This is a genomic window from Glycomyces sambucus, from assembly GCF_900102815.1.
GTDB lineage: Bacteria > Actinomycetota > Actinomycetes > Mycobacteriales > Micromonosporaceae > Glycomyces > Glycomyces sambucus.
Map to the genome: position 1 here is coordinate 1 of NZ_FNGF01000010.1, position 99608 is coordinate 99608.

83 protein-coding genes, 2 tRNA genes and 1 pseudogene are annotated in these 99608 nt (G+C 69.7%); 49 read left to right on the forward strand and 37 right to left on the reverse strand.

Annotated features, from left to right (window positions below; genetic code table 11):
* Positions 1 to 408: 408 nt before the first annotated feature.
* Positions 409 to 1041, forward strand: a complete 633-nt coding sequence (locus BLS99_RS24300) for a TetR/AcrR family transcriptional regulator (protein ID WP_091054331.1) — start codon at positions 409 to 411, stop codon at positions 1039 to 1041.
* Positions 1042 to 1086: 45 nt separating this feature from the next.
* Positions 1087 to 3585, forward strand: a complete 2499-nt coding sequence (locus BLS99_RS24305; protein WP_091054332.1) for an MMPL family transporter — start codon at positions 1087 to 1089, stop codon at positions 3583 to 3585.
* Between the two features lie 98 nt (positions 3586 to 3683).
* Here BLS99_RS24305 and BLS99_RS24310 read toward each other — a convergent pair whose 3' ends face one another.
* Positions 3684 to 4277: a TIGR03086 family metal-binding protein gene (locus BLS99_RS24310; RefSeq protein ID WP_176953522.1), complete on the reverse strand. Its 594-nt coding sequence runs from the start codon at positions 4275 to 4277 to the stop codon at positions 3684 to 3686.
* A 116-nt stretch (positions 4278 to 4393) separates the two neighbouring features.
* On the opposite strand from BLS99_RS24310, the gene BLS99_RS24315 reads away from it, so the two are divergent.
* Positions 4394 to 4837, forward strand: a complete 444-nt coding sequence (locus BLS99_RS24315; protein WP_091054334.1) for a hemerythrin domain-containing protein — start codon at positions 4394 to 4396, stop codon at positions 4835 to 4837.
* A 42-nt stretch (positions 4838 to 4879) separates the two neighbouring features.
* Here the strand turns inward: BLS99_RS24315 and BLS99_RS24320 are convergent, their stop codons facing one another.
* From BLS99_RS24320 to BLS99_RS24340, 5 genes are all read right to left on the reverse strand, one after another.
* A complete protein-coding gene (locus tag BLS99_RS24320) occupies positions 4880 to 6481 on the reverse strand; it encodes an SNIPE associated domain-containing protein (RefSeq protein ID WP_091054335.1) in 1602 nt (533 codons plus the stop codon).
* Positions 6482 to 6638: 157 nt separating this feature from the next.
* Positions 6639 to 7841 (reverse strand): CHAT domain-containing protein, encoded by a 1203-nt coding sequence (locus BLS99_RS24325; protein ID WP_091054336.1) that lies wholly within the window; start codon positions 7839 to 7841, stop codon positions 6639 to 6641.
* Positions 7842 to 7848: 7 nt separating this feature from the next.
* Positions 7849 to 9459, reverse strand: coding sequence for a tetratricopeptide repeat protein (locus BLS99_RS24330; RefSeq protein ID WP_091054337.1), 1611 nt, complete (start codon positions 9457 to 9459; stop codon positions 7849 to 7851).
* Positions 9456 to 10496 (reverse strand): hypothetical protein, encoded by a 1041-nt coding sequence (locus BLS99_RS24335; RefSeq protein WP_091054338.1) that lies wholly within the window; start codon positions 10494 to 10496, stop codon positions 9456 to 9458. The genes BLS99_RS24330 and BLS99_RS24335 overlap by 4 nt, the downstream gene beginning before the upstream one ends.
* Positions 10493 to 11890, reverse strand: coding sequence for a hypothetical protein (locus tag BLS99_RS24340; protein ID WP_091054339.1), 1398 nt, complete (start codon positions 11888 to 11890; stop codon positions 10493 to 10495). Before BLS99_RS24340 ends, BLS99_RS24335 begins: the two co-directional genes overlap by 4 nt.
* A gap of 105 nt (positions 11891 to 11995) precedes the next feature.
* On the opposite strand from BLS99_RS24340, the gene BLS99_RS24345 reads away from it, so the two are divergent.
* The 5 genes from BLS99_RS24345 to BLS99_RS24365 all read left to right on the forward strand — a co-directional run bounded on the left by BLS99_RS24345 (position 11996) and on the right by BLS99_RS24365 (position 18816).
* A complete protein-coding gene (locus BLS99_RS24345; RefSeq protein ID WP_091054340.1) occupies positions 11996 to 13243 on the forward strand; it encodes a PA2928 family protein in 1248 nt (415 codons plus the stop codon).
* Between the two features lie 126 nt (positions 13244 to 13369).
* Positions 13370 to 14161 (forward strand): hypothetical protein, encoded by a 792-nt coding sequence (locus BLS99_RS24350; protein ID WP_091054341.1) that lies wholly within the window; start codon positions 13370 to 13372, stop codon positions 14159 to 14161.
* 191 nt (positions 14162 to 14352) lie between these two features.
* Positions 14353 to 17166, forward strand: coding sequence for an Hsp70 family protein (locus tag BLS99_RS24355; protein ID WP_091054342.1), 2814 nt, complete (start codon positions 14353 to 14355; stop codon positions 17164 to 17166).
* Positions 17167 to 17303: 137 nt separating this feature from the next.
* The gene (locus BLS99_RS24360; RefSeq protein WP_091054343.1) at positions 17304 to 17888 is read left to right on the forward strand and encodes a cysteine hydrolase family protein; all 585 of its coding nucleotides are present in this window, start codon (positions 17304 to 17306) and stop codon (positions 17886 to 17888) included.
* Positions 17889 to 17907: 19 nt separating this feature from the next.
* Positions 17908 to 18816: a GlxA family transcriptional regulator gene (locus BLS99_RS24365; RefSeq protein WP_091054344.1), complete on the forward strand. Its 909-nt coding sequence runs from the start codon at positions 17908 to 17910 to the stop codon at positions 18814 to 18816.
* 97 nt (positions 18817 to 18913) lie between these two features.
* Here the strand turns inward: BLS99_RS24365 and BLS99_RS24370 are convergent, their stop codons facing one another.
* Both BLS99_RS24370 and BLS99_RS24375 read right to left on the reverse strand, forming a co-directional pair.
* Complete coding sequence (locus tag BLS99_RS24370) at positions 18914 to 19846, reverse strand: aldo/keto reductase (protein ID WP_091054345.1); 933 nt, start codon at positions 19844 to 19846, stop codon at positions 18914 to 18916.
* Between the two features lie 29 nt (positions 19847 to 19875).
* Positions 19876 to 20736, reverse strand: a complete 861-nt coding sequence (locus BLS99_RS24375) for an aldo/keto reductase (RefSeq protein WP_091054346.1) — start codon at positions 20734 to 20736, stop codon at positions 19876 to 19878.
* A gap of 139 nt (positions 20737 to 20875) precedes the next feature.
* Between BLS99_RS24375 and BLS99_RS24380 the strand changes: the two genes are divergently transcribed.
* The 8 genes from BLS99_RS24380 (at position 20876) to BLS99_RS24415 (ending at position 28250) form a co-directional block, all read left to right on the forward strand.
* Positions 20876 to 21808: a LysR family transcriptional regulator gene (locus tag BLS99_RS24380; protein ID WP_218126845.1), complete on the forward strand. Its 933-nt coding sequence runs from the start codon at positions 20876 to 20878 to the stop codon at positions 21806 to 21808.
* Between the two features lie 137 nt (positions 21809 to 21945).
* Complete coding sequence (locus BLS99_RS24385; protein WP_091054348.1) at positions 21946 to 22338, forward strand: YciI family protein; 393 nt, start codon at positions 21946 to 21948, stop codon at positions 22336 to 22338.
* 119 nt (positions 22339 to 22457) lie between these two features.
* On the forward strand, positions 22458 to 23642 hold the full coding sequence (locus BLS99_RS24390; RefSeq protein WP_245712400.1) for an RNA polymerase sigma factor: 1185 nt from the start codon (positions 22458 to 22460) through the stop codon (positions 23640 to 23642).
* A 201-nt stretch (positions 23643 to 23843) separates the two neighbouring features.
* A complete protein-coding gene (locus BLS99_RS24395; protein WP_091054350.1) occupies positions 23844 to 24938 on the forward strand; it encodes a polysaccharide deacetylase family protein in 1095 nt (364 codons plus the stop codon).
* Between the two features lie 218 nt (positions 24939 to 25156).
* A complete protein-coding gene (locus tag BLS99_RS24400; RefSeq protein WP_176953523.1) occupies positions 25157 to 25879 on the forward strand; it encodes a tryptophan-rich sensory protein in 723 nt (240 codons plus the stop codon).
* A gap of 128 nt (positions 25880 to 26007) precedes the next feature.
* The gene (locus BLS99_RS24405) at positions 26008 to 26445 is read left to right on the forward strand and encodes a DUF6234 family protein (protein WP_091054351.1); all 438 of its coding nucleotides are present in this window, start codon (positions 26008 to 26010) and stop codon (positions 26443 to 26445) included.
* Positions 26446 to 26571: 126 nt separating this feature from the next.
* Positions 26572 to 27834, forward strand: coding sequence for a DUF418 domain-containing protein (locus BLS99_RS24410; protein ID WP_091054352.1), 1263 nt, complete (start codon positions 26572 to 26574; stop codon positions 27832 to 27834).
* Positions 27831 to 28250, forward strand: coding sequence for a PRC-barrel domain-containing protein (locus tag BLS99_RS24415; RefSeq protein WP_091054353.1), 420 nt, complete (start codon positions 27831 to 27833; stop codon positions 28248 to 28250). The genes BLS99_RS24410 and BLS99_RS24415 overlap by 4 nt, the downstream gene beginning before the upstream one ends.
* Positions 28251 to 28381: 131 nt before the next feature.
* Here the strand turns inward: BLS99_RS24415 and BLS99_RS24420 are convergent, their stop codons facing one another.
* Positions 28382 to 28819 (reverse strand): MarR family winged helix-turn-helix transcriptional regulator, encoded by a 438-nt coding sequence (locus BLS99_RS24420; RefSeq protein ID WP_091054354.1) that lies wholly within the window; start codon positions 28817 to 28819, stop codon positions 28382 to 28384.
* Between the two features lie 71 nt (positions 28820 to 28890).
* On the opposite strand from BLS99_RS24420, the gene BLS99_RS24425 reads away from it, so the two are divergent.
* From BLS99_RS24425 to BLS99_RS24435, 3 genes are all read left to right on the forward strand, one after another.
* Positions 28891 to 29478, forward strand: a complete 588-nt coding sequence (locus BLS99_RS24425; protein ID WP_091054355.1) for a class I SAM-dependent methyltransferase — start codon at positions 28891 to 28893, stop codon at positions 29476 to 29478.
* 76 nt (positions 29479 to 29554) lie between these two features.
* On the forward strand, positions 29555 to 30391 hold the full coding sequence (locus BLS99_RS24430) for a DUF6585 family protein (protein WP_091054356.1): 837 nt from the start codon (positions 29555 to 29557) through the stop codon (positions 30389 to 30391).
* Positions 30392 to 30458: 67 nt separating this feature from the next.
* On the forward strand, positions 30459 to 30812 hold the full coding sequence (locus tag BLS99_RS24435; RefSeq protein ID WP_091054357.1) for a hypothetical protein: 354 nt from the start codon (positions 30459 to 30461) through the stop codon (positions 30810 to 30812).
* A gap of 45 nt (positions 30813 to 30857) precedes the next feature.
* Here BLS99_RS24435 and BLS99_RS24440 read toward each other — a convergent pair whose 3' ends face one another.
* The 5 genes from BLS99_RS24440 to BLS99_RS24460 all read right to left on the reverse strand — a co-directional run bounded on the left by BLS99_RS24440 (position 30858) and on the right by BLS99_RS24460 (position 36650).
* Entirely contained in the window at positions 30858 to 31652 is a 795-nt protein-coding gene (locus BLS99_RS24440; RefSeq protein WP_091054358.1) for a MerR family transcriptional regulator, read from the reverse strand.
* A gap of 27 nt (positions 31653 to 31679) precedes the next feature.
* The gene (locus BLS99_RS24445; RefSeq protein ID WP_091054407.1) at positions 31680 to 32531 is read right to left on the reverse strand and encodes an alpha/beta fold hydrolase; all 852 of its coding nucleotides are present in this window, start codon (positions 32529 to 32531) and stop codon (positions 31680 to 31682) included.
* A gap of 71 nt (positions 32532 to 32602) precedes the next feature.
* On the reverse strand, positions 32603 to 34144 hold the full coding sequence (gene amaB / locus BLS99_RS24450) for an L-piperidine-6-carboxylate dehydrogenase (RefSeq protein WP_218126846.1): 1542 nt from the start codon (positions 34142 to 34144) through the stop codon (positions 32603 to 32605).
* Positions 34141 to 35529 (reverse strand): 2-oxoadipate dioxygenase/decarboxylase, encoded by a 1389-nt coding sequence (gene hglS / locus BLS99_RS24455; protein WP_091054360.1) that lies wholly within the window; start codon positions 35527 to 35529, stop codon positions 34141 to 34143. The genes amaB and hglS overlap by 4 nt, the downstream gene beginning before the upstream one ends.
* An 11-nt stretch (positions 35530 to 35540) precedes the next feature.
* Positions 35541 to 36650: an NAD(P)/FAD-dependent oxidoreductase gene (locus BLS99_RS24460; RefSeq protein ID WP_218126847.1), complete on the reverse strand. Its 1110-nt coding sequence runs from the start codon at positions 36648 to 36650 to the stop codon at positions 35541 to 35543.
* Between the two features lie 115 nt (positions 36651 to 36765).
* Here BLS99_RS24460 and BLS99_RS24465 point away from each other — a divergent pair, with 115 nt between their 5' ends.
* Positions 36766 to 37191: a hypothetical protein gene (locus tag BLS99_RS24465; RefSeq protein ID WP_091054362.1), complete on the forward strand. Its 426-nt coding sequence runs from the start codon at positions 36766 to 36768 to the stop codon at positions 37189 to 37191.
* A gap of 110 nt (positions 37192 to 37301) precedes the next feature.
* Complete coding sequence (locus tag BLS99_RS24470; RefSeq protein WP_091054363.1) at positions 37302 to 37601, forward strand: hypothetical protein; 300 nt, start codon at positions 37302 to 37304, stop codon at positions 37599 to 37601.
* 90 nt (positions 37602 to 37691) lie between these two features.
* On the opposite strand, the gene BLS99_RS24475 is transcribed toward BLS99_RS24470, so the two are convergent.
* Together BLS99_RS24475 and BLS99_RS24480 are read right to left on the reverse strand one after the other, a co-directional pair.
* Positions 37692 to 38933, reverse strand: coding sequence for a hypothetical protein (locus BLS99_RS24475; RefSeq protein ID WP_218126848.1), 1242 nt, complete (start codon positions 38931 to 38933; stop codon positions 37692 to 37694).
* A gap of 196 nt (positions 38934 to 39129) precedes the next feature.
* Positions 39130 to 39759 (reverse strand): TetR/AcrR family transcriptional regulator, encoded by a 630-nt coding sequence (locus tag BLS99_RS24480; RefSeq protein ID WP_091054365.1) that lies wholly within the window; start codon positions 39757 to 39759, stop codon positions 39130 to 39132.
* A 226-nt stretch (positions 39760 to 39985) separates the two neighbouring features.
* On the opposite strand from BLS99_RS24480, the gene BLS99_RS24485 reads away from it, so the two are divergent.
* Positions 39986 to 41380, forward strand: a complete 1395-nt coding sequence (locus BLS99_RS24485) for an MFS transporter (protein ID WP_091054366.1) — start codon at positions 39986 to 39988, stop codon at positions 41378 to 41380.
* Positions 41377 to 42576 carry an FAD-dependent monooxygenase gene (locus BLS99_RS24490; RefSeq protein WP_091054367.1) on the forward strand — a complete coding sequence of 400 codons (1200 nt, stop codon included), beginning with the start codon at positions 41377 to 41379 and terminating at the stop codon, positions 42574 to 42576. Before BLS99_RS24485 ends, BLS99_RS24490 begins: the two co-directional genes overlap by 4 nt.
* Before the next feature lie 191 nt (positions 42577 to 42767).
* Here BLS99_RS24490 and BLS99_RS24495 read toward each other — a convergent pair whose 3' ends face one another.
* A complete protein-coding gene (locus BLS99_RS24495; protein ID WP_176953524.1) occupies positions 42768 to 43406 on the reverse strand; it encodes a DUF4143 domain-containing protein in 639 nt (212 codons plus the stop codon).
* Between the two features lie 571 nt (positions 43407 to 43977).
* Here BLS99_RS24495 and mads2 point away from each other — a divergent pair.
* From mads2 to mads8, 7 genes are read left to right on the forward strand one after another with little or no spacing between them, the layout of a single operon-like run.
* Positions 43978 to 46071 (forward strand): methylation-associated defense system DNA methyltransferase MAD2, encoded by a 2094-nt coding sequence (gene mads2 / locus BLS99_RS24500; protein WP_091054369.1) that lies wholly within the window; start codon positions 43978 to 43980, stop codon positions 46069 to 46071.
* Positions 46068 to 47393, forward strand: coding sequence for a methylation-associated defense system AAA family ATPase MAD3 (gene mads3 / locus BLS99_RS24505; protein WP_091054370.1), 1326 nt, complete (start codon positions 46068 to 46070; stop codon positions 47391 to 47393). Before mads2 ends, mads3 begins: the two co-directional genes overlap by 4 nt.
* 27 nt (positions 47394 to 47420) lie before the next feature.
* Positions 47421 to 48041, forward strand: coding sequence for a methylation-associated defense system protein MAD4 (gene mads4, locus BLS99_RS24510; protein ID WP_091054371.1), 621 nt, complete (start codon positions 47421 to 47423; stop codon positions 48039 to 48041).
* Complete coding sequence (gene mads5 / locus BLS99_RS24515) at positions 48038 to 49465, forward strand: methylation-associated defense system restriction endonuclease subunit S MAD5 (RefSeq protein ID WP_091054372.1); 1428 nt, start codon at positions 48038 to 48040, stop codon at positions 49463 to 49465. Before mads4 ends, mads5 begins: the two co-directional genes overlap by 4 nt.
* A gap of 2 nt (positions 49466 to 49467) precedes the next feature.
* Entirely contained in the window at positions 49468 to 53532 is a 4065-nt protein-coding gene (mads6, locus tag BLS99_RS24520; RefSeq protein WP_091054373.1) for a methylation-associated defense system protein kinase MAD6, read from the forward strand.
* Positions 53529 to 55118, forward strand: a complete 1590-nt coding sequence (gene mads7 / locus BLS99_RS24525; protein ID WP_091054374.1) for a methylation-associated defense system protein MAD7 — start codon at positions 53529 to 53531, stop codon at positions 55116 to 55118. Before mads6 ends, mads7 begins: the two co-directional genes overlap by 4 nt.
* On the forward strand, positions 55115 to 60481 hold the full coding sequence (gene mads8 / locus BLS99_RS24530; RefSeq protein WP_091054375.1) for a methylation-associated defense system ATP-binding protein MAD8: 5367 nt from the start codon (positions 55115 to 55117) through the stop codon (positions 60479 to 60481). Before mads7 ends, mads8 begins: the two co-directional genes overlap by 4 nt.
* Positions 60482 to 60508: 27 nt before the next feature.
* Here the strand turns inward: mads8 and BLS99_RS25890 are convergent, their stop codons facing one another.
* Positions 60509 to 61213, reverse strand: a complete 705-nt coding sequence (locus tag BLS99_RS25890) for a DUF8175 domain-containg protein (protein WP_143034944.1) — start codon at positions 61211 to 61213, stop codon at positions 60509 to 60511.
* Positions 61214 to 61416: 203 nt separating this feature from the next.
* The gene (locus tag BLS99_RS24535; protein WP_143034945.1) at positions 61417 to 62001 is read right to left on the reverse strand and encodes a hypothetical protein; all 585 of its coding nucleotides are present in this window, start codon (positions 61999 to 62001) and stop codon (positions 61417 to 61419) included.
* An 805-nt stretch (positions 62002 to 62806) separates the two neighbouring features.
* Here BLS99_RS24535 and BLS99_RS24540 point away from each other — a divergent pair.
* From BLS99_RS24540 to BLS99_RS27835, 3 genes and pseudogenes are all read left to right on the forward strand, one after another.
* On the forward strand, positions 62807 to 63223 hold the full coding sequence (locus BLS99_RS24540; RefSeq protein WP_143034946.1) for a hypothetical protein: 417 nt from the start codon (positions 62807 to 62809) through the stop codon (positions 63221 to 63223).
* A 16-nt stretch (positions 63224 to 63239) separates the two neighbouring features.
* Entirely contained in the window at positions 63240 to 63815 is a 576-nt protein-coding gene (locus BLS99_RS24545) for an HD domain-containing protein (protein WP_091054378.1), read from the forward strand.
* Positions 63816 to 64987: 1172 nt separating this feature from the next.
* Positions 64988 to 66043 (forward strand): annotated as a pseudogene (locus BLS99_RS27835) (recombinase family protein); the annotation flags it as partial.
* Between the two features lie 99 nt (positions 66044 to 66142).
* Here BLS99_RS27835 and BLS99_RS24560 read toward each other — a convergent pair.
* The 5 genes from BLS99_RS24560 to BLS99_RS24580 form a co-directional block, all read right to left on the reverse strand.
* Complete coding sequence (locus BLS99_RS24560; protein WP_143034947.1) at positions 66143 to 66538, reverse strand: hypothetical protein; 396 nt, start codon at positions 66536 to 66538, stop codon at positions 66143 to 66145.
* Positions 66539 to 66605: 67 nt separating this feature from the next.
* A tRNA-Trp gene (locus BLS99_RS24565) sits at positions 66606 to 66678 on the reverse strand.
* Between the two features lie 88 nt (positions 66679 to 66766).
* Complete coding sequence (locus BLS99_RS24570) at positions 66767 to 67603, reverse strand: MetQ/NlpA family ABC transporter substrate-binding protein (RefSeq protein WP_091054380.1); 837 nt, start codon at positions 67601 to 67603, stop codon at positions 66767 to 66769.
* A 35-nt stretch (positions 67604 to 67638) separates the two neighbouring features.
* The gene (locus tag BLS99_RS24575; RefSeq protein WP_091054381.1) at positions 67639 to 68298 is read right to left on the reverse strand and encodes a methionine ABC transporter permease; all 660 of its coding nucleotides are present in this window, start codon (positions 68296 to 68298) and stop codon (positions 67639 to 67641) included.
* Complete coding sequence (locus BLS99_RS24580) at positions 68295 to 69062, reverse strand: methionine ABC transporter ATP-binding protein (protein WP_091054382.1); 768 nt, start codon at positions 69060 to 69062, stop codon at positions 68295 to 68297. The genes BLS99_RS24575 and BLS99_RS24580 overlap by 4 nt, the downstream gene beginning before the upstream one ends.
* 237 nt (positions 69063 to 69299) lie before the next feature.
* Between BLS99_RS24580 and BLS99_RS24585 the strand changes: the two genes are divergently transcribed.
* Genes BLS99_RS24585 through nudC form a run of 3 tightly spaced genes read left to right on the forward strand, consistent with a single transcriptional unit; the run spans position 69300 to position 72813 of the window.
* Positions 69300 to 70601, forward strand: a complete 1302-nt coding sequence (locus BLS99_RS24585) for a M16 family metallopeptidase (RefSeq protein ID WP_091054383.1) — start codon at positions 69300 to 69302, stop codon at positions 70599 to 70601.
* Positions 70598 to 71908: a M16 family metallopeptidase gene (locus tag BLS99_RS24590; RefSeq protein ID WP_091054384.1), complete on the forward strand. Its 1311-nt coding sequence runs from the start codon at positions 70598 to 70600 to the stop codon at positions 71906 to 71908. The genes BLS99_RS24585 and BLS99_RS24590 overlap by 4 nt, the downstream gene beginning before the upstream one ends.
* Positions 71905 to 72813: an NAD(+) diphosphatase gene (gene nudC / locus BLS99_RS24595; protein WP_143034948.1), complete on the forward strand. Its 909-nt coding sequence runs from the start codon at positions 71905 to 71907 to the stop codon at positions 72811 to 72813. Before BLS99_RS24590 ends, nudC begins: the two co-directional genes overlap by 4 nt.
* Here the strand turns inward: nudC and BLS99_RS24600 are convergent.
* A complete protein-coding gene (locus BLS99_RS24600; RefSeq protein WP_176953525.1) occupies positions 72810 to 73769 on the reverse strand; it encodes an EamA family transporter in 960 nt (319 codons plus the stop codon). The genes nudC and BLS99_RS24600 overlap by 4 nt on opposite strands.
* 421 nt (positions 73770 to 74190) lie before the next feature.
* Positions 74191 to 74424 carry a mycoredoxin gene (locus BLS99_RS24605; RefSeq protein WP_091054387.1) on the reverse strand — a complete coding sequence of 78 codons (234 nt, stop codon included), beginning with the start codon at positions 74422 to 74424 and terminating at the stop codon, positions 74191 to 74193.
* 135 nt (positions 74425 to 74559) lie between these two features.
* Between BLS99_RS24605 and BLS99_RS24610 the strand changes: the two genes are divergently transcribed.
* The 4 genes from BLS99_RS24610 (at position 74560) to BLS99_RS24625 (ending at position 77962) form a co-directional block, all read left to right on the forward strand.
* Positions 74560 to 76707, forward strand: a complete 2148-nt coding sequence (locus BLS99_RS24610) for an ATP-dependent DNA helicase UvrD2 (RefSeq protein ID WP_091054388.1) — start codon at positions 74560 to 74562, stop codon at positions 76705 to 76707.
* A 172-nt stretch (positions 76708 to 76879) separates the two neighbouring features.
* Complete coding sequence (locus BLS99_RS24615; protein WP_091054389.1) at positions 76880 to 77194, forward strand: hypothetical protein; 315 nt, start codon at positions 76880 to 76882, stop codon at positions 77192 to 77194.
* A 202-nt stretch (positions 77195 to 77396) separates the two neighbouring features.
* Positions 77397 to 77756, forward strand: a complete 360-nt coding sequence (locus BLS99_RS27545; RefSeq protein WP_091054408.1) for a WhiB family transcriptional regulator — start codon at positions 77397 to 77399, stop codon at positions 77754 to 77756.
* Entirely contained in the window at positions 77753 to 77962 is a 210-nt protein-coding gene (locus BLS99_RS24625; protein ID WP_091054390.1) for a hypothetical protein, read from the forward strand. Before BLS99_RS27545 ends, BLS99_RS24625 begins: the two co-directional genes overlap by 4 nt.
* 213 nt (positions 77963 to 78175) lie before the next feature.
* Here the strand turns inward: BLS99_RS24625 and BLS99_RS24630 are convergent, their stop codons facing one another.
* The gene (locus BLS99_RS24630; RefSeq protein WP_091054391.1) at positions 78176 to 79480 is read right to left on the reverse strand and encodes an ABC1 kinase family protein; all 1305 of its coding nucleotides are present in this window, start codon (positions 79478 to 79480) and stop codon (positions 78176 to 78178) included.
* A gap of 270 nt (positions 79481 to 79750) precedes the next feature.
* Here BLS99_RS24630 and BLS99_RS27215 point away from each other — a divergent pair, with 270 nt between their 5' ends.
* Both BLS99_RS27215 and BLS99_RS24635 read left to right on the forward strand, forming a co-directional pair.
* On the forward strand, positions 79751 to 79915 hold the full coding sequence (locus BLS99_RS27215; RefSeq protein WP_181245930.1) for a DUF5679 domain-containing protein: 165 nt from the start codon (positions 79751 to 79753) through the stop codon (positions 79913 to 79915).
* A 142-nt stretch (positions 79916 to 80057) separates the two neighbouring features.
* Positions 80058 to 80588 carry a YgjP-like metallopeptidase domain-containing protein gene (locus tag BLS99_RS24635; RefSeq protein WP_091054392.1) on the forward strand — a complete coding sequence of 177 codons (531 nt, stop codon included), beginning with the start codon at positions 80058 to 80060 and terminating at the stop codon, positions 80586 to 80588.
* 177 nt (positions 80589 to 80765) lie between these two features.
* Here the strand turns inward: BLS99_RS24635 and BLS99_RS24640 are convergent, their stop codons facing one another.
* Positions 80766 to 82031 carry a zinc-dependent metalloprotease gene (locus tag BLS99_RS24640; RefSeq protein WP_176953526.1) on the reverse strand — a complete coding sequence of 422 codons (1266 nt, stop codon included), beginning with the start codon at positions 82029 to 82031 and terminating at the stop codon, positions 80766 to 80768.
* A gap of 113 nt (positions 82032 to 82144) precedes the next feature.
* Here BLS99_RS24640 and BLS99_RS24645 point away from each other — a divergent pair, with 113 nt between their 5' ends.
* Positions 82145 to 83116, forward strand: coding sequence for a YlbL family protein (locus BLS99_RS24645; protein WP_091054393.1), 972 nt, complete (start codon positions 82145 to 82147; stop codon positions 83114 to 83116).
* Positions 83117 to 83183: 67 nt separating this feature from the next.
* A complete protein-coding gene (locus BLS99_RS24650; RefSeq protein ID WP_091054394.1) occupies positions 83184 to 86150 on the forward strand; it encodes a UPF0182 family membrane protein in 2967 nt (988 codons plus the stop codon).
* Between the two features lie 59 nt (positions 86151 to 86209).
* Here the strand turns inward: BLS99_RS24650 and BLS99_RS24655 are convergent, their stop codons facing one another.
* Both BLS99_RS24655 and BLS99_RS26445 read right to left on the reverse strand, forming a co-directional pair.
* Complete coding sequence (locus BLS99_RS24655; RefSeq protein WP_091054395.1) at positions 86210 to 87916, reverse strand: protein kinase domain-containing protein; 1707 nt, start codon at positions 87914 to 87916, stop codon at positions 86210 to 86212.
* Positions 87917 to 88128: 212 nt separating this feature from the next.
* Complete coding sequence (locus tag BLS99_RS26445) at positions 88129 to 88458, reverse strand: hypothetical protein (protein ID WP_176953527.1); 330 nt, start codon at positions 88456 to 88458, stop codon at positions 88129 to 88131.
* 326 nt (positions 88459 to 88784) lie between these two features.
* Here BLS99_RS26445 and BLS99_RS24665 point away from each other — a divergent pair, with 326 nt between their 5' ends.
* Entirely contained in the window at positions 88785 to 89723 is a 939-nt protein-coding gene (locus BLS99_RS24665) for a helix-turn-helix domain-containing protein (RefSeq protein WP_091054397.1), read from the forward strand.
* Positions 89724 to 89787: 64 nt separating this feature from the next.
* Here BLS99_RS24665 and BLS99_RS27710 read toward each other — a convergent pair whose 3' ends face one another.
* A complete protein-coding gene (locus tag BLS99_RS27710) occupies positions 89788 to 90117 on the reverse strand; it encodes a DUF397 domain-containing protein (protein WP_342761296.1) in 330 nt (109 codons plus the stop codon).
* A gap of 518 nt (positions 90118 to 90635) precedes the next feature.
* On the opposite strand from BLS99_RS27710, the gene BLS99_RS24675 reads away from it, so the two are divergent.
* A complete protein-coding gene (locus BLS99_RS24675; protein ID WP_091054399.1) occupies positions 90636 to 91103 on the forward strand; it encodes a hypothetical protein in 468 nt (155 codons plus the stop codon).
* Positions 91104 to 91157: 54 nt separating this feature from the next.
* On the opposite strand, the gene BLS99_RS24680 is transcribed toward BLS99_RS24675, so the two are convergent.
* Positions 91158 to 91544 carry a phage holin family protein gene (locus BLS99_RS24680; RefSeq protein WP_091054400.1) on the reverse strand — a complete coding sequence of 129 codons (387 nt, stop codon included), beginning with the start codon at positions 91542 to 91544 and terminating at the stop codon, positions 91158 to 91160.
* Between the two features lie 180 nt (positions 91545 to 91724).
* Between BLS99_RS24680 and pstB the strand changes: the two genes are divergently transcribed.
* Positions 91725 to 92612, forward strand: a complete 888-nt coding sequence (gene pstB / locus BLS99_RS24685; protein WP_091054401.1) for a phosphate ABC transporter ATP-binding protein PstB — start codon at positions 91725 to 91727, stop codon at positions 92610 to 92612.
* An 80-nt stretch (positions 92613 to 92692) separates the two neighbouring features.
* Here the strand turns inward: pstB and pstA are convergent, their stop codons facing one another.
* From pstA to phoU, 4 genes are all read right to left on the reverse strand, one after another.
* Positions 92693 to 93589, reverse strand: coding sequence for a phosphate ABC transporter permease PstA (gene pstA / locus BLS99_RS24690; RefSeq protein WP_091054402.1), 897 nt, complete (start codon positions 93587 to 93589; stop codon positions 92693 to 92695).
* Positions 93586 to 94569, reverse strand: coding sequence for a phosphate ABC transporter permease subunit PstC (gene pstC, locus BLS99_RS24695; RefSeq protein ID WP_245712402.1), 984 nt, complete (start codon positions 94567 to 94569; stop codon positions 93586 to 93588). The genes pstA and pstC overlap by 4 nt, the downstream gene beginning before the upstream one ends.
* 81 nt (positions 94570 to 94650) lie before the next feature.
* The gene (pstS, locus tag BLS99_RS24700) at positions 94651 to 95706 is read right to left on the reverse strand and encodes a phosphate ABC transporter substrate-binding protein PstS (protein ID WP_091054410.1); all 1056 of its coding nucleotides are present in this window, start codon (positions 95704 to 95706) and stop codon (positions 94651 to 94653) included.
* A gap of 216 nt (positions 95707 to 95922) precedes the next feature.
* Positions 95923 to 96570 (reverse strand): phosphate signaling complex protein PhoU, encoded by a 648-nt coding sequence (gene phoU / locus BLS99_RS24705; protein WP_091054404.1) that lies wholly within the window; start codon positions 96568 to 96570, stop codon positions 95923 to 95925.
* A gap of 174 nt (positions 96571 to 96744) precedes the next feature.
* On the opposite strand from phoU, the gene BLS99_RS24710 reads away from it, so the two are divergent.
* Positions 96745 to 97476: a hypothetical protein gene (locus tag BLS99_RS24710; RefSeq protein WP_091054405.1), complete on the forward strand. Its 732-nt coding sequence runs from the start codon at positions 96745 to 96747 to the stop codon at positions 97474 to 97476.
* A 105-nt stretch (positions 97477 to 97581) separates the two neighbouring features.
* On the opposite strand, the gene BLS99_RS24715 is transcribed toward BLS99_RS24710, so the two are convergent.
* Positions 97582 to 97657, reverse strand: a tRNA-Lys gene (locus tag BLS99_RS24715).
* A gap of 114 nt (positions 97658 to 97771) precedes the next feature.
* Here BLS99_RS24715 and obgE point away from each other — a divergent pair.
* Positions 97772 to 99235: a GTPase ObgE gene (obgE, locus tag BLS99_RS24720; RefSeq protein ID WP_091054406.1), complete on the forward strand. Its 1464-nt coding sequence runs from the start codon at positions 97772 to 97774 to the stop codon at positions 99233 to 99235.
* The last annotated feature ends 373 nt before the right edge of the window (positions 99236 to 99608 follow it).

The window sequence follows — 99608 nt, forward strand, 5'->3', positions numbered from 1 at the left end:
GGGGCCCAGCGTGAGCGGCATCGACTCGGCGTACGGGCCCGGCGCGCCGCAGCGCTCCAGCACGGCTCCGGTGATCTCCACGGCGACCTCCTCGTCATCGGGGTGGTGCACGGCCATCCTCGCGGCACCGCGCGGCCGGCCCGCAGCGGGCCGGCCGGTTCCGCTCAGCATACCGACTGGACGGTTTGTAGCGCTACCCCCGTCCCCGCGAGCACCGCCGACCGTGCCGACCGTGCCGACCGTGCCGACCGTGCCGACCGTGCCGACCGTGCCGACCGTGCCGACCGTGCCGACCGTGCCGACCGTGCCCTACCCGCCGTCCTGGCGCGGCGGCCCGCCGTCCCCCGCCGTGTGGCGATCTCCACAGAAGGATGCACTCAGTGCATCGTTGCATTTAGTGTAGGCGGCATGGCCGAAGCCACCGGACCCGTCGACCGACGCGCCGCCCTCAAAGCCAAGAGCCGCCGCGCCATCCTCGACGCCGCCGCCGACCTCATGACCCGGCGCCGCACCGCCGACTTCTCCGTCGACGACCTCGCCGCCGCCGCCGACGTCTCCCGCCGCACCGTCTTCAACCACTTCGCCACCCTCGAAGACGTCGTCACGGAGGTCTCCGGCCACATGCTCACCGAAGTCGTCGACCGCATGTCCGCACAAGCCGCCAGCGCCGACCGCGAACCCGACACCGTCCTCGCCGACCTCGTCGCCACCGCCTCCGCCCACCACCTCGTCCCCGTCGTGGTCGAACTCTTCGACATCCTCGGCGGCGCCGACCCCCAGCCCGGCAACCGCGAAGCCCTCCTCATGCAGCGCGCGTTCACCCTCTTCACCGAACGCATGACCGCCGCCATGACCGGGCGCCACCCCGACGTCGACACCCTGGCCGTCCGCCTCCTCGTCGCCGCGTTCTGCGGCGGCCTCCTCGGATTCGTCCACCTCTGGATCGAGGAGACCGGCGCCGCCGACACCCCCGCCTCACGACGCGCCTGGGACCGGCTCGTCGCCCGCACCACCGAAATCCTGCGAGAACCCGGCGCCTGAGCGCCAGAACACCCGTACCGTCGAACCGTCGAACCAGGAGACCACATGGCCGAGTTCCTGTACCGCGTCGGGCGCTGGTGCGCCCGCCGCGCCAAAACCGTCATCGCCGCATGGGCCCTGGTCCTCGCGGCCGCCGCGGCCGCGTTCGTCCTCTTCGGAGGCGCGTTCGCCACCACCCTCTCCATCCCCGGCACGCCCACCGAGGAGGTCACCGACCACCTCGCCGAAGCGCTCCCCGAGGCGTCCGGCGGCACCGGCAGCATCGTCGTCTCCACCGAGAACGGCGACGCGTTCACCGCCGAGCAGCAGGCCGCGATCTCGGCCCTCATCGCGCAGGCCGACGACGTCGACGGGGTCGCCGCCGTCGTCGACCCCTTCGCCACCGAGGCCCAGCGCGACGAGCAGCAGGCCCAGATCGACGAGGGCCGCACTCAGATCGAGGCCGGGATCGCCCAGGCCGAGCAGGGCCGCGCCGGCCTCGACGCCGCCCGCGCCGACCTCGACGCGTCCCAGGCGCAGCTCGACGCCGCCCGCGAAGCCGCCGGCGACTCGCCCGAACTCGACGCGCAGCAGGCCCAGCTCGACGCCGGGTACGCCGAGCTCGACGCGCAGCAGGCCGAACTCGACGCCGGCGCCGCCGAACTCGACGCCCAGTCGCTCGCGCTCGAAGAGGGCGCCACCCTCCTCGAACTCGCCGCCGACGCCGGCGTCGTCTCCTCCGACGGCAGCGCCGCCATCGTCACGGTCTCCTTCGAGGACACCCAGATGGAGGTCACCCCCGAGACCAAGGACGAGGTCCGCGCGGTCTTCGAGGACTCCCCTGTGGACGGCGTCCAGATCGACTACTCCTCCGAGATGCAGGACTCCGTCCCCGCCATCGCGGGCGTCAGCGAGGTCATCGGCCTCGTCGTCGCCGGCATCGTCCTCGTCCTCATGCTCGGCACCTTCCTCGGCGCCGTCCTGCCGCTCGCGACCGCCCTGGTCGCCGTCGGCATCGGCGCCCTCGCCAGCATGTCGCTCTCGGGCGCCGTCGAGATGACCTCGGTGACCCCGATCCTCGGCCTCATGCTCGGCCTCGCCGTCGGCATCGACTACTCGCTGTTCATCGTCAACCGCCACCGCCGCCAGCTCAAGGACGGCTACGAGGTCGACGAGTCGATCGCCCTCGCCACCGGCACCTCCGGCAACGCCGTCGTCTTCGCCGGCGCCACCGTCCTCATCGCCCTGGTGGCCCTGAACATCACCGGGATCCCGTTCCTCGGCCTCATGGGCTCCATCGGCGCGTTCTGCATCGCGATCGCGGTGCTCGTCGCCATCACGTTCATCCCGGCCCTGCTCCGCCTCGTCGGCGTCCGCATCCTCAGCAAGCGCGAGCGCACCGCCCGCGACTCGCACGACGCCGCCGAGCGCAGGCCCGACCCCCAACCGATGCACACCGGCCGCGCCGTCCTGCGCGTCCTCGTCGGCCTCGGCGCCCTCGTCGCCGTCGCGCTCCCCGCGATGGACCTGCGGCTCAACCTGCCCGACGGGTCCTCCGAGCAGCACGACACCACCCAGTACCAGGCGTACGCGACCATCGCCGAGCGCTTCGGCGAGGGCCAGAACGGCTCCCTGCTCGTGGTCGCCGACCTCGCCGACGCCCCCGACGAGGCCGGCTCCCTCACCGCCCAAGTCGCCGTGGCCGAAGCGGTCGCGGGCGAGGACGACGTGGTCGCCGTCGCGCCCATCGGCACCTCCGAAGACGGGAAGACCATGGCGTTCCAGGTCATCCCCGAGGAAGGCCCGACCAGCGAGTCCACACAGGAACTCGTCCACGACCTGCGGGACCTCTCGATCGACGGCATCGAGGACATCGGCGTCGCCGGCTCCGCGAGCGGCAACATCGACATCTCCGAGATCCTCGCCGACGCGCTCCCGATCTACCTCGCCGTCGTGGTGGGCCTGTCGCTCATCATCCTCATCCTGGTGTTCCGCTCGATCCTCGTCCCGGTCCTCGCGACGCTCGGCTTCATCCTCAGCTACTTCGCGGCCCTCGGCGGCGTCGTAGCGATCTACCAGTGGGGCTGGCTCGCCGACGTCTTCGGCGTCGACACCCCGGGCCCGATCCTGAACTTCCTGCCGACGCTCCTGGTCGGCATCCTGTTCGGGCTCGCCATGGACTACATGCTGTTCATCGGCTCGGGGATGCGCGAGGCGTACGCGCACGGCGCGCCCGCGCGCCAGGCCGTGGTCCTCGGCGTGCGCGCCGGCCGGTCGGTGGTCACGGCCGCCGCGATCATCATGATGGCGGTCTTCGGCGGGTTCATCTTCTCCCACTCGACGATGATCCGGCCGATCGGCTTCGCACTGGCCTTCGGCGTGCTCGTCGACGCGTTCCTTGTCCGGATGCTCATCATCCCGGCGCTCATGCACCTGGTGGGCGACAAGGCGTGGTGGCTGCCGAAGTGGCTCGACCGCATCCTGCCTGACGTCGACGTGGAGGGCGCCGCCCTGGAGCGGCGACACCCCCATGTGGACAAGGAAGTGGAGCAGGCGGAAGCATAGCGCCGCAGTGCCGTCAGGCCCCCTTCACCGAGAGGTGAAGGGGGCCTTGCCTCATGCCCCGGCAGCCCCGGCGACATGCCGAACCCCGCCGAGCACTCCTAACCCTGCGGCGACCGCCAGTTCGGGTCGCGGCCGAGCACCGCGAGCACGCGGTCCATGGCCCCGGCGTCCGCCACGGCCATCACGGCGGGGGCGAACGGCGCGTAGGGCCCGGTGCGGGCCGGGCCCGTCAGCGGCACCTCGAACGCCAGCGTCTCGACGGCGGTCAGCAGCTCCTCGCTGAAGACGGGCCGCTTCCCGATCGAGACGCCGACGTCCCACGAGTGCACCACGTAGTCGATGAAGTGGAACCCCAGCGCGGTCCCACCGGGCACCTTGAGCTCCTGGTCGGCCCCGGCGAGCAGCGACCAGTCCCGGCTAAGCGCCTTGTCGGACCCGAACGCCGCCACCACCGCCTCCGCGGAGTCCGCGAACGCCTGCGGGGTGGCGGGCACCTCCTGCCAGGTGCGCAGCTCGAACGCGTCACCGCGCGCGGCGGCGGCGAACCCGAGGTTCTGCGCGGTCATGTGGGCGAGCAGCCGGTCGAGGTCCCAACCCGCGCAAGGGGTGGGCAGGTCGAAGCGCTCGACCTCGTTGACGAGGTCCACGGCGGTCGCCATGGCGGTGCGGTGGTACGCGAGGAGTGCGGTCATGATCCGGATCATAGGACCTCCGCGCCGGGCCCCGATACGATGCCGACGGCGCCCCGCCCCCGCGGGCGGGACGCCGGATCCAGAAGGAGTTCCACATCAGTTCCGACACCGACCGCATGGTCGCGTTCAGCACCCAGCTCAGGGGCGTCCACCAGCGCCTCCGCCAGGCCCTCGACCTGGCCCGTCGCTCGATCGACGGCGAATTCGAAGAGGTCGGCCAAGACCTCCTCATCTACTGCCGCGGCTTCTGCGCGGCCCTCAGCGGCCACCACCAGAGCGAGGACCGCGGCCTCTTCCCCGAGATCACCGCCGCCCACCCCGAACTGGCGCCCGTGATCGCCAACCTCGTCCGCGACCACAACATGCTCGAACACCTCCTCGGCGGCTTCGCCGCCGCCATCGACGCCGGCGCCGACGACGACACCCTCCACCGCCACCTCGACGGCATCAGCGCCGTCATGGAGACCCACTTCGGCTACGAGGAGCGCCAACTCCTCACCGTCCTCGACACCCTCGCCCTCGGCGACGACCCGAAGGCGCTGCTCGGCGACCTCGCATGACTTCGCCGCCCGGCCGCCCGCAGGGGCGGCCGGGCGGCGGGCCTAACGGTGCTCGCCCCCGCTGGCGCGCCACTCGTAGGCCTCGGGATGGTCGGTGTACTCGAGCAGGTGCTCGCCCTCCAGTTTCGCGAGCTCATCGCGGACCTGCTCGGGGCTGACGTAGAAGAACTCGCGCCGCTGGTTCACGCGGTTGACGCGGAACTCGGCGAAGACCTCGTGGAGCTTCGCCTCCAGCTTCGGCGCGTTCTCGCTGTAGATCATGGCGTGCACGTCGAACCGGAACGGCACCGAAGCGTCGCCGAGCTCGTTGACCCGGTCGAGCGGTTCGAGCCGACGGGTCATGCCGATCTTGACCATGTTCGGACCGAAGGCGCCGATGTTCGAGATCACGTAGACGTGTCCGATCGAGGAGTTCGCCTGGCGGGCCATGACGTTCGCGAAAGCGGCGTCGACCGATTCCAACTGGGCCTTCAGTGCCTCGACTGCGTCGAGGTCGCCCTTGTCGGCGAGCTTCGCCATCGCCGCCTGGATGTGCGCGCGCTCCTTCTCGAGTTTCTCGGTCTCGCGCTGCATCTCCTTCTGCGCCTTCTCCTCCTCTCGCTCCTTCGCGCGCTGCTCGCGGATGCGCTCCTTCTCCTCCGCGACCTTGGCGAGGTAATCGGCGGTCAGCTTGAGCTCGTCGACGCGCAGCCAGTGGTACTCGTCGGAGATGCGCATCTCCATGGTCGAGCCGAGCCGCATGATCGTTTCGCGCGTCTTCCCGAGCCGGGAGACCGATGAGTCGACCTTGTACGGCCGCATGGTCCGCACCAGGTTGTCCGCCTCGGCGTTGTAGGCCCGGAGCATGAGCTTCGAGAACTCGCGCACCATCTTGCGGCCCTGCGCCAGTGAGCCGTTGACGTGCCAGTTCGCGATGCAGGTGATGGCGCGGTCGTTCTTCGCGAGGACCTTGTAGCGGTCCCGGATCGTCTCCAGCTGCGCCTTGAACGCCACCGCGTCGGAGAGCGGGTGGCTGTACTCGTAGACGCCGACCTCCTGGAGCAGTTCGGTGTCCCGGGTCTCGACCAGGGCCGCGCGCTGGCGGTCGAGTTCGATGCCGAGGCGCTGGAGCTCGGCGTTCGCCGCCGTCGCCTGGTCGACCACCTGCCGCAGGTGCGCCTCGGCGCCCGCCGCGACGGATGCCTTGTGCGCCTCCGCGGTCGATTCGAGGTGCTCGATCATGGCCTTGCGCCTGCCGATCTCGACCGTCAGCTCGGCGGCGTCGAGCGCGCCGAGCACCCGCAGTTCGCCGACGGTCGAGGTGAGCGCCCGCTGCAACCGCTCCGCGAAACCGGTGAGCGCTTCGACCTGGGACTCCAACTGCGCCTTCCGGTTGCCGCGGCCGTTGGTCGACTGCGCGACGGCGGTGACCGGGGTCGCGAGGAGGTGCAGGAGGTCCGGATTGACGTCGGAGGCGGGCGCAGCGGGCAGCGGCTGCGCCGGAACCGCGGGGACCGGTGGTGCGGCCGGCGCTTCGGGTACCTCGACCCACCACTGCCAGTCCTGCGGTGGGTGCGGCCAGTCGGGCGGGGGCTGCCAGTGCTGCGGCGGGGTCCAGTCGGGGGCCACGGGCCATCCGGGGGGTGTGTTGAATCGATGGGCCATCGAATCCGCTCCTATGCCGACTCCACGTTGAGTCACATCACGATTCCACCTGGTGCGGGCGATCGGCAACGCCTCAGCCGGGGAATGCATGAACGGTCAGTCCATACAGGCCGATCGGCGGAGACGGCGTCCGCAATGCGGAGCGGGATTCGAACGATCAGCCGAAGGTGGTGGCGAGGGCGGCCCAGATGATGGGGTTGTCTTCGGGGCGGCCTGCGGATTCCCAGGCGGCGGCTTTCTGCCGTTGCCAGGCGTTGAGGGCGGCCACCGGGTCGGGGGTGTCGTGGGCTGCGTTCACTGCGGCGATCGCTTCGGGGAGGAGCGGGGGCATCGGGGTGGGGGAGAAGCGGCGGAGACCTTCGTCGGTGGGGAGGGTCCAGCGGGTGGCGGTGACGTAGCGGGCGCCCGCGTGGAGGGCCGCGGCGACGAGGCCGACCGGTTCGGCGAAGCGAACCTCGCCGCCGCTCTCGCAGGCGATGAGCGCGACCCGGTTCGGCATCGACCAGCCCTCGGCGGCGCCGGGTCGGTGGCCCAGGAGGAGGTCGGCCGCGGTCAGCGGGCGGTGTCCGTTCACCACGGCGGCTCGGCCCGTCGTACCCGGGCCGCAGCTCAAATGGAGGCGGGCGTCGAGGCCGTGTTTTGACGTGGTCACGTGGCCGACGTAGAGGAGGCGCGCGGCGTCGGTGAGGAGGGGTCGGATCGCGTCTCGGTCCAGGTCTGCTCTGCGGAAGGGTTCTCCGGGGGGTGCGAGGCGATCTCCCAGTGCGGCGACCACGGTTCGGAGGGGGGAGTCCTCGGGGACCGGGCCCAGGACCGAGCCGAGGTCTCTTCCCGCGCCCGGGATCTGCGGGTCCAGGACCGCGACCACCGGGCCTCCGGGGTTCCACTCGGACTTCCGGCGCTCCGGCGCGTTGCGGACCGTCGCCGGAGGGAGGACCGAGAGGTCGGCGTTCGTCACGAAGCGCTCGCCCTCGTCGACTCGCAGCGCCTCCCAGGGGACTTGGGCGGTCGAGAGGGACGGCTGGATGCGGACGTGCGGGCGGTGGCCCTGTTCGAGGAGGCTGTTCAGCTCCTGCGCGAGCTGGTAGGGGATGAGCGAACGGGCCAGGGCGGTGGCGAGGCCCGCCTCCTGTTCGCGGTTCATCAGGGGACCGGTGAGGGCGCGATGCAGCGCCTGGTTGACCGTCTCCTCGGGCAGCGGGGTCGGGAGGGCTTCGGCCAGGGCGTCGAGCGCGGGCTGCACCCGGCCGGCCTCGACCATGATGTTCTGGATCGCTCCGAGGTCGTGCTCCCACCTCCACGAGTAGTAGAGCCCGTCGGCGTCGACGAGCTTGAGCTGCACCGTCGGCCTCTTCACCATGACCTGCTCACCACGTCTCGATCACCTCGTCGGACCGGATCGCGAACCCGTAGCGGCGCTCCGTCTCCTGGATCCAGGGCTCCAATTGGGACTCGCGCCACGGGTTGACGCGGAGCCGCGGCGGCAGCGCGAAGCGCGTCGCCGGGAAGTCGCCCGACGTGCCGGTGACGAGTGCCGATGCGGTGAAGGAGAGCGGTTCTCCGCCGGTGGGGGCGGTGAGGTTCGGCTCCTCCTCGAACGGCTCGTAGTCGAGGGGCGCGGGCGCGTGGAGGGAGACCGTGGCGCTCATGTGCTCCAGCAGCTCCGACACCAGTGCCCCGTCGCGCAGGGCCGCGGCGAGGCTCAGGGCGTGCGCCATCGCCGGGACCGCGACCGTGGCCGCCCAGCGCTCGCGGGAGCGGCCGGGCGCGAAGCCGTGGCGCATCGCGTCGGTCGCGAGGGCGGAGGGGAGCGAGAGGTCGAACGCGAAGCGCAGCAGCCGCTCGCGGTCCGCCGGGGACGCGACCCGGCCGGCCCAGTCGGCGACCGCGAACGCACGGCGCATGTCGATGCGCGCCAAATGGTATCGGGCACCGGCCGCTTCGTAGACCCGCCACGCTTCGAGGTACGACTCCTCGGCCTGCTGGCACGCGGCCTCGGCGGCGTAGATGTCGCCTTGCACCGCAAGCGATTCGGCGAGCATCGACGCGTGGCCCGCGTCGCGCAGGACCGTGATCGCGGGGCCGAGGAGTTCGCGCGCCCGGGCCGGGTCGCCGGCCTGGAACGCGGCGTGCGCGCGGCTGTAGCGCAGCTCCGCGGCCCGCAAAGGCTGCTCGCCGTCGCTGAACGCCTGCTCGGCCGCGGCGAGGAGTCGCTGGCCCGCGTCGGTGTCGCCCATGCGCATCGCGACGCGGCCCTGGTTCGCGACCGCGAGCGCGGCCGTGACCGGGTCGCCGGCCGCGAGGTGCACCTGCTCGGCGAGTAGCAGGTACGCCATCGCGGTCTCGTGGTCGTTGAGCGCCTGCGCGATCGCGGCGAGGTTCGAGTACGGGTGCCCGGTCAGGCGCGGGTCCCGGGCGGAGGCCAGCTGGAGCGTCAACTGGGCGGCGGCCTCGGCCTCTTCGAGGCGTTCGAGTCCGATGAGGAGCACGCTGCGGGAGTTGTTGGCGGAGATGGCGAGGAGCCCTTCGTCGCCGTCGCCGCCTTCGCCCACGATGTCGAGCGCGCCGTCGAGGTCGGCCAGGGCCTCGTCGAGTCGGCCGAGGAGCTGGAGGGTCTGGGCGCGGTTGACGAGGACCGAGGCGCGGACCGCGACCGTGCCGTACCGGTCGCCCGCTTCGGATTCGGCGGCGTAGCACGCGGCCAGCGCCTCCTCGGCGAGGCGCAGCGCCCCCTCGGTGTCGCCCTGGCCTTCGGCGAGTCCGGCGAGGTTGCCCAGCGCGCGGGCCCGGCCGTCGAGCCCCGCGGCGTCGACATCATCCACATAGGTCATCTCGACGGCCTCGCGGAGCATCGCGGTCGCCTCGGCGATCCGCCCGGTGGCGCCGAGCCGCGCGGCGGTGTTGTTCAGCTCCTTGAACGCGGCCCAGCGGGGTCCGCTGGACTCCTTACCGCGCACGCCGATCACGTCGTCGTTCATGACCGGGCCGCCCGCTCGGTGAGGGTCGCGTCGGGAGACGCGAGCCGGGCGCGGGCGAACGCGAGCGCCGCGGCCCGCCACTGCGGGTCGTCGGGGCCGGGCTCGGGCGGCACCGGGGCGAACCACGGCGCGTGGACCAGGACGCGGGTCTCGGCCGCGAGCCGGGTCACCACGTCAAGTGGTGCTTCGGTCTCGCCGGTGAACGCGCCGTTCGCGTCGAGCCGGAGCGGGACGTCGAGCCCGGCGAAGCGGGCGGTGAGCACGGCGTCCGCGGCATCGGGTGCGGCAGGGACGGTGAGCGTGAGGAGCCAGGCGCCCGAGCGCTGGACGAGGGTCCAGGCGGCGTCGGACTCGGCGTCGACCAGGCCGCGCGGAGTGAACCTGGCGTCGACGGCCACCGTGCCGCCGGAGACGGTCAGGTCGCCGGGTGCCGGGCCGCCCGCGGCGAGCGCCCAGTCCTCGCGGCGGGCAGGGGCTTCGGCCCGCAGGACCACGCCGTAGCTCTCCGCGAGGTCTCCCAGCCGTTCGGAGAGGTCGGCGATCTCCGTGTCCACACCCGGATTCGATCGGAGCGGCGCGAGTGCCCCGAGGTCTACTCGGGACAGTGCGCGTTCGACCGCCTCCTCGTCCTCCAGCAGGTGCTCCACTCGTGCGGTGCACCAGGTGGTCTCGGCCAGCAGCAGTGCCCTCGGCAGCGCCGGGACGGCCGCCGCGTACGAGGCCGGCCACCACGCCTCGGCCCAGCGCAGCAGCGCCAGGTCCCGGGCCGCGTCGAGGACCGGGGACTCCCAGGCGGTCGCGACGGTGTCCGGGCCGTCGAGGACCGCGGCGGCGGTGTCGGGCCCGTAGACCTCCCACAGCCACTCGGTCGCGAGGGCCGGATCCCAGACGATCGCAGCCGGATGCGGTTGCGGCGCAGCGAGGTTCCACAGCAGCAGTGCGCCCCGGCCCTCCACGAGGCCGGTCAGCCGCGGGTCGGGAGCGGGCCCGCCGACGACGAGGGCGGGGCCGGTGCGGTCGACCGCGAACCCGGTCATGACGGGCCTCCCGCGCGTTCGAGGACGCGGCGGAGCCGGTCGCGCTGGTCCATGATGACCGAGCGGAGCACGCCGTCGAGCAGGTCCCACACCTCGTCGGCGCCCGTCGCCTCGGCCCGCAGCTCGCGGCCGTGCAGCCGCGCCCACAGCCGCCGCATGAACGGCCCCTGCGGATCGCGCACCTCCCGGAGCAGGTCGGCGGGGATCTCCGGCGCCTCCGGGTCGGGCAGGCCCAGCGCGAAGTTGACGTACTTCTCGCGGCTCCACCGGTTCAGCAAGCGCGCGTGCGCGTCTGAGGTGCCAGCCGAGCCGGCGCCGGTCGAGCCTGTGCCTGTGAGAGCGGCACCGGGGGCGTCGGAACCGGCGCCGGCAAGGCCGGGGCCATCAGCGTCATGACCGAACGAACCGGCGCCGCCGCCGCTTCCAGTGCCGGCGCTCGCAAGCCCCGCGCTGGCGTCCCGTCCCAGCGCCATCAGCACCCGGCTCTGCTCCCGCCCGAGCTGCCAGGGTGCGGCGGAGCGCTGGATCTCGCCGGTGACCAGGGACGGCACGTCGGCCATCGCCTCGCGCTGGAACCAGGTCGTGAACGCCGCGAACAGCCGCTCCATGATGGACCGGTCGAACGGCCTCGGCAAGGCCCGCTTCGAGGCCCGCTCGCCCAGCTCCGGCGCGGTGGGCCGGTCCCGCGCGGTGAGCCCGTACCCCGAGGCGACGCCGGGCCGGTCGAGGTCCGCGGCCGCCGCGGTCCCGGTCGCGGTGTCCGCCAACGCCTTCCACAGGCGCGGGTCGGGCGCGGTCGCGCAGTCGTCGAGGAACGCGCGCAGCCCCGGGTCGGGGTCTGCGCGCATCGGCGAAGGCCGGTGCGTCCACGCGTCGTGGATCATCCCGGCGAGTTCGGCGGTGCGGTCGGGGTCGGTCAGGAAGCGCCGCAGGCGGTCCACCGACACCTCGCCGCGCTCGGCGTGGACGTCCTCGACAGTCGAGGCCGCGATCTGCGCGGCGTCCGGCAGGGCGCCGGGGTCGCCGTGGAGGTGCGCGAGTTCGTAGCAGCGCTGGAAGTACAGGTCCTGCGGATGCCCCTCGGTGATCCCGGCGCGGCGGCGGGCGCGCTTGACGAGCTGGAACCACGCGGCGGTCGCGGCGAGCGCGGGCCCGGCGTCGAGGATCGCCTGGCGCAGCGCGTCGACGTGCGCGATGGCGACCACGCCGCCGGAGAAGCGCGGGTTCTGGGCCGGGCGCAGCACGAGCGGGTCGAGCAGGAGCTTGACGGTGCGCGCGAGGGGCCGCCCCGACGCGTTGCTCAAGGGCGCCACGGCGTCGCCGAGCTGGGACCAGGCGTCGGCGACGAGCATGCCCCGCGGGACGGCCGCCGAGGCCGCGAGGCCATGGACCATGCCGCGAAGTGTAGTCGAGCCGTACGAATTCCGGTGGAACCTGTGATCGGTAGGGGGCCGCGCGGGGCGACGCTGACGGCGTCGCCCACCCAGAAGGAGGCCCCGATGTTCCACGACTTCCGCGCGGCCAACCCGCTCCCGGCCCACTCGCAGCTCGTGCGCTCCCCCTACGGCACCCCTGAGCATCCGCTCGTCCCGAAGCGCCGCCGCGGCCTCGGCGGCGGGATGTTCGCCGCGACGATCGCGCTCGCGATCGGCATCGGCGCCACCGCGATCGGCGGCGAGTACCTGACCGCGCCGGACCCGGACGTCATGCTCCGCAGCGGGATCGCGTTCTCCGCGGACGGCCTCGCGCTCGTCCCGTACGACCGCGCCGCCGCCGGGGGCCTCCTCGCCGAGATCGCGGGCGACGTCGACGCCGTGCGCCTCGCCGCCGTCGACCTCGCCTCGGGCGAGACGCGGTGGGACGTGCAGCTCGCGGACGCGCTCGACGCGGACGCCGCGGCCGTCGCCGCGGGCGCCGAGTACGCGTACATCGCGACCGGCGACGGCCTCCAGATCCGCGACCTCGACGACGGCTCGCTCGTCGTCGGCAGCGGTGGCGTGCCGGGCCTGGAGGCGGCCGGTTCCGGCACGGCCGCATACGGTTTCGATCCCGCCGCGGGAGTCGTGGCCCTCGACGTCGACGGCGGGTTCCACACTGTCGCCCTCGACGCGCGCGAAGCGGCGCCCGCCGACCCGGCCGTGGCCGCGGCGTGGAGCGGGCGCCTCGCCGCGGAGGGCGCCTTCCCCGCGCTCGGCGGCATGACCACCACCGAGGCGTCCGTAGGCGAGGGCGCCACGGTCGGCGTCGAGCCGACCGGCGCGGACGCGCTCGGCGCGACCCTCGCCGTCGAGGACGCGGACGGGCGCCGCGCGCTCGGCACCCGCGTCTACTACGAGGCCGCGATCGTCCTCGACCAGACCGTCACCTCCGCGACCTGGGAGATCGACGTCGACGCGCTCATCGACGGCGTGCTCGAAGACCCCACGGCCGCAATCGACCTGATCGCACCCGCCGGAACCGCCGCGGGCGCGCCCACCGGGCACGTCCTGGTCGAGCACCGGACCGAGCCGGGCGCGGAGGGCTTCACGCTCACCGTGGTCGACCTCCGCACCGGGCTGCCCACCGCGTCCCTCGCCACCGCGGACCACCTGGGCCGCAGCATGACCGCACCCGGCGGCCACACCGTGGTCCTCGCGGTGCCGGCCGACGGCCTCCTGCTCAGCGACCTCGTCATCGTCGCGCCGGACGGCTCGGTGGACCGCGCCGTCTTCGGCGACCTCGACCTGTTCGGCGACAGCGTGGACTGACGATCCCGCGAACCCGCACCAGCGACCGCTCCACCAGCACGAACGCACACTCCCGACCGAAACCTGTGACCGGTAGCCGCCGGTCCGGCCCGAGACTGGAACCGTCCCCGAGAAAGGAACACCGAAATGTTCAAGTTCATCAACGCCGTCGTCCTCATCGCCGGCCTCGCCGCCTCCGCCATGTACGTCCTCACGGGCCTCACCTCCGACAGCCCGATCCCGTGGGTGAACGGCTGGATGGCCGGCCCGATCATCCTCGTCTCGGTCCTGCCCTTCATGGGCATGATGGGCCGCCTCGCCGACGGGCCGCTGCGCGAGCTGCGCGGCATGGTGCCCAAGGGCTTCGAGCACACCCCGATCGCCATCGGCACCGTCGTCCAGGTCTCCCGCACCGGCCTCTCGGTCAACGACCAGCCGCAGCTGGAGATCCTCTTCGACGTCGACACCCCCGACGGCCAGTCGTTCCGGGCCGTCTCGCGCAGCCTCGTCGACCTCACCGAACTCGCCGCGGTCGTCCCCGGCGCGATGCTCCCCGTGCGGTACCGCCCCGGCAGCACCGACGGCCGCGTGGTCATCGCCGTCGACGCCCCGCAGGCCGAGATGCAGGCCGCGTTCGACCGGGTGCGCCTCGCCAAGGGCCTGGTCACGCCCCGCCAGCTCCAGATCGCCGAGCAGGGCGTCGACGGCCGCGCCGTCGTCCTCGCCCTCGCCCCGACCGGTGACCTCCAGGGCGACCGGGCCGTCATGGACATCGGCCTGCGCATCACCCGCGCCGACGGCTCGGTCTTCGACCTGAAGCAGCGCAAGCCGATGGACGCCAGCGCCCTCCCCCAGGTCCAGCCGGGCATGGTCGTGCGGGTGAGGTACCTGCCCCACGACGAGTCCGAAGTGGTCATCCTGACGGCCGTCGCCCCTTGAGACCCGCCCGCACCGGGCCCGCCCGCGAGGCGGGTCCGGTACGGGCGGAAACGCCCCTTCCCCGCGTCCCGACCAGTGCATCGGCAGTGCCGCACGACCGGCCCTGTCAGCCCCGCCGGGTATCCTCGCGGGAGTCCGGAGCCCCCGTCCCGGACGCCCCCTCCACCGCCCCGACCGAGTGAGTAGGACCCGTGAACGCTCCCGTTTGGCTCGCCGTCGACCTCGGCACCACCCACACCGTCGCCGTCATCGGCCGCGGCGGGCAGGAACCCCGCTCACTGCTGTTCGACGGCTCCCCGCTCCTCGCCTCCGGCGTCTACCTCGACGCCGACGGCGACCTCCACACCGGCCGCGACGCCCAGCGGCTCGCCGCCGCCGACCCGGGCCGGTTCGAGCCGCACCCCAAGCGGCGCATCGACGACGGCACCGTCCTCCTCGGCGAGCGCGAGGTCCCCGTGGAGGAACTGCTCGCCACCGGCCTGCGCCGCGTAGCCGAGGAGGCCGCCGCGTCCGGCATGCGCCCCACCGACACCGTCCTCACCTTCCCCGCCGACTGGGGCCCGGTGCGCCGCGCCCGGCTCGAAGCCGCCGCCGGCCTCGCCGGGATGGGCCCGGTGCGGCTCCTGCCCGAGCCGATCGCCGCCGCCACCTACTGCGCCGAGGTCCTCGGCCAGGAGATCCCCGTCGGCGGCACCGTCGCCATCTTCGACTTCGGCGGCGGCACCTTCGACGTGGCCGTGGTCCGCCGCGACGACACCGGCCTGCGCACCCTCGCGTTCGGCGGCCTGGACGACCTCGGCGGCCTCGACATCGACATGGCGCTCGCCGCGCACCTCGGCCGCGTCATCGCCGGACGCGACCCCGAGCTGTGGAAGCGCCTGGACGAGCCGCAGGGCACCGCGGACCTGCGCGACCGCCTCGCGTTCTGGGGCGAGGTGCGGGCCGCGAAGGAGATGCTGTCGCGCACCTCCACCGCGCCCGTGGGCCTGCCCGGCCACAATCCGATGGGCCTGCACCTCACCCGCGACGAGCTCACCAGCCTCGCCGACCCGCTCGTGGCCCGCGCGGTGGACGAGACCCGCCGCACCGTCGAGCGGGCCGGGGTCGAACCCGCCGCGCTCAGCGCGCTCCTCCTCGTCGGCGGCTCCAGCCGCATGCCCCTGGTCGCGACCCGGCTGCACGCGCGCCTCGGCGTCGCGCCGTCCGTGCCCGAGCAGCCCGAACTCCCGGTCGCCTTCGGCGCGTTGAAGCACGCCGCCGCCGGACTCGACACCGCGCCGCCGCCCCCGACCACGCCGATGGCGCCGGTCGGGTACGCGCCCTACCCGGTGCAGAGCCCCGCCGGGAGCCTGCCGCCGCAGCAGCCGCACACGTCGCAGCCGCCGCCGGTCTCGCAGCCCCCGCACACCTCCCAGCCGAGCCCGCCGTACGGGCCTTCGCAGCCGACCCCCGCCGGGCCCTACCCGCCGCCGGTGTCCCCGCACCTGTTCCGGCCCACCGTCCACACCGGACCGCTGCCGGGGACGGCCCCGCCGGCGCGGCGCTGGGCCGCGCTCTCGGTCGCGTCCTCGGTGGTGACCGTCATCGTCATCCTCATCGTGATCGCGGTGAACCGCACCGACTTCAGCGGGCTCTTCGGCGACTTCGACGGCGGGGACCTCCTCGACGGGATCGGCGACGTCGCCGAGGGCGCCACCGGCGGCGGCGCCACCGACGGCACCGCCCTGGAGGTCGTCAAGGAGCAGTCGCTCACCACGCCCGGCGCCGCCGCGGTGGCCGCCGGGGACGGGGTCGCCGTCGTCACCGACGTCGTCGGCGGCAAGCTCCTGGCGAACGCCTACGACGCCGCCGGTACGACACTGTGGACGAACGAGTACGAGCTGGAGCCCACCGAGACGTTCCTGTCCATCGTCGGGAACCTCCTCCTCATCGACGCGATGGGCTCGGCCACCGACGAGGGCCAGAACATGCGCGCCGCCGTCGCCCTCGACACCGGCGAGTTCCTGTGGAAGCGGGCCTGGATCGACCGCAACGACCTCGCGTACTACGGCACCGACCTGCTCGTGGAGCAGCGCACCGGCTTCGACGACAACGCCGTCATCCGCATCGACCTCACCACCGGCGACGAGGTGTGGAAGAAGAAAGGCCCCGAAGACCTCTACATCATCGACGAGTACCGCATCCGCGCCGAGACCGTCTGGAACGACGGCGGCGAGCACGCCGGGACCGTCCCGCCGAACTCATACGCGCTCTACGACAACCTCGCCGTCGCCGACCGGGTCGTGGACCTCGACCCTTACGAGGGCACCGCGGTCGTCCGCGACGCCGCCGACGGCGGGTCCCTCGCCTCCGGCGACCTCCCGATCGACTCCTACCAGTGGACCGCCTTCGACGGCCTCGCCGTCGGCAAGGTCTCCGACGAGGCGTCCCCCGGCCGCGCCGTCCTCGCCGGGTACGCGCTCGGCGACCTCGCCGAAGCCTGGCGGATCGAGTTCGCCGCCGGCGACGCGATCATCCAGGTCAAGCCCTGCGGCGAGCACCTGGTGTGCGCGGCGGTCGAGAACACCACCGCCGAGACCTACAAGACCATCGCCGTCGACACCCAGACCGGCGCGCAGGCATGGGAACTCGCTTCCATCGACTGGGCCGACGAGGAGAACTGGTACACCGCGCCCACCGGCATCGTCCACGGCGACCAGACCTTCGACACCGTCTCCGAGGCGCGCGTCGTGGACTTCGACGGGAAGATCGTCCAAGGCGCGGACGAGCCCTACTCCTCGGTCCTCGCCGTCCGCGACGGCCGCGCCGTGGTCGAGAGCATCGGCTACGACGGCACGAACACCGCCTGGGAGGTGTACGTGCTCGACCTCGCCACCGGCGACCGGACCCCCGTGCAGAACACCGGCGTCGAGCTGTACGAGCACGTCGCGGTCGCCGGCGACCTCGTCGCCGTCCACGCCGGCGACGGCCGGGCCCTGCTCATGACCGCCACCGGCCTCGCCTGAACACGCCCCGGCGAGCCCGGCGCGGTCCAGCGCGCCCGGCGCAGGCGCGCGACCGCCGTCCTCGGCTGACCGGATCGTTCCGGCACCGGCCGGGATCGTGCCTGTCGCCGGGGCCGCCCCGGCGGCAGAATCGAGGCATGCAACGAGCGCTGATCGTCATCGACGTCCAAGAGTCCTTCCGGCAGCGGCCCAACTGGGCCGCCACCTCCAACCCCCAGATCGCCGACCAGGTCGACCGGCTCGTGGCCCACGCCCGCGCCGCAGGCGACCTCGTCGTGTGGGTCCTGCACAGCGAACCCGGCACCGGGAACGTCTTCGACCCGGCCCGGGGCTTCGTCCGCTACATCGAGGGCCTCAAACCCGAGCCCGGCGAGCCCGAACTGGTCAAGACCTCCCACAACGCCTTCACCACCACGAACCTGCACCAGATCCTCACCCAGCGGGGCGTCGGCGAGGTCGTCATCAGCGGCATCCGCACCGAGCAGTGCTGCGAGACCACCGCCCGGGTCGCCTCCGACCTCGGCTTCGACGTCGTGTTCGTCACCGACGCCACCGCCACCCACCCGATCCCGCACCGCGACACCGACCCCGACCGGCCCGTCGAGGAGATCCTGGCCGACCCGCGCACCCTCCAGACCGCCGACGTCATCGCCCGGACCGAGTACGCGCTGGCGGGCCGCTTCGCGACGATCAGTACCGTGGACGAAGTGACCGCGCGCTGACCGGATCGGGAGGCCCAGCATGACCCGCGTCGTCTTCCTGCTCGTGCCGCAACTGCACCTGCTCGACCTGGCCGGACCCGCCCAGGTCTTCTCGACCGCCGCCGACCACGGCCTCGACTACGCCGTGTCGTACGTGGCCGCCCGGGAGGACGTCACGACCGCGCAGGGCCTCCCGCTGCGCGCCGCCACCGACTGGCCCGACCTGGGACCTGCGGACCTCCTGCTCGTCCCCGGCTGGCGCTCCCCGGCGACCGCGGGCGGCCCGCGTCTCACCGAAGCCCAAGCGGCGCAGGTGGTCGCGCACCACGAGCGCGGCGGCACCGTCGGCAGCGTCTGCTCCGGCGCGTTCGCGCTCGGCCAGGCCGGACTCCTCGCGGGCCGCCGCTGCACCACCCACCACGAACTCCAGGACGAGCTCGCGCGGCGCCACCCCGAGGCCGCCGTCCTGCGCGACCGCCTCTTCGTGGTGGACGACCGGGTCGTGACCTCGGCCGGGATCGCCAGCGGCATCGACCTCGCCCTGCACCTGGTCGCCGCGCGACACGGCCCCGCCGCCGCCGCGCGCGTCGCCCGCGGCATGGTCGTCTACGCCCGCCGCAGCGGCGACGCCGCCCAGGACAGCGCGATGCTCCGCCACCGCTCGCACCTCTCCGACGCCGTCCACCACGTGCAGGACCTCATCGACGTGCGCTTCGCCGAACCGCTGCGCCTCGCCGACCTCGCCGCCGCCGCGGGGGTCTCCGAACGGACCCTCACGCGCCGGTTCGTGGACGCGACCGGCATGACCCCCCTGCGGTACCAGTCGGTGCTCCGCCTCGAACGCGCCGAGCACCTGATCGCCCAAGGGAGCCCGACCGAGTCCGCGGCGCGGGCGGTCGGCTTCGGCGACGCCCGGATGCTCCGGCGCCTGCGCGCCGGGGCGCGCTGAGCCGGGCCGCGGCCGAACACCCAAGGGCCGCAGCCGCACAGCGGCAGGGGCCCGGACATCCGCCCGGGCCCCTGCCGCCTCCTCTCAGAGCAAAGCCTTACGGCACCGTGTACCCGGCGCCGCGGAACAGCTCGTACCACTCGGCGCGCGTCAGCGGCACGTCCGAGCCCTGCGCCGACGCCGCCACCCGCTCCGGGGTGGTGGTGCCGATGACGACCTGCATGTTCGCCGGGTGGCGGGTGATCCACGCGACCGCGATCGCGATCGGCGGCACCCCGTACCGCTCCGCGAGCCGGTCGATCGACGCGTTCAGCTCCGGGTACTTCGGCGAGCCCAGGAACGGCCCGTCGAAGAAGCCCGCCTGGAACGGCGACCACGCCTGCACGGTGATGTCGTTGAGCCGGCAGTAGTCCAGGAGCCCGTCGTCGCGGCTGACCGACTGGTCCAGGCCCTGCATGTTCGCGGCCGTGCCCTGCGCGATGAGCGGCGAATGCGTGATCGACAGCTGGAGCTGGTTGGCGACCAGCGGCTGCGTCACGTGCTTCTTCAGCAGCTCGATCTGGCGCGGCGTGTGGTTCGAGACGCCGAACGCGCGCACCTTGCCGGCCGCGGCGAGCTCGTCGAACGCGCGGGCGACCTCCTCGGGCTCCACGAGCGCGTCGGGCCGGTGCAGCAGGAGGATGTCGATGTAGTCGGTGCCGAGCGCTTCGAGCGACCCGTTCACCGAGGCGATCAGGTGCTCGTACGAGAAGTCGAAGTACGGGCCGTCGCGGACGATCCCGGCCTTCGTCTGGATGACCAGGCGCTCGCGCTCGGCCGCGGTGAGGCGCATGGCCTCGCCGAAGCGGCGCTCGCAGCCGTGGACCTCGTGGCCGTACACGTCGGCGAGGTCGAGGAAGTCGATGCCCGCGTCGGTGGCGGTCTTGACGAGGGTGCGGACCTCCTCGTCGGTCTTGTCGGGGATGCGCATGAGGCCGAGCACCACGTTCGGCGCCTCGATCTCCGTGCCGGGCAGTGTGAACCGCTTCATCGGGATTCCTTCCTCTGGACCGTGGGCCGCTAGGCCGCGGACAGGCGGGCGACCTGGTCGCCGGTGAGCCGCAGGTCCGCCGCGCCGGCGGAGTCGCGGATGCTCTCGGGGCGCGAGGCGCCCGGGATCGGGACGACGACCGGCGCGAGCGCGAGCTGCCACGCCAGGGTCACCTGGTAGACGCTGGCGCCGACCTCCTCGGCGACCTCGTCGAACGCCGCGTGGCGGCTGCCGAGCTCGGGCGCGCTCTTGATGCCGCCCAGGGGGCTCCACGGCAGGAACGCGACGCCGAGCTTCGCGCAGTGGTCGAGTTCGCCTTCGCTGGAGCGGAAGCGCGGCGAGAACTGGTTCTGCACCGACGCGAGGCGCCCGCCCAGGATCTCGTTCGCCTCGTCGATCTGCGCGACGGATGCGTTCGAGATGCCCGCGAGCTGGATGACGCCCTCGTCCAGGAGGTCCCGGATCGCGCCGACGGACTCGGCGTACGGGACGTTCGGGTCGGGGCGGTGGAACTGGTAGAGGCCGATGGCCTCGACGCCGAGGCGCCGCGCGGACGCCTTCGCGGCCTCCTTGAGGTACTCGGGGCGCCCGTTCTGGGTCCAGGAGCCGTCGCCGGGGCGCAGGTGGCCGCCCTTGGTCGCGACCAGGACGGCGTCGGCGCCGGGGCCGTACTCCTTGAGCGCGCGGGCGATCAGGGTCTCGTTGTGGCCGACCTCGTTCGCGTCGCGGTGGTAGGCGTCGGCGGTGTCGATGAGCGTCACGCCGGCGTCGAGCGCCGCGTGGACCGCCGCGACGGACCGCGCCTCGTCGGGCCGCCCCTCGATCGACATCGGCATCCCGCCGAGCCCGATCGCCGAGACCTGCCGGTTCCCGATGGTGCGCTGCTGCATTGGTGCACTCCTTGCGGCTGGGCGGGGCGCGGCCGCGCGCTCCCGCCGGCTGGCGGATGACCAGGCTGATGCTAGGTACGGCTAATCTAGAAGTCCAACAACTGGCGTTTCTGATATTGAGAACCCTGGGGAATGATTCATGGATCTGCGGCAGATGGAGTACCTGGTCGCGCTCGCCGATGAGAGGCACTTCACACGCGCCGCGGAGCTGACGGGGATCTCCCAGTCGGGGCTGTCGGCGGCGATCCGCAGCCTGGAGGACGAGCTCGGGACGGCCCTGTTCACGCGGACCACGCGCCGCGTGGAGCCCACCGAGGCCGGGTTCGCGCTGCTGCCGTACGCGCGGATGATGCTGGAGCAGGCCGCGGGCGCGCGCGACGCGGTCGTCAAGGCCAGCCGCGCCGTCTCCGGGTCGCTCTCGATCGGCGCGGAGCAGTGCCTCGGCCTGGTCGACGTCAACTCCCTGCTCGACCGGTTCCACCGCCGCCACCCGCGCGTGGAGACCATGTTCACGCAGTGCGGCTCCCACGACCTGCTCGGGATGCTCCGCGCCGGGGAGCTCGACGTCGCGTTCGTCGCCACCGACCGGCACCTGAGCACGCTGCCGCACCGCGAGCTCGGCCGCGAACCGCTCGTGGTCGTCACCCCGCCCGACCACCCGCTCGCCGCGCGGGCGACCGTGCCGTGGGAGGCCCTGGACGACCAGGACTTCGTCGACTTCGGCGCCGCCTGGGGCGTGCGCACCCTGAACGAGTCGGTGTTCGCCGCGCGCGGGGCCCGGCGGCGCGTGCGCTGCACCGTCAACGACGTCCACACCCTCCTCGACCTGGTCGGGCGCGGCCTCGGCATCGCCGTCGTCCCGCGGCACGTGGCCGCGAAGCCGCAGGCCGCGGCGCTGCGGGTGCTGCCGCTCGCCGACGAGGACGCGCCGCAGTGGACCGTCTCGGTGGTCTCCACCGCGTGGGACCAGGCCGACTCGCCCGCCGCGCACCTCCTCGACCTCCTCAACCCCCTCCCCGACAATCCCCTCTCCGACAGGCCCCCGGCCGAACCCGTCCGGCTCCCCACGTAGGGCCGGTCCGGCCGGCGTCCGGGGCGGCCTCAGAAAAAATCCGAAGAATCTCGGCCGGGGATGTCGAAAACCGCGGCCCGGCCCCGTCGTCCCAGGCGAGGATCCGGAAGAGCCGGAGCCGCGACCAGGAGGTCACCATGAAGTACGTCATCCTCATCCACTCCAACCCGCAGCCGTGGGGCCACCCGACCGGGGACTTCATCCCCGAGCAGCAGGCGCTTCCCGCCGAGGTGCGCGAACGCCTGAACGGGGAGTTCGAGCGGCTGCTCACCGAGATGAGCGAGAACGGCGAACTCGTGCACGGCGAGGCCCTCGCCGACCCGAGCACGTCGACGCTCTACCGCTGGGGCGGGGGCGAGCCCGTCGCCACCGACGGCCCGTACTCCGAGACCAAGGAGCACCTCGCCGGGTTCTTCCTCATCGACGTGTCCGGACCCGAACGCGCGCAGGAGATCGCGAACGCCTTCTCCGGCCCCGGCGAGACGATCGAACTGCGCCCGGCGATGTGGCCCGGCGGCGAGGAGCACTGATGGACCCGTCGGCACCGGCGGATCCGTCAGGGCGGCCGGCACCGGCCGCACCTTCGGCGGCCGCATCCTCAGGGGAGGCGGCCTCGAAGACGGCACCGCCGGGCCAGGAGCTCGAGGACGTGTGGCGGCGCGAGTCGCCGCACGTCCTCGGGGCGCTCGTGCGCCGCTACGGCCACTTCGACGCCTGCGAGGACGCCGTCCAGGAAGCCCTCCTCTCCGCCGCGCTCCACTGGCCCCGCGAGGGCCTGCCCGCCAACCCCCGCGGCTGGCTCATCCGGGCCGCCTCGCGCCGCCTCGTGGACGCCCTGCGCTCCGACCGCGCCAGGGCCGACCGCGAGACCACCGCGAACCGGCTCGGCCCAAGTGAACCACCGGCCACCGACGGTGACGACTCGCTGCACGTCCTCCTCCTGTGCTGCCACCCGTCCCTGACCCCGGCCTCCCAAGTGGCCCTGACCCTCCGGGCCGTCGGCGGCCTCACCACCGAGCAGATCGCCGCCGCGTTCCTCGTGCCCGTCGCCACGATGGGCCAGCGCATCAGCCGCGCCAAGGCCCGGCTCGCCGCCGCGGGCGCCCGCCTCGGCGACGTCACCCGCGCCGACCTCCCCGCCCGCGTCGCCTCCGCCCGCCAGGTCCTCTACCTGGTCTTCACCGAGGGCCACACGGCCACCGGCGGCACCGATCTGCTCGACGTCCAGCTCACCACTGAGGCGATCCGCCTCACCCGCGAGCTGCACCTGCGCCTGCCCAGCGACACCGAGACCGCCGGGCTCCTCGCCCTCATGCTCCTCACCGAGGCCCGCCGCGCCGCCCGCACCGACGACCGCGGCGACCTCGTGCCGCTCGCCGACCAGGACCGCATCCGCTGGGACCACGCGCTCATCACCGAAGGGGTCGCGCTCGTGGAGGCGGCCCTCCCGGACGGGCCGGTGGGCCCGTTCCAGCTCCAGGCCGCGATCGCCGCCGTCCACGACGAGGCGCCCACCTACACCGACACCGACTGGCCCCAGATCGCCGAGCTGTACCGGATGCTCGACGCCCTCGCGCCCGGCCCGGTCGTCACGATGAACCGCGCCGTCGCCGTGGCGATGACCGAGGGCCCCGGGACCGCGCTCGCGATGCTCGACCCGCTCCTGGCCGACCGCGCGCTCGACCGGGCCCACCGCCTGCACGCCGTCCGGGCCCACCTCCTCGAGCGGGCCGGGCGCCTCCCGGAGGCCCGCAGCGAGTTCCGCGAGGCCGCGCGCCTGGCCACGAGCACGCCCGAGCAGCGCTACCTCCTGAAGAAGGCCGCGGCGCTGTGACCGCAGGGCGCCCGCTCGCCGCACGTTCGGCGCACCGCGCCCGCCGTCCGGCGCAGCCGTCTTGCCCGCGACCCCGCTTAAATCGATAATTCTCAATGTCTAATGCATCGCTCCATCGTCCCCCTCATGACGACAACGGCCCTCATCCCGGGAACCGTCGACGCAGACTGATGCGCCGCATCGCATCCCAAGGAGGGCAGCATGCACGGCATCCGCCGCCGCATCCGACCGCTCATCGCCACCCTGTCCGCACTCGTCCTCGCCGCCGCGACCGCCGTCGCGCTCCTCATCGGCAGCCCCGCGCAGGCCCAGACCTGCAACGGCTACGTCGGCCTCACGTTCGACGACGGCCCCAACCCCGGCACCACGAACAGCCTGCTCAACGCGCTCACCTCGAACGGCCTGCGCGCCACCATGTTCAACACCGGCCAGCGCGCCGCGAGCAACCCGGGCCTCGTCGCGGCCCAGGTCAGCGCCGGCATGTGGGTCGGCAACCACTCCTACACGCACCCGCACATGACCCAGTTGTCCTCGTCGCAGATGGCGCAGGAGATCTCCAGCACCCAGACGGCCATCCAGCAGGGCGGCGGCGGCACCCCGGTCCTCTTCCGCCCGCCCTACGGCGAGACCAACGCCACGCTGCGCTCCGTCGAGGCCCAGTACGGGCTGCGCGAGGTCCTGTGGAACGTCGACTCCCAGGACTGGAACGGCGCCAGCACCGCCCAGATCGTGGCGGCCGCGAACAACCTCCAAAACGGCGGCGTGATCCTCATGCACGACGCCTACCAGAACACCATCAACGCCATCCCGCAGATCGCGTCCAACCTCCGCGCCCGCGGCCTCTGCGCGGGGATGATCTCCCCGAGCACCGGCCAGGCCGTCGCCCCCTCCGGCGGCGGTGGCGGCGGGGGCGGTGGCGGCACCGGCACCGACCTGCTCCGCTCCAACTCCGCCGGCAAGTGCATCGACGTGCCGAGCGGGAACACCGCCAACGGCACCCGCGTCCAGCTCTACACCTGCTACGAGGGCGCCAACCAGCAGTTCACCTACACCGCTTCGCAGGAGCTGCGGGTCCTCGGCAAGTGCCTGGAGCCGTCCGGTTCGGCGAACGGGGCGCTCGCGCAGATCGGCAACTGCTCCAACGGGAGCGGCCAGAAGTGGACCTTCGGGTCTGACGGGACGGTCCGCAACACCGGAACCGGGCTCTGCCTCGACGTCTACAGCAGCGCCAACGGCGCCAACGTCCAGCTCTACTCGTGCTGGACGGGCAACAACCAGAAGTGGACCCGCGTCTAAGGTCTGACCGGTCCCGCGGCCCGCGCCGCGGGACCGGCGTGTGCGCCGCGCCCGGGGCGGGTACACCGACCATGATTCATTCGATGGTCGAACTACCCGAGGCGGTTGACATGTCCGGAAGCGAGCGGTCGCGAAGTGATCAGTCCCGAGACGAGCAGTCCCGAAGTGATCAGCCCCGAGGCGAGCAGTCCCGAAGTGATCTCGCCCGCGCCACCGCCGTGACGGTCGCGGCGCTGCTCCAGACCGTCGCCGGCGCGCTCGGCGGCAGCGGCGCCCTCGGCGAGCCCGTCGGCGACGTCGCCCGCTCGTACCCCAACCCCCTGCTCCCCGCGGGCGGCGCGTTCATGATCTGGAACCTGATCTACCTCGCGGTCCTCGCGCTCGCGGTCTGGCAGCTCCTGCCGTCCCAGCGCGGCCAGACCCTCCACCGGCGCACCGGCTGGTGGATCGCGATCGCCGGAGTCCTCAACGCGGTCTGGGTCGTGCTGTTCTCCGCCGACCAGGTGACGGCCGCGCAGATCGTCATCGTCCTCCTGCTCATCAGCCTCGCCACCGCCTGGCACCGGGCCGCCGCCGCGCCCGCGCCCGGCCGCGCCGACCGCTGGCTCCTGTGGGCCCCGCTGACCCTGTACACCGGCTGGGTCGCCGTCGCGACCGTGGTCGGCGCGCTCACCACCGTCGCCGCCGCGACCGGGGACGGCACGGGCAACGCAGTAGCGGTCATCGCGCTCGGCGTCACCGCCATCGTGCTCATCGCCGTGGTCGCGAAGGCCAAGGGCGTCACCATGTTCGCCGCCGCCGCGGTCTGGGCCCTCGCCTGGATCGCCGCCAGCGCCGACTCGCCCGTGGCGGTCTTCGCCTCCCTCGCGGCGGCCCTCATCGCCGTCGCGCTCCTGGTCCGCCTCCTGCGGGCCGAGGACCGCGCCGTCGTCCTCGGCTGACCCGTTTGGCGGAACCCACGAAAATCACCCCCCACCGCAGGACGAAACCGGCACGGGCCTGTGGAGGGGCCACAGTCCGCGCCCGATTCCTCCCTTTCACTGCTTGACACCGGCCGCACACTCGACCCATGACACCTGAGTCCTCCGGGCCCCGGGCCGACCGCAGGGGCGGCAGGGTCCTCGCGCTCGTCCTCAGCACGATCGGCTGGATCGTGCTCGCGTTCGGGCTCTTCGCGTGGGCCTTCCTCGCGAACTTCTGCCTCGACGCCCAGACCTGCGAGGAGCTGCGAAGCGACGGCGTCGCCGAGTGGCCCATCGCCGTCGGCATCAGCCTCGGCGCCCTCGCCGTGCTCGCGGTCCTCCCGTTCGCCCTCCGGATGCCGAAGACCGGCGCGGTCTACGCCGCCGCCGTACTCGCAGTCCTCATCCTCCTCGCGCAGAGCGGCGCCGCCCGCGAAACCGCCCGCGACCTCCTGCGCGACGACCCGCCCGCGGGGGAGTACGACCCCGGCCCGCAACCGTGCCTCCCGCGCAGCGGCGGCGACGCCGAATGCCCCGGCGGCTGAGTCCACCCACGGGAGGACGCGCGGCGACTTCCGACGCCGCGCACCCCCGGAACCGCATACGTTCGTCACCGCGGGCGGCGACCCGCGACCGATCCGGTAGACCTCCGTTCTCCTTACGGTCGAAGGATGACCGCAACCGTGCGCTCCAAGAACGTGCTTCCCAAAGCCGCGCGCCCCAAGAACGTGCTCACTAAAGCCGCACTCCCCATCCGGCCCGCCGCGGCCCCGCCCGGCGAGCGGACCCTCGCACCGGACCTCGGCCGCGGCTTCATGCTCCTCGCGATCGCCCTCGCGCACGCCCACCTGGTCCTCTACGTCGCCGACTACCGGCCCACCGCGGTCGACCAGGCCGCCGTCCTCATCCGCGAACTCCTCGTCGACGACCGCGCGCGGCCGATGTTCTTCCTCCTCTTCGGCTACGGCCTCGTCCAGCTCACGACCCGCCTCGCCTCCCGCGGCGCCGAATGGACCGCGATCCGCCCGCTCCTGCGCCGCCGCGGATGGTGGCTGCTGCTCTTCGGGTTCGCGCACGCCGCGGTCATCGGGGTCGACATCGTCTCGGTCTACGGCTTCGCCCTGCTCTGCTTCGCGGGCCTCCTCGTGCGCAGCGACCGCGTGCTCGTGCACGTCGCCGCGTGGACGACCCTCGCGCTGGCGGCGTTCTTCCTCGCGCTGTCCGCGAGCGAGGCGACCTCCAACGCGCTCATGGGCTTCGACCTCACCGCCGGCTCCACCGACCCCGCCGAGATGGCCTCCTGGCGGTTCGGGAGCTGGGCGTTCGTCCTCATCGCCTTCGGCTGGCAGGTGCTCCCCGCGATGACCCTCGGCATCTGGGCGGCCCGCCGCCGCATCCTCGAATCACCCGGCCGCCACCTGCCGCTCCTGCGCCGCACCGCCGCGACCGGCATCGGCCTCGCCGTCGCGGGCGGCCTCCCGTGGGCCCTGGTCTCCAGCCGCCTCATCGAACCCGGGACGCTGACCAGCGCCTCCTTCGGCGCCGTCCACGCCGTCACGGGCCTCGCCGGAGGCGTCGGCGCCATCGCACTGATCGCCTTGGTGGCCGATCGAAAAGCTCCCGGCCGCTTCGCGACCGCCGTCGCCGCGCTCGGCCAGCGCTCGCTCACGTTCTACATGTTCCAGTCGGTGGTCTTCCTCGCCGTCTTCGCCCCGTTCACCACCGGCCTCGGCGCCCGCACCGGCTTCCTCGGCGCGGCCCTCGCCGCCGTCGCCACCTGGCTCCTCTCCCTCGCCCTCGCCGATGCCATGCGCCGCCGCGCCTACCGCGGCCCCGCCGAGATCCTGCTGCGCCGCCTCACGTACGGCCGCGTTTCGCCTGCACCCCACGGGGGTACCTCATCTGCAACGAACCCGACGGAGGGAGCATCATGACCGACCAGGCGATGACGCTCGTGCGACTCGACGACACCGATCTGACGGTCGCGGACGACGCCGACGACGTACGCGGCCACACCGTGCTCGACCGCCACGGCGACGAGACCGGCAAGGTCGAGGGGCTCCTGATCGACCAGGGCCTGCGCAAGGTCCGGTTCCTGGAGGTCGCCTCCGGCGGCTTCCTGGGCCTCGGCAAGCGCAAGGTCCTCGTCCCCGTCGGCGCGGTCACCCGCGTCGACGACGAGCACGTCCACCTCAGCAGCGAACGCGACCACGTCGCGTCCGGCCCGGGCTACGACCCCGAACTGGTCGACGAGCCCGACCGCCGCTACGGCGAGGACGTCTACGGCTACTACGGCCTCATGCCCCACTGGAGCGCCGGCTACATCTACCCCGGCTACCCCTTCAGATAGACCGGAACGCAGCGCGGGCCGCCTCTCGGCGGCCCGCGCTGCCGTGCGTCGCGGCTCGTTTCGCGCCGCTGCACCTTTCCGGCCTCCGGCGGCGCTTCCGGACGCCACCCCGACCCATGCCGCTGTCCGTCCTAGCGCTCGGCCCGCATGACCCGGAGCAGCGCGGGCAGCCCGGCGGCCAGCCCTTCCCGCTCCGCCGCCGTCATCCCGGCGGCCCAGCCCTGGTAGCGCTCGTGCAGCACCGCGGCCGCGTTTCGGTGCACGCGCCGCCCGGCGGCGGTGATCTCCAACCGGTAGAGCCGCCGGTTCGCCGGATCGCGCTCGCGGGTCAGCAGCCCCTCCGACTCCAGGTCGGCGACCAGGCGGCTGACGCTGCTCTTCTCCAGCACGAGGCGCTCGCCGAGCTCGCGCTGCGACATCCCGGCGCGGTGGTCCAGCTCGTGGAGCGCGAAGAGCTGCGACATCGACATCGCGCGGCCGGGCACCACCTCGTCCATGAGCGCGAACTCGGCGGTGCGCACCACGTCCATGAGCAGGTGGTGCAGGTGATCCGCGTCGTGCTCAGTCATGGTTGCATCCTACAACCAATGGTCGTAGACTCGACTGAAAGTTGTACAGCACAACTGTCAAGGAGACCGCCATGCCGCACGACCACGCTCACGACCACGGCACCGACCACCACCGCCACCACGGCCCGATCGAGGGCCGCCACAGCCACCGCTACAACCGGATCGCACGGCTCCTCGGCCCGCTCCAGTACCGCAGGATCGCCGCCGACATCGCCGCGTCCGCTCCCCGGAACGCCGCCGTCCTCGACATCGGCACCGGGCCCGGCATCCTCCTCCGCGTCCTCGCGAAGCGCCGCCCCGACCTGCGCCTCACCGGCGTCGACCTCGCACAGGACATGATCGACCACGCCACCCGCAACCTCGCCCACCTCACCCCCGCCCCCGACCTCCGCGCCGCCGACGTCGCCGCGCTCCCCTTCGACGACGGCGCCTTCGACCTCGTCGTCTCCACCTACAGCTCCCACCACTGGTCCGACCCCGCGGCCGGCGCCACCGAGATCGCCCGCGTCCTCCGCCCCGACGGCCGCTTCCTCGACTACGACTTCCCAAGGGCCCCTTTCGAAGCCCTCACCGCCCTCACCGAGAGCAGCCGCACCCCCTTCCGCTCCCCGTGGCTGCTGCTCATGAAGACGACCCGCTTCGAAGCCGCCAAGCGATGACCGGGCGATGACGGGGTGATGCCCGGCGTTCCTACCGTCCTGGGCGACACCGTCGCCTCCGGACAGGAACGCAGCCATGCACCCGCACGCACCCTCACCCGAATTCCAGGGCGTCGCCGCCCAGGCCGGCCTCGGCCACTGGCAGACCGCCTACCGGCCCCGCCCGACCCGCATCGCCGTGCCGCTCACCGTCGCCGGCATCATCTACATCGCCGTCGTCGCCTGCCTCGCCGGGAGCAACCTCCTCGCGAACGGCTTCGGACTCATCATGCTCGCGATCTTCACCGTCTTTATCGGACTCGGTGTGCTCAACCTCGCCCACATGAAACGCAAGTCCGGCGCGGGCGACGAACTCCACTTCTTCGAGCACGGCCTCATCATCAAGGGCCCCAGGACCCTCGTCTCGGTCTTCCACTGGGACGACGCGCTCGTCTACCAGCGCCTCTTCCACTACCCGCAGACCGGGCTCACCACCTACAACTACCTCCTCACCGACGACGCCAACGCCCCCATCGCCATCGGCGACCCCAAGGGCGCCGCCGGCTCCGCGCTCGTCAACCTCGACGGCGACCTCGCCGACTTCACCCTCGGTGCCGCCTTCGACCGGCCCGACCAGTGGGGCCCGGCCATCCAGGCCGCCATCACCAACGCCCAGCTCCCGAACGTCCTGGCCCGCATCGCCAGCGGCGAGAAGGTCCGCTTCGGCCGCCTCGCCCTCACCCGGCACGCGCTCGTCGTCGAGGGCACCACGATCCCCTGGACCGACCTCCAGCAGATCACGGTCAAGGACGGCACGGCCGCCTTCAAGTCCGGCGGCCGCTTCTTCCGCACCCGCGAACAGGTCTACGCCATCCCCAACTTCTTCGTCTTCAAGGAGGCGGTCCAGGCCCGCAGCGGCCTGACCTGGACCTGAAACCGGGTGCGCGCCTTACCCCGGATATGCCACAGTCACAGGGACCCTCACCGGAACGGAACGACCGATGCAGACCCTGACCCTCTGGCGCCCTTGCGGACCCGCCGAACTCGAACTCGTCCGCGCCACCGACTGGACCGCGTGGCCCCCGCGCCTCCCCGACCAGCCGATCTTCTACCCGGTCCTCAACGAGGACTACGCGACGAAGATCGCCCGCGACTGGAACGCCCCGCGCGACGGCGTCGGCTACGTGACCCGCTTCGAACTCGACCACGACTTCGCCCGGCGCTACCCCGTCCAGCAGGCCGGCGGCCGCACGATCCTCGAACTCTGGGTCCCCGCCGAAGACCTCGACGAGTTCAACCGCCACATCATCGGCCCGATCGAGGTCGTCGCCGAATACAGGAGTCCGTCCGAATGACCTGAAGGACCAGGTCTTCGACGCACGACGACCGGGCCGCCGACGTCACCGACCGCGCGTCGGCGCCTCGGGGCGGCCGTCGCCACCGTCGATCCCGGTCCGGTCGGCCCGCCCGCGCCTGCGCAGCAGTCCGATCAGACGCCGCGCCGCCGGCGCCGAGTCGAAGGCGAGCGAGTCCAGCAGCCGGGCCAGCGGCGGTTCGATGCCCTCGCCGACCAGGCTCCCGGCCCTCCCGACGTCCAGCCGCTCGACGCAGGCCGCGAGCCGGTCGGCGAGGCCGGCCAGCCTCGGATCGTCGTCGGCGAGGTCGAGGGCTTCGCCGAGACCGCGATAGCACTCGATGAGCGGGCCTTCCCCGAGCTGGTCGCGCTTGTCCGCCGCCCACGCCGCCGCCTGCTCGGGCGAGTGCGCGGCCAGCAGGATCCAGCCATCGTGCTCGATCCGGACGATCCGCTCGTCCACGCCGAGGGCCCGCAGCCGCTCCAGGAGCCCGGTGACCTCCACCGGCAGCGCGAGGCCGTCACCGGCGACCAGCCCGGCGATCCGCTCCCGGTGCCGTTCCCTGACCCGGATCTCCTCGCGCAGGCGATGGTCGATCTCGGCCACCGCGGCGGCGAACTCCTCGGGTCCTGCGTCCAGCAGCGCGCGGACCCGCGCGAGCGGCACCCCGGCCGCGGTGAGCGTCCTGATCCGGATCAACTCGACGACGGCTTCGGCGCCGTACACCCGATAGCCGGAATGATCGCGTTCGGGCTCGGGCAGCAGGCCCTTCGCGTGGTAGTGCCGGACGGTCCGCACCGTGACACCGGCATGCGCCGCGAGTCCCCCGATGGTCAGCATCAGTCAAGTGTGCCCGCGTCGCGCCGTTCAGGCGCCCGCCCGGGCATCGGGGCCGAACGCCTCCAGGATCATCTCGGCGATCCGGTCGGCGTGCGTGACCACGAGTCCGTGATCGGCGTCGAGCCAGGTCACTTCCGCCTGGGGGAGTTCGGCGCCGAGCCGCTCGAACCCCGCCCGCCAGTTCGCGTTGCGCCACCGCGTCTGATCGTCGTCGCCCCTGCCCGCCATCGCGGTCGAGGCGATCACGTGGACCGGCAGTTCGAGGCCCCGGAGCCGGTCCGGCAACCGCACGCGCAACCGGTCGATCTCCACGTTCAGCTCGACGAAGTCGTCGACGTCCAGCAGCACCTGGCGCTCCGTCCCGCGCACCTCGGCGAGGGCCGCCTGCATCCCCTCGGCCATGGCCCGCAGCTCAGCCGGTTCGATCCCGGAGAGGAACGGCTCCGGCAGCGGATTCGCGCCGTCGAGGAGCACCAGACCGGCCGCGGCTCCCGGATGGGCGGCAGCGTAGTGGAGGACCAGGTCGGCTCCCATCGAATGCCCCGCCATCACCGGCGCCGACGGGAACGACCCGCGTCCCAGCTCCGACATCACCGCTTCGAGGTCGGCCAGGAACGACGCGAACCGGTATCGCTGCGCCCCGGACGAGCGTCCGTGTCCGCGCAGGTCGAACGTCAGCACGTCGAAGTGCGCCCGCAGCGCCCCGGCCAGCCCTGCGAGATCCGCCTGCGTACTGAACAGCCCCGGGCACAGCACCAGTGGCCGGCCCCGCCCCCCGCGCGACACCGCGATCGTCGCCTCTTCGCGCACAACGGCGAACCGCCGCACCGGTTCTGCGCCGGAGTCGTCCTGCCCTGCCGTATGACCTTCTGTGTCCATGACGCCCACGCTAAAAGGCTGACCCAGCGTCAGGGTCAAGTGCGATTGGAGCGAACGCTAGTTGCCAGCCTCTAGAGGAACTTCACGCCCTGCGCGAGCGGCAGCTCGCCGGAGTAGTTGACCGTGTTGGTCGCCCGGCGCATGTACGCCTGCCAGGCGTCGGTGCCCGACTCGCGTCCGCCGCCGGTCTCCTTCTCGCCGCCGAACGCGCCGCCGATCTCGGCGCCGGAGGTCCCGATGTTGACGTTCGCGATCCCGCAGTCCGACCCCGCCGACGACAGGAACCGCTCGGCCTCCGCCTGGTCCTGCGTGAAGATCGCTGACGAGAGCCCTTGCGGCACACCGTTCTGGAGCGCGATCGCCTCCTCCAGGCGCTCGTAGGTCAGCACGTACAGGATCGGCGCGAACGTCTCCTCCTGCACCACCCCGGCCTGCCCGGGCATCCGCACCACCGCGGGCTCGACATAGAACGCGTCAGGAGCTTCAGCCACCAGCACCCGGCCGCCTCCGACGACGACCTCGCCGCCCTCCTCGACCGCCCGCGCGAGCGCCCGCTGCTGCGCCTCGAAGCTCGCACGGCTGATGAGCGGCCCGACCAGCGTGCCCTCCGCACTCGGATCGCCGATCGTCAACGTCCTGTACGCCGCGGCGATCCGCTCCACCAGCTCGTCGGCCACCGACGAGTGGACGATGAGCCGCCGCAGCGTGGTGCACCGCTGCCCGGCCGTCCCCGCAGCCGAGAACACGATGCCGCGCAGCGCCAGGTCCAGGTCCGCCGAAGGCGCCACGATCGCGGCGTTGTTGCCGCCCAACTCCAGCAACACCCGCCCGAACCGGGATGCCACCCGCGGCGCGACCTCGCGCCCCATCCGCACCGAACCCGTTGCCGACACCAGCGCGACCCGCGGATCGTCCACGAACGCCTGGCCCACCACCCGATCGGCCAGCAGCAACTGCCGGACCCCCTCCGGAGCCCCGACCTCTCGCACCGCCCTGGCGAGCAGCGCATCCGCACCGATTGCCGACAGGTACGCCGTCTCCGCCGGCTTCCACACGACCGCGTTCCCGCACACCAGCGCGAGCGCCGCGTTCCAGGCGTATACGGCGACAGGGAAGTTGAACGCCGAGATCACCCCGACCACCCCGAGCGGATGCCACGTCTCGGCGAGCCGGTGTCCCGGGCGCTCCGACGGCAGCGTGCGGCCGAACAACTGCCGCGACTGGCCCACCGCCAGGTCGCAGATGTCGATCATCTCCTGCACCTCGCCGAGCGCCTCGGACTCGATCTTCCCGGCCTCGGCGGTCACCAGCAGCGCCAGCTCGGCCTTGTGCTCGGTGAGCAGCTGCCCCCAGCGCTTGACCAGGTTCCCGCGCACGGGCGCGGGCACGTCGCGCCAGGTCAGGAACGCCTCATGGGCCGCGCCGACCTTCTCGGCCACATCGGCCTCGGTGTGCTCGGCCGTCCGGGCGAGCACTTCACCGGTGATCGGCGAGCGGGCCTCATGCGGACCCGTAAGCCCGTCCGGATCGACCCCAAGGGCGCTGAGCGCCTTGCGGACTGCGGCCGCCATGGTCCCGGCCGCGGGAGGCGCGGCGGTCGGATTCGTCATCATTGCTCCAGCCTGTCGTCATCGATTCGAAGACCGAGGATCTGCTCGGCCTCCCGCAGCGACGCGGCCCGCTGCGCTGCGTACAGGTCGAACGGGTCGCGGATCTCGGCCCCCACGAGTTCGGCGAGCCGGCCCAGATCGTATTCGGCCCCGGCCTGCTCGTCGTCGCGCGTGCCCTCGTCCGAGAGGTTCGACTGGAAGATCCCGGCGGCCGAGCGGGGCAGGAAGTCCTCGTAGACGATCGGTTCGGGCACCAGAACCCCGGATGCGACGAGATCCCGGAGGGACGCCCGCTCGACCGGGGGAGCGGCCCCTGCGACCCGATAAGAGAAGAACCCCAGCCCCAAGGACTCCAACTCGGCCTCGGTTGAAGGCAGCCCGCCCCGCCACACAGCGAGAGCGACCTCCTGCCGACTCAATCCCTGCCCCTCCCCAAGCCGCCGATCGATCTCGACGACAAGCCGGTCGTAGAGGTCACGCCCCTTGCGCGTCAACGCAATGCCGCGCTGCTCGACCTCCCCGAACCGAACTCGGAGCGACCCCTGCTGAACGGACCCATCTTGGTGCCGGAACACCCGCTCCTCGGCCAGCGCCCGGAACGAGGTCTGCCGGAGCAGGACGTCAGGACCCTCCCAGGCGGGCGGCCCTTGGATCTCACTGATCATGGCGATCCCGCGCGCCTGCATCCGCGCGTACAGCTCGTCGATGTCGAGGACCCGGGGCGTCAGGTGATTGATATGGGTGGCCGGGACCCCGCCGATGTCGGCCGCGACGGCCGAGATCCGCTCCAGGTGGTCGTACCATTCGCGCTCGATGGGCTCACTGGTCAACCGGAACGCGTCGGTCGCCAATCCGAGCAATCGCTCAGCATCACGATCGCCCAACCCGCCCTCGGCAGAGGCCCGATCGGCCAACTCCAACAGCTCCGTGCCGAACAAAGTGCGCCCAGCAACGAACTCTTGAAGCCGCCCCTCGGTCTCGGCGTCGAAGAACCGCCGATCCTCGGTGACCAGCATGGAAGTGAAGACCCGAAAGGGATTCCGAGCAAGCTCAGCTGCCTCCACCGGCCTGAACGCCGTCGAGACCACCGGAACCGAACTGGCCGAAGCGTCCCGCAGGTCGTAGAACCCGACCGGCAGCATCCCGAACGCCGCGAACACCCGCGCGACCTTTGCTAGCTCCCGCGGCGACCCGACCCGAATGGCCCCATGCCTTTCGGCCGTCACCCGCTCGATGGACCCGAGCCGCTCATCATCGCGCCCCTTCGCCGCCTCCGCGTTCACTTCCGTGCAGACGTCCACAAGGGTGTGATACGCGGGCACCTCACTCCCGTACATCTCCGCCAACCGAACCGCGAACCGCGCCCGCAGCTCCCAAGTCGCAACCATGTGCCCCTCCCTCAAATGATGTGCCGCTCACGGACCGGGGCCGCGGCCGAGAACCTGTCAGCATGGAACGCAGACGGATCCATGAACGGCTTCCGGCCCAGGTACAAGTCCCGCATGACCTCACCGACCGCCGGCGCCTGGAGAAAACCATGCCCGGAGAACCCGGTGGCGTACGCGAACCCGAGCACCTCCCGCGAGACCCCGATCAAGGCATTGTGGTCAGGAGTGTTCTCGTACAACCCGGCCCACCCCGACACGAGCTCCCGCCCCACCAGCGACGGCGCCACGACCGCAGCCGCCCTGTCAAAAGCAGGCCGCCACTCCTCCGAATACTCCCGTCCGAACCCAGGCTCCTGCGCGGAGTCCGAAATCCCCAACAACAACCCGCCGCCGCACCCGTGAAAGTAAAGCGTCGTAGAAAGATCCAAAGTAAAGGGCAAGGTCGGCGAACCGCCCTCCGAAGTGATCCCGATCTGCCGCCGAACCGGCTCCACCGGCAGCGACACCCCGACCATCTCGCCGACCCGTTTCGACCATGCCCCGGCGGCGCACACGACCCGCCCAGTCCTGACCACCCCACGACTGGTCTCCACCGCCGAAATCAGTCCACCACCGCACTCGATCCCGACCACCTCAGCGTCCTCGCAGACGACGACCCCGAGCTCCTCCGCAGCAGCCCGATAAGCAGCCACCACCAACGCCGGCTCCGCATGCCCGTCCCGAGGCGAGAAAGATCCACCGAGCAGCGACTCCGCACGCAGCAGAGGATTCAACTCGCACGCCTTCGCCGCGGTGACCATCCGCCCCGACCCGCCAAGGCTCCGCTGCAACCGAGTCGACCGCTCGACCTCGGCAACCTGCTCCTCGGTCCGGCAGAGAAACAGATACCCGACCTGCCGCAACCCGACGGCAGCCCCGAACCGCTCGAACGCCTCCAGACTCCGCTGCCCCAGCAGAACGTTCCCCGCATCAGAGAACGTCGCCCGAACCCCGCCCACCGGCTTCGCAGAAGAGCCCCGCCCCACCAAGTCCCGCTCCACCACCACAACCTCACGCACCCCGGCCTCCGCCAAGTGGAACGCGACGCTCAATCCGACGACCCCGCCACCGATCACGACCACCTCAGCAGCCGATGGCAACACACTCGAACCACCCACCAGCAACCTCCCTCTCAGGTCGCCCCAGTATCCCGACCAACCCCCGCCAGGTCCAGCTCCGTCGGACTACGATCCCGGGATGAACCGCGTCGAATTTCTCCTCACCTCCGAGAACGGCCCTTTGGAGATCAAGGTCGACGGCGTCCTCCTCCAAGAACACCTCCGCCGAGCCGAACTCCCCTCGGCCCGAGCCGATGGCCAAGCAGATCTCGCAGGCTCCTACGCCGGCCTCACCCGCCTTGACCTGATCCGCTGGCCCAGCCGCCACTTCCTCGGCTCTCCGGCCCTCACCACCACCGGTGACGACACGGTCCTCCTCGGCTGCGACTGCGGAGACTGGGGCTGCTGGCCCCTCTCCACCAACGTCCACCTCACTCCCGCCACCGTCACCTGGATCGACTTCACCAACGAACACCGCCCTAACTGGGACCGATCCACTCTCCGCCCCTTCACCTTCCAACGCCCCCAATACGAATCAGCCCTCCGCGCCACCGAGCTGACCTGACGATCGCGACGCCCAACTTGACCCGTCCCTCCAACTGAGAGGGCGTCTCCTGCGGCAAGCCGAGGCAACCTCGCACCCCCGCCCTTGCAGGCGGCTCTAGGATGACGGCCATGTCAGTGAACATCGATCTGTACCTCGACGTGAAGAACCTCGAATCGCCTGACGAAGCCGACCGTGTCAAGACTGCGGTGGACTCCGTCATGAAGGACCACGGGATCGAGTCGTGGATGGTGGTCCGCGTCGTTCACGACTCGCCATCCGTCACCGCCCGCAGCGAGCCCTACCCGATCATCATCAGCGGCTTCGGCAGGTGGAGTCCGAGGTTCGAGCGCGACATCGACCAAGCGATCCACGCCATCGCCCCTAGCGCCCGCATCGCCCTCGACTGGGGCTTCCCCGACGAGGAATGAACTTGCGCGTGGCCGATCGCTGCACACCCCAAGGGATCGAGGACGGCTCTCACCGGCCGGTTGACGAACGAACCGAGCGGCTGTCAGGCACTAGGAGGCAAGGCCGCGGTAGTGGCGCTTGGGCTTGCCCTGGCTGTCGCGCTGCTGCTCAGGGATCGTGGGCCAGCGCCGCATGAGGGCATTGCGGAGTTCGCGGCCGCGAGCGGTGGCGATGCCGGTGCCGACGACGGCGGCGACGAACAGCCCGACCGAGACGAGGATCGCGGCGAGCGATTCGGTGCGGTACTCGGCGTAGACCTCCTGCGAACCCAGTCCCATGCCCTGGCCGAGCATGTAGGCGGAGCAACTGAAGACCAGGCCGACGCCGGACATCATCGCGGCGACGCGTGCCAGCGGATGCATGCGCTGCTCCGAGTGAAACGCCAGAACGTCCCTGTCAGGGCGGCGAGACCTCGGGTCGGCCAGCGCCGCAAGCAGGTCGGCGCGTTCGGCGCGCCGCTGCCTCCAGTAGAGCAGCGCCCCGATCAGCGCGAGCAGCGCCGTCAGAGGGACCGCGACCGCGAAGATCCAGAACCCCCAGGAGAGCACGCGCTCGATGAACGACGAGTAGTAGACCTCGTTGCACTCGCTCGTCCCGCGACCGGGGACGCTCGCGCACCGCATCATCATCGACGCCAGCATCGCGACGAAACCGACGACGCCGACCAGTCCCGCCGCGTAGATGAAGACAGCGGCCTTCGACGACCCTGAGACCAGCGGTTCCGCACCACCGCGGCTCTTCGCCCGCTTCCAGGCCCGCGCTTCGTCAGCCGCGCTCCAATGCGCGGCGATCCGCGCCCGGCGCTTGGCGTGCGGCCGCGGAAGCCACTGCTGGCACGCGTACCCGAGCAGGCTCATCACCAGCGCGTATCCGATGGCGGACAACGTGATCACCCAGCCTTCGGGGCTGCTGTCCACCAGCGCCACGGAGAACCCGACCACCCCCAGCACACCGGCCAGGACCGCGTTCCCCCACCCGAGGAAACCGAGCCGCGACGCCGGCGGGCCGATGACCGACGCGACCTGATCGGGCGAGGGCACAGCCGAACGAGAAGCACCCCCGGCGGCGGCCTTCACCAGCGCCCTTGAGACGGACACCTCCCGCAGGTAACCCACCACCGCCCAGACGAACGCCACCCCGAGCCCGAACAGCATGAGGAAACCGACGCTGAAGCGCATCAGATGATCGACGGCGATCTCGAGTCCAGGGTCGCCCAGCAGGTTCTCCTCGGCGAGGATGCCCGCGCCCAGGATCAACGCGAACGCGACCCCCAGACCGACCAGCAACGCCAACAAAGCCCGAGCACACGCCTCCGCCACCGCACCGATAGCCCCGACCGGGTACTCATGCCAGTGCGGCCCCTGCGACTTGCCCCCGTCCTCACCCACCGAAGGCCCCCTCACCTCGTCCGACCACCGCCGCATCCTACGAACGCCCCGCCACCGCCTCGCTGCCCGATCCGGCGGAACGACGGAAGGATCGCCCTCGTCAGGCCCGGTACGCCCGCAGGAACGCCCGCACCCCCGCGACGATGAACGGCTGGACGCGGGGATCCTTCGCGGCGTTCGCGGAACCGAGCCTGCTGAGCGTGACCCCGAACGTCAGCGCGATGAAGTGGTCGGCCGCGAGCCGCGGGTCGGGGACGTCGAGCAGCCCGGCTCTGCCGAGGGCGGCGAAGCGCTCGCCCATGGCCTCTTCCGGCGCGTTGGTCAGGGCGCGGTCGTCCGGGTGGGGGAGGTGGCCGGACGCGGTCCGGACGAAGCGCTGCAGCGTCGTGTACTCCGCGGAGTCGAGCATGTCGGTCGTGATCCGCATCGAGAACGCGACCAGGGCGGGCTCCAGCTCGGAGGCGTCGGCGAGGTCGTGGAGCGTGTCGTCGAGGGTGCGCCGGACCGTGGCCAGCAGCGACTGGCCCACGTCGTCGAAGACCGCGTGCAGCAGGGTCTGCTTGTCGCCGAAGTAGTCGTAGACCGTCCGCTTGGACACCCCGGCGCGGGCGGCCACCGCGTCGACGCTCGAGCGGTCGAAGCCTTCGGTGAGGAACAACTCGCGGGCCGACGAGAGGATGGCGGCCCTCTTCTGTGCGGACCCCGCACGCAGCGTCTTCTCCGTCGGCATAGGCAGATCCTAACGGACCTCGCACCGCTCTCCGCCGATCGCGGCGAGCACAGACCCAGAAATTACACTACACGGTGTAGTGTGAAATCTTGAGCGGTCGCGAGGCGGCCGCCGTCGCCGCTACGGAGGGCGGACGGCTTCCGAAGACGGACGCCGTGTCCGCGCGGCGCACCGCAGAGGACAAGGCCCGCGTCCGCAGGCCGCAACCCACGAGACAAGGACGCCTATGACCGCGACGCTGGACTCCCCGGTCCGCATCGGCAAACCGGCGATCGGTGCCCTCGGCACCCTCGCCCTCGCACTCGGCACCCTCCAAGCAGTCGTGGAACCCTCCCTCCCACTGCTGCAACACGATCTGGGGATCGGCCCCGCCGAGGGCCCGCTGATCTTCATCACCCTGCTCATCACCGGCGCGGTCGTCGCCCCCATCGCGGGCAAGCTCGGCGACCGCTATGGCGGCAAGCGGGTCCTGATCGTGCTGATGACGCTGGTCTCGATCGGCGGCATGCTCTCCAGCCTGGCGCCGAACCTGCCCGTGCTCCTGCTGGGCCAGGTGCTGCAGGGCGCCATGGTGGGCGCGCTGCCCCTCTCCTTCATCCTGGTGCGCAAGCACCTCCCGCCGGGGCAGACGCAGGTGGCCGTCGGCCTCGTCAGCGGGCTGTTCACCGGTGGTGGCCTGGTCGGCATGCTGATCGCCGGACCGATCGCGGAAGGACTGTCGCGGCACTGGATGTTCGCGATACCGACGATCGCGATCATCGCCACGACGCTCATCGTGGCCCGATCGATGCCGGACGACCCTCCCGCCGCCTCCGACTCCAGGATCGACTGGCTCGGCGTGATCCTGCTGAGCTGCACCCTGGTCGCGCTCGTGCTCGGGTTCACGGCGGTGGCCGGCGGAGGGCTGCCGCCGCTCGTCACCGGCGCCGTCATCGTGGGCGTGGCCGCCCTCGCGACCGGCTGGGTCGTCGTCGAGCGCCGGGTGCCCTCGCCCATGGTCGACCTGCGGATGCTGGCGGCCCCGGCCATGTGGAGCTCCTGCGTCGTCACCCTGCTCATGAGCCTCGGCTTCGGGATGACGGTCTATCTCGTGCCGCAGCTGCTCTCGACACCGGCCGAAGGGTACGGATTCGCGGCGAGCTCGACCGACATCGGACTGCTCCTGCTGCCCGCGACCATTGCCGGGGTGGTGGCCGGGACGATCGCCGGCATCGCGGCGCGGCGTTTCAGCCCGCGTGCGGTGATCACCGTGGGCGCCATCGCCACGGCCGCCGCGCTGCTCACCCTCGCGTCGATGCACGACGCGACCTGGCAGCTGGTCGTCGCCCGCGCCCTGATCGGCTTCGCCGTCAGCGTCAGCGCCATCGCGCTGCTCGCCGGCATCGCCACCGCCGTGGCCGCCGAGGACACCGGCATCGCCACCGGCCTGCTCGTCGTGACCCGCGTGGTCGGCGTCGCCATCGGCGCCCAGATCGCCGGCGCGATCCTCGAGGCCAGGATCGACCCGGCGTCCGACCTGCCGAACGAGTCGGCCTTCACCACGGGTTTCGCGATCGCCGGCGTCATCACCGCGCTGTCACTGCTCGCCGTCCGCATCATGAAGAAGGGAGCTCGGGCATGACAGCCGAATCGCACCGCTCGAAGCGCACGGTCCTGATCTCCGGGGCCAGCATCGCCGGCCACGCCCTAGCGTACTGGCTGCACCGGTACGGATTCGCGGTCACCATAGTCGAGAAGGCGAGCGCACCGCGAGACGGCGGTTACCCGATCGACGTGCGCGGCACCGCGATCGAAGTGGCCGGGCGGATGGGGATACTGCCGCGACTGCGGGACGCGCACGTCGACTCCCAGCGGATCACCTTCCTCGACGCCGACGGCGGCGAAGTGGCCTCGGTCCCTCCGCACACCCTTGCCGGCAGCGTCGAGGGACGCGACCTCGAAGTGCGCCGCGGGGACCTGACGGCGGCCCTCCATGCGGCGGTCCGCGACGACGTGGAGTTCCTGTTCGACGACTCCATCGACACCCTCGACCAGACCTCAGACGGCGTCGACGTTGCCTTCCGCAACGGCGGCCGGCGCACCTTCGACCTGGTGGTCGGCGCCGACGGCATGCACTCGCACACCCGACGCCTCCTGTTCGGCCCCGAAGGGCCGTTCCACCGCCACCTCGGCTACCGCTTCGCGGTGTTCACCATGCCCAACGCCTTCGGGCTCGCCCGCGAGCTCGTGATGTGGAACGCCCCCGGCAGGGCCGCGGCGCTCTACGCTACCGGCGGCAAGGACGACGAGCTGCACGCCTTCCTGAACTTCCACCGGCCCGAACCGCCGCTCGCCCGGGACCCCGATTCCCAGGCGGACCTGGTCGCCGAGGCATTCGCCGACGCCGGCTGGGAGGTCCCGACCATCATCGAGGCCATGCGCGGTGCGGACGACCTGTTCTGCGACACAGTGGGCCAGATCCGCATGCCGACTTGGTCGAGCGGTCGGATCGCACTCGTCGGAGACGCCGCGTACGCACCGTCGTTCCTGACGGGGCAGGGCTCCAGCCTCGCGCTGGTCGGCGCCTACATGCTCGCCCACTCCTTGGCCGCCAACCCGAACCACACCGAGGCATTCACCGCCTACGAACGCACCACCCGGCCGTTCGTGGACGCCAACCAGGCCCTGATCGACCACGGCACGGCCGCACTCTTCCCGACCACCGCGCGGGCATTGAACCAGCGCAACGCCAGCCTCCGCCACCTCGTCACCCTGCCCGCCCCCACACCACGCCCGGCCTACTCGGCCCTGACCTTGCCGCCCTTCCCGAACCCGTGACAGAACCAGGAGGGCGACGGCGCTCATCGAGCGCCGTCGCCGAAGGCTCATTGCGGGAAACCGTGGCCGCACAAGACAGCAGGCCCGGACCATCTGGTCCGGGTCTGCTTCATCTTGCAGGAATGATCGAGGCGTATGGGAACCTGTACCCGCAGGTCATAGCGTTGGGCGCTGAACTGAAATCGTCAGGTCTACACGGCGCTGGGGCGTGACCACAGCGCCGCGATTGGGGCGGCGAGCACCCGGTCTCCAAGGGTGAACGAGCGCGGCCCGGTGTGCAGCACCGCGCCTCCAAGGAAACGATCGCCGAGCTCATCGCGAAGCCAGGCCAGATGCCGACCGTCCTTCGCCGTGACCGCCGATGACGACTTGATCTCGAATGCGAACACACTGCCGTCGGGGTACTCGGCGAGAAGGTCCACCTCGTGGAGTTGGTCGTTCGTGCGCAGGTGGTGCAGCACCGGATCCGACTCGCCCAAGCGGGCCTCGACGCGGAGCTGACTGGCGACGAAGGTGTCGAGCATCCGCCCGACCATGTCGGCGTCGCGGCGCAGACCCTGGCGGTCCACTTGAAGGACGGCGGCCGCGATGGCCGGATCGATGACGTATCGCTTCGGCGTCTTCGCGAGGCGTTTCAGACGGTTGCTCCACCATGCGGGCACTTCCTCGACGAGCAGGAGGTTGCCGAGCAGGTGGTCGTACGCCTGCGCGGTCTTGCTGTTGATACCTGCTGCTTCGTGCAAGGTCTTCGCGACCGTGACCCTGGCAGTGAAGCGTTGTCCTTGGACTGCTGGAACAACCAGCCGTCGTCGTCCAAGGCGCTCGCGCACTCGCGGCACCAGTCATTCGCTGGCCGCCTTCACGAGGTTCGCCATGTGATCGGAGAGTGCGGGCGAAGTTCGGTAGAAGTTCGCCCGCGCGAGCACCGTACCGAGCTTGACTCCGCGTTACCGACCGGACTCCAAGCGGTCCAGGGTCTTTGCCTAGCAGATGCCGAGCGGGATCTCGGTCTTGCCGTAGCCGCGAGAGTAGTACTCCCTCGGCCGGGTCCGCTCGGAGATGAATTGACGGGCCAGTTCCATAAGCGGGGGCGGACCAGGGAACGCTTCGTCGCTATCCGTCATGCTGTGAGTTTGTAGACGCGGTGAGAGGTTCGCTACAAGATCACCCTTTGCGTCGTACGCGTGTCGCATTGTGTCGGATTTCCGACGCGATCTCAGGTTCGCCGCCGTCATGGCTGTTCGAACAAACCGGTTACCCGAAAGGTCACCGGTGGCCGATATACTCGCCTCCTGCCGTGGACGGTCGACTCTCAGGCGCGACTCCCATCGGCAGTCGCCCGCTCAAGTGTCGAGCGGAGCGGCGATCAAACAGCGACGTGTTTTGGGTGAAGGTGTGCAAATGGGGCAAGAAGGGCTGTTTGAAGAGGCCGTGGTGAAACCTGCTGAAGAACCCGAAGCCGAGCCCGCCCCGCTTGCGGAAGACGAGACGATCGACTTCATCACCGGCAAGCGCGTCAAACTCAAGGGCGCCGAGCCAGTAGTCCAGACCGTCGCCCGCGGGCTCTGGCAGGAGTACGACATCAAGGTCGCCGACATGGCCCGAAACGTCGTGATCAAGGTCCCCGACGACAATGGCAAGACCAAGTCATTGAAGGCGGACATCGCGATCTTCGCCGCTGGCGCCGACCACTCAGACCTCAAGAATCTGGAACGGGTCGTCGTGTGTAGGCCCGAGCCGAGCAAGGGTAGAACGGTCACCAAGATCCGCACCCACGAGCAGGCGGCCGAGGACCTCGAATACCTGAAGACCCTGCTCTCCACCGATCTGACCCCCAACGCCCACTACGGGATGTGGACTAACGGGCTCGACTTCTTCTTCCTGCACGCTGAAGAAGGCCGGTTCGCCAAGAAGTTCGAACCCCGCGCCGGCTGGCCTCTCCAAGGCGACGTCGACAGTGGGACGGTCGCCTCGGTCGCACGGCTGCGCCAAGGCGACGAGGCCATGCTCAAGACCGCCTTCCGCCGCTGCCACAACTTCGTGCACGGCAACGAGGGTCTGCCGAAGGACGCCGCTTTCTGGCAGTTCCTCTACCTCCTGTTCGCGAAGATCCACGACGAGCGCACCAGCCGCCTCCGTGGCACCGATCCACGGTTCTTCGCCTACGCGGACGAGCCGTTCACCACCGACGGGCGCAGGGCGATCGAGGAGCGGGTCCTAAAGCTGTTCGAAGAGGTCAAGCAGACGTATCCACTGTTCGGGCCTCGAGACGAGATCAGCCTCTCCCCGCACGCGCTGTCGTTCATCGTCGGTGAACTGGCCTCGTACGACCTGTCCGGCACCAAGATCGACGCCAAGGGCGTCGCTTACCAAGAGCTCGTCGGCGGCAACCTGCGTGGCGACCGGGGCCAGTACTTCACACCCCGTGCCGCAGTCAACCTCATGGTCGAGATCCTCGACCCGAAGGAGGACGAGACGGTCCTCGACCCGGCCTGCGGCACTGGCGGATTTCTCCAGGAAACGCTCCGGCATTTGGTCGAGCGCTGGCGGGACGAGTCGGGCATCACCGAGCTGAGCGAGTCGAAGGAGCAGACCAAGGCGCTGCTCGAACGCCTCGACTTGTACGCCAAAGCCCACCTGTTCGGAGCCGACTTCGACCCGTTCCTGGTGCGCGCCACGAAGATGAGCCTCATGATGATGACCGGCGGCGACGTCGGCGAGGACAACATCTTCCACATGAACTCACTCCACTTTCCGGGCGGGCATTTGGAGGATGCCAAGAAGGCCGACCAGCGGATCCCCTTCGGCAGCATCGATGTGGTCATGACCAACCCGCCGTTCGGCACCGACATCAAGATCGAGGAAGAAGAGGTTCTCAGCCAGTACTGGGAGGGCATCGCTCGCAACTGGTCGCGGGACAAGGAGACCGGTGAAATCGTCTCGACCGGCCCGTCTAAGGCGATGGCCCCGGAGCAGCTGTTCATCGAGCGCGCGGTGAAATGGGTCAAGCCCGGAGGTCGGATCGGCATCGTCCTCCCCAACGGCATCCTCTCCAACCCTGGCCCCTCTGATGAGGCGGTCCGCCGCTGGATCCTCGAGAACTGCTGGGTGCTCGCGAGCGTTGAGCTGCCCGTGGAGACGTTCATCCACGAGGCCGGAGTCAACATCCTCACCACCTTGCTTTTCCTCAAGCGCAAGACCGATCGAGAGATCATGGACGCGCAGGCCGGGATCGGCGGCGACTACCCGGTGTTCATGGCGGTGGCGGAGAAGGTCGGCATCGACCGCCGCGGCAATGAGGTCAACAAGCGCCACCCGAACGGCGAGGTCGTCATGGTCCAGACGACCAAGGAGGAGACGATCGAGCGAAACGGAGACAAGACCACTCACACACTGGTCCGCTGGGAGAAGGCCATCGACAACGATCTCCCTGAGATCGTCGAGGCCTACCGTGGCTTCCGCGGGCAGTACCCTGAGCCCGGGAGCCCCCGGTGATCACCCGCATTGAAGCCCACAACTACCGCTGCTTCCACAACCTCGCGGTGGACGTGGACGGCTTTCAGGTGCTGGCGGGCGCCAACGGAGCGGGCAAGACCACGTTCCTTGACATTCCGTCGCTGCTGGGCGACCTGCTGTCCAGCCGTGGCCGGATATCCGAGGCGTTCCTGAAGCGGCGGACCGACCAGTCCGCTCCGCGAGCGCACACGATCTCCGAGGTATTCCACCAGGGCCGCGGCAGCGCTCTGTCGTTCGCGATCGAGGCGGAACTGCCGGAGATCGTCACTAAAACCCTGGCCGACCGCAGCACCGCCTCGACGGTCGGCCAGATCCCGAGTCACCTTCGATACGAACTGGGCCTGGAACTCTTCGACCGTGAACTTCAGGTCTCCCAGGAGTACCTGTTCCTCTTCTCGGCCGGTGCCAGACGCCCCGAGGCCGGCGTCCCGTTCCAAGGAGAGCCCCGCAGCGGAGGAAAATACTCGCTCGCCGCCCGCACCTGGGAGTCGGTCCTGAGCCGCAAACGCGGCGAACCGGCCAGGTTCAACGTCGAGACCACCTCCCGCGGCTCGAAGATCCCCGAGCTGCGGGTCCCCCCGGGGCAGCTTGCGCTCGGCACGATCCTGTCGGACCCGGGCCTCTTCCCGGCCTCGCTGTGGTTCTCGGAGCTGCTCTCCGAAGGCGTCGTCTTCCTTGAGCCGGACTGGGAACGCCTCCGGCAGGCCGCGCCCCCCGGCGACCCGGCGCGGCTGCTGCCGTCCTACCGCAACCTGCCTTGGCTGGCGTTCGACCTCAAGAAGGAGGACGAGCGGAACCAGGATGAGGACGCTCCGAAACGATTCGAGTTCTGGATCGACCACGTCAAGGCAGCGCTCCCGCAGGTGCGCTCGATCGACGTGATCGAACGGGAAGAGGACCACCACGCCTACTTCGAGGTCTGCTACACAGGGGGCTACACCGTCACCTCCTCCGGGCTGTCGGAGGGGACGCTGCGCATCATGGCTCTCGGCCTGCTGCCGTACCTGCCGAAATCGGCGCTGCCGCGCCTGCTCGTGGTCGAGGAACCGGAGAACGGGATCTACCCCCGGGCGATCCAGACGGCCGTCGAATCGCTCGACTCCCTGCACGATGCTCAGGTCTGGCTCTCGACGCACTCGCCGATCGTGCTCGCCAACACCGAACTGTCCGATGTGCTGATCTCCAGGCTCGGCAAGGACGGAGCGGTCGAGGTCATCCCCGGCGACGAACATCCCCAGCTGCGGGGATGGCGCGGCGGCTTGGACACCGGTAGCCTGTTCGCTACCGGTGTGCTCTCGTAACCGAATCCTCCCGGAGTGCGACATCCCATGCGAGACATCGTCTTTCTCGTGGCCGACAACGCCATGGTGCAACTGCTGCGCGGATTCTTCGACCGCGATCAGTTCCACCGGGTGCTCGGCTGCCGGTCGTTCGACTTCGACGCCGACCAAGACATCGCCCATGCCCCCTACAAGGACTCCCATGTGTACGGGAGCGCCCGGGAGCTGCTGTCCCCCTACGAGAAGAGCCATCAGTTCGCGGTCGTCTTGGTCGACGCGAAATGGGAAGGCAGCCGGGGAGCCGACCACATGCGTGAGCACATCGGAAGGTCGCTACGGCACGAGTGGAAGGACCGGCACAAGGTGATCGTGTTCGACCCCGAGCTGGAGATCTGGCTCTGGCAGGACAACCCGAATGTCGGCAAGGCCCTCGGCTGCAAGGATTTCCGCAAGATCCTGGCAGAAAGCGGCCACTGGCCGGTGGGCATGGCGAAACCGGCGAAGCCGAAGGCGGCGCTGGAACACCTGCGGCGACGCCACCGGGCTGACAAGGGAAACGCGGTGTTCCGACGCGTCGCCGGGGCGATGTCGTTCAAGAACTGCACGGACCCGTCGTTCGCGATCCTGCGAGACACCTTGCGAGACTGGTTCGAGGAGGACCGTAAGTGAAACTCATCGACATGCAGAACCCGGTGCGTGCGGTATGGCTCGCCGACCAGGGTTTCCGTCTCGACCCCTCGCCGTACCTGTCCGGGGCTTTCGAGGCCCGGAAGCTGCTGGAGCGCTTGCCTAGAACTGAGCCGCTTATTTCACTGACGACGGGGCATTCCGGAGGCATCTACAACGGGCCGAAATTCAGGCGGAACTATGTCAGCGATCCGGAACATGGTGTTCCATTCCTGGGCAGCACCGACATGATGGAGGCGGACTTCTCGACGCTTCCATTGCTCAGTAAGAACGACGCCGAATCCATGAAGCTATCGCATCTCCGAGTCGAACCTGACATGACGTTGATTTCGTGTTCTGGCACAGTGGGGCGCATGTGCTATGCCCGATCAGATATGAAAGGAATCTGGGCTTCACAGGATATTTTGAAGGTCGTAGCCGATCGAGCGAAAATCCTGCCGGGCTATCTCTTCGCATTCATCTACAGCAAGTATGGCATTCCAATAGTGACGGGGCAGGCGTCCGGTTCGATGATTCGACACCTTGAGCCGGGCCACATCGCAGACCTGCCAGTGCCTCGCCTTGGCGATGAGGTCGAGACCCGCATCCACGATCTGATCCAGGAAGCAGCGGATCTGCGTGGCCGGTTCCAGATCGGTGTCGGAGCGGCGACTAAAGATCTCTTCGTGTCGGCAGATCTATCGGATCTGCTCGATTTTTCCTGGTACAAGGAACCTCGCTCCATAGGAGCGGCTACCTGGGGAGTGGATTCAAAGTCGCTTCGCGCGTTGAATTACGACTCACGTGCTACGAAGCTTCGCAGGCAGATTGAGTCAGTTCCGCATCGTACGCTCGGAGAAGTCTGTAAGGCTGGCGAACTGCGCCGAGGGAATCGCTTCACCCGGGTGGCTGCTGAGGAGGGACATGGCTACCGCCTCATGGGGCAGGAACAGCTGTTCTGGCTGCGGCCAGAGGATAAGTGGATCGCATTGCCCTCAGCCAAAGCTTCCGAACTTCGGGCCCGGGCTGAAACGATATTCGTTGCAGCGCGGGGACTTCTCACGGATCGGGCTCTGATCGGACGCGCAGCTTTTCTGCCCGAAAGCTGGCGTGAGCGGTATGTGTTCTCGGAGGATCTTTTGAGAGTGACATCAGGAGATCCGGATTTCCCAGGTGCGTACCTGTTTGCGTACCTGCGCTCGGAGGTGTCCTTCCGAATCATGCGTTCGCTTTGCGCGGGCACGGGACCGCAGGACATCAACTCTGTGCTGAGGCTTAGGGTCCCTGTTCCCGAGTGCACCCCCGCCGACCGCCACCGCATCGCCGAGACCGTCCGGCAGGCTTACCGCGACCGAGACGAGGCCGATGCGCTCGAAGACCGTGCCCTCGCCTTGCTCGACGAGGCGGTTCGAGAGGAGGCCCGGTAGCCATGGCCCAGATCGTCGGGGGAGGACCGCCCACCAACGAGTCCGAGCGGCTCGTGATCGCACACCTCCGGGACAGTGCTCCTGACAACTGGGTCGTCCTCCACAATGTCGAGATCCCCGCCCACGGCACCTCATACGAGGTCGACCTCATCGTCGTCACCGAACAGAGCGTCGCGGTCGTCGATGTCAAAGGCACGCGCGGGCGCATCCATGTCGCCGGTTCGCGGTGGCACCCCGAAGGACGCGCCTCGTTCCACTCCCCGGTGCGCAAACTCCGGGGCCACGCCCGCGCCCTCAAGGGCCTGTTCCGCGATGTCGTCGGCGGCGACCGCGTCTACGTCGACCACCTCGTCGTGCTCACCGCGACCGACGCCCGCCTCCTCGACCCCAACCGCAACACCGACGCCGACGCGATCGACGTCACCGACCTCGACGGTCTCATCGCCGCGCTGCAATCGGCCTCCCGCCTCCGCCCGGGCATGCTGCGGGACATCACCGGCCTGCACGTCGGAATCCTCTATTCCCTTCACGGAGGAGTCGAAATGCCGAAAGGACCGCGCCGATTCGGGACCTGGGAGGTGACCGAGCGCCTCGGCGGCGACGACGAGGCCACCGAGTACCGGGCCCGCCACGCTACCGTCCCCACGGGAGAGACGGTGCTGCTGCGGGTCCTGGGCGCCGACCCGTATGGGCCGCCCGAAAAGCGGGATCAGCGCCGGTTCGAGGTCACCAACGCTTACCGGCTCCTCGCCGCCATGCCGCGCCACGAATGCGTCGTGATGGCCCGCGAATGCTTCCAGACCGAAGACGAGAACGGCATCGTGCTCGTCCTCGAAGACGTCCCCGGCCGGACTCTCACTGCGGTCCTCGACGACCCGGTCGTCTCGCTCGGTGAGGACGCGCGGCTCGCCATCGTCCGTGACCTCCTTCGCGCGCTCGCCCACGCGCACGCCAACAGCGTGATCCACCGCGCGCTCACGCCTGACGCCGTCCTCGTCCGCGACACCGGCGGCGCGATGCTCACCGGTTTCGACTACGCGCGCCCCACCGTCCCGCGGGACAAGACCGTCCGCATTGCTCTTGCCGATCACATGGACCACCGGTACACCGCCCCCGAATGCCAGGGGCAGGTGCAGGCGGCCACCAAAGCCTCCGACGTCTATGCCGCCGGGGTCATCGCTTACCGCCTCCTCACCGGCGAACTGCCCTTCGAGACGGCCACCGACCAGCGCCGTCTCACCGCCGGGCTCCCAGATCTGCCGTTCGAGCAGTCGGGTGTCTCCCCGGGGCTCGCGAGCCTGGTCAAGCGCCTGTGCGGGACCTCGGCAGCGAGCCGGCCGACCGCCGCAGAAGCGCTCCGTACCCTCGAACGCCTCACGCGCGCAGGCAAACCGGCGTCCCGTGCGCCGGAGCAATCCGGCGGCACCGACTATCGGAACCTCACTGCCGGACACCAGCTCACCGGGAAGTTCACCGTCATCGACCGGCTCGGAGACGGCTCGTTCAGCGTCGTCTACCGGGTCTTCGATAGCCTCGCGCGGACCGAGCGGGCCGTGAAGATCATTGACCGCGATAGCGAGTCTGCGGTCGACCGGCTCAGCACCGAGTACCGGATCCTGCTGGACATGGCACCGCACCCCGCGATCGTCAAGGTGATCGGCGCCGACTTCCTTCCCGGCACCGCTACCCCGTACCTGGAACTCGAATACCTCGACGGCAAGACCGCCGAGGAGCTCGCCCGCTCCGGAGAACTCAACCCCGCCGATGTCGTCGGCCTCGGCATCGAGGCCGCGGGAGGGCTCGTCCACCTCCACGGGCAGGGCGTCTACCACCTCGACATTAAGCCGGACAACCTGTTCCGGACCGAAGCCGGGTGCAAGATCATCGACCTCAATGTGGCCGTCACCGCCGACTCCACGCTCTCCAAGACCGGCGGGACCGCGCGGTTCGTCCCGCCCGACTGGGGCCAGCACGGCTCGGTGGCCGCCCCCGACCTCGCCGACCGGGACGTCTATGCGCTCGGCCTCACCCTCTACAAGGTCCTGACCGGGCGATTCCCGTTCGATTCCGCGGCGCACGCCCGTGGCACCGAGCCCGCCGACCCGCGGCATCTCGACGGGCTCGGGGACCTCTCCGAAGCCTTCACCAAGGTACTGCTCAAAGCCGTCGCCCCCGGCCGATCCGACCGCTACCGCAGTGCCGAGGCCTTCCGTGACGCCCTCACCGCGGTCCGCACCGAGATCTGGCGTCGCACCGAGCCGACCGCAGCGGCCCACCTGCCGGCCCGGTTCGGCAACGGACGAAACCCGTTCGTCGACTATTTGCAGACTCTGTACAGCCAGAGCCCCCGCAGCAACGCGGGAACCCGCGCCGGGCAGCAGAGCCCTTTCGACCTCTACGTCCCGACAGCCCTCGACGAAGTCCTCGTCGCCGACGTTCTCGACGGCAAGTTCCGGCTGGTCGTCATCACCGGCAACGCCGGGGATGGCAAGACCGAGTTCCTCGAACGCCTCATCCGCACCGCTGCCCTTGAAGCCGGAACTGAGCCCGTCCGCCACGGCAGCGGTGCCGGAACCGATGCGAACGGGCTGCGCCTGCTTACCAACTACGACGGCAGCCAGGACGATGGCGAGAAGGCCAACGACGAGGTGCTCCTGGAGTTCTTCGCGCCCTTCGAAGGCGCCGACCTTGCCGGGAGTGCGGGCGAGACTAGGCTCATCGCCATCAACGAAGGCCGGATGGTCGACCTCCTCGAAACCCACGGCGACCGCTTCCCCGCGCTCCGTGCGGCGATCGCGGCGGGCCTGCGCGGCGAAGGCGCGGACGACCGCATTGCGGTCGTGAACCTCAACCGCCGCAGCCTGGTCACCGATACCGACACGCCAGGGGACGCGGTCTTCACGAAGATGGTCGCGGCCATGACTGACTCGGACCGGTGGGAGGCGTGCGGCGGTTGCGCGCTCGCCGACAGCTGCTACGCCCGGCATAACGCGAAGACCCTCGGGCATCCCGGTATCGGCGCGAAGGTCGCCGTGCGCCTGCGGCGGCTCTACAGGATCACCGAACTGCGAGGCGTCCGCCACCTGACCATGCGGGACGTGCAGTCCGCCCTCGCCTACACGGTCACCTCCGGTCGTGACTGCGACGACATCCACGCAGTATACGGCGAGAACAAGACCGATGCGATCCTCGACGGCCTCTACTTCAACAGCTGGATCGGGCCCGGCGACGGCAAGGACAAGCTCCTGGCGCTGCTGCGCGAAGTCGACGTCGCGGCGACCCCCGACCCCGGCCTGGACCGGCGGCTCGACTTCGTCGGCCCCGACGCCGGACGGGCGCTCATGGACGTGGACGGGCGCGGCGGACTCGACCTCGCCATGCTCCGTTCCGGATTCGAGCGGTTGTCGCGTGACGGCGACCCGGATGACGACGCCAGGACCCTGCACCGGCGCTACCTCGCCGGCGCCAAGCGCCGCTTCTATTTCGAATGCCTCGACGACGAACGCTCCAAAGCGATGCTGCCCTACCGCACCAGCGACGAGTTCGCGAACTTGCTCTCCGGCATCCTCGACCCGGACGAGCAACTCTGCGAACTCGTCGACGCCTTGAACCGAAGCGAAGGACTCTCGCAAGGTTGGCTCGCGGGCGGTGCGCTGGCGCTGCGCATCCGCGACGTCCCGCACGGGACCAGCCGCGGCTACCAGACCTTCGACGCGGCTGGGCTGCGGCTGCGACCCGAGGACTTCCACACCTCGCCGTATCTCGAAGGCGGCCCGAGGGAACTGGTGCTCACTTACGACCTCGGGTCCGGCCGCCGCGCGCCGGAACTGCGGATCAGGCTCGACCTCTTCGAACTCCTGCGCAGGCTCGGTCGGGGCTACCTGCCCGGCGTCGCCGACCAGCAGGGCCTCAACCTGGGGCTCCAGATCTTCAAGAACGAACTCGCAGCCGCGCCGTACCAGGAGGTACTGCTCACTTCGGACGGCCGACGCGTGCACAGGGTGCGGCGCACCGACGACCGGCGGCTGGTCATGACCCTGGTCGAATCCGAGGAGGCCGTTCGATGACGCTGAGCAAGGACCACCGGGAGTTCGCCTACAGCGGGGTGAGCCACCTCGACTACAAACAAGTGGACATGGACCGGGTGCTCACCGGGCTCCTGCCGCTGCTGCGCTGGGACGGGCAGGCCTCGCGGCGGCGGTCCGACCCGAACTTCACCGTCGACACGTTCGTCGACGCGATGCTCGCCCACCCCGACCTGTTCGAGGGATTCGACCGCGACACCGCCTACCGGTGGGCCGAGACACACCTTCTCGACCTGGTCAACCGCGGTACCCCCCGTCAGGCGGTCGCTGGGCCGAGACCGCTGCACGGCTTCACCTACCTGTTCCGTGTGGCCAAGCACTCCCGCGCTTACGGTGCGGACGAGCAGCTTTACTGGATGATGCGCGGCGCTCCCGGCGGCCCTCAGACCCTCGAATGGCTCAAGCGGTACCTGTTCGCCGGCATCGAACGCAGCACCGACCTCCTCGTGCCAGCCGGCGGCGAGGAGATCGACGTCGAGACCCAGGCCCTGATCAACCTCTGGCTGGCCGACGGTGACGAGGTCGCGGACAGGCCGGTCAAAGAGGACGGACGCAGGGTATACGCGCCGTACGACCCGCACGCCGCCGAGCTTCTGGTCGAGGACCTGGGCGGCCTGCTCTACCACAAGGACCGCATGCCGAGGTCGGTTATGATCGACCATCTGAAGATCCTGTTCGCGTTCCACCTCTCCCGCTACCACCTGCTGTTGCTCAAGTCGGTGCCGGCCAAGCTGTCCGGTGCAGATTCGGCGCCCGGCGGCTTCTTCCTGGACGTCGAGAGCGCCCCGGGCGATACGGCGCGGCTGGCCGAGCGCAGCGCCAGGACCTGGTACGACCGGATCCCCGACTTCGTCCGCGGTGTCTTCGAACTGCGGAAGCTCGAGGAGTTCACCCAGATCCCGGCCGGAGCGAATCGGGTCCGCAGCAAGCCTGGGCACGGCTTGTCCGCGAACGAGCTGCTCGTCCTCCGCGCCAAGACTCACAAGACCGCTTTGGAGGCGTTCGGCCATTCGAGACTGATCAGCCTTCAGGAGGATCTCAAGGACGCCGAACCCGATCCGGAGCTGACCGATCTCTTCGACCTCGGCCTCGACCCGTTCACCACGTATGTAGAGGCGATCAGCGCACTCCGGGTCTCATTCCACCGCAAGTACATTGTGCAGGCTCTTGACAGCCTCATGCTGAAGCGGCGGCCGGGTGCGATGATCGCGCAGCCGCACCGAGGTGTGCGACGCTTCGTCCTCGACAGCGGCCTGCTCGAAGTCCTCCTCCAAGTGACCCTGCTTCGGGAGACTCCAGGCGGCAGGGGGCGCAGCACCCAGCCCATGCGCATCGACGATTTCCTTGACGTCCTCAAGGAACGCTATGGGCTCCACATCGACACCCTCCCGCCCGGCGACGGTTTCGACCGGGCCGGCGTGGACGACCAGGCGGCCCTGCGGGCCAACCGCGAAGCGCTCGTCGACCGCCTCCGCCAGATTGGGTACTACCGCGACCTGTCGGATGCTTACCTAACACAGACCATCACCCCTCGTTACAGCGTCGACACCGAAGGATCCCAGGTATGACCAGAGGGCTCGCCGAAGTCACTGAAGCCGACGTCGACGCCGAACTGGGAACCGTCCTGCACGGCCGACTCGCCACGCTGCTGGCCCGACGCGGCGTCGGGCACTGCATGAAGGTGACCGACCTGCACACCTCCCTGGCGGTGAGTCTGTGCGGGAGCCTGCGCAGCGCCGCTCCGGAAGCCCAGATCTGGGTGCTCGGGGCGGCTCCCGAGATACCGGCCGAAGTCGCCGCCTCCAGCACCAAACTCGTGGAGCTCCGCAACCCGGGCCCCGACGGTCGACTCAGGCCGCCGCTGCTCGCCTTCATTCCCCCTGGCGCCCGCGCCAGCGCCGAAGACTCGTTCGGGTCGGCCACCTTCGAAGAGGTGTCGCCGACAGGCGCCCACGCAGAACTCGCCAAGCGGCTGCGAGGATCGCTCCCGCAACCGCTCCGCGAGCACGTCGACGAATTGTTCCGCACACTCGACACCGAAGCGGCTCCACGGGAGCTGGAGCTGCCGGGGGAACTTGAGCGGGTCCGCTACCTGCTCGCTCTGAAACGCAACGAGTTTGACCCCGAAGCCGCAGGAGCGGCGGTGTTCGAGCTCGGCCTCATCCCCGACTTCGAGCTGTTCGCCGAACCCGAGCACCTTGCCACGAAGGCTGCCCGCAACATCCAGCAGATGGTCCAGCTCTACAGCGGCGAGAAGCCGCCCCGCCAGCGGGTCACGGCTCTGCGGCTGACCGACGGCGCTTTCCGCAGGCGACTGGCTGGATTTCTCGTCAACCATGGGCACGAACGCCCCGCCTCCTGGGCCCGGCGCATCGCGACTGACCAAACCAACTGGGACCTTTCGCTCCACCGCTGGCCGCTGCCGCGGGACGGCGGCGGCACCACGGTGCGGATCGACGTGGAGGACCCGGAGCTGCCGGTCGCAGGGGTACGCGGTGATCACAGCAGACACAAGATCTTGGGGGCCATCGCCGGGCAGCCCTACCTCAACGTCTCCGCGGCGGCGAAGCTGGCGGTGCGGTTTGAGATCGACCCCCACCCACGGGATATCCCAGGGCTTGCCAGGTTCAGCGTCGAGCTCGTCGCCGAGGATGGCGATGGCGCCGTCGTCCGCAAGATCGCGAAGGTTGAGGCGAGCCGGAGCAAGACGCGCACCTCCACGTTCACCAATCTCAAGAAGGCGAAGCTGGAGCCAGGCTGGTATTTCGTTCGAGTGCGGCCGCTCTCCCGCGACGGGGTCCCGCTTCCGTTCGAGAAGCCGGCCGTCGAAGGGGCGTTGGCGCTCAACGAGAGCGGCCGGTTCTATATCGTCGACGACTCGACTCTGGACGAGGAGCCCGAGCGGCCCGAGGTCCGTAAGGCGAACGGTGTCGTCGAAGAGTTGACCCGACTTCGCTTCGAGTCCGCGGCCGAGGGACGCGACTGGCGGCGCTTGTCGTGTGCCGACGCGCACTGGACAGGAGCCGGGACCGTCGAGGCCTCGTTCGGGCCCGGAGGACGGGCCCGTATCAGCGTGTCGCCCTCGCTTGCGCAGGCCGAACTCGCCGCGACCGGTGAGCCGGGACGGTTGGGGCAGTGGCGGCTCTTCCTGAACGAGAACGCGAAACCCGAACTGCGAGAGCCGATCAGAGAAGTCCCGATCGGTTCTGATGAAGCTTCCCTGCGGTACCTTGAAGCTCGCGCCGCTGTAGCCGCCGCTATCAGAGGCGAAACCGGCATGATCGCCGCGGGACGCGATATCGGCGAGTTGCGGGACGAGGTGGTCGAGTACGCCGAGGCGTACACGGCGTTGCTGGCGGACCGGCTCCGTCGCGCGGAGCGCTCCGAACTGGGCGGTCCCGACCGGTTGGCGCTCGGCGACCTCCTGCGCATCGATACGGTCGCCGTGGTCCGATCAGACGGCTCCAGTAACGAGTCCGAATCGGCGGTCGAGATGATTCTCGCCTCCCCGATTCACCCGCTCCGCCTGCTGTGGACGATCGCTTGGGAGGCACTGGGTCGGGCTTGGCTGGAGGGCGCCGAATCGGCAGAGGATGCCGAATCCGCGCTGGTCGACTTCGGCGCGTTGCGGGCCTTGACGCCGGTCGGATTCCCGCTGGCCGTCCCAGGACCCGACGGCAGGCTCTACATAGCCTCCGGCGTCCTCGACTCCGATTGGCAAGCCATGACTTGCTCGGAGACTGCCGACGCGGGAGCGGTGATCGACGAATCCCGAGGGCTTCTCGGTCTGTCGGGCCATGGGAATCCCGGCGGCGGCCTCGACCCCCGGGCCCTGGCCGACCGCTTCGAACGCTACGTCCGCATGCACCCGTACGTTCGCACGCTGGTCATCGCCGCGGTGAACCCGGGGAGGGCCGAAGCGCTCACGTCGGCCCTGGTCGAGTTGGACCGTCGGCAGGCGGATGCCGATCTGCGATACGAGGTGCGGCTCTACACCGCCGATCCCGAGGAGGTCGAGGCTGGTGAATCGCTGTCGAACCTGCTCCGGGGCGAACGGGGGGTGGCAGGAGACGCCGAGACGTTCAGCACGCCGACCGGGGACGGCACTCCGAAACTCGCCGTCTCCATCGACCCTCTGGAGAAGTTCAGCGCCGTAGCCGAACACGGCACCGCACACCTTTGCCTGCTGTTCGACGTGTTCTCCGGGGAGCGGTTCACGATCGTCCCCGGCGTCGATCCTGCTCCCGCCCCGGTCTACGGCCTGGTACAGGACATGAAGATCGACTTCGGTGAGGATCGCGCGACCGCCACGGCGACCTGGACCAAACGCCCCCGCCACGGACAGGCGCCGATCGTCCCGGGCGCACCGGAGGTCTCCGACCTGCTTTCGAACCTGCCCGCGATGCTGGCGAACGCGGCGTCCGCGGTCGCCACCGGCCAGTCCGGTCTGAACCGGGTTCCCCAGATCAGCCTCACACTGGGACCCGCCGACGGTGCTCTACTGCACCAGGCTCACCGCTGCGCGGACTGGGTCATCACCGTGGACCGGACCTTGGGCGCCGAGTATTTCGACGCCCCGAGCGGTTCCGGCCGAACCGAATATGTCATCGACGCTGTCGAAGACCCCCGCGGGCTCTCCCCTCGGATCACGGTCAGTTCCGGTTCAGTGGACGAGTTGCGGGCCATGCTGGAGCCAACCGCCGACCAGCACGGACTGCGGATCGACCGGCGGCATGCTGCTACTTTCTTCGACCAGCTCAGGCTGCTGTCAGGCAGACTGGCGTTCAAGACCGCCTCGATCTCGGCTGCCCAGCGCACCGAGGCGATCGGTCTGGCGATGGCGAGAATGTACCTCGAATACGAACGCGCGCTTCGAGGGCAGATCCTGGTCCCGCTGGACGCGCACCTGGAGCTCTTCCGCGGCACGGGACGAAAGATCGACCGTGTCGGCGAATCCACCCGCCTTCACCGGACCGACCTTGCGCTCTTCGAGCTCAACGCCCAGGACCGCCTCATCACTTGCCGGCTCGTCGAGGTCAAGTGCACCGGCTCGACCGACAGGGCTGGTGCTGCGGCCTTGCGTGACGAGATGCGCCGCCAGATCGACAACAGCGAACACGCGCTGACGGTGAGATATGACCCGAGCATTCCTCGCGAGGATCGAGCGGTGCGCAACGCCGAGCTTGCGTCGACGCTGCGGTTCTACCTCCGCAGGGCGCATCGGCACGGGAGCGTGTCCGACGAGGCCGCACTGGAAGCCGAATGGATGCTTGACCGGCTCGACTGGATCGACTTCCGCCTGAAGTTCACCCGGACCGGGCTGATCTTCGACCTCGACGGGACGGATTCCGAGCGCGTCGTCGAGGACGGGATCGACTTCCACCGGGTCGGTCGCGGGCTCATCGATGAACTGCTCGGCGCGTTGGAGACCGATCCCCGCCTGCGAACAGGAGCCCTCTCTGACAGTTCCGCGCCGAGCTTGGCCGACATCGAGTCCACGACACTGCCGCGATTGGGCGAAGCCTCGTTCAAGAGCGCTGACCGCCACCACCTGATCCCCGAACTGATCGCTCCGACCGACCTGGAAGAGGATCTCGATTACACGGCTTCAGAACGCACCGGCGAAACGACCACGGCACCGCTCGATCCGAATCCGCAGGCCGATCGGCAGCCGCAGCACGACGTGAAGGATCCGCTTTTCGACCCGAAGGCCAAACCTGACGGCGAGGCCTACGTACCCGACATCTTCCTTGGAAGCACGCGTCCCTCGCCGCAGTACGGGGTCATCGGTGAAGTCGACGGTCGCAAGGTGGCACTGGACCTGAACGAGACGCATACGATCAGCCTCTTCGGTGTACAGGGGTCGGGCAAGAGCTACACGCTCGGCACGGTGATCGAGGCCGCCACAATACCGGCCCCGGGTGTAGGCAGCCTGCCTAGCCCGTTGGCGACCATCGTCTTCCATTACAGTCAGACCGGCGACTACGCGCCCGAGTTCACGGCCATGATTGAACCCAACGGGGACGCCGCGCAGATCGAGTGGCTCCGCGAGCGCTACGGTGCTCAGCCGACCTCGCTGGCCGATGTCGTGCTTCTGGTCCCTGAAGACCAACTCGGAAAGCGATCCATGGAGTTCAGCGGCATCGAAGTCCGTCCGCTGAAATTCGCCGCAGGTGAGTTGCGTGCCTCCCACTGGAAATTCCTGATGGGCGCGGTCGGCAACCAGTCGACGTATATCCGGGAGTTCGGCCGGATCCTCAAAGCGAACCGGCGCGCCATGACGCTCGACGCCATCCGCTCCGGCGTCGACGCTTCGTCAATGCGGGATCATTACAAGGATCTGGCGCGGCAGCGGCTTGAAATGGCGGCCGACTTCATCGACGACACCACGCATATCGGTGACCTAGTCGCACCCGGGAGAATGATCATTGTCGACCTGCGTGATGAAATGATCGAGACCGATGATGCGCTTGGGCTCTTCGTGGTCCTCATGGAGCTTTTCGCTGAAACGTCCGGCCCAGACGGGGATCACTTCAACAAGCTTGTCGTGTTCGATGAGGCGCACAAGTATCTTGACAGCCCTGATCTCATTCAAGGACTGGTCGGAAGCGTCCGCGAGATGCGCCATAAAGGCATGAGCGTCCTCGTGGCCAGCCAAGACCCGCCCTCGGTCCCAGTCGCCTTGATAGAGCTCTCGGACCACGTGATCCTTCACCGATTCAACTCCCCGGCATGGCTCAAGCACCTCCAGAAGGCCCACACATCGCTTACCGGGCTGACCGCGGCGGAATTGGCTAGCCTGCAGTCCGGAGACGCTTACGTTTGGGCGGGTAGAGCCACCGCGCCGGAGTTCACCAAGGCAGCTGTCAGGATTTCGCTTCGACCGCGCTTGACCCGCCATGGCGGTACGACCCGCACTGCCCTGTCATGAGGAGACGACTCCTTCGGCGCTCGTCGGTCACGGGCCCCAGGCGGTGAATGCCTCTAGCGTAGGGATCTGTCGGAATTCCTCCTGCCAGTCCTCGCCATTGGCGGGAGGGTGAAGGCGCCAGTCTTCTTGGGCCTCATCCCATTCCACTTCGAGGATGTACGCAGCATCAAGTTCTCCTTGAGTGATTGCGATCTCGACCAAGGCTCCGGCGTCACTGTAGAAGTGGACAATGTATCCGGATACGACAGGAACATCCTGAGGCTCTTGGTAGGGATCGTTCAGTGAGTTTTCAACGGCGGTTCGGAACGAATCTCTTGAAGGCCCCTCGGTCATCTGTTCGTCGATCGTCGCCAGACGCGTCTCGGGCGAAAACGGCGGTCCAGATCGGGCGCAGATATGGAACGCGGCGAGGATGGCGCCGCCCGGGGAGTGTGCGAACCCTGCGGCCGGCTGGCCTGCGGACCATTCAGCGGGGCCGGCGGCCTCGGAGTAGGGGTAGGCTCTTCCGCTGTCGTAAGTCCATTGCACGTCTGAAAGGTCCGGTACCGTCGGCGCCGTGGGCGATGCATCGGCGTGCTCGGTCTCGTCGGCCTGGAATGCCGTCGGGTCGTTCGAAGATGCTTCATCATCGCTGGGGTCTGTGGTGGCGAGCCACCAAGAAAAGGCAACTACGACGGCCAGGGCCAGCGTTGCAACAACGATCAGGCGTGAGGGGATACGCATGGTAGACATGCGACATATTCTGCACTAGGGATGCAATGCAGGGATCACCCGACTTGGGCCGAGCTCTTCGAGTCGATGTGGGCTCCGAACCCTTCGGCAGCGTCGATGGGTGCAGTCGCGAAGCGATTTGGAGCAACCAGAGTCAGCCTTGGCTATGTCTGCGACTGTAGGGCGGGACACGCCCCACCTGGGGTGTCCCGCTGGAGGAAAGTTCAGAGCTTGCCTGTTGTCGTGGCGCGGGTCAGGATGGATTCGGATTCTTGGCGCCAGCGGCGTTTGCGGCCGTTGGGGGTGCTCTTCCAGCCGGGGCGGGCTGCCATGCCGCAGATTCGGCCGTCTTCGTGGAGGAGGTCGGCGACCGGAGTCAGGCCCCCGGTTACGTTGACGACGCTGAGCACCGCGTGTTCTGAAGCCGTGGTGGGTTCGACGGCGAACCGGAAGCCGTCGATGTTGAAGGTGCCGAGGACGGTCTCGGGGAGCTCGGTCTTGAGAGGTATGGGCTGACCAGCGTGCCAGGCGGCGATGAGAGCGGCGACGTGTTTGCGTTGCTCGGTCTTCCAGACGTCGGTCTGCTCGTTCCAAGGCTCTTCCCACCGAACTTCACGCACGACTCCGCCAGCGTGGAGAGCGTAGCCGATTCGTACGGGCTTGCCGTGCCAGTTCAGCCAGACGGATGCGTACCCCGTCGTTTTGCGGGCCTTGAGCGTGAGTCGGTTCCCGGATGGAGTCTCCCATTCGCCGAGAATCTCGAAGACGGCCTTGGGATCATGGCCGTTGCTGGGTGTTGTCGCGTTCATTTACCGGTTCTCCCCCTCGGCGGTCGGTCTGTCGATCTGATGGGGCGTTGACTTGTCTCACCAGGTCGATGACACTTGACGCTACGTAGACCAGGGGTTTTGAAACACTGACTGGCGGTACGGGTTTGAGAGGTGCGGTGGGCGTTGAGACGTGAGACGCGGCCTTATGGGGGCGTCAGTGGATTCCTCCTGAAGGCGGCCCGCTGTTCGATCCCGGTTAGCCAAGAGAGCTTCTCGGAGACTGTGGGTGTTGACCCGACGACGGTCCAGAGTTGGGAATCCGGGCGTAGGCCCTTGGCTTCGGTCGCAGTAGCGCAGCTTCGGCAGATCAGTCAGCAGTTGCTGAAGCTCGGGGCAGATTCGGAACTGGCTGCGCTGCTTCCTGTGGCGGTCGAAGCGGATCTTGTCCTCACGGCTGTGGTCAGTCCTTGGGAGTCAGTCGACGTGGATCGCCATCCGCTTGCCGGCTGCGTCATGGATCTGCGCCTGACGGAGCTGCTTACTTGGGCGTTCTCTGGGTGGCCCCGACCTTCACCCGAAGGTTGCCGAGCCGTCGGCGGCGAGGTCCAACCCCGGCTGGTCCGGAGCTTGGTCGTGATGACCGGCGACAGATGGAGACGAACCTTCTCGAGCTCACGGAGTACCGCTCACGAGGGATCGAAGGGAATGTTCTTCTACGGCGGCAGGCATGCTTCCTTGCCGGACTTGCAGGTCTCGACGTATCGGTCTGTCTTCTCGAGCGTCTCGGTACCTCGTAGGAGGGGAACCGTGGTCGCCATCTTGGGCTGATGCGAGGTCGTTCGTGGTGTCGCGAGCCTACCGAGGTGATCCGCAGCCGCTTCGCGACTTCATCGCACGCGCCCATCCCAGCGAGGACTGCGAGATAGCGGCCCTGAACTACACGGCCTACTGGGTTGGCGATTTGCGGGATCGCGAAGGTGACGACGCCTTCATGGTGCGCAGCGACCGGCGATGGCACGGCACCCGCATGTACGTGCATCTCGTGGAACGCCTTCACGCTGACCACCCGTTGGTCGACCTCAATATTCACAATCTCTGGTTGCTCTTGCGCTCGCAGCGGGGGCTGTTGGTCGACGACCCGGATACGACGCGGATGCTCGCGGAGCATCTCGAGCCGCTCGCTGACAGCGGTCGAGTTTCTGATCTGTCGCGAGAAGAACTAGGCTCGATAGGCGAGGCTCTCGCCGGCCTCAGGAGTTGAGCTGGAGAGGCAAGCCATGACAGAACTGGCCGGAGCTGCCGGGTATCTACTCGAGGCTGGGCTTCTGAAGCGTGCTCGTCGCTCGGGCTGGTGGCTCGCCGGTATCAGGGACCCGGAGAGCATTGCCGAGCACTCCTGGCGAGCAGCTCTGACCGGGATGGTGCTCGCCAGTCTCGAAGGGGCGGATCCTGCGCGCACCGCGATGCTGTGCATCCTCCACGACACCCCGGAGACCCGGATCGGGGACATTCCGAAGATCGGCCACCATTACCTTGACGCGACCGATCCCGAGACGATCGTGGCCGACCAGACCGCGGAGTGTCCTGATCCGGTTGCGGGCACGATCCGGGATGCCATCGCCGAGTTCGAGGCAGGCGAGACTGCCGAAGCGCAGTGCGCGAAAGATGCTGACAAGCTCGAATGCCTCATCCAGGCCGTGGAGTACCGGCATCAGGGAGTCGCCACCGTTGGTCGCTGGATCGACAGCAGTCTGGCGGCGTTGAAGACCGATACCGCACGTGAACTTGCCCAGGAAGTGCTCGAAGCGAATCCGCTTGCTTGGGAGCAGGTTCGAGCACGGCCGTCTGGCTGAGATTTGAGTTTGCCTCAGGGAAGTTGCATTCTGGGTGATAGTGCTCAGTCCGGGGACTGAGGGGGCTGTATGGGTAGAGCACGGCGTCGCTACTGATACGGCCCGACAGGCATCCACTTCACCGGCGGGGCGCTCGAGCTCAACCTGCCGCTGTTGGAAGCGGAGCATACAGGTAGGGAATCTGCCTCTTCGCGAAGGTTACTGGCTTGGTTACCGACCACCTACGAATCTCGACATGCGAGCGGTGGCTCAGCGTGCGGGGCTTGTGACACCGCTAAGAAGATCGGCAGTGTGTCTCCGATTGACCGCCTCGCGGCCGTTCTGCGATCTCGATCCTGCGCCCCTTCCGGGCTGGGGCTTCCAGACTGGGGCTTCCAGATCCCCCCTTCCACGGATACTTCCCTGTCGCCAAGCCCAGTATCCAAGCGTTTCCGCAGGATGAGCGGCAGTTTAAGTCAGTCGTAGAAACCCTGAATATATACATATCCCCGTAAGGCGCTATAGGGGAAACTGCCCAGCGGCACCTTATGCCGGGCCTGAAGCCACGCCTGCGCGCCGAAGCGCCAACCGCAGCCACCTTGAGACCGGGGCCTCCCCGAGCTCGTCAAGGTTACTGATCCAGCGGGCTTCGGTGAGCTCAGGTGAGCAGGTGACACTGAGAGCTGGCAGTCAGAATGGTCAACGTGTCCCGCTTCGCCTCAAGGGGATGAGATATAGGTGGTGAGTTTCTGGTCGAGAACTGATGCTTGACTCTGCGTGATCACTGGGATAGGATTGTTGGTCGTCCAGGCTGCATCGCGATGTCGACGAGACACGCCTCTTGCATGACCGCATCTCGCTACCTTCTCTCAGGCTGCCTTGCCTTGGCTGTGCTCCGTCCTCCATCCGGAGCGGCGAGCGTGCCCGGAGGCGCCGATTTCCCGGTCGCTCGACAGGTGTGCGAACCGGGCATACGGTGGCAGTGGCACGTAAAATACCTGGTCAAGTGCGGTGGCTCCCGTGGTTACCGGAGAGCCCAGGGTTCGCGTCGTAGGGGAGCCTCGCGAAGAGATCGACATTGACTCGATCGCGGCAATCCTGGTCGATGCGGCCCTCCTGATCGCGGAAGACGAATCTGAGACGGCCAGACCTGCGTGCCAGACCGACGAGATCGATCGGAAGGCCGATGGAGCATGAGCGAAACGTCAAAGAAGAAGCGAGCGGTGCTGTACCTGCGGGTGTCCTCCCGGAGCCAAGTCGACACCGACTACGACCCCGAAGGGAATTCCATTCCCGCGCAGCGCAAGGCGTGCCTCCAGAAAGCCGAGGATCTCGGGTTCGAGGTGCTCGATGAATACCTTGAGCCGGGCAAATCGGGGATGACCGTTGACGGCCGGCCGAAGTTCCAGGAGATGATGGCGAGGGTCCGCAACTCCAAAGACGTGGACGCCATCATCGTCTACGCGCGCTCGCGCATGCACCGCGATACGACCGATGCGGCGATCACGCGGCGGGAGCTTCGGAAGCTCAGGGTGCAGCTCGTCTCGATCATGGACTACACCGAGGACAGCTACATCGGCGATTTGGTGGCCGCGATCCTCGATGGCGTGAACGAGTACCAGTCGCGCGCGTCCGGGGCGGACGTGGCCTACAAGTTGGCCGCGAAGGCATCCCGTGGCGGTATCCCGTGCCTCGCCCCGCTCGGGTACTTGAACGTGGGGGAGAAGGTCGACGGCCGCGAAGTTCGGACCATCGCGGTCGACCCCAAGCGGGCGCCGTTCGTCGCCATGATGTTCGAGCTCTACGCGACGGGGCGGTATGGATTCAAAGACCTCCAGCGGGCGGTTACTGAGGCGGGGCTTCGCACTCGTCCGAGGAAGGACGTGCCCAGCGGTCGGCCGGTCACGATCGAGACCATCGGGCGGCTGCTCCGCGACCGCAGGTATCTGGGCCGCGTCGTGTTCAAGGGCAAGGAATACGACGGCCGCCACGAACCGCTGATCACCCAGGAGCTGTTCGACAGGGTCCAGAGCGTGCTCGTGAACCAGCGCGGCGCAGGTACTCGCGAACGGGTCTACGACCATCCGTTGAAGGGGCTGCTGTGGTGCGCGAACTGTCGGACGCGGTTCTACCTCGACACCGTCAAGAACCGGCGGGGTCTTATGTACTCGTACTTCCTCTGCAGCGGTAGGGCGAACAAGCACTGTCAGTCTCCGAGGTTGCCGGTCGCGAAGATGGAGGCTGCTATTGCTGCGCACTATGCGACCTTGAACGTCCCGCCCTCGCTCGCGGGGGAACTGCGGGCGGCTGTCGACAAGGCGTTGCGGGAGAAGGGGCTGCTGACAGCGTCACTCAGGAAGAAGCTGGAGGCCGAGCATCGGCGACTGGTCGAGCAGCAGGACCAGCTCCTCGACCTCGTCGGCAATCCGGCCTGGCCGCAGGATCGGCTGGAGGCCAAGATGTGCCGCCTTCGCGATGAGCTGGGCTCGGTCGAGGAGCGGTTGAACGAAGTCGGGGACGTGAAGGTGGAACGGGCCGGCGAGGCGATCGGGATGCTGCTGGGCTTGCTGGACGATCCGAGGCGACTGCTGAAGGCGCTGCCGGAGGATTTCCACAAGCCGTTCCACAGGTCGTACTTCAAGCGGCTGCTTGTGTACGTCGATGAAGCGACCGGCGAGCCGAAGGTCAGCGCGGACGAGATTAGTTCGCCGTTCACGCCGCTGCTGCCTGAGCGGCGCGACCATTTGCGGCCTGAAACGTCGAAAACCGGGCCGCTCATTGCGACCCGGTTTTCGGATAATGCCGGTCTTGCAGGAGTGACAGGACTCGAACCTGCAACCCTCGGTTTTGGAGACCGATGCGCTACCAATTGCGCCACACTCCTTCACCAGCCCGTTGCCTGGCTGGCCGCAACTATCTTACGTGCTGCGGTCCGGCCGGTGCAAGCGGGTTGGCGGTGATGTAAGGGCAGGTCAGGAGGCCGGGACGACGGAGCCGTCGGCCCAGGTGTCGAGGATGAACTGCTTCACCTCGTCGGACTGGAGGAGCTCGGCGAGCTTCTGGACGTCCTCGTTGTCCTTGTTGGCCTCGGTGGTCACCAGGTAGTTGGCGTACGGGTTGCCGTCGGGCGACTCGCTGTAGAGGGCGTCCTCGGCGGGGCTGAGGTCGGCCTCGAGGGCGTAGTTGCCGTTGATGACCGCGGCGTCGACGTCCTCCAGGGAGAGGGCCAGCTGGGCCGCTTCGAGGGGGACGAACTCGATGTTCTTCGGGTTCTCGGCGATGTCGTCCTCGGTGGCGAGCGTCGCGTCGATGCCGTCGGCGAGGGTGATCAGGCCCGCGTCGGCGAGGAGGGCGAGCGCGCGGCCGCCGTTGGAGCCGTCGCCGGGGATGGCGACCTGGGCGCCGTCGGGGATCTCCTCGACCGAGGCCACGGAGGAGGAGTACAGGCCCAGCGGCTCGATGTGCACCGCCGCGACGGTGACCAGGTCGGTGCCGTTGGCGGCGTTGTACTCGTCCAGGTAGGGCTCGGTCTGGAAGAAGTTCGCGTCCACGGAGCCGTCCGAGGTCGCCACGTTCGGCTGCACGTAGTCGGTGAACTCCTCGACCTCGATCGTCAGGCCGGCGTCGTCGGCCAGGTTCTCGGCGATGAAGTTGAGGATGTCGGCGTGGGGGACCGGCGTCGCGGCGACGACGATGGTGCCGTTCGTCTCAGTGGCTTCGGATTCACCGGAGTCGTTGCCGCAGGCGGTCAGCGCCAGGGCGGCAGCGGCGGCGACGGAACTGCCGATCAGGGCACGGCGATTGAACATAGTCTTCTCCTAAAGGAAGGTGCGGGTTTACTGGTCTATCGGCGGTCGAGGGTGCGGGCGCACCGGTCGCCGAGGATCTGGAAGAGCTGGACGAGCACGACGAGGATCACGAGGGGCCAGATCATGTACTCGGTCTCGAAGCGCTGGTAGCCGTAGCGGTACGCGAGGTCGCCCAGGCCGCCGCCGCCCACGATTCCGGCCATCGCCGAGTACGAGACGACCGCGACGAGCGTCACGGTGAAGCCGCGGATCAGACCGGGGGTCGCTTCGGGGAGGACCACCCGCCAGACCAGGCCGGGCGTCGCAGCGCCCATCGAGCGGGCCGCTTCGATGAGGCCCGGCTGGACTTCGAGGAGCGCGCCTTCCACGAGGCGCGCGAAGAACGGGATGGAGGCCACCGTGAGCGGGACGATCGCCGCCTCGGTGCCGATGCTCGTGCCCGTGATGAGGCGCGTCAGCGGCACCACCGCGACCATGAGCAGCACGAACGGCGCGCTCCGGCCGATGTTCACGATGAGGCCGAGCGGAGCGTTCACCGCCGCGATCGGCTTCGGGCCCGTCTTCGAGGTGACGTAGAGGATCGTGCCGAGGAGCAGGCCGCCCACGAGCGTCCACAGGCCCGCCACCGAGACGATGTGCAGGGTCTCCCAGAACGCTTCCGTCAGCAGTTCGACGAGCCGGTCACTGGCGTTCATCGCGACACCTCCTCGCCGAGGAGGCGCGCGGCCAGGCGGCGCGCCTGCCCGCCCAGGCGCGAGTCGGCGTCGGCCAGGAGTTCGGGGACGTTCCCGATCTCCACGAACCGGCCCGACTCCATCACCGCGGCGCGGTGGCAGATCCGGGTGATCACTTCGAGTTCGTGCGTGATGAGCAGGATCGTCAGCCCCAGTTCGCGGTTGAGCCGCGCGAGCAGGTCGAGGATCTCGTCGGTGGTGTCGGTGTCGAGGGCGCTCGTGGCCTCGTCGGACAGCAGCACCTCAGGGGAGGACGCGAGCGCGCGGGCGATCGCCAGGCGCTGGCGCTGGCCGCCCGAGAGCTGCCCCGGGTACGCCTTCGCCTTGTCGGACAGGCCGACCAGGTCGAGGAGGGCGAGGGCGCGCTCGCGGCGCTCGGCGCGCTTCGTGCCCCTGAAGCGCAGCGGCAGGGCCACGTTCGACGCCGCGTTCCGGTTCGACAGCAGGTTGAAGTGCTGGAAGATCATCGCGGTCTGCGACCGGGCGGCCCGCAGTTCGCGGCCGCCGAGGACGGTCAGGTCGCGGCCGGCGACCTCCACGGTGCCCGTGTCGGGGCGGGTGAGGAGGTTCGCGGTGCGCAGCAGCGTCGACTTGCCGGCGCCGGAGCGGCCGAGGATGCCGAAGATCTCGCCGGGGGCGACTTCGAGCGAGACGTCGTCGAGCGCGGTGAGGTCACCGAACCGCTTGGTCACGCCGGTCAGGCGGATGCTGGGACTGGAGTCCATGAGGAAGGAAGGTCGCTTTCGCTGTGGGTGATCGCCGCTTCGGGGCGCGGCGGTGCAGGAGCCCTCAGCAGGCGCACATTCGGCAGCACGACGCGGCGGCGCGGTCGGCGTCGCTGAGGCGGTCGGAGTGCTGCGAGTTCATAGCCTAGAAGTCAAGCAGGAATTCGTGCCGAATCCAAGCGGCTGTGACGAACGCCGCGTCATCGGAACGACACCGAGCTGAGATAGGGTTCGGCCATGACTGTTGCGACGATTCCCGCCCCGGCGTTCGCGATCGAGCGGTTCAGACTCGCGAACGGCCTGCGCGTGGTCCTCGCGCCGGACCCGGGGGCGCCCGTGGTCGGAGTCGCGGTGGTGTACGACGTGGGGATGCGGTCCGAGCCCGAAGGGCGCACCGGCTTCGCCCACCTCTTCGAGCACATGATGTTCCAGGGCTCGCACAACGTCGGCAAGGCCGAGCACATGCGCCACGTCCAGTCCGCCGGCGGCACCTTCAACGGCTCCACCCACATCGACTACACCGACTACTTCAACCTCCTCCCCTCCAACGGCCTCGAACTGGCGCTCTTCCTCGAAGCCGACCGCATGCGCGGCCCGGCGATCACCGAGGAGAACCTCGCCAACCAGGTGAGCGTCGTCAAGGAGGAGATCCGGGTCAACGTCCTCAACCGCCCCTACGGCGGCTTCCCGTGGATCAAGCTCCCGCCGGTCATGTTCGACACGTTCGCGAACTCCCACGACGGCTACGGCGCCTTCGACGACCTCGACGCCGCCACCGTCGACGACGCCCGCTCCTTCTTCGACGCCTACTACCCGGCCTCGAACGCGGTCCTGTCCGTCGCCGGCGACTTCGACCTCGCCCAGGCCCGCGACCTCGTCGAACGCCACTTCGGGAACGTGGAGGCGCGCCCCGCGCCCGTCCACCCCTCCTTCGAGGAACCGGACCTGACCGACGAGCGCCGCCTCTCCTACACCGACGAGCGCGCGACCCTCCCGGCCGTCGCCGCCGCCTGGCGCGTGCCCGACCCGGTCACCGAGCTCGACGCGTTCCTGCCGTACGTCGTCCTCGGCGAACTGCTCACCGACGGCGACGCCTCCCGCCTGGTCGAACGCCTCGTCCACGGCGACCGCAGCGCCACCGCCGTGGCCGCGCACTGCACCTTCATGTCCGAGCCGTTCGCCTCCCGCGGCCCCACGGTCATGCTCGTCCAGGCGTTCCTGCCGCCGGGCACCGCCGTCGACGCCGTGCTTGGCACCGTCGACGAAGAGCTCGCCCGCGTCGCCTCCGGCGTCGACGAGGAGGAGCTCGACCGCGTCAAGGCCCGCGTCGCCGCCCAGCTGCTGCGCGGCGACGACTCGGTCATGGGCCGCTCGCGCCGCCTCGCGACCGCCGAGATCTTCCACGGCGACGCCGCCATGTCGACCCGGTTCGCCGGGCTGCTCGGCGAGGTCACCGCCGAGTCCGTCGCACAGGCGGCCGCCGCGCTCACGCCGCGGCGCCGCGCCGTCCTCGAAGTCGTCCCCGGAGGCGCCCAGTGAAGATCCCCGTGCCCGGACTCGCGCCGGAGGTCCCGCTGTCCCTGCCGGTCCCCGTCGAGCGGACCCTCCCGAACGGCCTGCGCGTGCTGCTCACGCGCCGCCCCGGCGTCCCGCTCGCGGAGGTGCGCCTGTCGATCCCGGCCGCGCACACCGACCTCGCCGCCGCCGACCTGCTCGCCTCGACCCTGTTCTCGGGCACCGAGTCCGCGTCGATGACCGACATCGCCCGCCGCCTCCAGAGCGTCGGCGGCGCCCTCGGCGCCGGCGCCGACCCGGACCGGATCGCCGTGTCCGGCAACAGCCTCGCCACCGGGCTCCCCGAACTCCTGGAGACCCTCGGCGACATCCTCAAGGCCGCCGAGTACCCCGACGCGCCCTTCGAGGTCGAGCGCTCCCGGATCATCGACGGCCTCTCGGTCGCCGAGCAGCAGCCGGACTTCCAGGTGGGCCGCGTCCTCGACGCGCGCCTGTGGGGCGACCACCCGTACGGGCACCAGCAGCCCACGGCCGCCGAGGTCGCCGGCGTCGAGCGCGCCGCGGTCCTCGCACTGCACGCCTCCCGCATCCACCCGGCCGGCGCCCGCCTCGTCATCGTCGGCGACATCGACCCCGACGCGACCTTCGCGGCCGTCGAGAAGGCCCTCGGCGACTGGAACGGCGCGGGCGAGCCGCGCACCATGGAGCCCCTGCCGGCCCTCGTCACCGGGCCCCTGGTCCTGGTCGACCGGCCCGGCTCGGTCCAGTCCGCGATCCGCGTCGCCTACCCGGCGGTCGAGCGCGTCCACCCCGACAACGCGGCCCAGCACCTCACCAACCTCGTCTTCGGCGGCTACTTCACCTCGCGCCTGGTCATGAACCTGCGCGAGACGAAGGGCTACGGGTACTCGCCGCGCTCGCGCGTCGACCACTCGCCGGCCGGCTCCAGCCAGCTCGCCGCGGTCGACGTCGCCACCGAGGTCACCGCACTCGCGCTGGCCGAGGTCCGCGCCGAGCTGCGCGGCATGGCCGACAACCCGCCCGCCGCCGAGGAGCTCGACCTGGCCCGCCGGTACGCGCTCGGGTCGATCAAGCTCGCCACCGCCACCCAGGCGGGCGTCGCGAACTACATCTCGGTGCTCGCCTCCGCGGGGCTCGAACTCTCGTGGCTGGCCGAGCACTCCGAGCGCCTGCGCGAGGTGACCACCGCCGACATCCAGCGGGTCGCCGCCGAAGAGCTCGACCCCGACCGCGCGGTCACCGTCGTCCTGGGCGACGGCGCCTTGATCCGCGACTCGCTCGCCGAGCTGGGGGAGATCGCCGCGCAATGATGCACCCGCCTTTGGCGGTCGACGAGGTCGACCGGTTCGCCGCCCACCGCGGCGACGACGCCTGGCTCGTCGACGCGTGGCAGCAGGCGCAGATCGTCGTCTGCGACCCCGAGCACGAGCGCATCGACGCCGACGAGGACGGGCTGCGCTACTACGACGCCGACACCGCCCCCGAGGGCGAGCGCGTCTACCTCGGCGGCGAGCACCCGCCGGTGTTCGCGGTGTTCGCCGACCTCCCCGACGGGCTCCCCGGGCGCTGGATCAAGCCCACCTGGGACCGCCGCGACCTCGCGATCGCGGTGGAGGCCATCGGGATCGGCCACTGGCACGCCACGTACCGGTTCCACCCGACCACCGGTGAGCCGCTGCGCTCGCGCATGGCCGGCTGGGAGCTCGCGGGCGAGGCCGGCCGCCCGGTCTTCCCGCGCACCGACCCGGCCGTGATCGTCCTCATCGACGACGGCGCCGACCGGGTCCTGCTCGCGCAGCACCAGCGCTACGGCGGCCAGCCCAAGCCCGCGATCGCGCAGAACACGATCGGGGCGTCGGCGCAGTCGACCCGGCAGGGCCGGTACGCCTGCATCGCGGGGTTCGTCGAGCCGGGCGAGTCCGCCGAGGCCGCGGTCCACCGCGAGGTCGCCGAGGAGGTCGGCCTCAAGCTCGACCGCCTCGACTACGTCTCCAGCCAGCCGTGGCCCTACCCGCGCTCGCTCATGCTCGCGTACCGGGCTACCGCTGACCCGTCGCAGACGCTCGCGCTCCAGGCCGAGGAGATCGCGGACGCGCGCTGGTTCACCGCGGACGAGGTCCGCCAGATGTGGGTCGACACCGCCGACGCCACGCCGAGCGCGGTGCGGATCTCGGTGGCGCGCTTCCTCATCGAGAACTGGCTCGAAGGGGTCTAGACCTTCGTGACGGCGGCGGCCTCGGCCTCCGCCGTCGGGTCGTGCTGCTTGGCGGCGACCGCGCGCTGCGCGGTGAAGACGCCGCCGATGACGACGAGGCCGCCGATGATCTGCGGGACCGTCAGTGCCTCGCCGAGCAGCGCCCACGCCGCGAGCGAGGCCACGACGACCTCGGTGTACCCGAGGCCGCCGGCCACCGGCGCGGACACGAACCGGAGGCCGCTGAGGCCGAGCCCGTAGGCGACGGCCGTGCACAGCACCAGCGCGAGGATGCTCGCACCGGCGCTCATCTCGATGCCGCCCAAGGCGACCTGCGAGGACAGGACGCCCCAGTCGAGCGCCCACGGCGCCGCGAACGGGGCGAGGAGGATCGCTCCGACGGTGAAGCCGATCGCCAGGAGCACCCGCACGTCGACCTTCGCGGTCAGCTTCTCGCCGGAGAGGAAGTACGTCGCCTGGCAGGCCGCGGCCGCCGCGCCCGCGACGAGGCCGACCGCGTCGAGGCGCAGCCCCGACCAGACCTCGACCACGATGCACAGGCCGACGATGCTGAGCAGCACGCCGATGACGGCCGCGCGCGGCAGGATCGTGCGCCGCACGAACCGCACCCAGGCGACGACCACGACCGGGCCCATGAACTCCAGCAGCAGCGCGATCCCGACCGGGAGCCGTTCGACGGCGATGAAGTAGAACGCCTGCACCGCGGCGATCGCGGTGAGGCCGAAGAGCGCGAGCGCGCCCCACGGCAGGCGCGTCCCGCCGCGAAGGGTCCGCACCAGCGGCACGGCCGCGACTATCAGGGCGAGGATCCCGACCCCGCAGATGCGCAGCCACGTGACCTGGATCGGGGTGAGCCCGGCCTGGATGACCACTTTGCCGAAGGGGCCGCACACGCCGAAGAACAGCGAGGCGGCGAGGACGAGGGAGACGCCGAGGGCGGCGCGGGGTGAGGACATTGGCAGTGCTCCACGGGTCGACCGGCGGACAGGGCGCGGGTGGCCGGGGAACGGGCCCGGGACCTGGGGTTCCGGGCCGCGGCCGACGCGCGGGATCGGATGAGGGGACGCCCGAACGGTACACCCGTTCAGCGGACGGACCAGTGCTTCGGTCGTGTTCGCGAGCTTTGCACGGCCGGACCGCTGCCCTGCTCGCAAAGCTCGCATGACGGTACCGCTTTCCAGCTCGCAAGCTCGCATGACGGTACCGCTTTTCCAGCTCGCAAGCTCGCATGAAAAAGGCCCGGGATGGATCCATCCCGGGCCTGAATGCTTAGCGACCACCCCTCGAAGTCGCTAAGCAAGCTTGACGAGCCAACTATAGAGCATCGTACCGGCTTTGTGTCCTAAACGTGACCATAGTCTCGGCATGTGGCACAGGTCAAGCTGCGAGCTTCTCTTTCACCTGCGCCAGTGAAGGATTGGTGAGCGCGGAGCCGTCCGCGAACCGCACCGTCGGGACCGTCGCGTTGCCGCCGTTGACCCCCATGACGAACTCGGCGGCCGCCGGGTCCTCCTCGATGTTGACCTCCTCGTAGTGGAGGCCCTCCCGGTCGAGCGCCGACTTCAGCCGCCTGCAGTAACCGCACCAGGTGGTGCTGTACATGGTGATCATCGATCCTCCTTCTCCATCGAGCGTAACGCGATACCGCCCCCGGGCATTCCTCCGATCGTGGCCCTCCTCACGTTGTGCCCCTTCCGAGTGAGCGGTCCCCGAGTTCTCGTCGGACGCCTCTGGAACACTGTCCGGATGAGCACGCGCGACGAGGCCATCCACCTGCTCCTCTCCGGACTCGACCCTGAGCAGCGCGAGGCGGTGACCGCCGACCCCGGGCCCGTCTGCGTCCTCGCCGGCGCCGGCACCGGCAAGACCCGGGCCGTCACCCACCGCATCGCCTACCGCGTCCTGCGCGGCGACATCCGCGGCCAGCACGTCACGGCCGTCACCTTCACCGCCCGCGCCGCCGGCGAGATGCGCGACCGCCTCCGCGGCCTCGGCGTCGCCGGCGTCAACGCCCGCACCTTCCACTCCGCGGCCCTGCGCCAGCTCCGCTACTTCGGCACCAAGCGCTTCGGCGGCCAGCTCCCCGAACTGGTCGACTCCACCCTCAAGTTCACCGCGATCGCCGCCGCCCGCGCCGGGCTCCAGACCTCCCGCGCCAAGAACTTCGACCTCACCACCGAGATCGAATGGGCCGCCTCGTCCCTCATCGGCCCCGACGACTACGTCAGCGCCATCGCCGCCCTCGGCCGCGACGCGCCCGCCGCCCCCGAGGACGTCGCCAAGGTCTACGCCGCCTACATCGAGGCCAAGCGCCGCGCCGGGGTCATGGACTTCGCCGACGTCCTCGCGTACACCGCCGACCTCATCACCGACGTCGACGCCGCCGCCGACCAGATCCGCAACCAGTACCGGTTCTTCGTCGTCGACGAGTACCAGGACGTCACCCCGCTTCAGCAGCGCCTCCTCGACGCCTGGCTCGGCGACCGCGACGACGTCACCGTCGTCGGCGACGCCAGCCAGACCATCTACTCCTTCACCGGCGCCACCTCGAAGTACCTCCTCGACTTCACCCGCAAGCACCCCGACGCCGCGCTGGTCCGCCTCGTCCGCGACTACCGCTCCACCCCGCAGGTCGTCGGCCTCGCCAACCAGATCATCGGCGAGTCCAAGGGCCGCGAGGCGAAGATGCGCCTCGAACTCATCGGCCAGCGGCCCGACGGGCCCGCCGTCACCGCCGAGGTCTTCGCCGACGAGGCGGAGGAGGCCGACATGATCGCCCGCCGCTGCCGCCAGCTCATCGCCGACGGCATCAGCGCCTCGGAGATCGCGGTCCTGTACCGCACCAACGCCCAGTCCCAGGCGTACGAGGAGGCGCTGGCCTCCTACGGCGTCCCGACCGTGGTCACCGGCGCGGCCCGCTTCTTCGACCGGCCCGAGGTCCGCCAGGCCGTCATCGCGATGCGCTCGGCCGCCAAGACCGACATCGGCGAGCTGCCCCTCGCCGAGGCCGTCCCCACCGCGCTCGACGCGGTCGGCTGGCGCGCCGACGCCGCCCCCTCGGGCGGCGCGCAGCGGGAGGCGTGGGAGGCGGTGGCCGCGCTCGTTGCGCTGGCGGAGCAGTTCCTGGAGCACCACCGCGCCGACCCGGACAAGGACGGCCCGGACCCCGACCTCGACGCGTTCTGCGCCGAGCTCGGCCGCCGCGCCGCCGAGCAGCACGCCCCGGCCGTCGAAGGCGTCACCCTCGCGAGCCTCCACGCCGCCAAGGGCCTCGAATGGGACGCGGTGTTCCTCGTCGGCCTCGCCGACGGCACCCTCCCGACCACGTTCGCGCGCACCGAGACCGCACTGGAGGAGGAGCGCCGGCTCCTCTACGTCGGCATCACGCGCGCCCGCGAGAAGCTCCAGCTCTCCTACGGCCTCGCCCGCAACTCCGGCGGGCGCGAACGGCGCCTGAGCCGCTTCCTCGCGCCGCTCGGCCTCGGCGGCTTCCCCAAGACCCCCGAACCCGCCCCCGGCAAGCCGCGCTCCTCCTCGAAGAAGACCGCGAAGATCCTCGACTGCTCCGGCTGCGGCAAGCCGCTCACCGACGCGCGCGACCGCAAGCTGGGGCATTGCGCCGACTGCCCGGCCACTATGGACGAAGAACTGTTCGAGCGGCTGCGCGAGTGGCGCATCAGCGTCGCCAAGATCGACGCCAAACCCGCCTTCACGGTCTTTACCGATGTGACCTTGATCGCCATCGCGGAGCGCTGTCCGTCATCCGACACCCAGCTCGCGGAGCTCCACGGCATCGGGAAGTCCAAGCTCGACAAGTACGGTCCGGCTGTCCTGCACCTGGTCAACGGCGGTGCGGTGGAGGACGCGGTGGCACTGTCCACGGAGGCGTCGTGACTTCCCGAACCGACCGCAAAAACTTTCTTTCAAAACCCTCGAAAAATACGTTGCGCTCTCGAGGAGGACGGGCGTAGCGTTGCTCAAGCCGGGAGAGGTGTGCGCCTCAGCACCGGCACGTAGGAGATGAAGACCGATGACGACCACAGAACCCGGAAAGGAGGGGTAGACGATGTTGCTGCTCAATGAGCCCAAGCTGACCGAACTCGGCGCTGTCGCGCATGAGTCGGCCGTTGCCGTTTATCGGAACATCGCGCCCGTCTTCGCCCAGTTCCGTGGCACCACTCTGCCCGCTGCCGTCCTGACCACCACGGCTCCGAGCACCGTCAACCAGATTGACACCACCACCGATATGGGCGCCCTGACCCTTCGTGGACGTGGCACGGCAGTCGCCGGCCTCGGTTGGCAGCCGGTTCTCTCCGGCTCCAAGAAGCGTCACGGCGTCACCCGCGGGAGACCGCCTCGAGATCAACACCGGTTGGGCTGACTGAAGCAGCCCGGCTCGGAACTCTCGAGGCCGCGAATCCCGCACCAGGGATCGCGGCCTTTTTGTTTGGCGTGAAACGCCAGGTCGCGGCCCGTCAGTAGAAGAACAGACGAGACAGATTGCGAAGCAATTGAGTCCTCACACCGCACTGATGCGACCGACCGTCGACCCGACCATCGACACGAGAGAGGAGACCGAGCCCATGACCGACACCCTCATCGGACCCGAGCTGCGGGAGCAGGCTCGCGAGACCGGTAGCGACCTCGCCTGCCGCGAGTACGACGCGGACCTGTGGTTCTCGGAGCAGCCCACCGAGCTGGAGTTCGCCAAGTCCCTGTGCGCCGACTGCCCGGTGCGCCTGGAGTGCCTGAGCGGGGCGCTCGACCGCCACGAGCCCTGGGGCGTGTGGGGCGGCGAGATCTTCGAGAAGGGGAACGTCGTGGCCCGCAAGCGGCCCCGCGGCCGGCCCCGGAAGGACGCCGCGCTCATCGAGCAGGCCGCGGAGGCGGAGCTCGCCGCGCGCACGAAGGAACTCGCGCTCGCGGGGGTGGCGGTGTCATGACCGTCGACTACCTGAGCCGCCACCTGAAGCGTGACGTCGGCATGCACGACCTCGGACCCTCCGTGACGGAGGAGGTCGAGGCGGTCCGGCCGCTGGCGCCGACGAGCGAGATGTTCGGACGCCTGCGCATGCGGAGCCTCTGGACCGAAGCCGGTTACAAGCGCGCAGTCCTCAAGGGCGGGAAGCACCGCCGCCGCAGGCATTGACCGCGCACAAACCGCGTTGGCTGAAAGGGCCCGTCCCCGGGAGGGGGCGGGCCCTTTCTGTTGCCTTGGGAGTGAACGTGAAGCGGGTGTGTCGCGGAGTGTCTTCGCGAAACGGACATTCGGCGGCGCCCCCGGATCAACAGTGCCACCGGGGTACGACGGTCGAGTCCGGCGCGGTCCGAGTCCGCGGCCGCTGCCCCCGCTTCCGCCGGTTCAGCCCTTCCGGTTCGGGTCGGTGCCGTCGGGGTCGGCGAAGCCAGGGAGCCATTCGACCAAGACCTCGCGCCAGTTCGCGGTCGCGCCGAGCTGGCACAGCACCCCGATCGAGCCCATCGTCACGCGGTGGATGAGCAGGTACGCGGGCGGGAAGCTCAGCTGCTTGTTCAGCTTCGCGGCCTCCGAGCCCTGGCCGGTGAGCCGGGTGCTCTCCTTGCGCAGCCACTCGCGCGAGAACTGGAACTCCTCGCCGGCGATCGGCTCCAGCATCGGCACGAGCAGGTCGAGCATCGCCTTCGCGTCGATCTGGAGGCCCGGCGGCACGAAGCCCTCGCCCCTCAATCCCGCGACGACCTCGTCGGCCCGGCTGTCGAGCGTGAGGCGCGTCAGCCTCCCGACCTGGACCGGCATCCCGTCCGGGAGCCGCGCGGCCGCGCCGAAGTCGTAGACCACGAGGCGCCCGTCCTCGCCGATCGCGAAGTTCCCCGGGTGCGGGTCGGCGTGCAGGAGCCCGGCGCGCTTGGGCGCCGAGAAGTGCAGCGTGCACAGCCGCAGCCCGGCCGCGTCCCGCTCCTCCTGGGTGCCGTTCGCGATGACGTCGGCGAGGGGCCGCCCGGCGATCCACTCGGTGACCAGCACCTCGGGACTGGCGTGGACCACCGCCGGCACCGCGATGAGCGGGTCGCCGGCGAACGCGTCGGCGAACTGCTGCTGCGTGGCGGCCTCCAGCTCGTAGTCGAGCTCTTCGAGCAGCCGCTCGCGCAGCTCCACGGTGATCCGCTTGACGTCGAAGTTCGGTTGCAGCACCTTGAACATCGGGGCGATGCGCGAGAGGTGGCGCAGGTCCGAGCGCAGCGCGTCGCCCGCGCCCGGGTACTGGATCTTGACGGCGACGGGCCGCCCGTCGGTCCACACCGCGCGGTGCACCTGGCCGATGCTCGCGGCCGCGGCGGGCGCGTCGTCGAACTCCAGGAACCGGTCGCGCCAGTCGGGGCCCATCTGGCGTTCGAGGACGCCGTGGACGCTCGCCACCGGCAGCGGGGGAGCGGCGTTCTGGAGCTTCGTCAGCGCCTGCCGGTACGGCGCGGCGAGGTGCTCGGGGAGGGCCGCCTCGAAGATCGACAGCGCCTGGCCGAGCTTCATCGCACCGCCCTTGAGCTGCCCGAGCACGCTGAAGACGTGCTCGGCGGTGCGCCGCTGCGCCTGCTCGCTGAGGATCTCGTCGGCCAGCCCGGTCACGCGCTTGCCGAGGCCCACCGTCGCCCGGCCCGCCAGCCCCAGGGGGAGGGAGGCGAGCTTCATGCCCCGTACGATCGCCCGGCGCGGGAGGTCATCACCCGAATGGGCTGGTCCATGCCTGTCGCTCACGTTCCCAATGCTCTCACGGACGGGCCGGTCTGAGGAGGACCAGTGGGCAGGACGAGTGCGTTCACCGCGTCACCAGGCCCCGACCAGGCCCGGCGGGTCACCCTCCCGGGTGAAGCGGCGCGGCGGGGCTTACAGGCGTGAAATCTGTGGCATTCTGAGGCTGAACGGTCGCACAGCGTGACCGCCGCTACATGGGGGGTACCAGTGGCTACTGCTACGGAGACATACAACGGGTACTGCGTCAAGTGTCGCGAGAAGCGCGACTTCGAGGGCACCGTCGTCGTCTCGGACTCGGGCCGCCGGATGGCCAAGGGGACGTGCCCGGTGTGCGGCACCAAGATGAATCGGATCCTCGGCAAGGCCTCGTGATCGCTGACCGGAAGGTCCGCCCCTCGCTTGATCCCACCATGCGGGAGATCGGCGGGGGGATTTTCATGTCATAGCACCACGCACACCGCAATCGAGACATCTGCGTTAGGCGATTGTCACCCCCGCGGATTAGTGTGCGTTCATGGCGCGCAAAGTGCATCCCCCCGTAGAAGTACGGCGCTCTCCCCGGCGCCGTGCCACCGTAGCGGCCTACGAAGAACGAGGCCGCGTGGTCGTCATGATCCCGGACGCCTTCTCGGCGACCGAGGAGCGCGAATGGATCGACCACATGCTCGCGAGGCTCCAGAAGAGGGAGGCCCGAGACGGCCGCGCCTCCGACGACGCCCTGCGGGACCGGGCCGTCAGGCTCGCCCGTCGCTACTACCCCGAACACCCCGAGTGCGCCCGCCCCCAGAGCGTCCGCTGGGTCGACAACCAGCAGCGCCGCTGGGGATCGTGCACCCCCTCCGACGGCTCGATCCGGCTCTCGCGCCGGCTCACCATGATGCCGTCCTGGGTCATCGACTACGTCCTGCTCCACGAACTGGCGCACCTGGTCCACCACGACCACTCGCGGCCGTTCTGGGACATGGTCGGCCGCTACACCAAGGCCGAGCGCGCCCGCGGCTACCTCGAAGGCATCGCCGACGCCGAGGCCAGCGACCCGCGCTAGCAACGGCACCCGCCGCACCGGCCGCCGCGGCGACCGGACGACCGCTCCTGCGCTCCTACCTACCGGGCGCTTCCTCCGGACCGGCCTCACAGCATCGGGCGCCGCCTGACCGAACCCGGTTCGCATCGGGCTCTGCTTCGCCGAGCCCTACTTCTCCAGGCCCCACTCCAGCGGGCCTTATTTCTCTCCGGCCTCGTCCTCGTCGTCCTTCGGGTCGTTGACCGCGAGCTGGTCGAACATCGACAGGTCCAGGTCCTCCAGGGCCTCGGAGACCGTCGCGAACGACTCCGGGCGCTCCAGGTCGGCCGCGCTCGGCATCAGATCCGGGTGCGCCCAGACCGCCTCGCGCCCCTCGACCCCGCGGGCCTCGGTCAGCGACTGCCACAGCCGCTCGGCCGCCCGCACCTTCGCCTGGTCGAGCTGGAGTCCCACCAGCGCCTCGAACGTCTGCTCCACCGGTCCACCGGACGCGCGGCGGCGCCGCGCGGACTCCATGAGCCGGTCCATGGTCGGCAGCCGCTCGCCGACCGCGTCGGCCACCACCGTGTTGATCCATCCGGCGATGAGCGCCAGGGTCGTCGCCAGTCGCGCCAGGGCGGCCTTCTGCTGCTCGGTGTCCTCGGGCTTGAACACTTCGCTGAGGTCGAGCGTCGCCGCCGCCTCCGGGTCGGTCGGGTCGATGTCCGACATGGCCTCCTCGATGGCGGCCTCGTCGATGCGGATCTCCCGCGCGTACGCCTCCAGCGCGCCCAGCAGGTGCGAGCGCAGCCACGACGCGTGCGTGAACAGCCGGTGGGCCGCGGCCTCGCGCAGCGCCACGAACAGCCGCACCTCCTCCACCGGGAGCTCCAGGCCCTCGGCGTAGGCGGTGATGTTCCCCGGCAGGAGCGCCGCGACACCGGTCTTCCCCAGGGGCAGGCCGACCTCGGTGGAGGACAGCACCTCCCCGGCGAGCTTCGCGAGGGCCTGGCCCATTTGCGCGCCGAACAGCGCCGAGCCGACCCCCTTCATGAGGTCGGCCATCGGGCCGAGCATCCCGGCCATCTCCTCGGGGACGAGCGTCTGCATCGCCTCGCCCATCTGGGCCGCGAGGGGCTCGGCGAGCTGCTTCCACGAGTCCTCAGTGCGCGCGATCCACTGCTTGCGGGTCCACGCGTCGGTCGCTGTGACCCCCGAGGGCCAGTTCACGACCGAGTCGAGCCACAGGTCCGCGAGGCGCACCGCCTCGCCGACGTGCGCCTGGTCGGCGGGGCCGACGATGTTCTCGCTCTCCAGCTCCGACTCGGCGAGCTGGCGGGCGAGCTGCCAGTTGACCGGACCGGACGAGAGCGACTGCGCCATCATCTGCTGGAGTTGCTGCATCATCTGCTGCACCCGCGGGTCGTTCGGGTCCGGCAGGTCGCCGCCCAAGTTGCCGAAGCCGAATGGAATATCGGAGCCCATGGGCCAACCGTACGTCAGAGTAGGGGGGCCGGGCCACGGCTGGCCGATCTCCCGGGCCCGCGTTCGCTGCGGGCCGAAAGCGCGGCCGGTGCTGCGCATGTAGGCTTCCCCGCATGCGAAGGCGTGGAATCACCGTCCTGTTGGGCGCCGTTCTGGTGGCGCTGCTGACATGGCAGGCGCTCTCGATGGACGTCGCCTACGTCGTCTTCAGCCCCGGCCCCACCGAGGACGTCCTCGGCTCCGAGGAGATCGACGGGGTCGACCACCCCATCATCACCGCGACCACGGAGTTCGAGTCCGAAGGCGAGCTGCGGCTCACCACCGTGCGCGTCATGCAGTCGGTGACCCTCGCCGAGGCCCTGCGCTACTGGGCCTCCGACGAGTACGCCATCATCCCGCGCGACCTCGTCTACCCGCCCGGGGAGTCCGAGGAGGACATCGCCGAGGAGCAGCAGGCCGACTGGGTCGAGTCGCAGTCGAACGCCGAGCAGGCCGCCCTCGCGTACCTCGGCGAGCCCGCCGTCATCTCCGTCGTCGCCGACTCCGCCGGCCTCCTCGCCGGCGACGTCGTCACCGCGGTCGACGGGACCGCCGTCACGTCCCTGTCGTCCCTCGCCGATTACGCCGACAGCGAAACCACGGTCACCGTCACCCGGGCCGGCGCGGCCGTCAGCGTCCCCGGCGTGGTCCTCGGCGAGGCCGACCTCCAGTCCGTCCACGACGACCCGTACGGCATCGAGATCGACACCGAGGCGCTCGACATCGGCGGCCCCTCCGCCGGCATGATCTTCGCGCTCGGCATCGTCGACCGGGTCACCGAGGGCGATCTCACCGACGGCATGGTCGTCGCCGGGACCGGCGAGATCGATCCTGAAGGGAACGTCGGCCCGATCGGCGGCATCCAGCAGAAGGTGGCCGCCTCGGTCGAACTCGGGGCCGAGGTCTTCCTCGCGCCCGCTGCGAACTGTTCGGACGCCGTCACCGTTCCGCACGACGGCATGACTATTGTCAGAGTCGAGACGCTCGAGGACGCTGTCTCGGCGCTTGAGTCCCTAGCGGCCGGCGGGGAAGTCACGACCTGCTGACCCCGACCGCGCCGCGAGACGTGAAGGAGTTGCTTCAGTGGCGAACCGGACGCCCACCCCACCACGGATGAGCCGACGAGGACGCTACGTCCTGATCCTCCTCGTGGGCGCCATAGTCCTGCTCTCGGTGCTCGGCTGGCTCGTCAGCCTGCGCACCGACTACCTCTGGTACGACTCGGTCGGGTACACCTCGGTGTTCTCGACCATGATGTGGACGCGCCTGGCCATGTTCGGCGCCTTCACCCTGGCGATGGCCGCCTGGTGCGGCCTCAACCTCTACCTCGCCTACCGCTTCCGGCCCGACACGTGGCCGGCGACCAGCGAGCAGGAGGGCCTGGAGCGCTACCGCGAACTCATCTCGCCGCGCGCCGGCTGGTGGATCGGCGGCGTCGCGATCGTCGTCGGCGTCTTCGCCGGCATGTCCGCGCAGAGCCGCTGGGAGACCTGGCTGCTGTTCCGCGAAGGCGGGCAGTTCGACTGGACCGACCCGGTCCTGGGCATGAACGCCGGCTTCTACGTGTTCCGGCTCCCGTTCTGGCAGTTCCTCATCGGGTTCGGGTTCGCCGCGATCGTCGTCGGCCTCCTCGCCTCCCTGAGCGCCTACTACCTCTACGGGGCGCTGCGCTTCTCCGGCCAGGGCGACCGCATGACCAACGTCGCGCGCATCCACCTCTCCGTCCTCGTCGCGCTCTTCCTGGGGCTCAAGGCCGTCGCGTACTACTTCGACCGCTTCGACTTCACCACCCAGGAGAACCAGGTCACCGACATCGTCGGCGGCGGCTACACCGAGATGACCGCCCTCATGAACGCCAAGAACGCGCTCATCTGGGTCTCCGTCATCGCGGCCGTGGTCATCCTGGTGTTCTCGTGGGGCTTCACCCGCTCACTCGCGCTGCCGGCCGCGGCCCTCGGCCTCGTGGTCGTCACCGCGATCGCCGCCGGCGGCATCTACCCGGCCGTGGTCCGCAACTTCCAGGTCGAGCCCAACCGCCCCCAGCGCGAGGGCGAGTACGCCCAGCACACCATGGACGGCACCAGGTACGCCTACGGCATGGAGGAGCTGGAGACCACCACCTACAGCGTGGCCTCCCAGCCGAACGCCGAGACCATGTCGGCCGACCAGTCCACGGTCCCGTTCGTGCGCCTCATCGACCCGTTCGTGGTCTCCGACGCGTTCACCCAGGCGCAGCAGCCGCGCAGCTTCTACGACTTCAACGAGAAGCTCGACATCGACCGCTACACCTACACCGACGAGAACGGCCAGGAGGTCACCCAGGACTTCGTCGTCGGCCTGCGCGAACTCAACCCGAGCCAGCTCACCGACGAGCAGCAGGACTGGACCGTCGCCCACACCGTGTACACGCACGGCTGGGGCTTCGTCTCCGCCTCGACCACCGAGAGCGACAACGGCGCCCCCTGCTTCACCTCGGGCGTCCTCTCCGACGACCCGGGCAACTGCCAGATCGGCAACGACATCATCGACGTCGAGAAGCCGCAGATCTACTACGGCCTCCTCAACAACGAGTACGCGATCGTGGGCGTCCCCGGCGACGAGACCCCCCGCGAGTACGACCGCCCCACCGACGTGGCCGTGGTCGACGAGGACTCCGAGGAGGACCCGGCCGAGGAGATCGGCGACGACCGCTACACCACCTACGAGGGCGACGGCGGCGTCGACATCGGCTCGATCGGCAACCGGCTCCTCTACGCCTGGGAGTTCCAGGAGCCCCGCTTCCTGCTCTCCAGCCAGATCAACGAGGAGTCGCAGCTCCTCTACAACCGCAACATCCGCGAACGCGTCCAGATGGTCGCCCCGTTCCTGACCGTCGAGGCCGACCCGTACCCGGCCGTCGTCGACGGCGAGATCGTGTGGATCGTCGACGGCTACACCACGACCAACGAGTTCCCCTACTCCGACCGGGTCAACCTGGCCGACGCGACGAACGACACGTACTCGGGCCAGGGCGTCGCCAACCAGGCGTCCGAAGAGGTCAACTACATCCGCTCCTCCGTCAAGGCCGTCGTGAACGCCTACGACGGCTCGGTGAAGCTGTACGAGTTCGACGAGGAGGACCCGATCCTCCAGGCGTGGAACGAGATCTACGGCGGCGACCTCGTCATCCCCAAGGAGGAGACCCCCGAGTCCCTCGTGGCGCACTTCCGGTACCCGCAGGACCTGTTCAAGATCCAGCGGAGCCTCCTCCAGCGCTACCACGTCGACGAGTCGCGGACCTTCATCGAGGGCGGCGAGGCGTGGGCGACCACGAACGACCCGTCCCAGGCGCAGTCGGTCACCCAGCCCGCCTACTACGTGTACGCGACCTACCCGGAGCAGGACCAGCCGTACTTCCAGCTGACCAGCACCTTCACACCGAGGAACCGGGAGAACGCGCTCGCGTCGCTCATGTCGGGCTACTACGACGAGGACGGGAACCCGCGGCTGACGGTCTACGACGTCGTCGGCGGCGACGACCAGTCGGTGCGCCAGATACACCAGATCATCACCTCCACCTCGGAGGTGGTGACGACGCTCCGCGACGCCACCCAGGCCGGCACCACCGTCGAGTGGGGCAACCTGCTCGCGCTGCCGGTGGGCGACGGCATCCTCTACCTCGAACCGATGTACCTGCGGCGGCAGGCGGGCGGCCAGGGCGAGGACCTGCCCCGGCTGACGAACGTCGCCATCAGCTACGGCGGCTACGTCGGCTTCGCGCCGACCTTCGAGGAGGCCGTGGCGATGGTGGTCGAGAAGTACGTCTCGGGCGCCCCGAGCGAGGCCGAGCAGACCGAGGGCGAGGAGGGCGAGACCGAGTCGCCGTCCGAGACGCCCACGACCGAGGCCCCGACCACCGAGGCGCCGCCGGCCGCCGACCCGCCGGAGGTCGAGGCCGCGATCGACAACGTCATCGCCGCCCAGGCCGCCTACGAGCAGGCGCAGGCGTCGGGCACGAACGAGGAGGAGGGCCGCGCGCTCGACGACCTCCTCGCCGCGCTCGACCAGCTCGCCGCCGCCCGCGAAGCGGCCGGGCAGTAGTAACGAGACAAGTGAAAGCGCCCGGTGGCCGAACGGCCGCCGGGCGCTTTCGCGTTCGCTCACTGCCCTTCGCCTCCGGGCATCTCGGACTCCTCCGACTCGGGCTTGCACGCCTCGGCGTCGGCGGCCCGGCGGACCGTGATCTGCACGGTGGTGCCCGGGTCGACCTCGGCGCCGGCGCTGGGGGACTGGCGCACCACCGAGCACTTGGCCTCGCCCTCGCCCTCGTAGTCGACGGCGGGGCTGAGGCCCTGCTCCTCGATCCGCATCCGCGCGTCGGCCTCGGACAGGCCGACGACGCCGGGCACCGTCGCCTTCGCGGGCGGCGGCGGGGAGCTGCTCTCGGTGGCGCTGGCGGGCCCGGTGGGGGTCAGGGACGGCCCCGGTGAGGCCGGGTCGGCGGAGGGGTCGGCGTCGCCGGAGGCGGACGCGGAGTCGCTGGGGTCGGGGGTGGCGGCGTGCTCCTCGTCGCCGTCGTCGCCGGCCCAGAAGCCGTCGTCGCCCTCCTGGCCCTGCACGCCCGCGTCCTCGGCCCCGGACTCGTCGGTGAGCGAGGCCCCGGGCGGGCCGTCGCCGGTCCACGGCAGGCTCATGGCGACCGCGCCGACGGTGGCGATCGCGGCGAGCGTCCCGGAGAGGACGAGCCACAGCCGGCGCCTGCGCGGCGGCTCCTGGGGAGCCATGGGGTTCGGTCCGGTCGTCGGCCCGGTGGGCGGCGACAGGTGCGCGGCGGCGTGCGCGCCGGTGACCGGCGGCAGCGACTGGTGCTCGGCCGGGAGCGGGTGCTCCCCGGTGTCGGCGCGCACGGGGCCGGAGACGCGGCGGTGCGCCCCGGTGGTGCGGGGTCCGGCGACGGGCGGCTGCTCGTTCATGTCGCGCTGGTCCATGACGCGGGTGCGCGCGGGCGCGTTCCGGTTGGACAGCAGGGCCGCGCGGGTATCGCGGCAGGCCGCGGCGAGCGCGGCCGCGTCGGGCCAGCGCGCGGACGGGTCCTTCTGGAGCGTGCGCCGCACGATCTCGGTGACCTCGTAGGGGACCTCGGCCGGCAGCGGCGGCGGGGCGTTGCGCAGGTGCGCCGAGAGGACCCCGAGCGGGGTGTCGGCACGGAAGGGCGGCGCCCCGGCGAGGCACTGGTGGGCGACGACGCCGAGCGAGTACAGGTCGGAGGCCGCGGTCAGGTTCTCGCCGGCGGCCTGCTCAGGCGACATGTAGGTGACGGTGCCGAGGACCACCCCGGTGGTGGTGAGCGTCAGGTTGTGGCTGGCGCGGGCGATCCCGAAGTCCACCAGGACGACCGAGCCGTCGCCGCGGACGAGGATGTTGCCGGGCTTGATGTCGCGGTGGACGATCCCGGCGGCGTGCGCGACCTGGAGCGCCTCGGCGACGCCGCCGACGACCTGGAGGGTCTCGGCGGTGGGGAGCTTCCCCCACAGGCCCAGGAGCTTCGAGAGCGGCTTGCCGTCGACGTACTCCATGATGAGGTACGCGAGCTGGGCGTCCTCGTCCTCGATCTCGCCGTAGTCGTAGACCTCGACGACGCCCGGCCCCTGCATGACGGCGATGGCGCGGGCCTCGCGGCGGAAGCGCTCGCGGAAGCCGCGGTCGTCGACCAGGTCGGCGAGGAGGACCTTGACGGCGACGGTGCGCCACAGGATGGTGTCGGTGCCCTCCCAGACGTCGCCCATGCCGCCGCCGCCGATGCGGCGTTCGAGCCGGTAGCGCCCGTCCAGGACATCGCCGGCCTTGAGGTTGCGCGTGCTCAGCATCGGGCGGCTTTCCCCTTCTCGGCGAAGCCTGCCAACCGCGCTCCACCCCTCGGCGACGCTCGCGAGCGGTACATGTGCCGGGCGTCGGATGATCTCTCCGGGGTCTAACGACCGGCGGGCGCTGAGGCTACGCGCTGGAACGGGCGATCTTCGGATTCGTCGCGTTTTCGCGGGGGAGGCCGCGGGCCGCCGCTGATCTGCGGCGCCGCGGGTCAGGTCTGGGCGAGCCCGGCGGCGAGCGCGCCGCCGAAGGCGATGGCGCGGGACGGGGGCGCGGCGCTCACGCGGGCCTCGCCGGCGTCCGGCTCGGGGGTCTGGGACTGGTGGACGGCCTGGCCGAGCTGGCCGTCCCAGCACGCCCAGGAGTGGCACGGCCAGGACTGGCCGCAGTGGCCGCACACGGGGTGCTTGGCGCCCTGCTGGTCGAGTGCGGGGGTGTGGCGCTTCCACCAGCGGGCCTGCACGCGCCAGAGGCTCGGCACCAGCACTTCGCTGGGCGGCTCGTCCGGCGGGGGATTGTCGAGTGTGTACGGACTGCGCAACGCAGGCTGCCTTTCGGGTCTTCGGATCGGAGCGGATCCCTTGTGGCCCTGCGTGATCGGGCCCGGGACCGCAGAGTGTCCTGGTCGTCGCCGAGGTGCGGTGTCGAATCGGTACAGTCGGGGGAGGCGGATAGCCCCTCCGTACAGTAGAATTGCACATGCAGATTTTGGATGCAAGAGGTATAACCGGATCGGGTGGCGAATCCTCCCAGCCGCGGCGAGACCTCTAGCCGCGGCAGTGCGCAGCGAGCCGGCACCGGACGAGCGGCCAGAAGTCCTCCCCAGCCGGTGCGTCCTCACCGAATCCGGAGAGATCAGGGTGTCAAATGGGAACATCGAACGACAACGCTGACAGCGATCTGCCGAAGAAGTTGGGAGGCAAGGCGATGCCTTCGAGCGGCAGCCCCACCGTCCGCCGCCGCCGCGCGGGCCGGATCCTGCGCGACCTGCGCGAGAAGTCCGGCAAGGGCGCCGACGACGCCGCGGCCGCGCTGGAGGTCACCAGCTCCACCATCTACCGGATGGAGCTCGGGCGCGTCGGCATCAAGCCCCGCGACGTGCAGGCCCTTGTCGAGGTCTACGGCGTCCAGGACGCCGAGCTCGTCGACGAGCTGGTGCGCCTGGCCCGCGACGGCCGCAAGCGCGGCTGGTGGGCCCGCTACTCCGACACCATCTCCCCGCCCTACGCGACCTATGTGGGCCTGGAGCAGGACGCCTCCAGCCTGAACGTCTACGACGGCCTCATCATCAACGGGCTGCTCCAGACCCGCGAGTACGCCCGGCACACGTTCAGCATGGTCCCCGAGCGCTCGCTGCGGTACATGGACCAGCGGATCGACCTGCGCATGGAGCGCCAGCAGCGCCTGCGCGGCGACCTGAAGATCTGGAACGTCATCGACGAGGCCGCGATCCGCCGCGTCCTCGGCGGCCCCAAGGTCATGATCGACCAGCTCCAGAACCTCCTGGAGCTCGGCTCGCTCCCCAACGTCCACCTCCAGGTCCTCCCCTTCGAGGGCGGCGCCTACCCGGGGATGCTCTCCTCGTTCACGATCCTCGGCTTCGGGGAGCTCGACGGCGAGGTCGACCCCGGCTACCGCCACCCCGACGTGGTCTACATCGAGGGCCACAACGGCGACGTCTACGAGGAGGGCGAGGACGTCGAGCCCTTCCACGAGATCTTCGGCTTCCTGCGCTCGGCCGCGCTCGACCCCGGCCGCAGCCTCGAGTTCATCGAGCGCCAGGCCCACCACCTGAAGTCGCTCTGACGCCCTAGAGACGCGACGCGAGGGAGCGGCCCCCTGCATCGGTGGTCGCTCCCTCGCTCCGTCCCTACCTGCCGGATGTCCGCAGCAGCGAGGCCCAGTCGGCTCGACCGGCGCGAAGAATCGGGCTCACCGTCAGCTTGGTGTCCCTGATCTCCACGCCCTCATCGGCGAGCCTGGCCTCGACGCAGGCCCCGTTCGGGCCTGACCTGCTGCTCTTCCTCCATGTGTGGGTCAACATGGATCTCCTCCTTCCAAGGAGCATTCGAGTCCCCAGGACGGCTTTCACCATAGCCGCCGCCCGACAAGCGAAACGTCGACTATCCGTCACTATCAGGTTTAGGACAGTGCGGTGTCCGCGCGCACCGACGCGGTGCGCCGCATCCGCCCCGGGCATTCCCCGGATCGAATTGGACCGTCGCGCGGACGGAAGCCGAGTGTTCCTCCAGCGTCCGGCGCGCGTTCCCGGGCGCCGCACGGGGACCGGACCCCGATCCCGCTCCCTGTCGGCCGTTCCCGACCGCCACTCGCGGGACCACAGTCCACACCTGGAACGATGAACCTCTTTCACTCCATAGGGTCAGCACTCCAACGGGGCAGCACTCCAAAGGGTCAGCGCTCCAACGGGTCAGGACTACTCAGGGTCAGCACTCCAAACGATCACGAATCCGAAGAGCGCGTTCCCGGGGGACGAGGCGACCGCCCGGCGCACGGAGGAGGCACCCCCACCTGCGGAGCCGCCCCCTCCGGCGAGGGTTACCCGCCCCGGCCGCAGGGAAGCCCCCGAAGAACCGGTTCCCGCCATTTTCCCCAGAATTCACGAAATCGCCGAACCAGGGGGACTTTCACAATTGCAGGGCAGGAATGGAATAATATTCAGACGAACACCACAAGCACTGGTCACGGGGGGTGACGATGAAAGACGCCATTGAAACCTCTACCTTCGCGTTCGCCGCAATCGTCGCGATCGTCCTCATCTTCGCCGCAGTCCTCGGACTGCGGTCGCTGATCGAGACCCGACGCCGCCGAAAAGCCCGGGCCAAGACCGACGCCGAAGCCTGGACCGAGCTCCTCGGGAAGCAGCTCCAGATCGCTCCGGCCTCGGTCGGCGACACCGAGGCCGCAGCAGCCCTGGACCGCGCCCGCAAGCTCCACTACGGCGCCGTCCAGAAGCTCAAGACCGCCAAGAAGAGGAAGCAGTTCGAACGGGTGCGCACCTACGCGCTCGCCGGCCTGCACAACCTGAACATCATGCGCCGCCGCCTCGGCAAGGCCCCCGGACCGCAGGGGCCCATCCCGTTCAACGCGGGAGCCAAGACGGCCAAGCGCGACGACAACATCCGCGACGTCGCGACCGGGCCGTCCACCGGACTGCCCTTCTAGGACCGAGCACGCGACAGGGGCGGCCCGACCGGGCCGCCCCTGTCCGCGCGTCTCCTACGCCTCGACCTCGCGCCGCGGCGTCAGCAGGTCCATGACCCACATCGCGATCCACACGATGATCGCGCCCCAGAACGCCGGCCAGAACCCGTCCACGAAGAAGCCCAGCGACAGCTTCTCCGACACCCAGCCGGTCAGCCAGAACATCAGCGCGTTCACCACCAGGCCGAACAGGCCCAGCGTCAGCACGTACAGCGCGCAGCCGACCATCATCACGATCGGCTTCACCAGCGTGTTCACCAGCGTGAAGATCAACGCGACCAGCAGGAGCGAGAGGAACCGCGCCCCCGCGGTGTCGCCGTACAGGTTGATGCCGTCGACGATCGCCGCCGCGAGCCACAGCGCCAGCGCCGTCAGGACCAGGCGTATCAGAAAGCGGAACATAGCTGCCAGTATCGCCGCCTCCGCACGCCGCCGTCCACATTCCGCCGATTCGAATCCGGGCCCTCGCGTTCACCCCCGGTTCACCGAAGAGTGAGACCGCCGCTACCGTCCCGGCCTACGCTCGGCCCAGCCCTGCTTCGGCTTCGCTTCCGTACCTGCGTCCCTGCAGAAGGAGAACCCATGAGCGACCCGGCACTGCCCGCGGCCCGCCCCACCGTCGACTCCCGGCGCCTGACCGCGGCCCCCCAGCCGGCCGGACAGCGCACCGCCGCCGCCGGCGTCCAGGGCGCCACCGTCTACGACATCAAGGACGTCAACGTCTACTACGGCTCGTTCCGCGCCGTCAAGGACGTCAACTTCACCGTCGCCAAGAACGAGATCACCGCGCTCATCGGCCCCTCGGGCTGCGGCAAGTCGACCCTGCTGCGCTCCCTCAACCGCATGAACGACCTCGTCCCCGGCGCCCGCGTCGAAGGCACCGTCGCCTACCACGGCAAGAACATCTACGACGCTGGCGTCGACCCCGTCGAGGTCCGCCGCCGCATCGGCATGGTCTTCCAGAAGGCGAACCCCTTCCCGAAGTCCATCTTCGACAACGTCGCGTACGGCCCCCGCATCCACGGCGTCAAGCGCTCCGAGCTCCCCGCCATCGTCGAGGACTCCCTCCGCAAGGCCGCCCTCTGGGACGAGGTCAAGGACAAGCTCAAGCAGTCCGCGCTCGCCCTCTCCGGCGGCCAGCAGCAGCGCCTGTGCATCGCCCGCACCATCGCGCTGGCCCCCGAGGTCGTGCTCATGGACGAGCCCTGCTCGGCCCTCGACCCGATCGCCACCGCGCGCATCGAGGAGCTCATGGTCGACCTGGCCCGCCAGTTCACCATCGTGATCGTCACGCACAACATGCAGCAGGCCGCCCGCGTCTCCGACAAGACCGCGTTCTTCTCCACCGAGGTCAACGAGGTCAGCGACACCCGCACCGGCGTCCTCGTCGAGTTCGACGACACGCAGCGGATCTTCACCACCCCCTCCGACGAGCGCACCGAGAACTACGTGACCGGCCGCTTCGGCTAGGACCTCGCCCCTGAGAACGAGGAAGGGCCCCGCCTCCCGGCGGGGCCCTTCCTCGCGTGCGAGACCAGTCTCGCGAGGCGCTAGCGCTTGTCGATGGCGAAGCGCGCCGCGATGATCCGGGACAGGATGGTGAACACGAAGACGATGGCGATCAGGGTCAGGGCCGCGCCCCAGGCGCGTTCCTGCGAGGCCGCGAACGGCTGGCTCGCGTTGCGGAAGATCTGCGCCGCGAGCGTGGTGTTCGCCCCGTCGAACAGGTCGGGCTTGTACACGTAGGTCAGGCCCACGGTGACGATGATCGGCGCGGTCTCGCCCGCGGCGCGCGCCACGGCGAGCAGCGAGCCCGAGGTGATGCCCGACGAGGCCGCCGGGAGCACCACGCCCATGACCGTGCGCCACTTGCGCGCGCCCAGGCCCGAGGACGCCTGCCGCAGCTCGTCCGGGACCAGCCGCAGCATCTCCTCGGTCGAGCGGATCACGATCGGCAGCATCAGGCAGGCCAGGGCCAGGGCCCCGGCGAAGCCGGTCCGGTCGTCGATCACGGTCACGTAGCCGACGTAGATGAACAGGCCCATCATGATCGACGGGACGCCGGTCATGACGTCGGACATGGTGCGGATGAACCGCGCCAGCGGCTTGTTCTTGCCGTACTCGTTCAGGTACACCGCGCCGAGCACGCCGACCGGGATCGACAGCAGCGAGGCCATGCCCGTGATGGCGAGCGTGCCCACGATCGCCGGGCCCATGCCCGGGCCCTCGGTGCGGTAGTTCCGCGGGATCTCGTCGATGAACCAGGCCAGGCTCCACGCCGAGGCGCCCTTGGAGATCACCTGGTACGCGACCAGCGCCAGCGGCAGCGCCGCGATGAGCACGCACAGGGCGATGAGGATCGTCGCGGTCCGGTTGGCGAACGCCCGCCGCAGCGACAGGTTGCGGCCGGACAGGTCCGGCGGGGTCCGCCCTTCGAGGGTCGTCATGAGTGGGCACCCTTCATCTTGATCTCCGCCCGGCGGACCACGACGCGGGCGAGGAAGTTGATCAGCACGGTGATCGCGAACAGCAGCACGCCGATGCCGATCAGCGCGTCGGTGTGGAGGCCGCTCGCCTCGCCCCACTGCTGGGCGATGACCGCGGCCATGGTGTTGCCGGGGGCGAACACGTTGGCGTTCATGCCGACCGCGCCGCCGATGACCAGCGACACGGCGATCGTCTCGCCCATTGCCCGGCCCAGGCCCAGCATCGAGGCGCCGACCAGGCCGCCGAAGGAGTGGGGGAGGATCGCGCCCTTGATCATCTCCCAGCGGGTCGCGCCGAGCGCGTACGCGCCCTGCTTGTCGATCTCGGGCACCGTCGCGAACACCTCGCGGGCGATCGAGGTGATGATCGGGATGCACATGACGGCCAGGATCAGGCCGGCCGTGAAGTAGTTCCGGCCGGTCTGGGTGTGGGCGAACACCGCCGACAGGCCCGGGATCGGCTCCATGAGCCCCGCCCACCACTGGTAGAGCGGCGTGATCCACGGGACCAGCACCAGGCTGCCGACCAGGCCGAAGACCACCGACGGGACGGTGGCGAGCAGGTCGACGATGGTGACGATGTACTTGCGCGAGCGGCGGTGGGCGACTTCGGTGATGAACAGCGCGATCCCGATCGACACCGGCACCGCGATGATCATGCCGATCACCGAGGTCACGAGGGTGCCGTACAGGAACGGGAAGGTCCCGAAGACCTCGTCGCTGGGGGACCAGCGGGTCCCGATCAGGAACTCGACCGGGTCCAGCACGATCGCCGGCCACGCCTGCACGGAGGTCGTGACCAGGATCAGGCCGAGGACGATGAGCACGGTGAGGCCGGCGAAGGTCACCAGCCCGGTGAAGCCCTTGTCGGTCCGGCGGGAGCGGGCCTCCCCGCCGAGGTCCACCTGAGGGGGCGATTCGGGAGATGCCGTAGTGGTCAAGAGAGTCTCTCCGGTTTCGTGAGCGGCACGGCCGAAAACCCCAGCGGCGTCGCGGCCGTTGGGGTCATCGGATCCGTGGTCCTAGGCAATCGTCTCGTTGAGGGCGTCGATCGCCTGCTGGCGGAGCTCGTCGGGCAGGGCGGCGAAGTTGTTCTCGGCCGCGATGTCCTGGCCGTCCGTGAGCAGGTAGTTCACGAACTCCTTGACGCCCGCGGCGACGTTCTCGTCGTCGTACTCGGTGCGGATCAGGATGTAGGTCGGCGCGGTGATCGGGTAGGACTCGGCACCGGCCGCGTTCAGCGGGTTGTAGGAGAGGTCCTCGGCGATCTCGGCACCGGCGAGGGCGGCGGTCGCGCCGTCCAGGCTCGGCTGCACGAAGGCGCCGTCGGCGTTCTCGATCGAGGCGGTCACGAGGCCCAGCTCGGCGGCGTCGGCGAGGTCGACGTAGCCGATCGCGCCCTCGGTCTGGGTGATGATCTGGGCGACACCGGTGTTCTTCTCGCCGCCGACCGAGGTGGCGGGCCACTCGATCTCGTCGGAGGCGCCGAGGGTCCACGCGTCGGTGGCCTCGTCGAGGAAGGTGGAGAAGTTCTTGGTGGTGCCCGAGCCGTCCGAGCGGCGCGCGATCGTGATCGCGGTGTCGGGCAGGGTCGCGTCGGGGTTCGTCGCGGCGATCGCCGGGTCGTTCCAGGTGGTGATCGTGCCCTGGAAGATGTTGGCCAGCGTCTCCTGGTCGATCTGGAGACCCTCCACACCCGGCAGGTTGTAGGAGATCGTGATCGGGGCCGCAACGGTCGGGATGTACTGGAACGAGTCGGCCTCGGGTCCGTCGCCGTCCTTGACCAGCGAGTCGGAGCCGGCGAAGTCGTTCAGGTTCTGGCCGAACGCCTCCTTGCCGGCGGACGAGCCGTCGGCGCTGTAGGTGACGATGAGGTCGGGGTTGACCTCGGCGTAAGCCTCGATGGCCGCCGCGTAGAACGCGTCCGGGAAGGAAGCGCCCGAGCCGGTGATCTCACCGGAGACGAGCTCGCCGTCGCCGGAGCCCTCGTCATCGCTGCCGCCGCCGCAGGCCGCCATGCTCATGGCCAGGGCACCCGCGGTGATCGTGCCGAAAATGGTCCGGCGGTTCAGTTTCATGTTCACAGCTGGTCTCTACTCCGTCTCCCGGACCTGGCCCGGGTCGTCATTCACTGTCCGCAGCCATCAAACCCAGAGCCGGTGTTCACCCGCTGACTTGGAGTTGAATTCAAAGTGAACGACTGAGCGCGATTCGCAACCGCGTCGCAGAGACGGAAAATCCGGGCCGCTGACCTGGGAGTTTAACCCGGCCTCGGCCCGGTCGTGACCGGAACGTTATGAACGGTCGAGGTGCACGTCCCCTGTGACGGCGTACACCACCTGGTGCGAGACGCGCACCGCGTGATCCCCGAACCGCTCGAAGAACCGCGCCAGCAGCGCCACGTCCACCGCCGTCTGCGGCCCGTAGCCCAGGCTCGGGAGCTGCGCGTGGATGCGGTCCTGGATCGCGTCGAGCTCGTCGTCGTCCAGGCCCATCTGCGACGCCTGCAACTGGTCCTGCTCCTCCAGGATCCCCACCAGCTTCTCCGCGATCCGCACCGCCGCGGCCCCCATCGCTGCGAAGTCCGCCCGCAGCGAATCCGGGATCACCGCCGCCGGCGCGCGCAGCAGCACCGACTTCGCCACGTGCTTCGCCAGATCGCCCATCCGCTCCAGGTCGACCGAGATCCGCACCGCCCCGAGCACGAACCGCAGGTCCGACGCGACCGCGTCGTACTGCGTCATCAGCTCGATGATCCGGTCGTCGACCTGGAACTGGAGCGCGTTGACGTGATCGTCCTCGGCGACCACCGCCTCGGCCGCCGCGGTGTCGCCCTCCAGGAGCGCCGCGCCGGCCCGGTCGATCGCGGTCACGACGCGGCGCGCCATGGCGACCAGGAGTTCGTTGAGCTCGTCCAGGTGCTGGTGGAACGGGTTCACCATGATCGACCAATCGCGGTTCGGAAGGGGATGACGCGAGCCGCGTCGCAGACGCTCTCAGTGTAGTGGGAGGCGGGTGCGCGCGCCGAGAGCGGCGTCGGCCGGGGCGCACTCCCCTGGACGTCCGGAGATACAGTGAGGGCGAAGCACGAACGATCCCCCTGGGAGTTGGACCCGATGACCTATCCCTCGCAGCCCGGATACCCGAGCCCGTACGGCCAGCCGCCGCCCGGCGGACGCCAGCAGAACAACCTCTGGCTCATCGGCGGGTCGATCGTCCTCGTGCTCGTCATCGTCATGACCGTGATCCTCCTGGTGGTCCAGCAGACCCAGAGCGACGACTCCGCGGACGGCGGCGGCGACAACGGCGGCGACTCCGACAACGGCGGGGACGACGGCGGAGGCGACGAAGGCGGCGACGACCACGGCGACCTGGGCTCGGTCGAGATCAACGCCGACGCGTGCGCGGCCTTCGACCTGAGCGCCTTCGAGTCCAACTACGGCTCCTACTCGCCCGACGAGACCAGCACCTCGTCCTCCAACAGCGGTGGGAACCCGTCCGTGAGCTGCACGTTCTACAACGAGGACTACACCTCGGTGTACCTCTACGTCACCGACTGGGACTCCGCCTCCGACGTCGCCGACTACGTCGGCTCCGACGCGGACTACTACAACGAGGAGAACGGCTACACGTACTCCGAGTACACCGACTACGGCGACGCCGGCTCGATGTACACCACCGACTACGGCGAGAGCACGGCCACGACGCTCCACGTCGCCCTCGGCAGCCTCGACGTCACCGTGAGCACGACGCTCTACGACAACGAGTCGATCACCGCCGAGTCCGGCCTCGCGGTGCTGGAGGACTTCGTCCAGCAGGCCGACGTCCTCTTCGCCGACTACAAGTAGGCGCGAACGGGCCCGGCCGCCGCGCACCACCGGTGCGCCGGCGGCCGGGCCCGAACCATGTTCCATGGCAAAACAAAAGAGGCCCTGTGACCAGGACCTCTTGTGTGGTGCGCCGCCAGGGACTCGAACCCCGAACCCGCTGATTAAGAGTCAGCTGCTCTGCCAGTTGAGCTAGCGGCGCTTGATGATTGAGTTTCCACGGCGCTCTGCGCCGGTGTCCCTCGCACGAGGAGAAACTTTAGCATGTGCTTCGGGCTCCGTCTCCCGGGGTCCCCGGGGTGGCTACCCTTGAGCGGTGACAAGTTTCGTAGACCGCGTGAATCTCCAGGTCATTGCCGGTAAAGGTGGCAACGGCTGCGTGTCGGTCCACCGTGAGAAGTTCAAGCCGCTCGGCGGCCCCGACGGCGGCAACGGCGGGCACGGGGGTGATGTGGTCTTCGTCGTCGACCCCAATGTGCACACGCTGCTGGACTTCCACTTCCAGACGCGCCTCCAGGGAGGCAACGGCAAGCACGGCCAGGGTTCCAACCGCGACGGCGCCACGGGCGAGTCCATCCGGGTGTCCGTCCCCAACGGCACCGTCATCTACTCCAGGGGTGAGGTCCTCGCCGACCTCACCGGCGACGGCACCGAGGTGACCGTGGCCCAGGGCGGCCGCGGCGGCCGCGGCAACCGCGCCCTCGTCAGCTCCAAGCGCAAGGTCCCCGGTTTCGCTGAACTCGGTGAGGCCGGCGACGAGCTCGAGGTCGTCCTCGAACTCAAAAGCGTCGCCGACGTCGGCCTGGTGGGCTTCCCCTCCGCGGGCAAGTCCTCCCTCATCGCCGCGATGTCGGCCGCCCGGCCGAAGATCGCCGACTACCCGTTCACCACGCTGACCCCCAACCTCGGGGTCGTCTCCGCAGGCGAGACGACCTACACGATCGCCGACGTCCCGGGCCTCATCCCGGGCGCCGCCGCCGGCAAGGGCCTCGGACTCGAGTTCCTCCGCCACATCGAGCGCTGCGCGGTCCTCGCGCACGTGGTCGACTGCGCCAGCCTCGAATCCGACCGCGACCCGGTCTCCGACATCGACGCGCTCGAACACGAGCTCACCGAGTACGGCGGCCTCGCCGACCGACCGCGGATCATCGTCCTCAACAAGGTCGACGTCCCCGACGGGCGCGAGCTCGCCGAGTACGTCCGGGACGACCTCCGGAAGTACGGGTGGCCGGTCTACCTCGTCAGCGCCGTCAGCCGCGAGGGCCTGAAGGAGCTGAACTTCGCCTTCGCGAAGGAGGTCAACGACTACCGCGCGGCCCAGCCGCCCGTCGAGGCGACCCGCATGGTCATCCGCCCGGTGCCCATCGACGACTCCGGCTTCACCATCAAGAAGCTGGTGCCGGCCTACGAAGGCGACGTCGAGTTCCTCGTCGCCGGCGCCAAGCCCGAGCGCTGGATCAGCCAGACCAACTTCGAGAACGAGGAAGCGGTCGGCTACCTCGCCGACCGGCTCGCCAATCTCGGAGTCGAGGACGCTCTCGTCAAACAAGGCGCGATCCCCGGCTCGATCGTCAAGATCGCCGACCACGAATTCGAGTGGCAGCCGACCGATCCGAACATCATCGCGACCGTCGGCCCCCGCGGCACCGACGCGCGCTTCGAAGTCAGCGACCGCAAGGGCGCCGACGAACGCCTCGCCGAGCGCAAGGAGCGCCGCTCCGAACTGCTCGAACGAGTCGCCAAAGAGAAGGAAGCCAGGGGCAAGAGCCGCCGCGGCTGACCCCCATTTGCAGAATGACCTGCGAGAACACGGGGTTTGCAAGGGTGTGGCGCCGAGCACGTACCCCCCTTGCAAACCCCGGTTCTCCGTCGCGTAAATTTGTCTTTGCCCGAGGGGGAAACGGACAGGAAAACCGAAAGGACCTGGACGAAGACCTAAAGGGCAAATCTCCGAATGAATCGATCGGGGGGCCAAAACGGCCCGAAATCCGGTCTGATAAGTTACTGGAGCCGCTCCGGTCGGAGAGGAACTTCCAAGAAGTTTCAGATCTGATTAGTGCGTGTTGTTTGAGAACTCAACAGGGTGTTTGGATGGTCAGCGTGTGGGCTGGCTGGGATGCTTGGGGCTAGGTTCCTGAGTGGTTCTGGCTGGT

What these genes read in the sequence shown, in the direction of transcription:
- BLS99_RS24405 (WP_091054351.1), top strand. Translation starts at nt 26,008, where the DNA reads ATGACACCTGAGTCCTCCGGGCCCCGGGCCGACCGCAGGGGCGGCAGG.
- BLS99_RS24340 (WP_091054339.1), bottom strand. Translation starts at nt 11,890, where the DNA reads ATGGTCCATGGCCTCGCGGCCTCGGCGGCCGTCCCGCGGGGCATGCTC.
- BLS99_RS24545 (WP_091054378.1), top strand. Translation starts at nt 63,240, where the DNA reads ATGACAGAACTGGCCGGAGCTGCCGGGTATCTACTCGAGGCTGGGCTT.
- BLS99_RS24710 (WP_091054405.1), top strand. Translation starts at nt 96,745, where the DNA reads ATGACCTATCCCTCGCAGCCCGGATACCCGAGCCCGTACGGCCAGCCG.
- BLS99_RS24430 (WP_091054356.1), top strand. Translation starts at nt 29,555, where the DNA reads ATGCACCCGCACGCACCCTCACCCGAATTCCAGGGCGTCGCCGCCCAG.
- phoU (WP_091054404.1), bottom strand. Translation starts at nt 96,570, where the DNA reads ATGGTGAACCCGTTCCACCAGCACCTGGACGAGCTCAACGAACTCCTG.
- BLS99_RS24470 (WP_091054363.1), top strand. Translation starts at nt 37,302, where the DNA reads ATGTCAGTGAACATCGATCTGTACCTCGACGTGAAGAACCTCGAATCG.
- BLS99_RS24580 (WP_091054382.1), bottom strand. Translation starts at nt 69,062, where the DNA reads ATGGACTCCAGTCCCAGCATCCGCCTGACCGGCGTGACCAAGCGGTTC.
- BLS99_RS24350 (WP_091054341.1), top strand. Translation starts at nt 13,370, where the DNA reads ATGTTCAAGTTCATCAACGCCGTCGTCCTCATCGCCGGCCTCGCCGCC.
- BLS99_RS24335 (WP_091054338.1), bottom strand. Translation starts at nt 10,496, where the DNA reads ATGACCGGGTTCGCGGTCGACCGCACCGGCCCCGCCCTCGTCGTCGGC.
- BLS99_RS24490 (WP_091054367.1), top strand. Translation starts at nt 41,377, where the DNA reads ATGACAGCCGAATCGCACCGCTCGAAGCGCACGGTCCTGATCTCCGGG.
- nudC (WP_143034948.1), top strand. Translation starts at nt 71,905, where the DNA reads ATGATGCACCCGCCTTTGGCGGTCGACGAGGTCGACCGGTTCGCCGCC.
- BLS99_RS27545 (WP_091054408.1), top strand. Translation starts at nt 77,397, where the DNA reads ATGACCGACACCCTCATCGGACCCGAGCTGCGGGAGCAGGCTCGCGAG.
- BLS99_RS24635 (WP_091054392.1), top strand. Translation starts at nt 80,058, where the DNA reads ATGGCGCGCAAAGTGCATCCCCCCGTAGAAGTACGGCGCTCTCCCCGG.
- mads2 (WP_091054369.1), top strand. Translation starts at nt 43,978, where the DNA reads ATGGGGCAAGAAGGGCTGTTTGAAGAGGCCGTGGTGAAACCTGCTGAA.
- BLS99_RS24535 (WP_143034945.1), bottom strand. Translation starts at nt 62,001, where the DNA reads ATGAACGCGACAACACCCAGCAACGGCCATGATCCCAAGGCCGTCTTC.
- BLS99_RS24415 (WP_091054353.1), top strand. Translation starts at nt 27,831, where the DNA reads ATGACCGACCAGGCGATGACGCTCGTGCGACTCGACGACACCGATCTG.
- BLS99_RS24665 (WP_091054397.1), top strand. Translation starts at nt 88,785, where the DNA reads ATGGGAACATCGAACGACAACGCTGACAGCGATCTGCCGAAGAAGTTG.
- BLS99_RS25890 (WP_143034944.1), bottom strand. Translation starts at nt 61,213, where the DNA reads ATGTCTACCATGCGTATCCCCTCACGCCTGATCGTTGTTGCAACGCTG.
- BLS99_RS24345 (WP_091054340.1), top strand. Translation starts at nt 11,996, where the DNA reads ATGTTCCACGACTTCCGCGCGGCCAACCCGCTCCCGGCCCACTCGCAG.
- mads7 (WP_091054374.1), top strand. Translation starts at nt 53,529, where the DNA reads ATGACGCTGAGCAAGGACCACCGGGAGTTCGCCTACAGCGGGGTGAGC.
- BLS99_RS27710 (WP_342761296.1), bottom strand. Translation starts at nt 90,117, where the DNA reads ATGCCCGGGGCGGATGCGGCGCACCGCGTCGGTGCGCGCGGACACCGC.
- BLS99_RS24440 (WP_091054358.1), bottom strand. Translation starts at nt 31,652, where the DNA reads ATGCTGACCATCGGGGGACTCGCGGCGCATGCCGGTGTCACGGTGCGG.
- BLS99_RS24445 (WP_091054407.1), bottom strand. Translation starts at nt 32,531, where the DNA reads ATGGACACAGAAGGTCATACGGCAGGGCAGGACGACTCCGGCGCAGAA.
- pstA (WP_091054402.1), bottom strand. Translation starts at nt 93,589, where the DNA reads ATGACGACCCTCGAAGGGCGGACCCCGCCGGACCTGTCCGGCCGCAAC.
- mads8 (WP_091054375.1), top strand. Translation starts at nt 55,115, where the DNA reads ATGACCAGAGGGCTCGCCGAAGTCACTGAAGCCGACGTCGACGCCGAA.
- pstS (WP_091054410.1), bottom strand. Translation starts at nt 95,706, where the DNA reads ATGAAACTGAACCGCCGGACCATTTTCGGCACGATCACCGCGGGTGCC.
- BLS99_RS24435 (WP_091054357.1), top strand. Translation starts at nt 30,459, where the DNA reads ATGCAGACCCTGACCCTCTGGCGCCCTTGCGGACCCGCCGAACTCGAA.
- BLS99_RS24645 (WP_091054393.1), top strand. Translation starts at nt 82,145, where the DNA reads ATGCGAAGGCGTGGAATCACCGTCCTGTTGGGCGCCGTTCTGGTGGCG.
- BLS99_RS24615 (WP_091054389.1), top strand. Translation starts at nt 76,880, where the DNA reads ATGTTGCTGCTCAATGAGCCCAAGCTGACCGAACTCGGCGCTGTCGCG.
- amaB (WP_218126846.1), bottom strand. Translation starts at nt 34,144, where the DNA reads ATGATGACGAATCCGACCGCCGCGCCTCCCGCGGCCGGGACCATGGCG.
- BLS99_RS24560 (WP_143034947.1), bottom strand. Translation starts at nt 66,538, where the DNA reads ATGGTCGCGCCGCTCAGGCAGCAGCGGCGTGAACGGCGAACTAATCTC.
- BLS99_RS24425 (WP_091054355.1), top strand. Translation starts at nt 28,891, where the DNA reads ATGCCGCACGACCACGCTCACGACCACGGCACCGACCACCACCGCCAC.
- pstB (WP_091054401.1), top strand. Translation starts at nt 91,725, where the DNA reads ATGAGCGACCCGGCACTGCCCGCGGCCCGCCCCACCGTCGACTCCCGG.
- BLS99_RS24480 (WP_091054365.1), bottom strand. Translation starts at nt 39,759, where the DNA reads ATGCCGACGGAGAAGACGCTGCGTGCGGGGTCCGCACAGAAGAGGGCC.
- BLS99_RS24310 (WP_176953522.1), bottom strand. Translation starts at nt 4,277, where the DNA reads ATGACCGCACTCCTCGCGTACCACCGCACCGCCATGGCGACCGCCGTG.
- BLS99_RS24630 (WP_091054391.1), bottom strand. Translation starts at nt 79,480, where the DNA reads ATGAAGCTCGCCTCCCTCCCCCTGGGGCTGGCGGGCCGGGCGACGGTG.
- BLS99_RS24380 (WP_218126845.1), top strand. Translation starts at nt 20,876, where the DNA reads ATGGATCTGCGGCAGATGGAGTACCTGGTCGCGCTCGCCGATGAGAGG.
- hglS (WP_091054360.1), bottom strand. Translation starts at nt 35,529, where the DNA reads ATGGTTGCGACTTGGGAGCTGCGGGCGCGGTTCGCGGTTCGGTTGGCG.
- BLS99_RS24570 (WP_091054380.1), bottom strand. Translation starts at nt 67,603, where the DNA reads ATGTTCAATCGCCGTGCCCTGATCGGCAGTTCCGTCGCCGCCGCTGCC.
- BLS99_RS24375 (WP_091054346.1), bottom strand. Translation starts at nt 20,736, where the DNA reads ATGCAGCAGCGCACCATCGGGAACCGGCAGGTCTCGGCGATCGGGCTC.
- BLS99_RS24575 (WP_091054381.1), bottom strand. Translation starts at nt 68,298, where the DNA reads ATGAACGCCAGTGACCGGCTCGTCGAACTGCTGACGGAAGCGTTCTGG.
- BLS99_RS24650 (WP_091054394.1), top strand. Translation starts at nt 83,184, where the DNA reads ATGAGCCGACGAGGACGCTACGTCCTGATCCTCCTCGTGGGCGCCATA.
- BLS99_RS24605 (WP_091054387.1), bottom strand. Translation starts at nt 74,424, where the DNA reads ATGATCACCATGTACAGCACCACCTGGTGCGGTTACTGCAGGCGGCTG.
- BLS99_RS24315 (WP_091054334.1), top strand. Translation starts at nt 4,394, where the DNA reads ATGGTCGCGTTCAGCACCCAGCTCAGGGGCGTCCACCAGCGCCTCCGC.
- BLS99_RS24320 (WP_091054335.1), bottom strand. Translation starts at nt 6,481, where the DNA reads ATGGCCCATCGATTCAACACACCCCCCGGATGGCCCGTGGCCCCCGAC.
- BLS99_RS24465 (WP_091054362.1), top strand. Translation starts at nt 36,766, where the DNA reads ATGAACCGCGTCGAATTTCTCCTCACCTCCGAGAACGGCCCTTTGGAG.
- BLS99_RS24655 (WP_091054395.1), bottom strand. Translation starts at nt 87,916, where the DNA reads ATGCTGAGCACGCGCAACCTCAAGGCCGGCGATGTCCTGGACGGGCGC.
- BLS99_RS24680 (WP_091054400.1), bottom strand. Translation starts at nt 91,544, where the DNA reads ATGTTCCGCTTTCTGATACGCCTGGTCCTGACGGCGCTGGCGCTGTGG.
- BLS99_RS24300 (WP_091054331.1), top strand. Translation starts at nt 409, where the DNA reads ATGGCCGAAGCCACCGGACCCGTCGACCGACGCGCCGCCCTCAAAGCC.
- BLS99_RS24625 (WP_091054390.1), top strand. Translation starts at nt 77,753, where the DNA reads ATGACCGTCGACTACCTGAGCCGCCACCTGAAGCGTGACGTCGGCATG.
- BLS99_RS24370 (WP_091054345.1), bottom strand. Translation starts at nt 19,846, where the DNA reads ATGAAGCGGTTCACACTGCCCGGCACGGAGATCGAGGCGCCGAACGTG.
- BLS99_RS24420 (WP_091054354.1), bottom strand. Translation starts at nt 28,819, where the DNA reads ATGACTGAGCACGACGCGGATCACCTGCACCACCTGCTCATGGACGTG.
- BLS99_RS24485 (WP_091054366.1), top strand. Translation starts at nt 39,986, where the DNA reads ATGACCGCGACGCTGGACTCCCCGGTCCGCATCGGCAAACCGGCGATC.
- BLS99_RS24385 (WP_091054348.1), top strand. Translation starts at nt 21,946, where the DNA reads ATGAAGTACGTCATCCTCATCCACTCCAACCCGCAGCCGTGGGGCCAC.
- BLS99_RS24585 (WP_091054383.1), top strand. Translation starts at nt 69,300, where the DNA reads ATGACTGTTGCGACGATTCCCGCCCCGGCGTTCGCGATCGAGCGGTTC.
- BLS99_RS24325 (WP_091054336.1), bottom strand. Translation starts at nt 7,841, where the DNA reads ATGGTGAAGAGGCCGACGGTGCAGCTCAAGCTCGTCGACGCCGACGGG.
- BLS99_RS24640 (WP_176953526.1), bottom strand. Translation starts at nt 82,031, where the DNA reads ATGGGCTCCGATATTCCATTCGGCTTCGGCAACTTGGGCGGCGACCTG.
- BLS99_RS24410 (WP_091054352.1), top strand. Translation starts at nt 26,572, where the DNA reads ATGACCGCAACCGTGCGCTCCAAGAACGTGCTTCCCAAAGCCGCGCGC.
- BLS99_RS24610 (WP_091054388.1), top strand. Translation starts at nt 74,560, where the DNA reads ATGAGCACGCGCGACGAGGCCATCCACCTGCTCCTCTCCGGACTCGAC.
- BLS99_RS24365 (WP_091054344.1), top strand. Translation starts at nt 17,908, where the DNA reads ATGACCCGCGTCGTCTTCCTGCTCGTGCCGCAACTGCACCTGCTCGAC.
- BLS99_RS24600 (WP_176953525.1), bottom strand. Translation starts at nt 73,769, where the DNA reads ATGTCCTCACCCCGCGCCGCCCTCGGCGTCTCCCTCGTCCTCGCCGCC.
- BLS99_RS24395 (WP_091054350.1), top strand. Translation starts at nt 23,844, where the DNA reads ATGCACGGCATCCGCCGCCGCATCCGACCGCTCATCGCCACCCTGTCC.
- BLS99_RS24675 (WP_091054399.1), top strand. Translation starts at nt 90,636, where the DNA reads ATGAAAGACGCCATTGAAACCTCTACCTTCGCGTTCGCCGCAATCGTC.
- mads6 (WP_091054373.1), top strand. Translation starts at nt 49,468, where the DNA reads ATGGCCCAGATCGTCGGGGGAGGACCGCCCACCAACGAGTCCGAGCGG.
- BLS99_RS24330 (WP_091054337.1), bottom strand. Translation starts at nt 9,459, where the DNA reads ATGAACGACGACGTGATCGGCGTGCGCGGTAAGGAGTCCAGCGGACCC.
- BLS99_RS24360 (WP_091054343.1), top strand. Translation starts at nt 17,304, where the DNA reads ATGCAACGAGCGCTGATCGTCATCGACGTCCAAGAGTCCTTCCGGCAG.
- mads4 (WP_091054371.1), top strand. Translation starts at nt 47,421, where the DNA reads ATGCGAGACATCGTCTTTCTCGTGGCCGACAACGCCATGGTGCAACTG.
- BLS99_RS24305 (WP_091054332.1), top strand. Translation starts at nt 1,087, where the DNA reads ATGGCCGAGTTCCTGTACCGCGTCGGGCGCTGGTGCGCCCGCCGCGCC.